We start from the raw sequence: 113,202 nt of genomic DNA, 5'->3' as shown, positions 1-113,202 counted from the left end.
GGTTTCGGGCGAGGGGGCCGGGCACATCGGTGCCGATCTTGAGGGTCAGGGCTGGGGTGTGACGCGTGCCTGGGTGGAGAAGGGGCTGTCAGCGGCCGAGCGCATCGAGGACGTCGTACGGTTGCGTGGCGGCTGGACGTCGGAGATGCGCCGCCTGGGCATCTGCGGGCCGGGCGGTCGACGCTCACTAGTCCTGCGGTCCTTTGCGAAGCCCTTCTTCGTCCGGCACGCGGAGGGCCTGCTGACCCGCGAGGCAGCCGTCCTGCGCCTGCTCGGCGACACGGACGTGCCCGCAGCCACGCTTGTGGCGGTGGACGCAACGGCGCGCTACTGCGACCATCCCTCCTTGCTGATGTCCCTGCTGCCCGGGACCGTGCGCCTGGGCGATGAAGGGGCCGAGCGGCGTGCCGAACTGCTTGCCCGTCAATTGCTGCGCATCCACCGGCTGCCGGTGACCGCGGAGGCCCGGCCGCGCACCTATCAGGCGTGGACCTCTCCCGAGCGGGTGAGCCCGCCCGAAGACACCGAGCGGCCTGAGCTGTGGCAACGGGCCGTGGACGTGATCCGCCGCGAGCCCCCGGACTACCGGGCCTGTTTCCTGCACCGGGACTTCCATCCCGGCAATGTCCTCTTCACGGGTGACGGCGACGGTCTGCGGATCAGCGGCGTCGTCGGCTGGGTGGAGACCTCCTGGGGGCCGGCCGACCTGGACGTGGCCCACTGCTCGACGGCCCTGGCCCTGCTGCACGGCGTTCCCGCGGGCATGCGCTTCGCCGACCGCTACCTCGATGCGGGAGGAACGCTGGCCGAGGACCGCGCCGCTCATCTCTACTGGCGTCTGCTGGACGCGTTGGCCTTCGCTCCGGACGCCGAGAAGGTCGCCATCCCCTGGCGCGAGGTGGGCCGTGCTGATCTGACCCCCACCGTGCTGACCAGGCGGCTGGAGGGATACCTCCAGGCCCTTTTCGACCGGTACGCATGAATCCGGACCGGTGGCCCGGCCGCCAGCGGTCCTGGGCGGACGCGATCAGCGGCGGTCTCCCGCTGCGGCAAGCGGCTCAGCCACGCGGGAGCGGTGGGCGTTGACCGTCTCGTCAACTGCCTGACCGAGGTTGGCCCCAGGAGATACCGGTCCCCGACCCGCGGTGCAGGCGGCGGCGGTGTTGCCGTAGAGCGCGGACTGAGAGGCACCGCTCGGCGAGGTCGTAGGTGGTGTGCGGCACCGAGGCGACCGGCTGGGCCTGGTCGGTGTTGGGCGCGACCGGCAGGGTCTGCGTCGTGGAGGGGTAGGACAGCCGGGCCACCGAGTCGCCGGGCGCACCGCCGCCGGGGCTGGTGATCGACGTCGGCTTGTGCGCGGTGTAGCCGAAGGACGTCGTGCGGTTGAGGGTGTCGTTCACCGAGGCCAGGTCCCCGGAGCCGTTGACGGCGTAGGTCACGGTGCGGACCGTACCGTCGGATGCCGTCTGCTTCAGGGGCGCCGTAGCGCCATTGAGCAGATCCCGCGCCCCGCCGGCGGCATACGTCTCCGCGAAGAACTTCGCCGTGACCTTCCTCATGACATGACCCGCGTTATCCGGGGAATGGCCGTGCGCGGCCGGAGAAGCGAGGCCGCCCGGCCAGGGGGAGGCGCAAAGCGCAGGAGAGGCCGAGGCGCGGGAGGGTCGGCGACGCCGCCTCGTTGCTCGGGGGGCGGGGCGTTTTGGCTTCGGCGCCGTCGACCAGAAGGGTTTGACCCGGTTGGTGGGCTTGGCGTATCTCGTGATCGTCGGTGGTACGGGGGGCGGAAGGGGCGTCGCTTCGTGGGGGAGCGGAGCGGCGGCGCCTCGGGGGATCACCCGGCTGCCTCTCACCCGTATGGCTTAGAGTTCCGCGAGGATCGCTTGATCCCGTTGAGAGAGGATTCCCTGTGGCTGGCAAAGACATCGCTAAGCGCTTGATCGGTCTGCTGTCCGTCCGGGGTGAGGATCTGGCCGCCGAGTGGGCCGACAAGGTGACCGGTTCGCTCGGCGGACGAGTGAGCCGTTCCGAGGTCGAGCGGGAGCTCCGGGAGATCTACGCCGCGCTGCTGGCCGCGCTCGGCAGCGGGAGCGTGGACGGGCACGACGAGGCGTTCGGCGAGGTACGTGCGCTGCTGACCGAACTGTCGCGGAACCGGGCCATGCAGGGCTTCGCTCCCACCGAGACCGCCGTGAGCGTGTTCGCGCTCAGGGAGGTCCTGGCGCCGGCGCTGGAGGGCGAGGACAGCGACCCGCAGGCGTACCTGCAGTTCGCCGCGCTGCTGGACACGCTCGGGCTGTTCACCATCGAGGTCTACACCCGTACCCGCGAAGGGCTGATCGCGGCGCAGGCGGAGCAGTTGCTGGAGCTGTCCACCCCGGTCGTGAAGCTGTGGGACGGCGTGGTCGGCGTCCCCCTGGTCGGAACCCTGGACTCGGCGCGCACCATGGTGGTCATGGAGAAGATGCTCCAGGCACTGATCGACACCGGGTCGGAGCAGGCGATCATCGACATCACCGGTGTGCCCGCCGTGGACACCGAGGTCGCCCAGCATCTGCTGAAGACCGTCGTGGCGGCCCGGCTCATGGGCGCCGAGTGCACGATCTCCGGCATCCGCCCGCAGATCGCCCAGACCATCGTGGCGCTGGGCATCGACTTCGGTGACATCGTCACCAAGGCCACGCTGGCGGACGCCCTGCGGCACGCGCTGCGCCGTTCCGGAGTCACGGTCTCCCGTACGGCGCCGCAGGCCGGTGGCCGATGAGCGAGCAGGTACCCGTCCTGCGGATCGGGCAGGTACTTCTGGTCTCGATCCAGACCGACCTCGACGACCAGGCCGTGATGCGACTCCAGGACGACCTCGCCGCCGCGGTGGTGGACACCGGCGCGCACGGGGCGATCATCGACATCACCGCCGTGGAGATCGTCGACTCGTTCGTCGGCCGCATGCTGGCCACCATCGCCAACCTCGCCCGGCTGCTGGACGCCCAGACCGTCGTGGTGGGCATGCGCCCCGCCGTCGCGATCACCCTGGTCGAACTCGGCCTCTCGCTCGGCAACGTACGGACCGCGCTCACCTTGGACAAGGGCCTGCGCATGCTCGAACACGACCGCGTCGGGCACGGCTTCGAAAGCACCGTGCCGGACGCAGCGGCTGACGCATGAACGGCGCCTCCCGTACCCCGGAGGTACTGGAGATCACCGCCACCACCCAGGTCGTACAGGCCCGCCAGTTGGTGCGCGCGCTGGCACAGGAATGCCGGTTCTCCCTGGTGGAGCAGACCAAGCTGATCACCGCGGCCAGTGAACTGGCCCGCAACACCCTCATCCACGGCGGCGGGGGCACCATGACCGCACTGCTGGTGGAGCAGCACGGACGGCGCGGCGTGCGGCTCGTCTTCACCGACGACGGACCGGGCATCGCGGACATCGACCTGGCGATGACCGACGGCTGGACCTCGGACAGCGGAATGGGCCTGGGACTGCCCGGTTCCAAGCGGCTGGTCGACGACTTCGTACTGGAGACGACGCCCGGCGAAGGCACCACCGTCACCATCACCAAGTGGGTCCGATGACGACCCCCGGTTCCCCCGGGCTGGCCGACTGCGAGGACGTGGCCTGGTTCCGCGACCGGCTCGACGCCGCGCGTGGCGCGGCGGCGGCGCTCGGCCGCCGGATCGGCCTGGGCGATCAGCGCACCGCCGAGTTGGTCCTGGCCGTCTCGGAACTGGCGGCCAACATCACCAAGCACGCCGTCGACGGCTCCCTGCTGCTGCGGGTGCTGCGCAGCCACGCCGAGTCCGCGGGGAACGTGGTGGCAGGTGTGGAGGTGATCGCTGTCGACAGCGGTCCCGGCATGGCCGACGTCTCCGCCGCCCTGCGGGACGGGATGTCGACCGCGGGCACGCTGGGCATCGGCCTGGGCGCCGTACAGCGTCTCGCCGACACCTTCGACATCCACTCCCAACCGGGCGTCGGCACCGTCCAGTTGGCCCGCTTCTGGCCGCGCTCCGCGGCGCCCGCCACGGCCGGGGAACCCGCCGTCGGAGGCATCACCCGCCCGATCAGCGGCGAACAGTCCTGCGGCGACGCGTGGGCCGCGCGTATGGACGCGCGGACAACGGCGCCGCGCGGCCAAGCGCCGACAGCCCCTGACCAGGCCGCCGGCGCACCGCCCAGTTGGTCGGACCTGACCAGCCCCCGTCCCACCGCGGTCAGCGCCGCGGACGCCGGCCTCCGGGCCGGTCCGTGGCCGGGTTCGGGCGGCCGTCCGGCGTCGGCACACGGAGGCGACCGTCCGGCGTCGGCACACGGGGGCGGCCGTCCTGCGCCCGTACACGGGGGCGGACGTCCCGCGTCGGTGCGCGGAGGCGGACGTCCCGCGCCCGTGCGGGGCGCCGTGCCAGGGCCCGGCGAGGGCCTGCTCGTCATGTCCTGCGACGGACTGGGCCACGGCCCGCTGGCCGCGCTGGCCGCACAGGCGGCCGTCCAGGCGTTCCGCACCGGATCCGGTCATACGCCCGAGCAGGTGATGGAAGAAGTGCACCGCGCGCTACGCGGCACCCGCGGCGCCGCCGTAGCCGTTGCCCGTCTCGAGCCCGACGGGCGGGTGCTGTTCTGCGGCGTCGGAAACATCACCGCGGTCCTGCTCACCCGGACCACCCGCACCACGTTGCTGTCCCACCCCGGCATCGTCGGCCACCAGACGCACCAACTGCGCACCCATGAATACCGGATGCCCGCACAGGGGGCGCTGGTGATGCACTCCGACGGGCTCAGCGAACGCTGGAAAGGCGCCGATCTGGCCGGGATGCTGCACCATCCGCCCGCGGTGATCGCCACGGGGCTGCTGCGCCTGGCCGCGACCCGCCGTGACGACGCCAGCGCAGTGATCGCCAAAGCGGCCCAGTGAGCCCGCCCGTGTCCGACCGCCTCAGCCCGACCCCGCTGCTGGTCACCCCCATCAGGACCGAGCGGGACGTGTTCGCGCTGCGCCGCCACGCCAAGACCATCACCGAGGCGGTCGGCCTGGACAGCCGCGACCAGGTACGTCTGGCCACCGCGGTGAGCGAACTGGGCCGGGACCTGCTCCGCCCCGCGGTGAGCGAACCGGGCCGGGACCTGCTCCGCCCGGCGCCGATGACCGCGGTCTTCAGCATGCGGCAGGAACCGCCCGTTCTCCTCACCGTGTTGCAGTGGGGCGACGACCGCGCCCCCAGCCGCGAGTCGCTGACGGCCGTCACCCGGCTGCTGCCCCAGACGCGTTACGAGACCGCCCCCGCCGCTCCCGCGCGGCCCCCGTCGGGCCCCGGCCGCGTCGAGATCGCCTGCCCGATCCCCGAACTCGCCGCCCGCGACCTGAGGATTGAGCAGGTCCGCTCGCTCCTCGCGTCCGCGAGCCCGGCCAGCGCGATCGACGACCTCCAGGCCCAGACCCGCGACCTGATCGCCTCACTCCAGGAAGCGCACGCCCAGCGCGACGAACTCGAACGGCTCAACGACGAACTGACCGAGACCAACGCCGGCGTCATGGCCATGTACGCGGAACTCTCCGTCGAGCACAAAGACGTCGTCGAGCGCTACAGCCAGGAACACGAGCTCGCCCTGGCTCTGCAGAGTACGTTCCTGCCCGCCACCCTCCCACAGGTCCCCGGCGCCGAACTCGCCGTGCGCTACCTGCCCTCCGCCACCACGGCCGAGATCGGCGGTGACTTCTACGAAGCCGTCGACACCTCCCGAGGGCTCCTCCTGGCAGTCGGTGACGTGGTCGGCCATTCCCTGCAAGCCGCCATGGTCATGGGCGAACTCCGCCACGCTCTACGCGCCTACGCCGCCCAGGACCACCCCCCGCACGTACTGCTGGAGCAGCTCGACCGGCTCCTGGGTCTTCATCGGCCCGGATGGACCGCCACCGTCTGCATCGCGCTGGTCGAGCCCGGCAACGCCTGCCTGCGTATCGCCAACGCGGGCCATCTCCCGCCGCTGCTCCTCCACCCCGACGGCACCTATCGCTACCTGACCGAACACGGCCCGCTGCTGGGCCTGGGCCTGCCCCATCCCCCCGCCACCGCGCACCCCGTCGAACCCGGCAGCCGACTCCTCATGATCACCGACGGGCTCATCGAGACCCGCGACAGCATCCTGGACAAACGCCTCGAACTCCTCGCCGCCACCGCCGCGGCGGGCCCCCAAGAACCCGACGCCCTGTGCTCGGAACTCCTCGACACCTTCGGCGCCGAGCCCGACGACGACATCATCGTCTTCACCACCCGCCTCACCCCGCCCCCAGCGGAGGGGTGAGTGTCGCCGTCGGCCGTGGTCCTGCCCGGGGCCGGGCCGGGCCGTGCCGCCGGGTGAGACCCGCCGCACCCCCGGCGATCGACGGTGTCGACGGCCCCTGCCGCCGACTTCGGCGATGACGTGGCGGGCCGTACAGGGTTGCCAGCACCCGGCATCGTGGTCCGTTGCTCCGTCCTGTCATCATGACCACGGCGCGGGAGTGGCGGCGTCGTGGTCCGCATGAGGGCATCCGCGCCATGTGCCTTCCACCGGTGCTGTGCCGCCTCGCTCCGATGTGCGCGAGCATGCCGGGCGCAAGAGCGCTCGCCTGAGACAGGAGCCGTAATGGCACTGAAGATACGCACACCGAAGACTGCCGCCGTGGCGCTCGCCGTCACCGTGGCCGCGGTTTCGTTGGGCACCGCCCTTCCCTCGGCCGCCGCCGGGTACACCGCTTCGGCGGGACCGTGGAGCGCGGCCGTCGCCCTGACCGGAGCGGACGGCCAGCAGACTCTCATCGATGTCCAGGTGGCCGGTGACGGCGCCGCGTTCGCGCTGTGGCGGGACAAGGCCGCCGGGGCCACCGGTTGGGACTTCCGGACCGCCGTACGGCCTGCCGGAACCACGACATGGAGTGCGCCGCACACCCTGGCGACCGGGCGTGCCGAGAATTCCGCGGCCGTCCTTGCCGTGAGCGCCGACGGACGGGCCGTGGTGTCCTGGCTGGACGGCAGTGGCGCGGACGGTTCGCTGGTCGCCCTGGCCGCGGGCTGGAACCCGGCCACGGCGGCCTGGTCCGCCCCGGCCACCCTCGCAGCCTGGGACGGCCTGGACATGTCCACGCCTCGCCTGGCCGCGGCGGCCGACGGCACCTTCACCGCCGTCTGGGACCAGGGCGACGGGTACCGTAAGTACGATGTGAGAACCGCCGCCCTCGCCCCCGGCGACCAGGCGTGGTCCGCACCCCGGACGCTGGCTTCCACCACGACCGGATCCCTCTGGAGCATCGACCTCGCGGTGGCCCCCGGCGGCGCCGCCACCGCGGTCTGGGATGAACTCAACCGTTTCACCGGCGAGCACACGGTCTCCACCGCGACCCGCACCTCGGCCCGGTCCCGTTGGAGCGGTGCCTCCGTGCTGCCCGGCACCGACGCCACGTCAAGCGACGTACAGGTGGCGATGGACGCCAAGAACGCCTCCACCGTGCTGTGGCGCAACGGCGCCAACGACCTCAAATCCGCCACCCGCACCGCTCCTTCGGGTAGTTGGAGCGCAGCTCAGACCGCCGTTTCCGCCATCAACTACAGCGACGGAAGCGAACCGTTGGCCGCGCCCAACGGTGACGTCACCTACGTGTGGACGGGCTGGAGCCCCACCGCCGGTGTCCCCATTGTGCAGACCGTGACCCGTACCGCGAGCACCGGGACCTGGTCGGCGCCGAAGACGCTGTCCACCGGCTACGTGAACTGGCGGGTGGACGCCTCCATCGGCGCTGACGGAACCGTGCAGGTCGTGTGGCCGCAGGTGCCGAGCATCGACAACGGCAACGACCACTACCTCGAGTGGGCGGTGCGCGCCGACGGCACCTGGAGCCGGGCCACCGCTCTGAACAGCACACCTGTCGTCGACGTCCCCAACACCGACGCCCTCGCGGGCGAGGTGGCTGCCGGACCGGACGGCCGGGCCACGGTGCTGTGGCGCAAGGCCGAGTACGTCGGCAGCGGCGGCTACACCTCCCAGGTGTGGTCCGAGGCGCAGACCCTGTTGATGGTCAAGCCACAGATCACCACCAACGCCGCGGTGAGCGGAACGGCCCGAACCGGCTCCACCCTCACCTGCTCCGCCGCCTGGAACGGCACCAACGCCAAGGCCGCCTTGGCCTGGCTGCGCGACGGCGCGGTCATCTCCGGTGCCACCGCCAAGACCCGCGTCCTCACCTCTGCCGACTACGCCCACAAGGTGTCCTGCCGGGTCACGGTCAGCAACGGCGCGGGCTCCGTCGCTTCCACCTCGCCCGCGCGGAAGATCGAGGTCGGCCCCGCGCTGAAGACCACCACCGCGCCGTCGATCTCCGGCTCCGTCAAGGTCGGTCACAAGCTGACGGCTGCCCGCGGCACCTGGTCGCCGTCCGCCACTTCCTACACGTACCAGTGGAAGCGCAACGGCAAGACCATCAAGGGCGCGACCAAGTCCGCCTACGCCCCGGTGAAGGCCGACCGCGGCAGGAAGATCACGGTCACGATCACGGCCCACCGCAGCGGCTGGACCAACGGCGCGGCCACCACAAAGCCCGTCACCGTGCGCTGACCCGACGCGGGCCGGTACCACCGGCCCGCGTCCGCCGGTCCGGAGCCCGGTCGACTCAGAGGTGGTGGGCCAGCCCCGAGTCGGCATGTTCAGGTGGGCGAACGCCGCGCGCGTCAGCGCCGGAGGCCGGGCGACGCCACGGCGGCGACCGGGGCCGAAGGGTCGGCCTCCGCGCCCGGTCGCCTGCCTCGCTGACCCGCGGGGACGGTGTTCCGTGAGGTGCGCCGCCCGCTGACGGGATCAGCGGGGGCGGTTCAGCCGATGCCGAGGCGGCGCATTGTCAGGCAGGCCAGGGCCACGTCGCAGGCGGCGACGCCCTGGACGATGCCGAGCACCCGCTCGTCGGGGTGCGTGCGGCCGGGGAGGGAGCCGGCGGCGACGGCGGGGAGGGAGCCGGTGAGCCGGGCGTCAAGGGTCCGCGGGGGCAGGCCCGCCGCGAGCCAGGAGGCGACCGAGCCGATCTCCCGGGCGTAGCCGAGATCGTCGACGAAGAAGCGGTCGGCCGTCCCGGTCCCGTGCCCGGTGGCCTCCGGGGCGAGCACGGCTCCCGCGACGCCTCCGCACCCGGCTGCCTCGGCGGCGTCGGGGGCGGGGGCCCGGGTGCCGTACGGCGTCGGCCCTGTCACGATCTCGGCCGCGATCTCCGCGCCGCCGCCGAGGCCGAGCAGCGTGACGCCGGGCCCGAAGTGCCGCGGGTGGACGACGGGTTGGCGGGCCGAGGTGAGGGCGACGACGATGTCCGAGCCCGGTGCGGCGGCGTCCAGGCCGTCGTACGGGGTGAGGGTGGCGCCCGGTGCGACGGGCTGCCGGGCGACGAAGTCGGCGGCGGAGCCGGCCGTGCGCGCCACCACCCGGATCTCCTCCAGCGCGAACGCCTCGGCGAACGCGGCCGGGACGAAGGCGGCGATCTGTCCGGCGCCGACCAGCGTCAGCACCTTGCTGTCGGGCCGGGCCAGCAGCCGCGCCGCGACGGCGGCGGAGGCCGCCGTCCGCAGCCGGTGCAGCCAGGTCTCCTCGACGGCGACCAACGGGCGGCCGGACTCGGTCTCCAGCACCAGGCACCAACTGTTGCGCCCGCCGGTGTGGGTCGGGGTGACCCGCACCCCGGCGACCCCGTACCGGTCGAGCAGCGCGCCCTTGAGGCCGAAGCCCCGCGTGCCGCCGCTCACGCCGAGCCGGGTGATGGTGGGGGCGGACAGGGAGAGCCGGTCGGCGCCGAAGTCGGCGTAGGTGGCCTCGACCACCTCCAGCGCGTCGGCGACGGTGATCACCGACCGTACGTCGGCGTCACCGACCATGGGCAGGGTCGGCAGGCTCATACGGCGCCACCCGCCGGGGAGGCCGCGACGGAAGCCGGTACGCCGCGCGGCGGCACGTCGGTGGCCGGCGCGCCGGAGACGGGCGGTCCGACGATCGCGACGCACAGGCCGCCCCCGTCCGGTGCCTGGTGGACGGAGTTGGCGGAGATGAACATCCGCCCGGTGCCGAGCACCGCTCCCGCCACCCCGCTCATGATCGCCCGGACGTGCTTGTCCGGGTCCAACTGGCTGGTCAGCACGGTGGTCCGGACGCCACGCAGAGTGCCGTCCCGCCGGTTGCCCGCCTTGATCAGCAGGGCCGCGACCTGTCCCGGCTCCCGTACCGTCCCGTCGGCGGTCAACTCCGCGCCCGCCGCGGCCAGGACGCGGCGGATGCCGGGCGCGTCCAGGACGTCGGCGAGCAGGCCGGAGACGATCCGGAGGTCGCCGCCCGCGCCGGGGCGGTTGCCGAACACCAGGACCTCGACACACGCGGCCTCCGAACTGGAGAAGACCATGGTGCGGCGCGAGTGCAGGGTCAGGTCACGGCCGAAGGCGGCCGGGACGACGTCGGCCCGCTCCACCTCGCCGAGCGCGAGCGCCGCGCCGAGCGCGCCGACCGCCTTGGCCTCGGCGGAGGTGACCCGCATGGGCTCGTCGTGTGCGGTCAGCGGCGTCTTGACGACGGCCAGCGCGACGTCGGCGGGGTCGAGACCCGCGTCCGCGACGGCCTCCGCGACGGCCTGCTCGGCCAGCGCGACGTGTTCGGCCGAGCCGATCTCGGAACCGCGGATCCGGCGGCTGCGCCCTATGCCCACGCAGAGCGTGCCCGTTGGGCCGGGCGCTCCGCGAGGAGCCGGGGCCGCCTCCCCGCCGGTGGACTCCGCGTCGTCCGTCACGGCAGCGGCACCCGCGCCGTCCGTCACGGCAACGGCCTCTGCGTCGTCCGCGTCGTCCAGCTCGACGACGAGATAGCCGAACGGCGTCATCGCCCCCTCGGAGCCCGTGGAGTGCAGGAACACCGAGCGTTCCAGCAAGTCCCCGCCGCCGTGCGCGAGCACGGCCTCCCGGGCCCGCCAGGACGCGAGTTCGCGTGAGAAGTCGTTGGTCTCGGCGCTGCCCTCGGTCTTCACCAGCAGAGCGAGCCGCCGTATCCGTGCCGGGTCGTGGGCGCTGAGCACAGCCACCAGCCCGTCGGTGTCACCGGGCCCCGCGGTGTCGAAGGAGTCGATCCTGACTGTCATGCTCGGGCGCCTTTCGGAAGGGGGGCGGCGACAGCCGGCCAGCGGTCGGCCCAGCCGTACGCGGCCTCGTAGTCGGATGCGAGGTCCAGCAGCGCCCGGTCCGCGCCGTACGGGCCGACGAGCTGGAAACCGATCGGCAGGCCGGCCGGGGACGGCGGTCCCGGCAGGCTGAGAGCGGGCACACCGGTGGCGTTGGCGATGCCGGTGAACACCCGCTGGTAGGGCGGGGCGAGCTGGTCGGCGGCCCAGGGCATCGCCCCGGCGACCGGGGTGAGCAGCAGGTCGGTGCCGGTGAAGAAGTCGGCGAGCTGCGCGAACAGGTCACGGAAGGCGTCGAGCGCGTCCACGTAGTCCGCGGCGCTCAACGAGCGGCCGTGCTCGACCATCGGCGGGTAGATGTCGCCGACCGCCGCGCGCCAGTCCGGGTGACGGCGCATCAGCCAGGCCAGGCCGGTGGTGCCGATGGTCCGCCAGTGGGTGTCGAACCGGCCGAAGTCGAAGGGCACTTCGCCGGTCTCCACCCGGTGGCCGAGCGTGCTGAGCCGGTCGGCCGCGGCCGTCAGCGACGCGGTGATCTCCGGTTCGACCGGATAGTCGCCGAACCGCCCCACCATCCTGATCCGCAGCGGCCGGCCGCGGAAGGCGGGGCCGTCCGGCACACCGAGCGAACGGCGGTCCCGCGCGTCGGGCCCGGCCACCGCCCCGAGCAGCGCGGACAGGTCCGCCACCGTACGGGCGGCTGGTGCGATCACCTCCAGGTCGTGCAGCACGGTCGGCAGGCCGTCGAGCCGGGCGACCCGGCCCAGCGTCGGCTTGAGCGCGACCAGCCCGCAGTACCCGGCCGGCCAGCGGATCGAGCCGCCGCCGTCGGTGCCCAGCGCCACCGGCCCGACGCCCGCGGCCACCGCCGCCGCGCCGCCGCCGGTGGACGCGCCGGTGGTGAGCGCGGGATTCCACGGGTTGCGGGTGGTGCCGTGCAGCAGGGTGCTGACATTGCCGAGACCGAGGGTGAACTCCGAGACATTGCTCTTGCCGAGGATCACCCAGCCGCCGGCCCGCAGCCGTCCGACGCACAGTTCGTCGCGCTCCGGTGTGCGGTCGGCGTAGAGCCGGCTGCCCCAGGCGCAGGGCATCGCGGCCACCGGGATGTTGTCCTTGACCGTGAGCGGCACGCCGTCGTACGCGCTCAACGGGGTTCCCGCGCGCCACCGTTCACCGCTGGCGGCGGCGGACCGCCGGGCGGCGTCGAAGGCGCGGTGGGCGAAGACGTTCAGACGCCGGTCGACCTGCTCGGCGTGCTCGACCACCGCTTCCAGCACTTCGGCGGGCGTGGCCGAGCCTTCGGCGTAGGAGGCGGCGAGTTGCCGCGCCGAGCGGCGCCACAACGGCTCGGAGCCGGACTCCCCGGTCGACGGCCCGGCCTGCCCGGCCGTCACTTCTTGGGCTCCAGCGTCCAGTAGAGGGTGACGGGCTCCGGGGTGAAGGTCAGGCCGGACACCCCTGAGGCGCTGACCAGGGTGCGGCCGGTGACCACCAGCGGCAGGAACGCGGCGTCCTGCGCGGCGAGTTGCTGGATCTTCTCGTACGCCTGGTCACGCGCAGGGCTCGGCGCCGCCATGGCGAACTCGCCCTGGAGCCGGTCGATCTCCGGGATGCTGGTGCGGGAGAAGTTCACGACCCCGCCGGTCACGGTCCACAGCTTCACCGGGGTCTTGGCGTCCTCCACGTACGTCGACAGCGTGGTGAGCACCATGCCGTCGTCGGCGCTGCCGCCGGTCTTGGCGGTGGCGCGGCCGATGATCGAGGTGATCAGCGCGGCCGAGGTCTGCGGTTGCAGGGTGACGTCGACGCCGATCGGCTTGAGCGCGCTCTTGATGAGCTGGGCGGCGGTCGCGAAGTCGGTGTTCTCGCTGGGGTAGCGGAGCTTGGTGGAGACCGACGGGTTCCCGGCCTGCGCCATCAGGCTCTTGGCCTTCGCGGCGTCGCCGTAGTCCTTCCACGCGGCGCTGTAGCCGGGGGCGCCGGCGGAGACGTAGGAGTCGGCACGCTCGGCCTGGCCGTAGTAGACGTTCTTCACCAGCGCGTCGTACGGGAGTGCCTCGGCGACGGCGCGCCGCACCAGCGGGTCCTTGAACGGGCCCGCGTCGGAGGCGAGTTGGAGGTAGAGGTAGCTGGAGGTGTTGGCGTGCTGGACGTTGAAGCCGGCCGACTTCAGTGAGGTCGCGTCCCGGGGGCTCAGGCCGTACTGGGCGATGTTGACGCTGCCGCCGCGCAACAGACCCGCCACATTGCCGTCGTTGACGACGCGCAGTGTCACGGCGGAGAACTTCGGCGCGTTCAGGGCCGCGCCGGGCACCGCCGCGAGATTCAGCGACTGGCCGGTCTGCCGGCTCTTGACGTAGTACGGGCCGCTGCCCGCCACGTGGCTCTTCAGCCACTCGGCGGCGATCGGGTCGGACGGGCCGGCGTTCTTGAGGGCGGCGGCGGAGTCGATGACGCCGTACCAACAGGTGCGCAGCGTGGCGATGTTGACCTCGCTGGCCTTGATCGGTTTGCCCGCGCTGTCCTGGTAGCGAATGGCGACGTGGGTGGCGTCGGGGGCGGTGATCTGGGCGGCGTCGAAGACACCGCTGTTGTTCAGCTCGACGGCGCCGTTGAGCTTCAGCGCCCGCTGGAGCGACCAGACGGCGTCCTTGGCGGTGACCGGGTTGCCGCTGGGGTAGAACTTCAAGCCGTCGCGGAGGGTGAAGGTGACGGTGTCCCCGGCGATGGTCCAGGAGGAGGCGAGGGCGGGTGCGGCGGCGAGGCCGTTGGAGGCGGAGTGGCCGCCCTGGGCCGTGGTCTTGTAGCCCACCAGGTTCTGGTAGACGTTCATCGCCAGCTCTTTGTCCTGGTCGGTGTTGACGTTGCCCGGGTCCATGGTGGAGATGTCGCTCGGCCAGGCGGCGACCAGCGCCGCGGGCGGTTTGGCGGCGCTCTGTCCGGTGGTGCCTGCCGAGGACGAACAGGCCGTCAGGACGGCGGCGACCGCGACCGCGGCCGTACCGGCCAACAGCCGGGCGCGCTGCGGAGATCTACTGGTCATCTGAGTCTTGCCTCTCTCTTCGCGCGGCCGAGAGGTCGGCACTGACCTGTCGGTGGGTGATGGGGCAGGCGGCGTCGTGCGTGCCGCCGAAGGACAGTTGCGGGGGCCTACCGGCCGTGCAGGACTCCTCCGCCAACGGGCAGCGGGGGGCCAGCGCGCAGCCGGCGGACAGGTCGAAGGGGCCGGGGTTCTCGCCGCTGAGCCGGATGGCGCGGGTGTGGCCGCCGTACGCGGCGACCGGGGCGGCGTCCAGCAGCGCGCGGGTGTAGGGGTGAGCGGGACGGCGCAGCACCTCCTCGGTGGTGCCGGACTCCACGACCCGGCCCACGTACATCACCTGCACGCGGTGCGCGATCCGGCGTACGGCCTGGAGGTCGTGCGAGATCAGCAGGTAGGCGATGCCGGTCTCGCGCTGGAGGCGGGCCAGCAGGTCCAGCACGACGCCCCGGGTGGAGGCGTCGAGCGAGGCGGTGGGCTCGTCGAGGATGACGGCCCTGGGCTGGACGGCCAGCGCGCGGGCGATGCCGATCCGCTGCCGCTGGCCGCCGGAGAGCGCGGCCGGCCGCCGGTCCAGGAGGTCCTCGGACAGCTCAACTGAGGCCAGCAGCTCACGGATTCGGGCCTCGCGCCGCGGCGCGGGCATCCGCAGGTGCAGCCGTAGCGGCTCGTCCAGGATCGAGCGGATCTTCTGCCGGGGGTCGAGGGAGGAGCGGGGGTCCTGGAAGACCATCTGCACGTCCCGGTACACCTCGCGCCGGTCGCGGAAGGACGACAGCGGGCGCCCGGCGACGGTCACCCGGCCCGCGGCCGGTTCGACCAACCGCAGGATCGACCGGGCCAGCGTGGACTTGCCCGAGCCGCTCTCCCCGACGACGGCCAGCGTCTCGCCCGGCCGCAGCACCAGGTCCACGCCGTCCACGGCGCGCAGGGTGTGCCGCAGGCCCCGGCTGCGGACGGTGAACTCCGTCCGGAGGCCGTCCACTTGGAGGACCGGTTCGGACCCGGCCGGGGCGGACGCGCCGACGGCGGCCGAGTCGGCGGCGGAGGCGGAAGAAGCGGGTACGGCGGACGAGGTCATGACGGCCTCCCGGAGTCGTCGTCAACGCGGTTGGCGGCCAGCAGGAGTTGGGAGTAGTCGGCCTGCGGAGCCCGGAAGAAGTCCTCGGCGGCGGCCTGTTCGATCACCGTGCCGCCCCGCATCACCACCACCCGGTCGCAGGTCTCGCCGACGACGCCCAGGTCGTGGGTGACCAGGCACACGGTGAGCCCGTCCTGCCGGGCCAGCTCCACGACAAGTTCCATCACGTCGGCCTGGGTGGTGACGTCCAGCCCGGTGGTCGGCTCGTCCAGCAGCATCATCCGGGGGCGGCACAGCAGTGCCATCGCGATCATCGCCCGCTGCGCCATGCCGCCGGAGAACTGGTGCGGGTACTGCGCCATCCGCCGCACGGGGTCGGGGATCCGGACGCGTGCCAGCGTCTCGGCCACCAGTGCGCGGCCCGCGCGTTTGCCGAGGCCGTGGTGGAGCCGGGCCACGTCGGTGAGCTGGCGGCCGACGGTGAGCACCGGGTTGAGCGAGGAGCGGGCGTCCTGGAAGACCATCGCGATCTGGCCGCCGCGCAGTTCGCGGTAACCGGCCTCGTCCAGGCCCAGCAGTTCCTTCCCGTCGAAGCGGATGGAGCCCTCGACGGCCAGCCGGGGCGGGCACAGTCCCATCACGGTGAGCGCGGTCAGCGACTTCCCGCTGCCGGTCTCGCCGACGATCGCGGTGATCTGCCCGCGCGGCAGCTCGAAGCTCACATCGCGCAGCACCTGGACGGCGCGCGCCCGGTCGCCGTGCCCGGAGCGGAAGGCGCCGGACAGGCCGGCCACGGTGAGCAGCGGGACGCCGGGTTCGGCGCCGGACGCGTTCCCGGCTCCGTCGGCCAGGGGCGCGGGCGGCTGTACGGCCGCGCCGGAGGTGGCGTTCATCGGTCGTCCTCCCGTTCCAGCAGGCCGTCGCCGAGCAGGTAGAAGGCGGCGGCGAGCAGCAGAATGCAGACGCCGGGGAACAGCGAGATCCAGTACGCGTCCGGGGAGTCCTTGCCGCCCGCGATCATCGAGCCCCACTCCGGGCTGCCGGGTTCGATCCCGACGCCGACGAAGCCGAGACTGGAGACCACGATCGCCACCCAGGCGGCGTTGACCGCCGCGTAGGACACCAGCGGGGTCAGGCCGTTGGGCACCAGGTGCCGGGCCAGGACACGCCGTCCGCTGTTGCCCGCCAGCACGGCGGCCTCGGCGAACTCCCACGACTTGCGGCCCTTGACCTCCGCGCGCAACAGCCGCAGATAGCCGGGCAGTCCGACGAAGGCGACCACGACGATCACATTGGCCAGGCCCGAGCCGAGCGTGGTGACCAGCAGCAACGCCAGCAGCAGCGCGGGGAAGGACTGGAGGATCTCGGTGACCCGCATGATCACCGCGTCCGCCCAGCCGCCCCAGTACCCGGCGACCGCGCCGAGCAGGCTGCCGATCACGAAGGCGATGGCGACCGCCACCAGGGTCAGCCACAGGTCGGTCCAGGTGGCGGCGAGCGTCTTGGAGAAGACATCGGAACCCGCCTGGTCGGTGCCGAACCAGTGCTTCCCGCCCGGGGACTGGTACGGCAGCCCCACGCCGGGCTGCTCGGGGTCGTACGGCGTCCAGATCCGGCCGACCGCGGCGGCCACCAGCAGCACGGCCATCAGGCCGAGGCCCAGGCGTACGGTCAGCGAGTCGGCGCCGCCGGCGCCGGGCAGCAGGCGGGTCAGCCGACGGCCGGACGGGCGCCGGTCCTGGTCCGGGCCGCCGGGCCCCGCGGGCGGGCCCGCTGAGGGGGCGGCGGTCAGGTCGGCGGAGGGCACGGGGGCCGGGGCGGTCATGAGCGGATCCTCGGGTCGGCCAGCGAGTAGGCGAGATCGACCAGTGCGTACAGGGCGACGTATACGACGGCCGCGTAGAGCACGAAGCCCTGGAGCGCGGGGAAGTCGGACTGCTGGACGGCGGTCAGCGCGTACTGGCCGATGCCCGGCCAGCCGAAGACCCCCTCGACCAGTACCGCGCCGGTGAAGGCGAAGGCGACGCCGCCGGCGATCATGGTGATCACCGGGAGCAGCGCGTTGCGGAGCGCGTAGCTGCGGTAGATACGGGACCGGCTGAAACCGTAGGCGTGCGCGGTCCTGACGTATTCGCTGCGCAGCGCCTCGACCATGCCGGACCTGGCCACCCTGGTGATGGGGGCGAAGATGCCGCAGACCAGGACGACGCAGGGCAGCACCAGTTGGAGCAGGGCCTGCCGGACGGTGTCCCACTGCCCGGCCAGCAGCCCGTCGATGACGTAGCTGCCGGTGACGCCGGGCGGCGGCGCCAGGCCCGCGGGCAGTCGGCCGATGGGTCCCGGCAGGATGCCGAACCGGACGAAGAACAGCGACAACAGCACCAGGCCGAGCCAGAACTGCGGCATCGCGAGCGCCGCCACGGTGACCACCCGGATCGCGTGGTCGGCGGCCTTGCCCCGGCGGACCGCGCTGATCACGCCGAGCGCGGTGCCGAGCAGGACGCCGATGATCAGGGCGGGTACGGCCAACTCCAGCGTGGCGGGCAGCCTGCTGGTCAGGTCGGCGCTGACGGCGCGGCCGGTGCCGAAGGACGTACCGAGGTCGCCGTGCAGCAGATCGCGCAGGTAGATGAGGTACTGGCGAGGGATGCTGTGGTCCAGGCCGAGGGAGGACCGCACCTGGGCCCGGACCTCCTCGCTCGCCCCGGGCGGTACCAGCAGGCCCGTCGGGTCCGGCGCCACGACGCGGGCCACGACGAACGTGAAGGTGACCACGCCCCAGACGACCAGCACCGCGCCGCCCAGTTTGCGGGCGACCAGCAGCAGGGCGCCTCGTGGCAGCAGGCCACGGGACGGGGACCGGTTCGGCGGCCTGGCGGCGGCCGGAGGTACGGCCACCTCGATGTCGGAGACGGTCATCAACCCCCCTTCCCTTATTTCCGTGAGACGGAAACGAATATTCCGCACTGCGGATTCGACAGTATTGGAAGGCCCCGGTCCGGCTGTCAAGGGTTTCGTGCCCGATGACCTTGCGAATCGGTATTCCCGCTGCGCAGTCTGAGGAAGTGTCATTGACAGGGGGCCGGTGAGGCTCCGATACTCCAGTGGTGCGGAGCCGATATGTTGATTCCGTGTTACGGAATGACTCTCGCCGACACCTCAGCGGTAACGGCGGGGAAATCCAAGGGATCCAGCGGCGACCAGCGGGACGGACGCGACCTGCGCGACGATGCGATCCAGGCGATCTGCGGGATCAACGGGATCAACGGGATGGGGACACCTCATGAAGAAGACCGGCGCCCAGCGACCACGGTCTGACAAGTCCGCTGCGGAGACGGCGGGTTCGGACAAGCCGGGTCCGGAGCGGTCGGGCGCAGACAAGCCGATGCACGTGGTGGTGCGGGCCCTGTCGGTGCTCACCCACCTGTCCGCGTACCGCCAGGGCCTCACCCTCCAGCAGCTCCACCAGCAACTGGAGATCCCCGTCGGCAGCATGCACCGGGTGATGAGCACCCTGGAGCACACCGGCTTCGTCAGCCGGTCGCCCACCACCAAGCGGTACGTGCTCGGCCCCAACGCGCTCGAACTCGGCCATGTCGAGGACTACGAGCCGTTCGTGATCCAGCCGCCCTCGGCGCTGGTGGAGGCCGAACGGCGGTGCGGGGAGAGCGTGGTGCTCACCCAGTTGATCGACGGCCGGGTGGTGGCGGTGTCCATCGCGGGCACCAAGCGCCCGCTGCGGCTGTTCGTCAGGCTCGGCCAGGAGGTGCCGCTGCACGCCGCCGCCTCGGCCCGCGCGATCCTCGCCTACCAGGACCCGGCCTTCGTCGAGACGCTGCTGTCGTCCTACCCCCGCGCGTCCTTCACCTCCGGCACCGTCCGGGAGATCAACCGGCTCATCGACCACCTCGCCGTGGTCCGCCAGCGGGGCTTCGACGTGTGCGACAACGAACTCGACGAGGGCGTCTGGGCGGTCTCCGCGCCGGTCCGCAGCGGTCCGTCCGGACGGGTCAGCTCGGCCGTCACCGTCTGCGCGGCCTGGTCGCGGGTCGCCGATCCGGCCGACCGTGCGGTCAAGGCACGGATCGTGCTGGACGCGGCGCAGGCGCTGTCGCGCGAGCAGGGGTACGAGCGGCCCTTCGCGCCGGACCCGACCCAGGAGCAGCTCGTCGCACTGATGCAGGCCGACAGCACGTCGCCGGACGTCTTCGTCCCGCGGCCCTCCTTCGCGGGAGGGGACCGGCCATGACGGCGGAAGCGGGAGCCGGGGCGGGGGTCGGGGCGGTCTCCACGGCGCCGGTGGTCGCGGCGGCCGGGGCGGTCTCCACGGCCACGGCGGTCGCGGCGGCCGGGGCGGAGGCGGTCGCATCGCGCGGCGTGGCGGAAAGCCGGTCGCGGGTCGGCGCCCGGGTGCTTCCCGGTCTCGACCGGGCGCCGGGAGTGCTGGCGGACGAGCTGGCCGGGGATCTGGCCGCGGCCGGGTACGCCGCAGGTGACGCCGCCGCCGGTGACGCTGTCGGCGACCGGGGGAGTGGCTCGGGCTGGCTGGACCGGCCCGCGCTGCTGCGCCGGCTCGCCGCCGCCCTGGCCGTCGAAGTCCCCGCCACCGCCGACCGGTTGGTGGCGGCGGGGCCCGGCGCCCAGGCTCTGGGCGCGGCTGTGTCGCTGGAGACGGGACTGCCGTTCGCGGCCCTCGTCGCGGGCGCCCCGCCGTTCGGCGTGATCCACCCGGGCGAGACGGTCGTCGTGATCGCCGTCGACGCCGCCTCGGCCGCCGGAGCGCTGCCGCTGCTGCGCGAGGCCGGAGCCCTGCCGCACAGCGCGGCCGTGGTGGTCGCGCCGTCCGGGGAACCGCCCGCCGGCCTCGGCCTCCACACCGCCCTCGTACGGCGGACGGCGACCGGCTACGCACCCGTCGGGCCTCTCGGCCCGCTCGAAGTGGTCACCCCCGCAGGCCCCGCAGGCCCCGCAGCCCTCGCCGGACCCGCCGGACCCGCCGGACCCGCCCCGAAACCCACTGCCCGGCAGGAGAACCGTACGACCCGACAGGAGAGCGCCATGCCCACCAGCCCCCTTCCGCATCCCCCCGCCCCGCCGGCCCCGGCCGCCAAGTCCCCCGCGGAGCCCGCGGATTCGACGACGGGCACCGGTGCCGCTCTGCTCGCCGACGACCCCGCCACCGTGGAACGGGCGGGCGCGGCGCTGGCGGAACTGGCCGCCCGCTACCGCCCCGAGGCCGTCGTGAGCTGGAACGCGACCGCCGACGTACTGCTCACCCATGTGGTCGCCCACACCCTCGGGCTGCCGCGCCGGGTCGTGGTCGAGGACCTCGGACGGCTGATCGTGGAGGACGTGCTGCCCGGCGAACGCACGGTCGTGGTGGCCCGGGGCGGCGTCGACAGCGGCGGCCCCGGAGCCGAACTCGCGCCGCTGGTAAGGGCGGTGACCGGTCACGGCGGCCGGGTCGTCGCCGTCTGCTCGCTCGCCCCGCTCCTCGGGGCGGCCCCCGACGGCGTGGACGTGGTCAGCCCCGGGAACGGCGGAGCCGACCGTGACAACGGCCGCACCGGCCACGACAGGGACGAAGCGTGAGCACCGGGACGGCCCAGCCGGCGACCGCCGACCTGCTCGACGGGGTCGACCTCGGGCGGATCGACGCTCATCTGGCGGGCTTCGCCGCGCTCACCGAACCGGGGCCCGGCTGCACGCGCCTGGCGTACAGCCCGCTGGAACGCCAGGCGCACGCGGTGTTCGCCGCCCACATGACGGCCCTCGGGCTGACGGTCACCACCGACCACGCGGGCAACACCGTGGCGGAACTGCCGCCCGCCGGGCCGAACACGGGCTCCGGCGACGCACGCGCGCTGGGCACCGGCTCGCATCTGGACACCGTGCCTCAGGGTGGCGGCTTCGACGGCATCGTGGGCGTCGTCGCGGCCATGGAGGTCGCCGAGATCGTGGTCCGGCAGGAGGCCGCCCACCGTCGACCGTGGCGGTTCGTGGCGTTCGCGGCCGAGGAGGGCGCGCGGTTCGGGCAGGCGTGCAACGGCAGCCGGATGGCGGCCGGGCTGACCGGCGCGGCGGATCTCGCGGGGCTCACCGACCGCGACGGCGTGACGATGGCCGACGCGATGGCCGCCGTCGGGCTGCGGCCGGACCTGGTGGACGCGTCGCGCTGGCGGCCCGAGGAGTGGTTCGCCTTCGTCGAACTCCACATCGAGCAGGGCGAGGTGCTGCGGTCGCAGGGGGTCGACCTCGGCGTGGTCGACGTGATCTCCGGCAGCACCCGGCTGCGGGTGCGGGCCGAGGGCCGCGCCACCCACTCCGGCGGCACCCCCATGCACCTGCGGCGCGACGCCCTGGTGGCCGCCGCCGAGTGCGTGGTGCTGGGCGACCGGCTCGCCCGCGACCCCCGGCACCACGGCGTACGGGTCACCGTCGGCCGGCTCCGCGTCGAGCCCGGCTCGATCACCACGGTCCCGGGGTCGGTCGAGTTCTTCGTCGACGTACGCGACGTGGACTCCGTCCGCCAGCGCGACACCGCCCGTACCCTGGCCGCCGAGTTCGCCGCGCTGGCCCGAGACCACGGGGTCGCGCTCACCACGGAGGTCATCGCCGATACCTCACCGGTCATCCTGCCGGGCTGGGTCGCCGACCACATCCGCCATGCCTGCGCCTCCCTGGGCCTTCCGTACCGCGTCCTGCCCAGCGGGGCCAGCCACGACGCGCAGCAGATCGCCCATGTCATCCCGACCGGCCTGCTTTTCGTCCCCAGTGACGACGGACTCAGCCACGTCCCCGCCGAGTTCACCCCTACGTCCCAGATCGCCTCGGGCGTCCGTACCCTCCTCGCCGCCCTCCACCGGCTCGACGGCACCTCGTGAACACGACGCCGGGGCACGGGACATGGCGGGTGGAGCGGGTCGGCGTCGCCGGGCGGACGGGGGTCTTCGACCTCACTGTCGAGGACGGGGTGATCCGGGCCGTGGACGCGGTGGCCGGGGAGCCGACAGGCGGGACGGTGCTGCCCGGGCTGGTCGATCTGCACACGCATCTGCGGGAGCCGGGCGGAGAGGAGGCGGAGACGCTGGCGTCCGGGGCCGTCGCGGCGGCGGCCGGAGGGTTCACCGACGTCTTCGCGATGGCGAACACCTCACCGGTCACGGACACCGTCGCGCGAGTACGGGAGGTACGGCGGCGGGCCCGGGGGCTCGGCGTACGCGTCCACCCGGTGGCGGCGGCGACGGCCGGTCTGGCCGGAGAGGCGATCGTGGACGTGGCGGCGTTGGCGGCGGCCGGGGTGACGGTCTTCTCCGACGACGGCAAGTGCGTGAACGACGACAATCTGGTCCTGGAACTGCTGACGGCGATGGCCCGGTACGGCACCGCGTTCGCCCAGCACGCGCAGAGCGCCGCCATCGTCCGCGACGGAGTCGTCAACGCGCCGGTCGCCGCCGGTCTCGGCGTGCCCGGCTGGCCGGGCGCGGGGGAGGAGGCGGTGATCGGCCGGGACCTGGCGCTCGCCGCCGCCACCGGTGGACGGCTGCACATCTGTCATGTCTCCACGGCGGGTTCCGTCGCGCTGGTACGGGCCGCCAAACGCGAGGGCCTGTCCGTGACCGCCGAGGTGACGCCCCATCACCTGATGCTCACCGACACCCAAGCCGCCGAGCGGGGACCGGCGTTGAAGGTCAACCCGCCGCTGCGGTCGGCCACCGACGTGGCCGCGGTGCGCGCGGCGCTGCGCGACGGCACGATCGACGTCGTCGCCACCGACCACGCTCCGCACCCGGCTCGAACGAAGACCTGTTCCTGGCTGAGCGCCGCCTTCGGCCTGACCTCGTTGGAGACGGCGCTGCCGGTGGTGGCCGAGGTGTTCGCGGACCCGGCCACCAGGGCGGTGGACTGGACCGCGGTGGCGCGTGTGATGTCCACGGCCCCGGCCGCGATCGGCCGGATCGCCGACCTCGCCGGCCGCCCGGTCGCGGTCGGCGAACCGGCGACCTTCTGTGTCGTCCGGCCGCAGGCATGGCGGGCCGAGCCCGCCACCTGGCTGAGCCGGTCGGCCAACTCCCCTTTCCACGGCCGGGACTTCGCACACAAAGTCACCCTGACCGTCCTGGAAGGCCGCCCCACCCACGGCAGCCTCACCCCCGACCCCCCACGCCCATGAGCCCGCCGCGACGCAGCAGCCCGCTCGCGGAGCCTCCTTCGTCTCCGCGGTGACCCGGATCCGGCCACTCCCGCGACATCAGCGCCTGGAGGACTCCGCCCGCAGGAGCTGGCGTTGCCTCGCCGGGGACGGCGTTGTGCGGATGCCGTATTACGGTGCCCGTAGGTTCCACGAAGGGGCCCGTGTCGTGAGCGACCGCCGCGGTGAGACGTTCTTGCGGCGGGCGGATGGAAGCGACGTAGCCCGAGCGGCGGAGATGGGGAGCGGATGACTCTGAAGGCGGGCCAGCGGGTGGTGCTGGCAGCGGACACCAGACTGACCGATTCGGCGGAGGTGTCGGGGGTCGTGATCGGGTTCCTGTCTTTGGCCGCGGGCACAGGCGGGGCCGTCGAGCAGGTGGTCGCCCACCGGGACGAGAGCGACGAGGTGCGCGAGTACGAGCGGCTCAAGTCGCTGCTCGACGCCTTCGGAGGCGAGATGCCGACGGAGAGCAGGAGGCAGCTCGAAGAGAAGGTCGGCTCTCTGGAACCCGCGTGGACCGCCTTCCAGGAACAGCCGCCTCTCGTGAGCGTGCGGGTCCGCTTCGACAACGGGTTCATCCTCGACGGGGCCCACGAGGCTCTCTTCGTCCCCGCCTGACGCGTCACCCGATCCGGGTCATGCGCAGACCGTGCACGGGCGGGACTCGGAGGGCGGGGTCCACGACCGGCTCTGGCGTTCTTCGCTGACGCGCGGTCGGACATCACCGTTCCCCGGCTGACGTACCGGCCGCCCCCGTGCCGCTGGCCGGTACGTCGGGTCTTGAGGGGTCCGGGGGAGCCCCCCGCGCGAGGGGTCAGTCCCAGGCGTTCTGGTTGAGGAAACGGGCGACGCCGCGCCAGGAGTTGGGGCCCATCACGCCGTCGATCGGGCCGGTGTAGCCCCACTGCGCGGCGAGCCGCTGCCAGGCGGCGTACGTGTTGACGCCGGGCACGCCGTCGACGGGACCGGCGTAGCCGAAGTGCGCCTTCAGGTACCGCTGGAGGGCCGCGTAGGTGTTGACGCCGGGCACGCCGTCGACCGGACCGGTGTAACCCGAGGTGAGGGACAGCCACTTCTGCGCGCGGCTCCAGAACACCGGTCCCGGTACGCCGTCCTGCTCCGTCGTGGTCTTCGGCAGACCTCCGCCTCCGCCGCCCCCTCCTCCGCCCCCGCTGCCCGGAGCGACCAGATCGAACGCCGAGCCGCGAGCGAGATTGTGGTCCACGTTCCGGATGCCGCCGATGGAGCCCACGGAGGTGTACTGGTGGACCGCCCAGTCCGGGTACGCGCCGCCCAGCTCCGGTTCGCCTTGCCGCGTACCGTTGTTGGAGCCGTACGCGGCCACCCACAGCTTGGCCCCGGTGGCGATCGTCTGGCCCCAACTGCCGCCGCGCAGATTCGCGGCGCCGATGTAGAACCAGGGCACGCACGTACCGACCCTGGCCTGTACCTGCCGGAACCAGGCGGCGACCTGGCCGTCGTTCCACAACCCGGTGGAGTCGTCCAGCACTTCGTCGTCCAGGGCCAGTACGTCGCCCTGCCGGTAGTCGTGCAGGTGGTCGACGAAGTAGTTCGCCGCGTCCGTCGGCGCCTGGAAGTCGCCGGACAGCCAGTAGTGGCCGACCCGCAGTCCGGCCGCTCGCGCGCTGTCCACTTGGGCCGTGTAGTACGGGCTGACGTACGGTCCCTCGCTGAGCTGGCTGCCGCCGGTCTTGGCGATGGCGAACTGTTGGCCCTGGTTGCGGGCCAGCGCGAGGTCGATGCCGCCTTGGGTGGTCGCGACGTCGATTCCGTACGAATCGGCCGCGGCGGACGCGCTTCGTGCGCCCAGACCCAGACCTGCCGGGGCGAGCGTGCCTACGGCGAGGGCGCGTATCAGCGTTCTCCTGCGCATGTTTCCTCCGTGACGGTGGGGACGAGAGGGGCTGTCGAACTTTCGTTCCCTACCCACGATTGGGTCCGCGCAGTTCCTCGCGCCCCTGCGAAGACGGGGCTCGGGCAGAGTTCTGGATTTCCGAACTAGCGCGGGAGCGAGGCGAGTTGGCGCTTCCTACGGTCACGGTGGAGGGCGGGGGCGCGGGGGAGGGCGGGGCGGAGCGGGCCGTGGAGCCCTCGAGTCCACGAAGGGCCGCAGGACGCGGTCGTAGTTCGCCAGCGCGGTCGGCAGGTCGTGCTGGAGGAGCAGGCGGACGCGGGGGCGCCGGACGTTGTCCCCGTCGTCACTCACGAGGAGGCGTTCGAGGCGGGCCTCACGCTCATCCTCGGGCGCCTCGATCAACCGGCGGGAGACCCCTGTGTGTTCGAGGGCCCCTTGCGGGGCCGGCTCCGGTCGCTTCCGCGGGCGGAACGGGCGTTGGCGGTCGCGGGATATGACGCGACGATCCGGCGACGCGCCAACTGGGCTCTCCGGTCAGGGAGTTGGCTGAGACGTCGTGGCCGGGACGGGCGATGCCGCCGCCGGGGCGGACACGTCGGCGGGTCGGCACAGCCGCCAGACCCTCGCCGGGGGCAGGTTGCCCCACACGGTCCGGCAGCCGGTGGCGTACTGGTCCTGGTATCCCGCGAGGACCTCTTCGACGGCACGGTGGCGGCGGGCTTCGCGGCGGGTGGCGGTCAGGGCGCGGGCGTAGCGGGTGCCGCGGTAGGCGAAGTACGTGAGCGTGCCGCCGGGCCGGAGCAGTTCGATGTACCGGTCCATGATCGTCGTGACGTGCGCCGGGGTGAAGTTGGTGAACGGCAGCCCTGAGACGATCACGTCGTAGCGCCGGTCGGTGTCGAGCTGTTCGACGAAGGCGTGATGGACGCGAATCCGTTCGCTCCCGTCCGCCGGAAGCGGATGGGAGCTGACGAGGCGTCGCAGTTGGGAGGCGAAGCGGGAGTTGGCCTCGACGATGTCCAGGCTGCTGCCCGGGGAGAGGCGGGGGAGGAGCGTGCGGGTGACGGAGCCGGTGCCCGCGCCCGCCTCCAGGACGTTCAGGGGCCGCGCTCCGTATTCGCCCGCGGGATCAGTGAGCAGACGGGCCAGAGCCTTGCTGCTGGGAGCGATGGCGCCGGTGGTGCGCAGATCGCGGGCCGCTTCGAGCAGGAACATCCAGCTCTCCGCTTTGCGCCGCGCGGGGGCACGGTGGTGTGAGGTGGTCCAGTCGTCCATGTCCGAGACGCTAGAGACGCCTTCAGCCGCGCATATCCTCCCTTGTGCGGCCGTCCTCCCCTACCAAAGGTGGAGGTCGGCGTAGCCGAACGTCGGACGACAGGCATCCGGGCGCGTGCCACGCTCTGCGGGTGAACGGGGAACAGGGGCAGGGATGGGCGGTCTACGGCCGCTACGGCTTGGTGGCGTTGCTGGCTCTGGCGGCTTTCCGGAACGAGGCGTTGAGCGCTGAAGGCCGGTACGCGCCTGCCGGCGGTGCGGCGGCCGTGGTGTGCGGGCTGGCGCTGCTGCGCCGGGCGCCCTGGTGGCTCGCTCCGGTGGTGACCACGGCGGCGGCGGGGGTGTGGGGATGGCCGCTGCTGCCGCTGCTCCTGCTCGCCCTGTTCGACCTCGCCGCGCACCGGCACGTCGTGGCGGCTGTGACCTGTTCGGCTGTGGCGCTCTCGGTGAGCGCCGTGCTCCACCCGGCGGTCTCCCTGTGGCGCCCGCAGCAGTACGGCTCCACGGTGCTGGCGGTGGTGGGAGGGCTGTGGATGGGCAGTCGGCGACGCCTGGTGAAGGCGCTGAACACACAGGTGGAGCATCTGCGGACCGAGCGGGAACTGCGCGAGCAGGCCGTACGCATGGCCGAGCGTTCCGCCATCGCCGCCGAGATGCACGACGTACTCGCCCACCAGCTCAGCCTGATCGCCCTGCACACCGGCGTGCTCGCTGCCAGGAAGGATGTGCTGCCCGCCGCACTCGTCCACCGCCTCACCCTGTTGCGCACCGCCTCCACCCATGCGCTGACCGACCTGCGTGACGTGCTGGGCGCCTTGCGTACCACCGACGTCCCCCACGGTGCCGAACGGCCGGCGCCGGTCCTGCGTGATGTCGAGGAGATGATCGGGCAGGCGCGGACGGCCGGGCAGCACATCGACACCGTCATCGAGGGCAGGCCGGAACAGGCCCCGTCGGCCCACAGGCTGGCGGTCTTCCGCCTGGTCCAGGAAGCCCTGACCAACGCCCGCAAACACGCTGCCGACGCCCCCGTCCGCGTCCGTATCGACTACGGGCCGCCCGCCACCGTCGTCGAGGTCACCAACACTCCCGGCGGGCGCGGCGAGGCGACGGCGCCCTCGGGGTTCGGCCTTGTCGGGCTGCGCGAGAGGGTCGAAGCACTCGGCGGACACCTGAATGCCGGGCCCGGCGGCAGCGGTTCCTGGCGGCTGGCCGCCCGGATACCGCACCGCGCCGCCGCGCCGAACGGTCCCCGCGCGTGATCCGCGTCATGGTCGTCGACGACGACGCACTCGTCCGCCTCGGACTGACCGACCTCCTCGACGGCGACGAGGCCATCGAGGTCGTTGCCCAGGCCGCTGACGGGCTCCACGCCATCGAGCAGGCCACCGCCCACCGCATCGACATCGCCCTGGTCGACATCCGGATGCCCCGCATGGACGGCATCGTCGCCACCAAGCGGTTGCGCGCCTTGCCCCACCCGCCCAAGGTCATCTCGCTGACCACCTTCGACCTCGACGAGTACGTCTACAACGCGCTGGCCGCGGGCGCCGACGGCTTCCTGCTCAAGGACACCGACCCCGCCGAGATCCTGCGCGCCGTCCACCTCGTCGCCGCCGGCTCCGCCTTGCTCCATCCCGCCGCCGCTCGCCGTCTCATCGACTGCTACCACCGCACCAACCGGCCTCGGGCCGCCCAGGCCCGGACGCGGATCGACCCTCTGACCCCGCGGGAGAAGGACGTGCTGGCCCTGCTCGCCGAGGGGGACACCAACGCCGACATCGCGAACGCGCTCGGCATGCGGGAGAGCACCGTCAAGTCCCACGTCAGCCGCATCCTGACCACCTTGCGCGTCACCAACCGGGTGCAGGCCGCACTCCTGGCCCGCGACGCCGGCCTCGCGCCGTGAGCCGTGAGCCGTGAGGTCCAGCGCGGCCGTCCGGGGGAGGTGCCGCCGGGTCCCGCGCACCGGGCGTCGCACTCCCTCGGCCCTCGGCCGCGTGCCCGCGAGGGGAGTCCCGGAGGACGTCCGACCACCCGGATCGCCGCAATATCGCGCCATTCGGGCAAATCGGTGAGCATTTCGAGGCATTAAAGCTGGTGAAGGGGTAGCCGCACATCGAGCCCGGGGGGCCACCAGCACAAGAAGCGCGTAAGGAAGGAACCGCCATGGCGGTCAGCAATCTGAAGGACCGGAGCGTTCTGGCGATCGTGACGAACTACGGCGTCGAGCAGGACGAACTCGTCGTCCCCGTGGAACACCTGCGGGCGGCGGGCGCAAGAGTCGACGTGGCGGCCGTGTCCGACGAGCCGATCCGGACGCTCGTCGGCGACAAGGACCCCGGCAAAACCGTGCAGCCGACGCTGACCCTGGAAAAGGCGGACGTCACGGCGTACGACCTGCTGCTCGTACCCGGCGGCACGCTGAACGCCGACAGCCTCCGGCAGGACGAAACGGCCGTGCGGGCCGTACGGGCCTTCGCGTCGGCCAAGCGCCCCGTCGCGGCGATCTGCCACGGCCCGTGGCTCGCGGTCGAGGCCGATCTCGTCCGCGGAAAGACGCTCACCTCCTACGCGTCCCTGCGCACCGACATCCGCAACGCCGGCGGCGCGTGGGTGGACAAGCCCGTGGTGAGCGACACCGCCGACGGCTGGACGCTGATCACCTCACGCACGCCCGACGACTTGGACGACTTCCTCCGCGAGGTCGACGCAGCCCTCGTCCCGGCGCCCTGAGCCCGTCAAGCCCTGGGGCGACCCGCCCCCGCCGACCGCGCGGGGACCACTCACCAAGCCCGGCTCGTGCCTGACACGTGTCCGAGCCGAAATTCACGACCTTCTCGACCGACGAAAGCGAGACAGCCATGCCCACGCGCAAGCTTCCGAAGTACACCGTCCCCGGCCTGACCACCAAGCAGGGCGGCGAGCTCATCGGGATTCTCCAGATGCGGCTGCACGCCCTCAACGACCTCCATCTGACGCTGAAGCACGTGCACTGGAACGTCGTCGGGCCGCACTTCATCGCCGTCCACGAGATGCTCGACCCGCAGGTCGAGCAGGTCCGCGCGATGGCCGATGACGTCGCCGAGCGCATCGCCGCGCTCGGTGGTGTCGCCCTGGGCACCCCGGGCGCCCTGGTCAGTGAGCGGACCTGGAACGACTACAGCATCGGCCGCCAGGACGCCATCGCCCACCTCGGCGCCCTCAACCTGGTCTACAACGGTGTCGTCGAGGACGTCCGCAAGGCGATCGAGGTGGCCGGCGAGATCGACCCGGCCACTGAGGACCTGCTGATCGGACAGCTCCGCGACCTGGAGCAGTTCCAGTGGTTCGTCCGGGCGCACCTGGAGACCACCGGCGGCACCCTCGTCACCGACGGCGCCGCCACCGAGAAGGGCGCGGCCGGCAAGGCCAAGGGCTGACCGCTCGTCACCGCCGGACAGCCCCAGAGCAGGAGACAACCCTCATGACATCCACCCACTACCTGGCAAGCTCCGGGGTTTCCGGCAGCCTGCTCATCCTCCTGGCCGCGATCGTGGTGGCCGCGGTCCTCCTGGGCGGCTTCTGGTACGGCAGCCGCCGTATGCGCTCCCGCCGGACCGCCGCCCCGGCCGTACGTCCCGATCCCGCCGCGCCGAACGGGCAGCCGGATCCCGCCGCCTCGGCCGACGCACAGCGCGGCCGGACGTGGCAGACCATCGATGACGACCCCGAGCAAGGCGCCCCTCACCGTCAGACGCGGTGACGGGCGGCCTTCCCGGCCCGTACCCGCGCCCGCCGTCGCGGACGTCGGGACGTAGAACGCCGAACCCCGCATCCGCCTCACGGCAGGTGCGGGGTTCGGCGTTCTCGGCGATGACGGCCGGGGGCTACGGGAGGGCGCGGGCGGCCGCGGCCAGACGCAACTCCTCCAGTACGGCGCTCTGGTGCTCGGCGCGCTCCAGCAAGGTGTCCAGGTGCTCGGGGTACAGCCGGGGCTCGGTCTCGGCCAGAGTGCGCAGGGTGCGCCAGCAGGCCGCCTTGCCCGCAACACCCAGGCACATGGATTCCAGCTCCAGCAGGTCGCTGAGCGGGGATCGCGTGAAGAGGTGTCCGTTGGGCTTGAGGCGGCCGACCTTCTCCGCCACCCATCCGATGGCGACCTTCGAGCGGTCGGGGGACACGTCCAGATCGGTCATGATCTGGATCAGCGAGTCACGGTCCTGTTCGATCTGGCGGGCCAGCTCCGCCAGTTCCGGGCCGCCGTCGCGGTCCTTCTGGGTCTGCGCCGCCCGGCGGAAGAGCTCCAGTCCGCCGGTCGCGCCGGACAGGTGGTCGTTGAGATAGATCGCCAGCAGACCGGCTCCGCCGGAGGCGGACGCGGCGGCGGCGGTGGCGCCGCGCATCTCGTTGTCCACGGAGGCGCCCAGTTCGGTCCAGCTGTCCTCGAACTTGGTCAGCCCTTCGCGCTCCAGGGTGTCGGTGACATCCGCGAAGTCGACGCCGACCCGCGCCAGCGCCTCGAAGTGGGCGGTCGCCGCGGTGTACTCCTCGCCGGTCGGCGGGTGGGCCGGAAGGGCGCCGTGGTCGGCGAACGCTTCAAGGGTCGTGCCGGGCATGGTGTTGACGGTGCCCGCGATGACGAGTTCGCCGACGTACATCGTGTCGGGGTAGTCCGGGTTCTTGACCCCGGTGGACGCCCACAGGGGGCGCTGCGGGCGGGCTCCGGCGGCGGCGAGCGCCTGCCAGCGCGGCGCGGCGGTCATCTCCTCGTAGGCCCGGTACGCCAGCCGGGCGTTGGCGACGGCGGCGGCGCCCCTGAGGTCGCGGGCCTCGGGGGTGCCGAGCGCGTCGAGCCGGGCGTCCACCTCGGTGTCCACGCGCGAGACGAAGAACGAGGCGACCGAGTCGATGGCCGCCAGATCGAGACCCGCCTCACGGGCCTGTTCGAGGCCGCTCTGGTAGGCGTCCATCACCGCGCGGTAGCGGTCGAGGGAGAAGATCAGCGTGACGTTGACGCTGATGCCCCGGGCGACGGCGGCGGTGATCGCGGCGAGACCCTCGCGGGTGGCCGGGATCTTCACCAGGAGATTCGGCCGGTCCACGGCCTCCCACAGCTTGCGTGCCTGCTCGATCGTGGCGTCGGTGTCCCGCGCCAGCCGGGGGTCCACCTCGATCGAGACCCGCCCGTCGGTACCACCGGTGCGCTCGTGCACCGGGGCGAAGAGGTCGCAGCCGGTCCGGACGTCATCGGTGGTCAGGGCGAAGACGGCCTCGTCCACGCTCGCGCCCTCGGCGCCCAGGCGCCGCAGTTGCTCGCTGTAGCGGTCCCCCTTGGACAGCGCGGAGGCGAAGATCGTGGGGTTCGTCGTGACCCCCACCACGTGCCGGTCCGCGATCAGCCGCTTCAGCTCACCACCGGCGAGCAGCTCGCGGGACAGGTCGTCCAGCCAGACCGAGACTCCGGCCGCGGAGAGTTCGGCGAGCGGATCGGATGCGACGGGAACAGACATTGCGGGACCTCCATAGGGGCGCTGCGCCGAACGACGCGCGGTGTACGCGGTGCGCGTACCGGCCCGACGCCCGGGGACGCGGGGTTCGTACATGTACGAGGGGCAGGCAGAGCGCCGTGCGCCGGGCGTACGGAGCGCCCAGCGGATCAGCGCGTGCCGTGCCGGGGAACGGACGGCTGAAGCTCGACGGATTCCTCGGCCTACGGCATGACTGGGCACCTCAGAAGAGACCGGCCCCCGTTATGCGGCTGCCCAGCCAGCGAATTCAAAACCTCGAACGCCGCCGGGTCCGCGCGCTGCCCGGTCGGAGCCCGTCCGGCGGTCGGCCGGGCCGGAACGCGGCGGGCGAGACCGCCTGGCCGGAGGTGTGACTACGGGGTGTGCGGCGGTCGCCCCGCGGGGTTGCGGAGCTGGTGGGTGTGTTCGGTGACGGTGTGGACGCGGTCGGCGAGGTCGGGGTGGCCCGCTTGGAGGTGGGCGTGAGTGGCGGTGAGCGGGGTGATGAGCGCGGCGGCGTCGTCGGCGGCCAGGGCGGTGTCGAGGTGGCCGAGGGCGGTGTCGGCGGCGGTCGGCAGGTCGGTGAGCTGGGTGATCTGGCCGGCGAGTCTGCGCAGGTCGGCGGCGTTGGTGCGGGCCCAGGCGTCGACGGTTCTGTCGGCGGCGCGGCGGTTGCGGGTGGCGTTGACCCTTTCCTCGCCGGTGGAGCCGGCCGGGCCGGGGCGCAGGCGCAGGTAGCGGCGCTCGGCGGCCTGGCGGCTGGAGACACCGAGGGGCGCGGCGAGGTCGGCCCAGCTGGCACCGGCCGCCCGCGCGGTCTCGATCAGGCCGGTTTCCCAGCCGGCGAGTTGTTCGCGGATCTCGCGCAGGAGCAGGAGCGAGGCGAGTACGTGCCGGGGGTCGGCCGCAGCGGCCGACGGCTGGTCGGGTGCCGGGCCGCGGGCGTCGCGGACGGCCGCGTCGATGGTTTCCAGTGCCGCCGCGGCGGCGGGGAAGGTGGCCGCGGCGGGCGGTGGCGACGGTGTCGGGGCGGGCTGGTCGGCTGTCATGGCGCCTCCTCCGGGCTGTCACCCAGGGGTGTCACCCTCAGGGTGACATCAATGTTTGTCATCGGATGGATGACATGCTACAACAGAGGGCAGGTGAACGACACCGGCGCCAAGCGCCCGACTTCCTGGAGGTGTTCCGCGATGCTGATGCGTACCGACCCTTTCCGTGAACTGGACCGACTCACCGAGCAGCTCCTGCGCCCCGGCACCTGGTCGAGGCCCGCCGCGATGCCGATGGACGCCTACCGCGACGGCGAGCAGTACGTGGTGTCCTTCGACATCCCCGGGGTCTCGCCGGACGCGATCGACATCGACGTCGAGCGCAACATGCTGACGGTGAAGGCCGAGCGCAGGCCCGCCCCGCACGACGAGGGCGTGCAGATGGATCTGTCCGAGCGGCCGCTGGGGGTCTTCTCCCGCCAGATCGTGCTGGCCGACTCCCTGGACACCGAGCAGATCCAGGCCGACTACGAGGCCGGGGTGCTGACGCTGCGCATCCCGATCGCCGAGCGGGCCAAGCCCCGCAAGATCGCCGTCGGCGCGGGCGACAACCGCCGGCAGATCGCCGGCTGACCCCCCGCCGCCCGCGGTACCGCGCGGCGAAGGACGCGAACCCGTCGGCACCCTCCTTCGCCGCCGACCGACATCTCCTCCACCCCACCCGGCGGCCGGCCCCGCTCACCGGGCCCGGCCGCCGCCCGAAACGGAAGGCCACCGCCGCAGCCATGCACGCCCAGTCCGAACAGCGCCGGACCGCGTCGGCGCTCACCTACGACCAGATGCTGGAAACCGTCCGTTACGACGGCGCCTACCCCACCCGCGAACGCGCAGAGCAGGCCGTCCACGCCGTGCTCGCGGCCCTGGGAAGCCAGCTCGGCGACGACCCGCGCACGGCACTCGCCGCCCATCTGCCCCGTCAGGCCGCTGACATCCTCACCGCCCAGGCGCCCACCGCGCAGCCCCGCACCGGCTGGAGCTTCGTCCAGGACATCGCGGCCCGCACCGGCGTCACCCCCGCCGTCGCCCGCTGGGACACCGGCGCCGTCCTGAGCACCGTCGCCGCCCTCCTGCCCGGCGACCTGCTCACCCGCACCATCAACGAACTCCCCGCCGGCTACGCCCTGCTGTTCGGCCGCGCAGAACTCGCCCGAGCCGCCTGACCCCCCGTCGCGCCGTCCGGGCCGTGCCATTCGCAGAACAGGACGGTGGCGTCGTCCTCGAGGCGTCCGTGGTGGTACTCCATGACGGTGCGCATCAGGCGGCGCAGCGTCTCGTCGACGGGAAGGTTGTCCGCGTGGTGGCGGGTGATGAAGTCGGTGAAACGCTCCACACCGAATTCCCGGCCGTCGCTGTCGCGGGCCTCGGTGATGCCGTCGGTGAACAGCAGCAGCCGGTCTCCGGGCTCCAACTGCTCGGTGCGCTGCTCGACCGGCAGGTTGAATCCGCTGCCCATCGGCCCGGCCGGAGGGCAGTACAGGGTGCTGGACCACCGGCCCCCGCGGATCAGTACCGGTAGCAGGTGGCCCCGGTTGACCCAGCTGAACTTGCCGGTGTCCAGTTCCAGGTCCGCCAGGACGCCGGTGGCGTACCGGGTGTGTCCGAACTGCCCGACCAGCGTGTCTTCGATGGCTCTGCTGGCGTCGGGAATGGTGGCGCCGGCGCGGCGGTGGCTGCGGCAGGTGGACATCGCCAGAGCGGCGGTCAGTCCGGCGGACGTGTCGTGGCCCATGGCGTCGAAGATCGCCAGGTGCAGGATGTCGTCCGCCAGCGCGTACTCGAAGGCGTCCCCGGCCACCTCGTAGGCCGGTTCCATGAAGGCGCTGACCGTGGCCCGCTGGTCGGAGAAGGTCCGTGGCGGCATCAGCGCCCATTGGAGTTCGGCGGGCACGCCCATCGGCCGGGTGCGGGTCAGCCGGGCGTGGGAGTCGCTGTTGGCCCGCTTGGAGACCAGCAGCAGTCCGGCCATCGACGCCAGCGCCAGCGCCACCTCACCGTCGGGCGTGCCCGTGTCGTCGGGGCCGGGCTCGACGTGCAGGACGCCCAGACGTTCCGTGCCGTCCCGCACCGGCATCCAGCACGCCCCGCCGGACGCCGGGGCGGTGACCTGTGTGATCTGGTAGGCGCGACCGGGCAACGTGCCCTCGATCCGGTGCTCCTCGCCGCCTTCGCCGGCGTTCAGGCCGGTCCCGGTCACCTCGCGCAGTACCTCTTCCTGGAGATCCGCCACGAAGAGCCGGGCCCCGCCCGCGCCGGCCTGCTTGGCCGCGGTGTCCAGCAGACGCGGCAACCGCTCGAACGGCGCCGTATGGCTGGCCTCCAGCAACCCGGCCAGTGCGCGCGCCAGACCGTGCGCGGTCATGCCCACCGCTTCGGACCGGAACGCACCCTGCCGGCATCAGACTCTTCCGCCATGACTCAATCCCCTCACAGCGCGGGACCACGAGGTCGCGCACATCGACCAGCACATGCCACCGGGGACCACAGGGCACACGCCCGAGGGAACGACACCAGCGCGACCACCCCACCCGGCCACTCCGCGGCGGCCGGGACGACGGTCCCCACAACCCTGCCACCCAGGCCCGTCCCCAACAAGCGGCTCCCGCCGGGAGCGGCGAGGACACGGCTCGGGCCTCCGCCGGGAGCACGCGGAATGCCGGGCGATGGCACGTCGGAGTCGTCCTGGGAGCGAGTCGTTCAGGTAGGGAATTGCTGAGGTCGGCAGTCGTTCAGCCGGTGGCCCGGTCGCGGGGCTTGGAGGAACTCAGCTCCTCGTTGATGCGCTGGGCCTCCGCGAGCTGGTCCTCGAGGATGACGATGCGGCACGCCGCCTCGACGGGGGTGCCCTGGTCGACGAGTTCGCGGGCGCGTGCGGCGATGCGCAGTTGGTAGCGGGAGTAGCGGCGGTGTCCGCCCGCGGAGCGCAGCGGGGTGATCAGGCGGGCTTCGCCGATCGCGCGGAGGAAGCCTTGGGTGGTACCGAGTATCTCGGCTGCTCGGCCCATGGTGTACGCGGGGTAGTCGTCGTCGTCGAGTCGGCCGAACGAGTCGTCTGCTGTCATCTCGCCTCTCTGTGGAACGCGCTTGAGGGGCCTTGGTGCCGAACGGCACCAAGGCCCCGAAGGAACTGCTACACCATCTACCGGCTTACGTACTGCGCCGGCTCTCTGTGTCCGCATCGCCACCGGGAGGGGTTTGGCGGCTGATGCGGGGATCGCGGTTGCTTGACCGGAGACCACCTCACTATCGATGTCCTGCGGTACCCGGGCCCGAAAATCCGCCCGGGCGATCCTGATGGCGCTCGGCTCCTCCGTTCTTCCCTCGGGATCAACTCTCTGAATCATCTCTTGGCACTGCGGTACTGCTCGTGGCGGCCCCTGATCACCTCGGGCCACCCGGTCCGGCGGTCAGTCCCATCGCCCGTCTGGCAACAACCCCGGCTCTGGAACTCCACCACCGCACCGTCCTGCGTCCTGCACTTCGCGTACTGCTGCCCGGCAGTTCGTGTCTGCCGGGCCTTGCTGATCTCGGCTACGAGAGAAACCATAACCACGTCACCGCCGAATGTCTACTCCGGCCGACATAGATTCTGCGCGTCCTGAGAGGGAGATAACCTCCGACGGCCACGCGGCACGCCTTATACCCGACCGCCCGCTCGTACGTCCGGTACTTCTGCGACAGCCACTCGTACGTGGGCGGAAAGTTGCCGTTTCGGGTGATACCGAACAGCATGATTACGCAGGAGACCGACCGCGTTCTCCGGAAAGGTCTGGTGCACCATGGGCCTTTACTTCGCGAACGAGATCGACGACCTCGTCGTGGACTCCCTGGCCGGTTTCGAACGGGCGCACGCCGACAGCGTCGCCTGGGACGAGGCGAACGGCTTCGTACGGGCGCTGACCCCGTCGCCCGCGCGGCGCGTGGGCCTGGTGTCCGGTGGCGGCTCGGGGCACGAGCCGCTGCACATCGGCTACGTGGGCGCGGGCATGCTGGACGCCGCCTGTCCCGGCCGCGTCTTCGCCTCGCCGCACAACCGCCAGATCTTCGCCGCCTCGCTCGCCGTGGCGCGGGAGAACGGTGTGCTGCACCTGGTGAAGAACTACACCGGCGACAAGATCAACTTCGGTATCGCCGCCGAACGGCTCGCTCGCGAGGGCGTCGACTGCGCGCGGGTCCTGATCGACGACGACGCCGCCTCGGACTCCGCGGAGGTCGTGAACGGCCGCCGGGGCACCGGCGCGACGGTGCTGGTCGAGAAGATCCTCGGCGCGGCGGCGGACACCGGGATGGGCCTGAAGGACCTGGCCGCCCTGGGCGTGGACGTGGTGGGCCGCTGCCGCAGCATGGCCGTGGCCTCCGCCGCCCACACCGCTCCCGCCACCGGCCTGCCCGCCTTCGACCTGCCGGCCGGCGGTCTCGAGTACGGCGTCGGCATCCATGGTGAACGGGCCCGTCGCACGCTGCGCGAACGCCCGTTGCGCGACCTGGCCGCGGACATGGTCGGCACACTGGCCGACCCCCTGGGCCTGGTCCCCGGCACGTCGGTGATCGTGCTGGTCAACGGCCTCGGCGGCATCACCAGGATGGAGCTGTACGCCGTCCTGCACGAGGTCACCAAGGTGCTCGACGGGCGCGGCGCGGCCGTCGAGCGCACCCTGGTCGGCGACTTCGTCACGGCCCTGGACATGCGCGGCTTCTCGCTGACGTTGCTGGTGGCCGACGCGGACACCCTCGCCTACTACGACGCGCCCGCCCACACCCCCGCCTGGCCCGCGACCGCACCGGTCGTATAGGAACCCCGCGACTCACGAGTTCCCCGGAGGCAGTCATGGCCGCACCGTCCCGCACCGCGTTCACCGATGCCTGGATACGCCGCTTCGCCGCCTCCGCGGAGGCCACCGAGCCCGAACTGACCGCACTGGACCAGCAGGTCGGCGACGGTGACTTCGGCGCGAACCTCGTCGCGGGCCTCCGGGCGACGCTGCGACGTCTCGACGACCCGATCGGCCCGAAGGCGTGGAAGGCCGCCTCGAACGGCGCACCGGAGCGGGTCAGGCCCCCCGAGGCGAGCTGCGCCGGCCCGCTGGACGCCGCCGCGGCCGCTTTCCTCGATGAGGTCGGCGGCACCAGCGGGCCCCTGTTCGGCCTGCTGTTCCATGAGATGGCGGCGGCGCTCGCGGTGAGCGAGGGGGGACCCGACGCCGGAGCGCTGGCCGCCGGTGTCGGCAACGGCCTCGCGGCCATTCAGCGGGTCGGAGAGGCGACCGTTGGCGACAAGACCCTGGTCGACGCGCTCGCCCCGGCCTCCGACGCGCTGACGGCGCAGCCGCCGGGGACCGACCCGGCCACCGCCGTGGCCCACGCGGCGCGGGCCGCGTGGGAAGGCGTCGGCAACACCGCCCGGCTGACGGCCCGGCGCGGCCGCGCGAGCTACCTCGGCGACCGGGCGGCCGGCGTCCCGGACCCGGGCGCGGTGGGGATCGCGCTGCTGTTCTCCTCCGCGCGCGGAACCGTCTCCCGGCTGGGCCCGCTGCTCGCGGCGGCGGGGGACGTACCGGAGGAACAGAGTGCCTGACCGGCCACGCGGCTGACGGACGACCGGCGGACCCGGCGGGTGACCCGCGGGCGGACGGGGCAGCGGGGGAGTGGGCCGGTCCGTCCGGAGGACACGGGGCGGGAGACCCGCCGGTCCGCGGCGGGTCGGATCAGACCGGCAGCCGCTGGGCCATCCGGCGCGTCGCCCACTCGAAGATGCCCGGCTCGTCGAGCGTCGCGACCCACAGGTCGACCCGCGCCGCGATGTCCTCGCCCGGCCAGGGGCCGACGCCGACGACGCGCAGGCCGCCGCGTACGGCCGCCTCCACCCCGCAGGCGGAGTCCTCGACCGCCAGTGTGTCGCCCGGCGCGGCGCCGCAGAGCCGGGCCGCGGTCAGGTAGACGTCCGGGTGGGGCTTGGGCCGGTTGTCCTCGTCGGCGACCACGATGTGGTCGAAGTGGTCCCGGAGCCCGGCGTGGTCGAGGCAGGTCTCCACGACGTCCAGGGGACAGTTGCTGGCGACCGCGAGCGGGGCGAACTTGGCGGCCGTCTCCACCAGCTCCCGCGCGCCGCGCATGGTCTGCGGTTCGCGGGCCACCAGCGCGCGGAAGTGGTGCAGCAGGCCGGAGGTGAGCTGGACGCCGAGCTCGGGGCGGCCTGCTTCGTCGGCCATGAGCTGACCGCACTCGGTGAAGTGCAGGCCCTTCGCCCGTTCGGCGAAGCCCTCGGCCGGGGCGACCCCGACATCGTTCATGGCCAGTTCGCGGGCCTGCTGCCAATGGCGTTCGGTGTCCATGAGTGTGCCGTCGCAGTCGAAGACGATGGCCGCGGGTGTCCACGAAAGAATGGGATGAGAGTTCATCGGGGATTTCCTTTTCAGGAATGCCTGAATGTGCCGGCGATGCGACGTCGCATTCCTCGCGGCGGGGTCGGCATACCGGTGAAAGCAGACGGGCGCGGGCCCTCGGCGGACGCGGCCCCGTAAAAGGGCCGTCTGGGAGACCGCCAAGAACATATCGATCGTTACGTTATGGACGTCAACCCAACGTAGTCAAGTGAGTCCTCTGCGTAATCACCCGAGTCGCCGTATCCGAGTACGCCGAAAGCGGCGCGCTCGGCGCCGTTGTGGATGCGGAAGACGCAGGTCCGGTGGTGCGGGACGCACTCCACGCTGGCCCGCGGCGTGAACTCGGCGAACCGCGCCGCCACCAGACGGCCGCACGTCGGATGGAGTAGTACGCCGCCGCTGACCTCGGCGGCTGCCTGCCGCGCCGCCTCCAGGAGCACCATGCCGGGGACGTGGTCGGTCGGGTGGTCGAAGAAGAACGGGTGGCAGGGGTCGGCCGGGTCGATCTCGACCGTGCCGCCGCGGTGGGTGATCAGCACATCTCTGAGGTGGGCGACGGCCAGCGCGGCTGGCGTGGGGCGCCCGTCGGCCGTCGGCGTCGGCTGACGCGCCGTGAGGCGTTCGGCGCGCAGCGCCGCGTATCCGTGAGCGCTCAGGAAACGGGCACCCCCATTGGCCTGCGCGAACGCCCGGCCGTCGGCGAGGTAGGTGACATCGAGCCGCAGGCCGGTGGTGACGCCGTCCGCCCCCTGGCGGCGACCGCCGACCGCGATCCGGCACGTCACCTCGGTGCAGCCGTGGCCCGCCCGCGGCGCGCGTCCGGGCCGCAGGTCGAACGACAGGTCGGTGATGAGCAGGTGGCTGGTGGGCGGGACCCCGTACCAGCGCAGGGGTATGTAGATGCCGAGTTGCCGCAGGGTCTCCACCAGGACCAGTGGGCTGTGCCGGTCGGTCCCGTCGAGGGGGAAGGTCGTATGCGATCGGGGCCAGGCGGCGGCGGCCTCGAACGCGTCGTCCGCCGTCGGCCGTACGTCGGTCAGGAGAACCTCGGCGACGGACGCGCGGTGCACTGTCTCGCGGGGGACCGTCCGGGACCAGGTCAGCGGACGGGCATGACCGCCGACCCCTGTCGGAGAATTCATACCATAAGGAGAACTCACGCCCTGGGGATTTGCACGCGCATTGCTTCGTGGATGTTACGCGGAGGTAGTAGATTGCCTGCTGTTGGTGACGGCGCGGCAGGCGGAGTGAACGTGCAGGAGCGGGCGGAGACGACACGGCGGTTTCTGCTGGAGGCCGCGGCGCGTCTGTTCGACGAACGTGGTTATGCGGGGACGAGTATCAGCGACATCAGCGCGCTGTCCGGCCGCACCAGCGGAGCGATCTACTTTCATTTCGCCAACAAGGAGAAACTCGCGCTGGCCGTCGTCGAGGCGCACTTCGCGACCTGGCCGGAACTGGTCGACCGCGCCCGGACGGCCGACGCGCCCGCGCTGGAGAAACTCGTCGCGCTCAGCTTCACCGTGGCGCGCGCCTTCCGCGACGATGTCGTCGTGCGCGCCGGGTCCCGGCTGTGGATGGAGCGCAAGGCGATCGACGCGAGGCTGCCGACCCCGTTCAGTCCCTGGATCGAGACGGTGACCGCGTTGCTGGAAGAGGCAGGCCGCCGTGGGGAACTGGCCGACGGTGTCGCCCCGGCGGTCGCGGCCCCCGGTGTCGTCTACGCCTTCTTCGGCCTCCACACCGTCTCCGACGCGCTGGACGGCCGCGACCAGATCGAGGAGCGGCTGCACGACCTGTGGGTGCTGCTGCTGGGGGCGCTCCAGCGGGTGCCGGAGGCGGCGGGGCTGCTGGGGCGAGTCAGGAACGGGAAGGCCGAGCCGGTGGGGGAGCGGGTCGCCTCGCCCGCGTAGCGGCGGTGGAGCAGGCGGATTCCGCTGAGCCGGGCCATGGTTCTCCGCACGGTCCCGCGTCCCGCGTCACGCGGGGCCGGGGCCGCGCGTGCGGTGATGCGTACGTTGACCACGGGCCGCCGCGCGGCGACGTCCCGACCGTGATCTGATGGAAGGGCGCTCTCGCCGCCGAGCGCGACCCGCGGGCGAAGAGGTCCGCCGACGGATCGGGCGTCTCGCCCCCCGATCACTTTCCAGCGCCTGAACGAGGCCGCTATGAACCAGCTCCACCACTTCCACATCGAACACGCCGGACACTCGATCAGCGTGGACGTCAGCGGCGGACACCACCGAGAGGTCGAACTCCTCGTCGACGGGCGGGAAGTGGGCCACCGGGAGGACGGGAACGCCGACCGGCTCACGCTCTCCGGGGAACTGCCGGAGGACCCGCCCCGGCCCTTCGCCGTCCGCGTGGAGGGGCGACCGCACCACCGATCCCAGCCTCCGACCTGCACGCTCGTGCTCGCCGGAGACGAATTCCCCGTCCCCGACCGGCCCCCTGTGCGGCGTCCTGACCACCGCGTCCGCTGAGCAGGAGCAGGAGCAGGATTAAGGCCGGAGGCGGAGCCGGAGGGGGAGCAGGACCGGGGCCGGGGTCACGCGGGTCGTCCGGAAAGAACGGGCCCCTGCGGCAGCAGTTCGGCGGCCATGAAGGAGATCACGGAGGCGAGGACGATGACCGGCACGGAGCCGGAGTGGCCGAGCATGATCGCGACCAGTACGACGCTGCTGACCGGCAGCCGCAGCGCCGATGTGGCCGCCGCCGCCATCCCGGCCGCCATCGCGGGTACCAGGCCGAGCCCCGGCAGCGGGGCGAGCAGCGCGCCCGCGGCTCCGCCCAGGAAAAGCGCCGGGAAGACCGGGCCGCCGCGCAGGCTCCCCAGGCACAGGACGTAGGCGGCCCCCTTGAAGACGAGCACCGCCACCAGCGCCCCCACCGACCAGGCATGCGGGTCCTTGGCCAACTGCGACAGCGTCGCCTGGCCCGACAGCGCCGCCTCGGACGGCGAGCGGCCGGTGCTGATCGCGAAGAGCGCGACGCACCCGCCGGCCGCCAGCGCGCAGAGCGTCGTGTGCGGCAGCAGTCGGCCGGACACGAAGACCGCCACGTACCGTCCGCCCACCACGAGTACGTGGACGGCCGCTCCGATGACCAGTCCCATCAGCAGCGACCAGACGACGTCGCCGGTGTCCAGCACGGGAGGGGCGGGCAGACCGACCGCCAGGCTCCCGGTCTTGAAGCCGGTCCACTGGCCGAACCCGCTGAAGATCACCGATCCGATGCCGCTGGCCAGCAGGGCCGGCAGCATCACGGCGAAGAGCTGCGGGCCGCCCACGCCCGCCACCTCCATCAGCAAGATGCCCGCCACCAGGGGGTTGCCGAAGATCGCGGAGATCGCCGCCGCGGAACCGGCGGCACCGAGCAGGGCGGTGCTCTGCGGTGAGGCCGGCGCGCGCGCCAGGTCACGGAAGACCAGGGCCAGCCCACCGCCGAGCGCGATCAGCGGGGCCTCGGGTCCCAGCACCGCGCCCAGCGGCAGGCTGAACAGCGCCGCGATGATCACACCGGGAATCGCTGCCCTCGTTGGCCCACCTGAGTGCAACCCGGCCGCCGGTACGTGTCCGCCGCGGCCGGGCAACCGGCCCGCCACCAGCGGGACGACCAGTCCCGCCAGCGCGAACGCCGGAAAGGGCCACCACCAGGGTGCGTGCGGCCACCCCAGATCCTTGGGCCAGTCCGTCCAGACCAACTGCTCCAACTCGTGCAGCGCCGCGAGGAACCAGAAGGCCAGCGCGGACACCGGAATGCCGATCAGGGCGCAGAAGAGCAGCGCCCGCCGGTAGCCGGGGTCGCGCAACATCGTCCGCAGCCGCTCGGCCTCGGGCGGCTGGGTTCCGGGGGAGGCCCCCGCGGTGGCGGCCTTCGACTCGGCGATAGGTCATCTCCATCGGTCGGCGCGCAGGCGGAACTGCACCCGGGGCAGCGCGAGACTACCCACCCCGACCCCGCCGCCCCCGGTGGCCCACGCCCCGTGACCTGGAATTCCCCTGGGTGGCGGTACGGACGGACCGCGCGGCGTCGTCATGGTGACGACGGGGGCGCCGGGGCTTTCGTCCGGTGCGCGTCACCGATGGTCTGCCACAGCCGCAGTGCGCGTTCGTGGTGGCGGTGTGCCAGGTCGTGGGCTCCGGCGGCGGCGTCCAGGTCGCCGAGCAGTTGCCAGCACGCGGCTTCGTCGTGGCGGTCGCCGTGTCGTTGGAAGATTCCGGCCGCGCGTTCCAGCGCCGGGCCGGCCCGGTCCCGGTCGTGCCGGCCGGCGTGCACGCGGCCGACTTCCAGCAGTGTGTACGCGGCGCACCGCTCGTCGGCCAGTTCCTCGAAGGCGGCCAGCGCCTGCCCCAGGCAGCGCAGCGCCTCGTCCGGATCGCCGCGCCGGTCGTGCAGCCGGCTGAACCGCCGCAGCACGACCGCCACCCGATGCCCGTCGTCGAGCGCCCTGGCCTGGCGCAACGCCTCGCCGAACCAGGACTCCGCCTCGTCGAGTTCGTCCTGCATGAGCCGCATCACGCCCATCGAACACGACAGTTGGGCTTCGAGGTGGCGGTCGCCCTCACCGACCGCGATGGACAGGGCCCGCTCGATACGGGCGGCGGCTTCGTCGTAACGGCCCTGCACCCGGCTGATCGTGCTCAGCATGGCCATCGCCAACGCCTGGCCGCGCTTGTCCTCGCCGTTCTGGCACAGGGCGGCGGAGGACTCCAGGGCGCGGGTCGCCTCGTCGAACTCGTCGCGGTAGATGTTCAGTTGGCCAAGGCCGCGCAGCAGCACCGACGCACCGCGCGTATTGCCCGCGGCCTCGGCCGCTTTCCACGCGAGCAGGTGCCCGTGCTCCCAGTCCTGGTAGAGGCACCGGTGGTCGTAGTAGGTCGCGGGACCTGCCGCCAACTCCCAGGCCAATTCGTCCAGTCCCCAGTCCACGGCCAGCCGCACCGCGCCGAGCAGGGTGACGCGTTCGGCGTCGAACCAGGCGACCGGGTCGGCCATCAGCCGGTCCACGACCGCGTCCGGCAGCGAACGGCGCGGCGCGGAACCGGGTTCGGCGACCAGCAGCCCTGCGGGCAGCCGATCGGTGGCGCGCCCGGCCAGATCGAGCCAGGTGGCCAGCACGCGGACCATCGCGTCCCGCCTGTCCGCCTCCGGCAGCTGTGCGGCGAGCTCCACGGCACAGGTCCTGATCAGGTCGTGGAGCCGGTAGCGCGGCTGGCCGATGGCGTCGGTGCTGGTGAGACGGACCAGGCTGGCGTCGACGAGGGTGTCCAGCACGTCGTCGGCGTCGCGGCGGTCCAGCAGCGGGCCGACCACCCAGCCGGGCAGGGTGGACGCGCCGAGCAGCCCCAGCAGGCTCAGCGCGCGTACCGCGTCGGGCGGGAGCAGCCGCACGCTCAGTTCGACGTTGGCTCGCACGCTGAGGTCCCCGATCCTCAGCTCGGCCAGCCGACGGGACTCGTCCTCGATCCGTTCCCGCAGCACCCGCAGCGACCAGGCCGGGCGGCCGGTGAGCTTGGCGCCGGCGATCCGGATCGCCAGCGGCAGGTTGTCGCAGCAGGCGAGGATCGCGTCGGCCTCCGCCGGTTCCCGCTCGACCCGCCGCCGCCCGACGATGCCGGTGAACAACTCCCGCGCCTCCGCCAGGCTCAGCACGTCCAGGTCGATGTGCCGGGCGCCGGGAAGCTGCGTCAGCAGCATGCGACTGGTGATGAGCACCGCGCAGCCGTCGGCGCCCGGCAGCAGGGGCAGCACCTGACTGGCGTGACCGGCGTCGTCCAGTACCACCAGCATCCGGCGGTCCGCCAGTAACGACCGGTAGAGCGCGGCCCGTTCGGGCAGGCCGGTCGGGATCGCGCTGCCGGCGACCCCGAAGGCGCGCAGCGCCTCGGCCAGCATCAGCGCCGGGTCCCGTGGGGCGTCCGACGTTCCGGCGAGGTCGAGGTAGAGCTGGCCGTCGGGAAAGGAGGCGCTGGCCAGCCGCGCGGCGTGCGTCACCAGGGAGGATTTGCCGACACCGGGACCGCCCACGACGACGGCCACCGGGGCCCGGTCGGGCGCCGACACGTCCAACTGCCGTGCGACCTGCGCCAGCGCGTCGGCTCGGCCCACGAAGTCATGCACGCCTAAGGGCAGTTGGCGTACCGGCAGCGCCATGGCCGGTTCGGCGGCGGCGCCGGGCCCGTCCGGTCCGGTGGTCGCGGGGCCGCTCGCCGGGGCCGGGGCCGGGGTGGGTGCCGCCAGGGACGGGTCGGCGGCCAGAATGCGCTGGTGCAGGGCTTGGAGCGGCGGGGTGGGATCGACGCCGAGTTCGTCCGCGAGCGTCCGGCGCAGCCGCTCGTACACCTGTAACGCCTCGCCCTGCCGCCTGCACCGGTACAGGGCGACCATCAAATGCTCGGCGACCTGCTCGTCGAAGGGGAACTCCCCTAGCAGGGCGGTCAGTTCCTCGATGACCTCACGATGGCGCCCCAGGCCGACCTCGATGCTCAGGCAGAGCTTGTGCGTGGCCGCGCGCTTCTCGTTCAGCCGTGCCGCGTCCAGCTCCAGGACCCGGCTCGCCATGCCGACCAGGGCGTCACCGCGCCAGCAGGCCAGCGCGCGCCGCAGCGCGACGGCGGTCTCCAACGGTGAGGTGTGCCGCTCGGCGAGCTGCCGCTGGTGGTCGAATTCCAGCAGGTCCAACTGCTCCCGTTCCAGGTGGATCTGGTAGCCGCCGCGCCGGGTGCTGATCAGGGAACGCGACGCCCCGCACGCGGCGAGGTTGCGGCGCAGTCCGGACATGGCGTCCTGGACCTGGCGGACCGCGGTGGCGGGGACCTTCCCGTCCCACATCACGGCAACGAGCTGTTCCATGGTGACGAGGTTGTTCGCGCCGACCAGAAGCGCGGCAAGCATCTTCGCCTGCCGCGCTCCGTCGAGTCGGACTTCGCACCCCGCGACCTGGACGTGCAACGGCCCCAGCACGCCGAATCTCATGCCCCCGGCACTCCACGATCAGTGCCGGACCCCCGTCTGACCCGGCATCAGAACCGATCTTAGCGCCGCCCCGTGGCCCGCAGGGGTGCAGGTTCAGCCATACGCCGCGAGGAAGCACGCGGACGTCAGAACGTCATAGTTCCTGTCATTGACGTCCTTTATCGTGGCGGCCAATGCGGGCACACAGGCGACAAAGGCGTTCTCCGCGTTGACGAAGGCGGCGACAGCGGTCGTGTTGCAGATGATGATCCGCGTCGTGGTGGCCGCGTAACCCCACTGCGTGGGCGTGCTGATGCAGGAGTTCGGGTTGGCGTCGGGCTTCACCTGCGCCGCGGGCGCGCCGGCAGGGGCCGTGGCGGCGGAGGCGGCAGGCGCCATCGCCAGACCACAGCCCGCGAGAGCGACCGCGGACAGCGCGGCGGCGGCGAGGCGGCGGCGGCGAGGCGGCGGCGAGGCGGCGGCCGGAGAGCGGCTTTCTCATCTGTTACCCCGTTTCGTGGGAAAAGGTGCTGATGGTACGGACGGTGTCCGTCACCAGCCGGACGACGGCCTTGGACAGGGGACTTCCTTCGACGGCGGCTTCCGTCGACAGGCGGACTCAGGTGGCCACGTCGAAGACGAGCCACGCCTGGTATCCCGAGTCCTGGGACGTTCCATTGCACGGATAGCCGCGCAGGCCGTACTGGAGGGAGAGATCGGCGCACATGTTGGCGTGGTCTTCCTGGTACCGCCCGTTCTGGAGCACGACCTGGGTGATGCCGTGAGCCTGGCGGGTGACGAGCCGCCACTCCTGCCATCCCCCGGTGTAGCTGGCGTTGATGACGACCTGCCACCGGTACGACGTGTCGTAGAGATCGCACGGAGCGTTGCGGACCCAGTCGACCGGATGCCCGTGATAGGTGGTCAACTCGCGGGAGTCCTGCATGCAGGTGTTGCCCGCGTCCGGCGACAACGATTCGAGCCGGTAGATGTGGCCGGTCTGCCACGACCAGGCGGGCGCGGCGTCGGCGGATCCCGTGGTGGCCAAGATCAGTCCCGCGGCCATCGCCACCGCGGCGGCGATACGAGGCAGGGGTTTTCTCATGTGGGCTCCTATCAGCCGGGTGACGGGACTCCCCGCCCACCGGCGCGGCGGGCTCACAAGCCAGGGAAACGGGTCCTTCGGACGTCCTTGACTCGTCCTGGCGCGAGGTCGCGGGGGCCATCGGGAAGCGCCGCTGATGTCGCCGCGTGCGGCGCGCCGGACCCGGACCCGGCGCCGGACCCCTGCCCGGTGCCGGACCCAGCCGCGGCCCCGGGCCTCAGGGTTCGACGAGGCCGGCCCGGATCGCGTACCGGGTGAGGTCGATCCGGTCGCGCATGCCGAGCTTCTGGAGGATGTTCGCCCGGTGCCGGTCGACGGTCTTCACGCTGATCACCAGCGTCTCGGCGATCTCCTTCGCCGAATTCCCCTCGGCGATCAGCTTGGTGACCTCCTCCTCCCGCGGCGTGAGGATGCTCTCCGGCAGCTTCTCGCCCTGCCTGGCCCGATGCAGGTAGTCCCGGATCAGCGCGGTGATCGCGCCGGGATAGAGGAACGGCTCGCCGCGCATCGCCGACCTGACCGCCTCCAGCAGGTCCCGGTCGGCGACCGACTTGAGCACGTATCCGGACGCGCCGGCCCGGAGCGCCTCGAAGAAGTACTGCTCGTTGTCGTGCATCGAAAGCATCAGGATGCGTACGCCGGGGGCTCGCCGGGAGATCTCACGGGCCGCTTGCAGGCCGGTCATCCGCGGCATCGCGATGTCCAGAATCGCCAGGTCGATCTCGGACCCGCGGATCATCTCCACCGCTTCCGCCCCGTCGGCGGCCTCGGCGACCACCGTCATGTCGGGCTCGGCGTCGAGAATCAGTCGCAGGCCCCGCCGGACCAGTGCGTGGTCGTCCGCCAGCATGATCCGGGTCTTGGTCGTGGACACGCTTACCCCCGCTTCCTCTCCGCCGCCGACGGAATCGGGCCGTCGGCGGGAACGGTCAGCCGGACCTCGGTGCCGGTGCCGGGCACGGCGGTGATGGACAGCCGCGCGTCGATCAGCAGCGCCCGTTCCCGCATTCCCCGGATGCCGGCGCCCTCCCGGCTCACCTCGCCGAGGCCGTCGTCGGCGACCCGCAGCACGACCGTGTCCGCCTCGGGCCGCAGCGACAGCTCGACCCGGCCGGCCCCGGCGTGCCGGGCCACGTTGGTCAGGCTCTCCTGGGCGATCCGGTAGATCACCAGTTCCTTCTCCGTGCTCAGCGCGGGCAGGTCCGGCTTCGCCCGCCGGACCACCGGCACCCCGCTGACCTGCGAGAACTCCGTCGCCAGCGCGTTCATCGCGCTGAGCAGCCCGAGATCCTCCAGCACGTCCGGGCGGAGCCTGCGGGCCACCCGTCCCACGTCGTCGAGGCTGGACCGCACCGTCTCCTGCACGGCGTGCAGGTCGTCGCGCAGGTCGTCCGGGGCCCGGTCCACGGCCCGCTTGAGGCCGAGCAAGACCACCGTGAGACTCTGCCCGATCTCGTCGTGCAGTTCCCGCGCGATCCGCTGCCGCTCCGCCTCCTGGGCGGCGAGCGCGTCCGCGCTGCTGGCGCTGCGTTCGGCCCCCAGCCGGTCCAGCATCGCGTTGAAGGTCGCGATCAGGTCCGCCAGGTCACCGTTGCCGGAGTCCGCCAGCCGGTCCCCGCCGCGCAGCAGGTCCACCCGGCGCATCAGCGCGGTCAGCGCTTCGAGCGGGGCCAGGCTGGCCCGCAACAGCAGGGCGTTCACCGTCAGGATGAGCGCCAGTCCGACGATCAGCACCGGGATCTCGGCCAGCCGTACCCGTGAGGAGACGGTGGCCGGTGAGAGCGCGAGCACGAGCGTACCGATCGTGAAGACCAGGCCGTTCAGCACGACCAGGCGGCGGAACAACGCCTGGGCAGGTGCCCTGCGGCCGGGCTCGTCCCGGCGCCCGTCCTTGCCTCGGCGGTCGGCCTCTTCTCGGCGTCCGTCCGTCCCTCGGCGGTCGGCTTCTTCTCGGTGCCCGGGCTCCTCTCGGCGGCCGGGCTCGGGAATGGCTGCCCGGTCAGCGGAATTGGTCACCGTGCCAGCCTCGCTCGGGAGCGGCCCGTTTGTCCATCGGGTCGCTCACCCATCCACAACCCCGTTCACCTGCATGTTCCGCGCGGGCAGAGATGGGTGTCGGACCCCATGGCCGGGCCGGCCGAATTCCCGAAACGTAGAGGGGGACCAGCCTCCCTTGCTCGAATGACCCGAAGGAGCCCTCAGTGGAGATCACCCGCACCAGTGTTTTCGGCGTCGGCGTCGTCAACCACTTCTCGACCCGTGAAGGGCAGCGCTTCGGCGTACTTGTGCATCAGTCCGGCCGCCGATCGCTGCTCTGCTACGGCGCGGGCGATCCGGACGTACCGGTCAACCAGATCGAACTGGACCTCGACGAGGCCGACCAGGTCGCCGAGGTGCTGCACAGCGTCTCGGTCGCCGACCGGCTGGCGAGCCTGGAACGCCGGCTCGCCGAGCTCCAGGGCGGGTTCGCGTGATCAGGACGTATCCGAAGGTTGGTCCAGGCCAGGGGAGTTGGTGGAATGCAGGCACAGCAGATCGCCGTGACCGTACCGACGGTGACCGTTCGGGACTCCGTGGCCCACGCGGTCCGGTTGATGGCGCTACGCCGGTTGCCCGGCATGATCGTGGTGGACGACAGGGGCCGACCGCGTACGGTGCTGCCGGGCACGCAGGTGCTGCGGATGGCGGTGCCCGACAGCTACCGGGCGGACCGGGCGTTGGCCCGGGCCATCGACGAGGCGCACGCGGATCACTACTGGGACGAACTCGGCGACCTGACCGTGGGCGACTGCCTGCACCAGGGGCTGGCCCGGGTGGTCACGGTCGGCCTGGACGGGACGCTGCTGGAAGTGGCCGCCCTGATGGCCGGGCAGCGCAGCCCGCTGGTGGCGGTGGTCGACCACGCCGGTGTGCTGGTCGGGGCGATCACGCTGGAGCGGGTGATCGCCGAATTCGCGGTGGCCCACCCGGACGTCTGATCGCGCCCGGACGTCTCATGGGGCCGGGACGGCTGATCGCGCCCGGACGTCTGCTCCCGCCGGGACGGCTGAGTCCGTCGTGCGGCGGCGCGAGCCGGTCGGGGGGTGACCGGTGAGCGCCGTCGTCGCGCTGGCCATCTTCTCGGTGGCGTTCTTCTTCATCGCCACCGAGAAGGTCGACAAGGTCAAAGTCGTACTGGTCGCGGCCGCCGTGATGCTGGTGTTCGGCCTCGCGCCCGGAGCCGAGGTGTGGTTCTCCCAGCACGCCGGGGTCGACTGGGAGGTCATCCTCCTGCTGCTCGGGATGATGATCATCGTCGGGGTGCTGAAGCAGACCGGCCTCTTCGACTACCTCGCCATCTGGTCCGCGAAGCGGTCGGGCGGCCGGCCGTACCGGCTGATGGTCATGCTGATGCTGATCACCGCTGTCGCGTCGCCGTTCCTGGACAACGTCACCACGATCATGCTGGTCGCCCCGGTGACGGTGGTGGTCTGCAACCGGCTGCACATCCCCGCGCAGCCGTACCTGATCGCGGAGATCCTGGCCTCCAACATCGGCGGCGCCGCGACCCTGATCGGCGATCCGCCGAACATCATCATCGGCAGCCGCGCCGGGCTGACCTTCACGGACTTCCTGGTGCACATGGCCCCGATCGTCGTCGTGATCTTCGCGGTCTTCGTGCTCTTCACCCGGGTGCTGTTCCGCAAGTCGTTCCGGTACAACCCGGAGCACGTCAACGCTGTCCTGGCGTTGCAGGAGCGGCGGGCGATCACGGACGTACGGCTGCTGGTGCGCTGCCTGGCCGTACTCGCGCTGGTGGTGGTCGCCTTCTCGCTGCACTCCGTGCTGCACCTCGACCCTTCGGTGGTGGCGCTGGTCGGCGCCGGGCTGATGCTGCTGGTCTCCCGGATGGACGTCACCGAGGTGCTCAACGAGGTCGAGTGGCCCACCCTGGTCTTCTTCATGGGCCTGTTCGTGATGGTCGCCGGTCTGGGGCACACCGGGGTGATCAGCACGTTCGGCGATTGGGTGGTCGGCCAGGTGGACGGCAACTTCTTCGGCGCCGCGACCGCCCTGCTGTTCGGTTCGGCGATCCTGGGGGCCTTCTTCGACAACATCCCGTACGTCGCCTCCATGGCCCCGGTGGTCGAAGGGCTGGTGGCCGAGGCGCCCGACGAGCGCACCGGTCAGGCGATCTGGTGGGCCTTCGCCCTCGGCGCGGACTTCGGCGGCAACGGCACGGCGGTGGCGGCCAGCGCCAACGTGGTGGCGATCGGCATCGCCGCCCGCAGCGGCCACCGCATCTCGTTCTGGCAGTTCACCCGTTACGGCATCATCGTGACGACCATGAGCTGCGTGATCGCCTGGCTCTACATCTGGCTCCGCTACTTCCTCTGAGCGGGCCGAGGCTTCTCCGAGCGGGCCGAAGCTTCTCCGAGCAGGCCGCATTCCCTCCGAGCGAGCCCGCCGACCGGGCAGGACATCCCGTCCTGCCCGGTCGGCGCGCTGCCGCGCGGCCGACCGACCGCGGCCTCACCTCGCCCCGGCGTCTCGCGCCCCGGTGTCACCGGCAGCCCCTCCCGCCATCCTCCGACGCCCCTGACGCATCACTGAACTCACTTCTTTTCAGGCTGAGTTACGGAAATTTCTTTCACTTGCCCGGCTTATTGCGCGACTGTGTCGCCGAACCTACGATCGGTGGCGCGCGGAGACCCCGCCCCGTCCCACGGATGCTGCTTCCGGCTCGTTCCGCTCCCCCCGCCCATCGAAGGGACAACGACCTGTGAGAAAGCTCCGTCTGACCGCCGCCGCGTGTACCGCGGCCCTGGCCGCCCTGCTGGTACCGGGCGCCGCCACCGCGTCCGCGAGCACCACGGACTGGCCCAGCGGCTGCCAGTACTACACCGACTTCGACTTCATCTACGGCCAGCTCTCGATCTACAACAGCAAGGTCTGCAACGGCGTCAGCCAGCCCGCCTACGCCGTGATCGAGAAGGTCAGCAGTACGGGCACGATCACCGCGGTGGCGTACGGCGTCGGCATCGTCCGCTACACCTGCCAGGGCACCGCCGTGAACACCTTCCGCTTCGACGGTGACCTCAGCCACCAGGTGACCCTGACCCCGGGGGCGCTTCCCTGCGGCTGACCACCGCGCACCCGTCCGCCGCCTCCCCCTCCGGCCGACGGTGAAGACGGGTCCTGTCACGGCGGTGGCAGGACCCGTCCACCGGCGGGCGCCCGCGCGGAGCCGGTGATCCCATGGGCTCACAGGCCGTGGCAGACGTGCGGGGCCGCCGACGGCCTGCCATGATCCGCAGGAAGAGGCAGCGCGTCGCCGAATCCGCGTTGCCCGTCGCGGGGCGGGAGGCTCGAATGACACGCGGAGCGAGTGAGGGCGCCGTAGACGTGGTGGTCGTCGGCGCGGGTGTGGCGGGGCTGGCCTGCGCGCAGGACCTGGTGGCCGCGGGGCTGCGCGTGCGAGTGCTGGAAGCGTCGGACGCGGCGGGCGGCAGGATGCGTACCGACGTACGCGACGGGTTCCGCTTCGACCGCGGCTTCCAGGTGGTCAACACCTCCTACCCGCAGTTGCGCCGTCGCCTGCGGCTGAGCGAGCTGCGCCTGCGGCCGTTCACGCCCGGCCTTCTGGTGCACACCCCTCAGGGGAAGCTCCGCCTGGGCGACCCGACGCGTCACCCGCGGATGGCGGCCGACCTGCGGCCCGGGCGGTTGGCCACGCTGCGTGATCTCGCCGGACTCGCCATGATGAGCGGCCGCGACCTGCTGGCGCCGCCCCGCGTCCTCAAACGCCAGACGGACCGCACGACCCGCACCGCGCTCGCGCAGGCGGGCATCGGCGACGAACTGGTCGAAACCCTGTTCCGGCCGTTTCTGTCGGGAGTCTTCCTGGAGGACGAGCTGGAGACCTCCAGCCGGTTCTTCCATCTGGTGTGGCGCTCCATGCTGCGCGGCACGCTGTGCCTGCCCGCTCGGGGAGTCGCCGCGGTGCCCGAGTTGATGGCGGCCGCGCTGCCGGACGGCACCGTCGCCTTCGACGTCCCCGTGGAACGGCTCACCGACGACGGGGTGCTGACGGCCCGCGGTGACGAACTGGCCGCGCCCGCGGTGGTCGTCGCCGCCGGCCCGGCCGCCGCGGCCTCACTCGTACCCGGCCTGCGCGTATCGGCGACGCGATCGGTCACCACGTACTACCACGCGGCTCCTGAACGACCGCGGGCCGAACCGACGCTCATCGTGGACACCGCACGGCGCGTGCTCAACACCGTCGTGCTCAGCGAGGTCAGTCCCACCTACGCGCCGCCCGGCCGGGCCCTGGTCTCCACCTCCGTGCTCGGAGTCGACGAGACCGAGGGCGGCGAGGCGGAGGTGCGCCGGGTACTGGCCGAGCTCTACGAGACCGACACCACGACGTGGGAGCCGGTGGCCGCCTACCGCGTCGCCGAAGCGCTGCCCGCCATGCCGCCGCCGTGGCCGCTCAGCCGTACCACGCGGGTCTCGCCCGGCCGCTACGTCTGCGGCGATCACCGGGCCACCGGCTCGGTCCAGGGGGCGATGGCCTCCGGCGCCCGCGCGGCTCGCGAGCTGCTCGCCGATCGCTGAGACCGTTCGATCGCTGAGGTCGGTCGGGCGTTGAGGTCGTTCGGGCGGGCGAGTCGGGGCCTGAGGTGTGGGCGCGGGGCGGGCGGGCACGCGACCGTCTGAGTACGCGTCACCGGCGAGCAGATGCCGCGACGGCATTCTCGTCACTCGGGGCGCGACGTTTCCGATGGAGGAGCCGCGACATGAGGGACAACATCTGGGGCTATCAGCACACCACCGGCCATACGGCGGGGACCGACCTGATCGGTTACCAGGTCGAGGCGACGGACGGTCACATCGGCAAGGTCGACAAGCACTCCGACGACTTCGACTCGGCGTATCTGGTCGTCGATACCGGCGTGTGGATCTTCGGCAAGCACGTACTGCTCCCCGCGGGCACCGTACGGTCGATTGACACGGCAGAACAGAAGATCTTCGTCGATCTCACGAAGGACCAGATCAAGAGCTCCCCGGAGTTCGTCGTGGACGAGCACACCGGTGATACCCACTACCGCGAGCTGGTGGCTCGGTACTACGAGAACCACTACAACATCTGACCCGCCGTCGGGGCGGCGGGGCCGGGCGGGGTGACCGCGGCCGTCCATCCCCGGTCGAGCAGGAGCATCGCCTGGTCGATCGCGGCGACGGGATCGGGACGGGAACCGGCGAAGGCGAGGGTTTCCAGGGTGAAGCGGGCGTAGGCGGCGCAGAGCAGGTCGTCGTGGGGGCGGCCGGTCTGCTCGGCGAGGGCGACGGCCAGGGCGTTCTCGTGGCGCAGGGTCATCGCGCGCGCGTACTCGCGCAGGGCCGGGGTCTGCCGGACGAGCTCCTGGAGGTCGGCGAAGCGCGGGTCACGCGTGTGGGGTGAGGTGGCGAAGCCCGTGAAGTGCGCGCGCAGGGCCTCGGGGATCGTCCGGTCCGCGGGGCGGTCGGTCACCGCGGCGACCAGGCGGGCCTCGTTCCCGGCGTCCTCGTCGAAGACCAGGGCCTCCTTGCCGCCGGGAAAGTAGTTGAACACCGTCGACACCGACACATCGGCGGACTCGGCGATCTCGCGGACGCTCACCTGGTCGTATCCGCGGTCCAGGAACAGCCGCAGCGCGGCGTCGGCGATCGCCTGCCGGGTGGCGGCCTTCTTGCGTTCGCGCCTTCCGGCGGGGGCGGCCCGGCCGATGGTGTCGTCCATGCGCCGACCGTACCCCGAAAGTTGTCATCGCACCATTATTGGAGTCGTTGTATGTTTGGAGGCGTTCGAATAATGTGACGGCGCTGGACATGCCTGCGGCATCGGGCCGCGGCCGTCCGGCGTCGGCGAGAGGAACCACCCATGAACCCCACGAACCCCGTAGCACCGGCCCAGGCCAGGATCAGCGTCATCGGCGCGGGACCCGGCGGCCTGACCTGCGCCCGCATCCTCCAGCGGCGCGGCCTCGCGGTCACCGTCTACGACCGCGAGGCCGGTCCCGACGTCCGCGACCAGGGCGGCTCCCTGGACCTGCACGCCGACAACGGCCAGATCGCCCTGCGCGAGGCCGGTCTGCTGGAGGAGTTCTTCGCGCTGTCCCGGCCCGAGGGCCAGGAGATGCGGCTGCTGGACCCGGACGGCACGATCACCGTCCGGCACGTCCCGGAAGCCGACGAGCTGTTCAAGCCGGAGATCGACCGCGGGGTGCTGCGCGACCTGCTCCTGCGGTCGGTGGAACCGGGAACGATCCGCTGGGGAAAGGGACTTGAGTCCGTCGGCGGTCCCGCCGAGGGACCGCGGCTGCTGCGCTTCACCGACGGCACCACCGTGGAGACCGACCTGGTCATCGGCGCCGACGGCGCCTCGTCACGCGTACGCCCGGCCGTCTCGCCCGCCGTCCCCGCGTACACGGGGGTGAGCTTCCTGGAGGCCTGGTTCGACGACGTCGACAACAGCCACCCCGAGATCGCCGAACTGGTCGGCCAGGGCATGGCCCACGCGGGCGACGGCGCACGCGCGCTGGTGGCCCAGCGCAACGGCGGCGATCACATCCGCGTCTACATCGTCCAGCAGGTCCCGGCCGACTGGATCAGCCGCGGCGGCCTGGCCGCCGACGACACCGACGCCGTCCGCGCCCTGCTCCAGGAGCGGTTCGCCCACTGGTCGGCGCCCATGCGACGGCTCATCACCGACAACGACGGCCCCTACGTCCAGCGGCCGATCTTCGCCCTGCCGGTCCCGCACACCTGGGAGCCGCACCCCACCGTGACACTCCTGGGCGACGCCGCCCACCTCATGCCCCCGCTGGGCGTCGGCGTCAACCTCGCCATGCTCGACGCCGGTGAACTCGCCGTCGCCCTGGCCACCGAGGCCACCGTCGCCGACGCCGTCCGCGCCTACGAGAGCACCATGCTCCCCCGCTCCACCGAGACCGCCGAACTCCTCGACGGCGCCGTCGCGGACCTCCTCACCCCCGACCTCCCCGACTTCGCCGACGCCCCCGCAAGGCCCTGATCCCGCAGAGACCTCTCTCGGCCCTGAGCCGCGAGGGCGGATTGCGTCATACGAACCCCGGCGCTCCGTCGGTGGCGGGACGGAGCGCCGCGGGCCCCGGTCAGCAGCTCGTGAAGGCGACGCGGGCGTTGTCGTAGGAGCAGACGTCGAGAACGAGGCCGGGCACCCCCCTTGCGGGCCCGGCAGACCCGTACTTCACCGGATAAGGGAGCGCACCGTCAGCCCTTTGTGCAAACCGGACGCACCGTTACTCTCGGGCGCGGGAAGCGGGCGGGCGGGCGGCTGTGACGGCGGACACAGGAACTCGGCCGGTGCTGCGGAGAGTAATGAGTGTGACGCAAACAGAACCAGCGGAGCCGTTGCGTGGGCGGATCCGTGCCGGAGACCGTTCCGCGTTCGCCGAGCTGTACGAACAGAGCGCGCGGGCGGTCTACAACCATGCGCTGCGGCTGACCGGGAGTTGGCCGGAGGCCGAGGACGTGATGTCCGAGACCTTCCTGGCCGCCTGGCGCGGGCGGGAGACCGTGGAGCCGGAGGGCGGGTCCCTCACGCCATGGCTCCTGGGCATCGCCACGCACAAGGCGCACAACGCCAACCGCGGACGGTGGCGCAGGCTCGCCTTCCTCGCGCGCAGCCCGGAGCCCCGCGCGGTCGAGGACTTCGCGGAGGAGGCGATCGGCCGGATCGACGACGCGCGACGGCTGGCCGCCGTCCACGAGACGCTGCGCCGACTTCGCCGCCAGGACAGGGAGGTGATCGCCCTGTGCGTGGCGGCCGGGCTGGACTACCGGCAAGCCGCCGAGGCACTGGGCATCCCGGTCGGCACCGTGCGCTCGCGGCTCTCGCGCGCCCGCAAGCGACTGGCCGAGCTGAGCGCCGTACCGGCACGCGACACGGCGGGGGAACCGGACCGCGTTCCCGGAGAGAAAGACGGCGAGGCCGTGTTCGCGGCGCTCTTCTTGCAGGAGGAAACCCGATGAAGGCTGACAACGCGCCCGCCACCGTCCCGGCCGAGGCGGAAGAACTGCTGGCCGCCTCGGCCGCCTGGGACCACCTTTCGCCGAGCCGCCATCGGCACCTCAAGGACGTTCTGATGCGGCGGATCGACCAGGACCTCGCCCGCGGGACCCGTACGACGACGACGCCGATGGTGGCGCCGATGGTGGTGGTGGCGGCGGCGACCCCGCAGCGCCGCCGCCGGCAACCGCGTCCGATGATGGTGCTTCCCGTGGCGGCCGCACTGACCGCCGTGCTCGTCGTCACCGCGTCCGGCGGCGGACACGCCCCTGGGCACTTCCCCGCGGCCCCTCCGGCGCACTACAACAGCGCGTCCGCCACGCTCAGCCGCATCGCCGCCGTCGCCATGACGGGCAACGTGACGCCGGTGAAGGACGACCAGTTCGTGTATGTCGAGACGCTGACCCGGGGGAACAAGGGCGCGTTCGGCGGCCAGGTCCGGCTCGGCGCGCTGCACAAGCAGGAGTACTGGACCGTCCAGCGCCCCGGCCCCATGACGGAGGAGGGCTGGATCCGTGAATCGGGGAAGGACGCGGTGATGCCGGGGCTGGGGCCCATGGTGGCCACCTCGCCCGTGTACGCGGGACTTGACCACCCCACCTACAAGTGGCTGGCCACGCTGCCCACGGACCCCGAGGCGCTGCGCGCGCTGCTCTACGCCGAGACCGAGCCGTGGGGCACCTCCTCGCTGGACGAGACCGTCTTCTCGAACATCGGCGGGATGCTGAGCACGGCGATCATGCCCCCGGCCACCGCGGCCGCGCTGTACCAGGTCGTGGAGAAGATCCCCGGCGTCCGCGTGGTGCCCGACGCCGTCGACGCGGCGGGCCGGCACGGCTTCGGCATCACTCGCCACGACCCCGGAGCCGCCACCCGCGACACGTGGATCTTCGACAAGGCCACGCTCACGTATCTGGGCTCGCGGTCCTACATGATCGGTCACCAGGGCGACGGCACCGCCGTCGAGACGTTGTACGGCGTGAATGCCGTCATGCGGCGCGGCGTGGTCGACCGCCCTGGTGAGGTCCCCGCGAGCGTCGAGGGCTGACGACGGGCGGGCCGGCCGCCGTAGCCGGACGGTGGTCGGACGAGTTGCCGTACGAAGTGCTGGACGTATTGCCGTACGAAGTGCCGGACGTAGTGCCGGACGTATTGCCGGATGAGACCGGCACGACAGTGGAGAGCGCACCATGAAACGCAGAGTCCTCGGCGGTACGGGTATGTCGGTGAGCGAATTCGCCCTCGGGACGATGATGCTCGGCGCGATGGGCAACACCGACCACGGCGAGTCCGTGGCGATGATCCACACCGCGCTGGACGCAGGCATCAACTTCATCGACACCGCGGACGTCTATTCCGCGGGTGAGAGCGAGGAGATCGTCGGCAAGGCGCTGAAGGGGCGGCGCGACGAGGTCGTCCTCGCCACCAAATTCGGGCTGCCGATCGGATCGGACGACAACCGGCGGGGCGGATCCCGCAGGTGGATCACCCAGGCGGTGGAGGGGAGCCTGCGCCGTCTCGGCACCGACCGCATCGACCTCTACCAGATGCACCGCTGGGATCCGTTCACGGACCTCGACGAGACGCTTTCCGCGCTCTCGGACCTGATCCGGGCCGGGAAAGTACGGGCGATCGGCTCGTCTCTGTTCCACCCGGAGCAGACGGTCGAGGCGCAGTGGGCCGCCGAGCGCGGCCACCACCACCGCTTCCGGTCCGAGCAGCCGCCGTACAACGTCCTGCTGCGCGGCGTCGAGGCCACCACGCTGCCGACCGCCCAGCGATACGGCATGGGCGTCCTCACCTTCGGCCCGCTCGGATCCGGCTGGCTCTCCGGCCGCGCCGATCCCACCGCCGGTCACCGCAACGCGGGAGCCGCCACGCCCCTGTTCGACCAGGCGGAACCGGGGAACCGGGCCAAGGCGAAGGCCGTCGGAGAGCTCACCGAACTGGCCGCCGAAGCGGGGCTGAAACTCGCCCATCTGGCCACCGCGTTCGTGCTGACCCACCCGGCGGTCACCTCGGTCCTGCTCGGTCCGCGCACCCCCGCGCAGCTCACCGACCTGCTGGCCGGCGCCGATGTCGCACTCAGCGACGACGTACTGGACCGCATCGACGAGATCGTCCCGCCGGGGGTCAACCTCAACCAGAAGGACATCCTCTTCCTGCCCTCCACCCTCGGCGACAAGCACACCCGCCGACGCCCCCGCTGACGCCGCCCCAGGACGAGTTGCCCCCGACGACGGGCTCGGTCCCCGACAGGTGCGCGGGGACCAGCTTGGGGCTGTTTTTCCTCCGAGGATGACCGATGCCCCCCCGGGGGGCCAGCGGCACACCGTGATGGGGTCCGTACGGGCAGTGACCTGTACGGGCCAAGATCTTTCGGAGGGGGCCGCACCGGCACCGGGCTTGACATCGTGACGACGCGTTCGCGCGATCCTCGGGGGTAGACGACTGTCGTTGTGGCGACGGCAGTTGGGGGCGCGGATGAGCAGCGAGTACCGCCAGGACGGGGATGTGGACTGGGATGGTGAACGCCGTTGGTACGACCGCCTGTGGGTGCGTGTCGGGACGGCAGTGGCCTTCCTCGCGGTGATGTACGCCGCGCTGTGGTTCTGGCTGGGCTTCAACTTCGGCGGTTTCGCGGGCGGCTTGGGCGCCGCCACGGCGGGCTTGTGGCGGCAACGGACCTTCCGGCGACACCTCGCCCAGGAGGCCGGAATCCGGCCCCGGCAGATCCCGGTGATCGCCCGCCGCCTGCGCAAGGGACGCGTTCCCGCGGACCCGGCCGTACGGCACGCCATGACCGTCCTTCTGCGACGCCAACGCAAGGCGGCGCGCAGCGGCCTTCGGTGGCTGCCCTGGCTCGCCGGGTTCTACCTCGTCCTCGGCACCATCCTCCTGATCGTGGGTACCACCGGCTTCGGTGTCTTCTGCCTGACGATCGGCGTCCTCCTCGCCGCCGCCCGGGCCGCCCACAGCCGCACAACCAGACGCCTCGACCGAGCCGAAGCCCGACTCATCCCTCCGCCGCCCCCTCCCGCCACCATGGCTCGCGGCTGACGGTGACACTCTCCGTCGCGCATGGTCGCCTTCAACGAAGTGCGTCGATCCGTCAGGGGTCGGGTGGGGAATTCTGGGATGCGGCCTCCGCTCGTCGGAGCTCTGGAGATGTGTCGGCGCCGCGTAATGCGGAGATTGGGAAGCGTTGTGCTCGAATTGCTAGATGTGGTCCTGGAAACAGTGTTTGCGGAAGAAGCTCCGGACGGCGTCGTGCCGGTTTTGGCTCAAGGTGAGAGTGATACGCCCATATTGCTCTCAAACGGTACCGGCTACGATTGTTGGCGTTGGGACCCTCGCACCGGTGAAATGCTCTGGAGGTTTGCGGGTGAGGATCTGATATCGACGGTTGCGGTGGCCACCCCGACGAATGGTGATGCCGTCGTCGCGGTGGCCACGGATATCGGGGTGGTGCGGGTTGATGCTGCAAGTGGCAGGACCGTGCCCGTTGGCGCGATGGCTGAGTTTGATGACACCGCTTGGGACGTCACCAGTGGGCCGCTGCCCGGTGGGCGAGCGTTCATCGCTGTTGCCGCGCAGTGTGAGCCGTTCATCCACTATTGGGACGCGACTACCGGCGAAGCGTTGAGCCCTCAACTGACGGGGCCGGATTATCCGCTGAAGACCATCACGTCACTGTCGCTCAAGGACGGCACGGTCCTCATCGCAGCGGAGGACGAGGCTGGAGTTGTGTATCGGTGGGTCGCCTCGACCGGCGAGCCATTCGGATCACATATTCATGGCTTTGGCGAATACAACATGAGGATGACCGCGCTGACGCATCCCGACGGCCGGGCTGTCCTGGCGTCACTCGACATGAATGGAAACTTGTCTCGGTATAACGGGGTGACTGGTGAGCCGCTGGGTCCTGCTTTGTCGATGGGCCCGGACGTCGGTGCCATCGCCGCGGGCTGTTTGAATGAGTCCGCGCTTCTGTTCGTGTCTTCCGGTGCGGGCCCTGTGCACATTCTCGATGCCTTCACGGGTGAAGCCGCCTATGCACCGATCCCGGGTAACAACCCAGCGGTTCTCGAGTGTTCTGACGGCGCTATCCTGTTGGCTACGGTTCACGCATCCGACGACTATGCAACGGTGAGTCGATTGACTCACCCTTCCGGCTAGCTCGGCCACTGCGGGCGGCCCGCCGAAGTCGGCGGAAGCGCCATGGGTCGGTGCTGGTCTTGGAGCCGCCCGGGAATGGATCTTCGCCCACCTGAGGCACCTGCGGTGAGCCGAGGAGGCTGCGCCGATCCGGTCGCGCGTCCGCTCGCCGGGCATCTTGCGGGTCCTCGTCCACGCCGCCGCCCGTGCGCTGGCGTCCGCTGAGCCCACGTGCGTCCCCAAGGTTCCACAGGCCGTCCAGTTCGCTTGCCTCCGGTGAGGCGCGTCCGGGCCGGCCTCTTCCTGTCTGCGGGGGCTTTCGGTTCGGAGGGGGTGGGTGCGGCGGGGTGGGATTGGATACGACCGGTGGTTCGTACCAGAGGGAGGGCGGGGGGTCGGGGGGAATCGCGGGGGAGTTGGGGTCGACGGGGGCGGCGGCGCGGGGTGTGCGGGTGGGGCGGGGGGAAATTTGCTGGTCACCTCGGGGTAATACCAGTGGTTTGCTTAGGTTATCGAGCTGTAATACCAGAGGGTTGACCACTGGTTGATACCAGATCTAGCTTGAGGCAACTCACCCCGCTACACATGGCTCAGAGGTGGACGAAACTCTCATGAACGTTACTTCTCATTCACACCGCCGACGCATGGCCGTTGCGGGGGTGGCTGTAGTTGGAGCCCTCATGCTGGCCTCGTGCTCGTCGGACACATCCGACGCGACCTCCGGCTCGACCGGCGGCTCCGGCGGCGGCAAGGCCAAGGACAAGCCGATCGTGGCGCTGCTGCTCCCGGAGAACGCGACCGCCCGGTACGAGGCGCGGGACAAGCCGACCTTCGAGAAGCAGCTCGCGGAGAGCTGCCCCAAGTGTCAGCTCCGCTACTACAACGCGGCCGGGGACGCGAGCAAGCAGCTCAGCCAGGCCGAGTCCGCGCTGACCGAAGGGGCCAGCGTGCTGGTGATCGACCCCGTCGACTCCAAGGCCGCCGGGGCCGTGGTCGCCAGCGCCCGCAGGCAGGGCGCGAAGGTCATGAGCTACGACCGCGTCATCTACAACGCGGCCGTGGACTACGGGGTGAAGTTCGACAACGTCCAGCAGGGCGCCGTCGGCATGCAGTCCCTGCTCGACAAGCTGAAGAAGGACGGCAAGACCTCCGGCAACGTCGTCATGATGAACGGCGACCCCGTCGACTCGGGCGCCAAGCCGGAGAAGGACGGCGCGCACAGCGTCATCGACAAGTCCGGCTTCACCGTCGCCGCCGAGTACGACACCAAGGGCTGGTCGGCGGCCAACGCGCAGAACCAGATGCAGCAGGCCATCACCAAGCTCGGCGCGTCCAAGATCGCCGGTGTCTACGCGGGCAACGACGGCATGGCCACCGGTGTCGTCGCCGCGCTGAAGAGCGCGGGCATCAAGCCGATGCCGCCCGTCACGGGCCTCGACACGCAGCTCGACGCCATCCAGAACATGGTCGCGGGCGACCTGTACGAGAGCACGTACCTGCCGGTCGAGACCGAGGCGCGGATCGGCGCCAAGGCCGCCGCCGCCCTCGCCACCGGACAGAAGCCCTCCGGCGAACTGCTCAACGGCACCATCGACGACGGCGCGGGCAAGGTGCCCGCCTACCTGCTCGAATCCATCGCCGTGACGATGGAGAACATGAAGGAAATCCTGCTCGACAGCGGCTATCTGACCGTCGATCAGATCTGCACGGCCAACTACAAGAAGGCGTGCGTCGAGGCGGGACTCATCAAGTGACCTCCTTCTCCACCGGCGATGCCGCCCAGGTCGTCGCAGTCGACCTGGGCGGCACCACCGCCCGCGCGGCGCTCGTCGACCGCGGCGGAACCGTGACCGCCAGGCTCAAGGAGCCCGTCCGGCACGACGCGGCGCACGAGCAGGTCGCCGATCTCATGACGCGGATCGCGGCCGGTACGGACGCGGTCTCGGCGGTCGTCGGACTGCCGGGACGGGTGGACCACGTCGAGGGCCGTCTGCACGTGGCGCGCAATCTGCCGTCCACCGACCTCGGCCGCCTGTCGGCCGCGTACCTCTCCGAGGCCACCGGACTCGCCGTCGAGCTGGCGGGTGACGCCGAGTTGGCCGCGATCGGCGAGGCGTACTTCGGCGCCGGGTCCACCGCGGGGACGACGGCCTATCTGACCCTCTCGACGGGGATCGGCGCGGCGGTGGTGAGCGACGGCCGCGTGCTGTCCGGACGCGTGTCGGGGTTCCAGATCGGATTCCTGCACCTGCTCGGCGCCGGGCGCCCCATGATCGAGGACCTCGGCTCGGGACAGCGCGTACGCGAGGCCGGGCGTGAACTGGGCAGGGACGTCGACTACCGCGCCCTGACCGACCTCGCCTCAAGCGACGGCGCCCCCGGCGCCGACCCCGTACCGACCGCGCCCCACCCCCGCGCCCTGGCCGCCGCCGCCCTCACCGACATCGCCGACGCGGCGGCCGCCGCCGCGATCCTCCTGTGCCACGTCGTCTCACCCGACGTACTGGTCGTCGGCGGCGGCCTCGCCCGCGCGGCCGGCGCCCAGCTCCTCGACGAGCTCGACCGCCGCATCAGCGACACCGCGCGCTCGCACGTGTCCTGGGACGTCGACGTACGCGCCGCCGTGTGCGGCGACGACGCCGGTCTCGTCGGCGCCGGCGCGTGGCACCTCGCCCAACCGATCGCGGTCGCCACCGCGGCGGACCGACTCGGCATGAAAGGAGACCGCCGATGACAACGACCGTTGACAGGGCGGCCGACCGGGCGGGAGAACGCCCGCCGCCCGTGCTGGAACTCGAACACATCAGCAAGAGCTTCGGCGCCGTTCAGGCGCTCAGCGACGTCAGCATGACCGTCGCCGCGGGAGAGGTCGTCGCGCTCGTCGGCGACAACGGCGCGGGCAAGTCCACCCTGATCAAGACGATCGCCGGTACGCACCCCCGCGACGGCGGCACCATGGCGGTGAACGGCGAGCCGGTCTCCCCGCGCAAGCCCACGGACTCCACCCGCCTCGGCATCGCGACGGTGTACCAGGACCTCGCGCTGTGCGACAACCTCGACATCGTCGCCAATCTCTTCCTCGGCCGCGAGAAGCACCACGGCGGCTTCCTGAGCGCGCTCGACATGGAAGAGGTCGCCGTCGGGCTGCTCAAGCGGCTCTCGGTCAAGATCAAGGACCTGCGCGCGCCCGTCTCGTCGCTCTCCGGCGGGCAGCGCCAGTCGGTGGCCATCGCGCGGTCCCTGCTCGGCGATCCGCGGCTGGTCATCCTGGACGAGCCGACCGCGGCGCTCGGCGTCGAGCAGACCGCCGAAGTGCTCGAACTCATCGAGCGGCTGCGGAGCGAAGGGCACGCCGTCCTCATGGTGAGCCACAACCTGGCCGACGTCTTCGACGTGGCGGACCGCATCGTCTGCCTGCGGCTCGGGCGCAGCGTCACCGAGTTCCCCGTCGAGGGGACCACAGAAGAACAGGTTGTCGCCGCCATCACCGGCGTCGCCGACAGCAGTGCCCAAAAGCGCCGGACGCTGCGCCGCGACCGGGCTCAGGAAGGATGACCGTGACCACCAACACCGCAACCGCCCCCGCCGGGCAGAGCGTGCTGCCGCCAGGACCGCCGGCGCAGGAGAACTGGGTGCGCGAGCGCGTCCAGCGCCTGCGTACCGGCGACTTCGGGGCGCTGCCCGTCATCCTCGGCCTCGTCGTCATCTCGCTGGTCTTCCAGATCGCCAACCAGCGGTTCCTCTCGCCGCAGAACCTCTCCAACCTGAGCCTGCAGATCGCCTCGACCGGCGTCATCGCGCTCGGCATCGTGTTCGTCCTGATCATCGGCGAGATCGACCTGTCCGCCGGATCGGTGAGCGGGATCACCTCCGCCTCCATGGTGGTGCTGAGCATCAACCAGGGCTGGCCGCCGGTCCTCGCGATCGTCCTGGCCGTCGTGTTCGGCGCCGCGATCGGCCTGTTCCACGGCTTCATCTTCACCAAGCTCGGCGTTCCGTCGTTCGTGCTGACCCTGGGCGGCCTGCTCGCCTGGCAGGGCGGCCAACTCCTCGTCCTGGGCAACCAGGGCACGATCAACATCCCCTACGACGGCACCATCGCCTCGCTCGCCAACACCACGCTCCCCGCGTGGATCGGATACGTGATCGCCGCTGTCTACGCGGGCGCGGCCTTCGGCGGGACGGTCCTCACCGCCAGACGGCGACGCGAACGCGGCCTGACCGTACGGCCGCTCACCGGGGGCCTGGTGCGCGCCGGAGTGATCACGGTCCTGATCGTCGCGGCGACGACCGTCTTCGCGCGGTGGCACGGCATACCCCTGTCGCTGATCATCTTCGTCGGACTCGTGGTCCTGGTCGACCTGCTGCTGCGCGGCACGACCTTCGGCCGCAAGCTGTTCGCCGTCGGCGGCAACGCCGAGGCGGCCCGGCGCGCGGGCATCCAGGTCGGCACCGTCAAGGTCATCGCCTTCACGATCGCCTCGTCGCTCGCCGCCTTCGGCGGTGTGCTCGCGGCCTCACGCCTGTTCGCGGTCAACCAGGCCAGCGGCGGCAGCGACATCCTGCTCAACGCGATCGCCGCCGCGGTCATCGGCGGCACCAGCCTGTTCGGCGGACGCGGCACCGCGTACTCCGCACTGCTCGGCATGCTCGTCATCGGAGCGGTGTCCAACGGCATGGATCTGCTGAACCAGACCTCCGCCGTCAAGTACGTGATCACCGGCGCCGTACTCGTGGCCGCCGTGGTGATCGATTCCCTGGCACGACGAGGAAGGGCGGCCAGCGGCCGATGAGTGTCAACGCGTTTCTGCGCCAGGGGTTCATCCCCTTCGACGAGGGCGTGCTGAGCCAGACCAGCCGGCTCACCGAGGTCGCACCGGTGCTGCGCGAGCGGGCGCTCGCCGCGGCGGGTGCGGTCGGCCGCCCCGACCAGGCCACATTCATCGGCATCGGCGCGAGCCTCGCGGCGCTCGCCGCACCGGTCGCCCACCTGTCGGCGCGCGGCATCCCCAGCGTCCGGCTCAACGCGGCGCAGGCGGGGCCGTTCGACGAGACCACCACGCTCGTCGCGCTGTCCCAGTCGGGCCGCAGCCGCGAGACGGTCGACGTGATGCGCGCGGCCACCGGCCGCAAGCTCGCGGTCGTCAACGTCACCGACTCGCCGATGGCCGCCGCCGCCGACTCGGTGCTGACCCTCGGCGACCTGCCCGACAGCCTCGCCTCGACGATCGGGTTCACCGCCTCGGCGATGGCCGTCTCCATGCTCGCCGAGACCTGGACCGACGGCGAACCGTCGCCGACGTGGCTCAGCCTGGGGGAGCGGCTCGCCGGGTTCCTCGACGCGACCTCCGCACAGGCCGAGGAGATCGCGGACCGGCTGTCGGCCGCGTCGATCATCGACCTGGTGGCGCCCGCGGACCAGTACGGTGTCGCCGAGAGCGGCGCGCTGCTGCTGCGCGAGGTGACGCGGGTCCCCGCGGCGTCGTTCGAGACGCGGCAGTACCTGCACGGGCTGATGGAGTCCACCCACCCCTCGACGCTGCACATCGTTCTCGACGGTCCCGACGACGGGCAGATCCTGCGCGCCCTCGGCTCGCTCGGCCGTCAGATCGTCGAACTGCGGACGGGCGCTCCCGTCGTCCACGGCGAGCGGACCCTGGTCGTGCCGGTCGAGGCGCACAACCCCCTGGAGATACCGGTGTTCGTGGCGGCGCTGCTGCAACAGGTGGCGCTGCGCTCGGCGCGGGCGCGGGGGATCGATCCGGACGAGTTCCTCTTCCTCGACACCGGAACCAAACTCGACGACGGCGAATAGCCCGGCCGGGCGGCCGTACGAGGGCGGTACGGCCGCCTTCGCACCGTGCGACACGGGCTGCTGATTACGTTCATTCCCACCAACTCCACGAGACACAATCGGGGTCATGTCTACTTCGCCAGCACTGCACCGCAAGGTGGCGCAGCACCTCAGGGAACGCATCGAATCGGGTGTGATCGAGCCCGGTTCGAGACTGCCTTCCGAGCGGGTTCTCGCTGAGCAGTTCGACGTCAGCCGGGTCACCGTCCGTCAGGCACTGAAGGATCTGGAGGCGGCCGGCCTGGTCACCGTCGTCATGGGCGCCCGGTGGGTGCGCGGGCAGACGCCCGCGCCGGCCCCGGCCCGGCCCGCGGACCAGGACGAGGCGGAGTCGATCGAGGAGGGCGCCACCGGGCTGGTGAGCTTCTCCGACCTCGCGGAGGCGAACGGCCTGACCTCCAGCTCGAAAGTGCTGAAGTGCCTGACCCGCGCCAGCTCGCTCGACGAGGCGGACCTGCTGGGCGTCGCCCCGGGCGCACCCATCGTCGACCTGGTCCGGCTGCGGTATCTCGACGGCATCCCGACCCTGATCGACTTCTCGCTCATCCCTGAGCAGTTGGCGCCGGGCCTCGGCGACCACGATTTCACCACCGCTTCCCTGTACTCCACGCTCTCCGACGAGTACGGCCTGCACGCGGTCAGAGCCGACTGCGTCATCGAGGCGCGCGGGGCCACCGCCGACATCGCAGAGAACCTCGGCCTTGCTCCGGGCGACCCCGTCCTGGGGATCGTCCAGACCACGTTCGACGAGAACCGCCGGGTCGTGCAGTGGTGCCGCAGCGTCTACCGCGGTGACCGTTACCGCTTCCGCGCCGCCCTCCAGGGCCAGGCCGGCCGCGCGCACCGCCATCAATCCGCCGCAGAGCCGACCGGCCGCGGCCCAGCCCCCCATATAGCGAGGTTGTATCCATGAGAATTTCCGCACGCGGCGCCGTCGTCGCCGGCGCCTGGGTGAAGGGCGACGTCGAGGTCGACGGCGGACGGCTGGTACGCACCGGCCTGCCCTCGACCGGCACGGGGTACGTCCTGCCCGGCCTGGTCGACCTCCAGGTCAACGGTTACGGCGGGGTCGACTTCAACGCGGCCACGGCCGAGGAGTTCGAGCGGGCGCTCGCCGCCCTCACCCGCGACGGCGTCTTCCACGTACAGCCCACCGTCATCACCGACTCCGAGGAGAACGTGGTCCGGCAACTCGGCGTGCTGGACAAGCTCCAGGCGTCCTCGCCTCCCGGCGCAAAGGTCGTCGGCGTGCACGCCGAGGGCCCGTTCCTGTCGCCGCACCACCGGGGCGTGCACCGGCCCGAGTACCTCCGCGACCCCGACATCGGCATCGTGCGACGCTTCCTCGACGCCGGGCCGCTGCGTACGATCACCGTCGCCCCCGAACTGCCGGGCGCGCCGGAGCTGATCGCCTGGGCCGCGGGCCAGGGGGTCATCGTGCAGGCCGGGCACTCGGGCGCCGACGCGGCGACCGCGTACGCCGGTTTCGACGCGGGAGCCCGCGCGGTCACGCACCTGTTCAACGGGATGATCGCGTTCAGCCACCGCGCGCCCGGTATCGCGGGCGCCACGCTCAACCGGGAGGAGGTCGCCATCCAGCTCATCGCCGACGACATCCATCTGGCGCGGGAGACCTCGCTGTTCGCGCTCAAGGCCGCCGAGCACCGCATCATGCTCGTCACCGACGCCGCGTCGCCCGCGGGGGCCGGTGACGGTGTCTTCACCGTGGGCGGTTTCACCGTCGAGGTCACCGACGGGGTGCCGCGCCTGCCCGACGGCACCCTCGCCGGCAGTACGGTGACGCTGCTCCAGCAGGTACGCAAGCTGGTCGAGCACGACTGGCCCGTCGACCGGGCGGTGAACCTGGCCAGCCGCGCGCCCGCCCGCTTCTACGGGCTCACCGGCGCGGGGGAACTCACCCTCGGCGGCCCGGCCGACCTGGTCGTCACCGACGAGGACGTCGCCGTCGAGCGCGTGCTGGTCGCCGGAGAGGAGTTCGCGGCGTGAACATCCTTCCTCGCGGCCTGATCGTCTCGCTCACCCCGTCGCCCCAGTCGCCCTGGCAGAACATCGACGACGTCGTCCGGCTCGCCGCCGCCGCGCAGGCCGGTGGCGCCGTCGCCGTGAAAATGGACGGCCCGGACGCCGTACGCGCGGTGAAGCGCGCGCTCCCCGGCTTCCCCGTGCTCGCCGTGAGCATCGACGGCTCGCACGGCGGGGTCGTCCGCATCACGCCGACGCTCGACCACGCCGCCGCCCTGGTGGACGCCGGGGCCGATGTCGTGGAACTGGAAGCGGACGCGGCGGCGCGCCGACACGACGGCCAGGACCTGGCCGAACTCGTCGCGTCCTTCGTCGCGCTGGGCAAGCCGGTCAAGGCGGGCGTGCCGGGGATCGACGACGCACGCACCGCCGTGGAGGCGGGCGCCGCGATCGTCAGTTCGTCCACGATGGGCTACCCCGCCAAGGCGAACTCCGGGCCCCTGCCCGACCTGGGACTTGTGGCCACCCTCGTCGCCGGTGCCGGGGTGCCGGTCGTCGCCGAGCGCGGCTACTCCACGCCGGACGACGTACGCGCGGCCCTGGCCGCGGGCGCGCACGCCGTCGTGGTCGGCTCGGCCATCGTCGACCCCGTCTGGCTGACCGCCCGCTTCGCGGGCGTGGCCTAGGGCCTGTCCGGCCCCACGCTCCTCGCCTTCGCGGTCCGAACGCCCAAGCCGACCAGCCCCGTTGCCGCCGGGTGACGGCGTCTCTTGTCGAGGCGGGCGCGGCATCGCACGGCGGGTAGGGTGCTTCGGACCGAATCCGCGCGGGGCTGGCAGAATCGGGGTGTGAGCGCCGAGCGGAGGATGCGGGCCCCTGGCGGGGCGGTTGTCGTCACGGGAAGCTCGGGCCGGGTCGGATCGGCCCTGGCCGCGGCCTTCGACGCGGCGGGCCGGGAGGTCCGCGGCGTGGACAGGGTGGCCGGCCGCTGGACGAGCGTCGTCGCCGACCTGCGGGACCCGCGCGAGCGGCGGGCGGCGCTGCGGTCGGCCGACGTCCTGGTCCACACCGCCGCGCTGCACGCCCCGCACGTCGGGCGCGTGGCCGATGAGGAGTTCCGCGCCGTGAACGTCGGCATGACCGCGGAACTCCTCGACGACGCCGCGCGCCTCGGTGTCCGGCGCGTTCTCTACATCAGCAGTACCAGCGTCTACGGCCACGCCCTGGTGCCCGCCGACCGCGCCGTCTGGGTGGACGAGCACCTCACGCCGCTTCCCCGGGACATCTACGACGAGACCAAGCTGGCCGCGGAACGGCTGGTCACCGCCTGCGGCGTCTCCGCGGTCACGCTGCGCATCGCGCGGTGCTTTCCGGAGCCGCTGCCCGTACGCGCCCGCCATCTGCTCCACCGGGCGGTCGACGTGGCCGACGTCGCGGCGGCGGGGGTCCTGGCCGTGACGCGCCCTGAGGTGACCGGCACGTTCAACGTCTCCGGGCCGCACGTATTCCAGCGTGAGGACTGCGTCGCTCTCCACCGCGACGCGGGCGCGGTCCTCGCCGGTCGGGCTCCTGACGTGGTCGAGGCGTTCCGCGACCAGGGGTGGCCGGTGCCGGATCGTCTGGACCGCGTGTACGACTCCACCGCGGCAACGAACGCCTTCGGCTACCGCCCTGTTCGCGGCGTCCGGGAACTCTTGCGGGACGCCCGCGCGGTCTGACAGCACGCTGTCCGATCGACGGCATGCGGATCGTGGCGGATGTGACGCGGGCCGAAGCGGACGCGACGACCTCGGCGACGCTGACCCCTGATCGAGGTCCGGTCCCGCGGACGGCGGCTCCCGGGCGGGTTCGCGCATTACCCTGGCGGCTGTCCGACAGTGGGATTCGCAGACTTCACCTTATCGGGGGACCGCGTGGCAGTTCACCAACAGCCCACCGGGGCAACGGACTTGGCCGAGCTGCGGCGGCGGGCCGTCGCGGCGCCACGACGGGAGGAGGGGCTGGTCGTCTGCGAGAACCTGGTGCGGATCTACCAGACCGAGGGCGTCGAGGTCCAGGCGCTCCAGGGCCTCGATCTCGCCGTGGCCCAGGGCGAGATGATCGCGGTGGTCGGGGCGTCCGGCTCCGGGAAATCCACCCTGCTGGGCATACTCTCCGGCCAGGACGTGCCCACCGCGGGCGCCGCCACGGTCGCCGGACACGACCTGCTGACGATGAAGCGCCGCGAGCGGCTCACCTACCGGCGGGGCACCGTGGGCTTCGTATGGCAGCAGACCTCGCGCAATCTGCTGCCCTACCTCTCGGCGGCCGAGAACGTGATGCTTCCGATGACGTACACCGGGATCAAACGCTCCCAACGCCGGGCGCGGGCCGAGGAATTGCTCGACCTGCTGTCCGTCGGACACTGCCGGGACCGTACGCCCGACACGCTCTCCGGCGGCGAGCAGCAGCGGGTCGCCGTCGCCGTGGCCAACGCCAACGAGCCGCAGGTGCTGTTCGCCGACGAACCCACCGGCGAACTCGACACCGCCACCAGCGACGAGGTGTTCGCGGCGCTGCGCCGGGCCAACGAGGACCTGGGCGTCACCGTGATCGTGGTGACCCACGACGCCCTGGTGTCCGAGCAGGTCCAGCGCACGGTGCGGATCCGCAACGGCCGCACCTCGACCGAGGTGCTGCGCCGGGTCACCACCGGCGAGGACGGCGTCGAGGTGCTCACCGCCGAGGAGTTCGCGGTACTGGACGCCAGCGGGCGGCTGCAACTGCCCGGCCAGTTCACCGAGCGCCTGCACATGCGCAAACGGGTGCGGCTGGCCCTAGAGACCGACCACATCGGCGTATGGCCGGACGAGGCCGCGCGGCGGGCGAAGTCCGCGGCGGAGAGCGCCGCGGGCGCAGGAGACACGGAGGGCGACACGGAGTCCACCGAGAGCGCCCCGTAAGCCCTGCGCTCTACGGCCGCACCCTGAGCCGCGGCCGTTCACGTGAGCCGCAGCACGGCCCCCAGCCGCCGCCGACGCGCGAGGACGGTCTCGGCCGCGGCGGCGACCAGGATCAGCGCGGTCACGGCGACGACGAGGGCGAGCGTCAGCGAGTAGTCGGTGCGCAGGGCCGGTTGCGCCGGGCCGCCGGTGAACTGCCGCAGGTCCAACGCCGGTGCCATGAGCCGCGGTTCGAGCAGCCCGAGCAGCGTGCCGCCCACCGCGGAGGCGACCGCCAGCGGCAGCAGTTGCAGGAAGTGCAGCGCCCCGGCCTCCTTGCCGCCGAGCCCGAGCGTGCGTAGGAACGAGGCGGTGCGACCGCGCTCGTGCGCGGTGAGGGTCAGTTCCAGGGCGAGCGTGAGCAGGCCGGCCAGCGCGGCCAGGATCGACGTGACGGCGTAGGCCGTGTCGAGTCCCCGCGTCAGCCCGTCCGCGCGTAGGGCGCTCAGCGTTTCGGAGCGGACGCGGATCCGGGCCAGCGGCCCGAGCGTCTGAGCCGCCGCCGACCGCAGCGCGGCGGGCGTGGCGGGGGCGGTCCCGTCGGGAGCGCCGCCCTTGAGCAGCATGACGGTGCTCCCCGAGGACTGCTCGGGCATCAGGTGTTCGGCGCCCGCCGTGGTGATCAGCAGCGGCGTCCCGGCGGGAATCCGCGCCGTGACCGGCCCGAGGAGGGGGTCGTGCAGGTCCGCGCCGGTGAGGGTGCCGACCGGCGTGAGAACCAGGTCCACCGGGCGCCGCCCGAGGATCGAGACGCTGGAGGTGAAGCCGCCGGTGCGCTCGCGCGCCCGCAGGTCGGGCGAGAGGAAGGACGGCAGCGGGAGGCGCGCGTCGATCCGGGTTCCCGCCGGGGTGGCCAGCCCGGACAGCAGGGCGGTGGCCAGCGGCGACTTCGGTGCGACGGCCGCCAGTTGCCGGGGGTCCACGGTGATCACGGCGACCTGCGTGATCAGCGCGCCGTCGACCTGTCCCACCAGGTCGAGGGTGTGCAGATGCTGGACGACGGTCCGTATGCCCTCGCCTGCGCCGGTCCCCGGCGCGGCGGTCCCGGTCGTGGCCCCGTTCGCGGTCCCGGCCACGATCGCGCTCGCGTCCGCGCCGGTGGTCCAGTCCGCGCCCGCGGCCAGGCCGTCGCCGATCGTGCGCTGTACGAGGCCGCCGAACACGGCCGTCCCCAAGGTCAGGACCAGGACGAACAGCGCCAGCCCGGTCGCCGGGGCGTCGTGGGCGGCCCGTGCCGCCCCGATGAAGCCGACCGCTCCCCGGGCGCGCCGGGTCCGCCGCAGCACCACGCGCAGCGCGAGCGGGGAGATCCGCAGCAGGAGCAGCACGACGGCCAGCGCCACCAGCACCGGCACCGCGCCCAGAATCCCGTCGGGCCCCTGCGAACGCAGCGCGGCCACGCCCGCCGCCGTCGCGAGCAGCACCGTCAGCTCCAGGATTACGCGGCGGCCGGTGACAGCGCGGCGGCGCGAGCGCCGCGGTCGGCCGGGCCTGCGCGGCTCGCGGACCGCGAGCCACGTCATCAGCGGCACCGTCACCATCACGACCGCGGCGGCGAGCGCGGCGGGCACCGGCTGCGGCGATCCTGACGTGCCGCCGGGAGCCAGGGCCCGACCGGCCGCCCAGCCGAGCGCAGCGCCGATCAGCACCACCGGCCAGGCCACGGCGCAGCGCAGCAGCACCAGCCGCGCGGTGGACGCGCCCCGCGCGCGCTGCAACCGCAGGTGCGCCCGCCGTCGGCGCAGCAACAGCCGTACGGCGACGGCCACGGTCGCCAGCGCGACGGCGGCCAGCGCGTCGACGGCGTACATCGCCAGCGCCCTGGCCTGATGGTCCTGAGCGGTGAACTCGGCGAGCAGCGGCGTCAGGAAGTCGGTCACCAGCAGGGACCCGGTGGCCTGACCGCGTACGTGGCAGCTGATGTCGCCGGAGATCCAGTCGGTTCCCTGGCACAGGGCGGCACTCAGGTCCGCGCCGTAGTGGGACAGCGGCCCGGCCAGCGCGCGGGCCTGGTCGAGCGCCGCTCCCGACAGGTCGGCCCGCAACTGCCAGGTCACCCGGGGCCCGACGACCCCGGCCCCTGCGAGAAGGTCGGCGGCGTCGAGGCCGACGAGGCCGCTGACGGCGAGCACCGTGCCGGCGGAGCGCTCCGCCGGGTAGCGCGTCGGCTGGTCCAACGACGCCCGCCCGGCCCAGAAGCCGTCGGCCGCGGCCGTGGTGCGGTAGACCCCGCTGACCAGCAGGTCGACCTGGGGCGGCGCGTTCCCCACCGCGGGCGTCCTGGCGAATTCCAGCGTCAGTCGGCTCCCGGTCGTGACGCCCAGGGCCCGCGCCGTGGCCTGCGACAACCCGATCTGGGGCGCGGTGCCCAGCGGTGTGCGGTCGGCCGGGGCGCGGCCGCTGACGTAGCGCAGATGGGCCCGCGCGGACGGCAGGTAGCTGAGGGCCAGCTTGGTAGCGGTGTTCGCGGGGCCGGGAGGCGGCGGTGCGACCAGGGACGCCGGGTTGTAGTCGTAACCGCCGCCGACGGATGTCAGGCGGCGCGCGCCGGTGCCGCTGAGCTGCTCGGTGAAGGTGCTTCCCGCGCCCAGCAGGGTGGCCATGTCCACCGCGGGCGGGTCGGTGTCGAAGACCTCCGGAGTGGCGCTGACGCTGATCAGCGGCGCCTCGGCCTGCGCCGCCGCGACGCGCTGCCGCAGCGCCCGGTCCTCCTGGCGGCCCACGACGGCCGGGGCCCAGGCGCACAGCGCCGTCAACACGATCACCATGACCGTCAGGCAGACCAGCAGCGGGAGGTCGCCGCGGGTCTCCTGACGTATCAGGCGCAGTGTCACCGAGGCGCCCGTACCGCCCGGCCGCCTCACCGCCGTGTCCGCTCCCGCCGATCCCGTCTCTGTCGTGCCCGTTGCCCCACGTCCCTTTCCGGTCATGCCCGTTCGTTCGGCTCGCGTCTCCGCCCCGTCCGTTGCCCCACGTCCGTTGTCCCCCGCGCCCGTTCCCTCGGCTGGTGTCCGCCGTCCCGCGCGGTCGCGTCCGGCCCGGCTCATCGGTCCTCACCCGCTCGCAGCACGCGTACGAGGTCCACCCGGGCCAGCAGCCGGGCGAGCGCCAGCACGATCGCGCTGATGGCCACAGCGGTCGCCACCGCCGTCAGCGTCACGGTGCCCCACGGAGTGACGTTCGGCAGCGGGGGATACGGGGCGTGGCCGCTGTCGTCCACGGTGACCAGCGGCAGCACCGCCGAGGCCAGGGCCATGCCCATCAGCGCGCCCGGCACCACCGCGAACAGCGCCAGACTCAGCTGCTCGGCGCCCAACAGCGCGTACAGGCCGGTGGACCGGACGCCGATCGCCCGCAGCAGCGCGAATTCCTTGCGGCGCTGCCGGGTGGAGACCACCGCGTGCACGGTGAAGGCGATGACGGCGAAAGCGGGGGCCAGGTAGCGGACGAGTTCCAGCACCCGGCGCAGCCCGGCGCGGAACGGGTCGTCGCGCAGTGCCGCCGCGGTCCGTTCCGCTGTCGTGACCCGGCCCAGCGCGGGCCGCGCCTCGGCGGCCGCGGCCGTACGCGCGCTGTCGGTGCTGCTGATCCACCAGAACGCGGGATCCTCCTGGTCGACTCCGGCCACGGTCATCGCGGCGGCGAGCTGGCGCTGATCGGCGATCAGATGCCCCTGCCCGCGGCCCAGTCCCGGCAGCGAGTCGACCAGGCCCACGATCGTCGCGGTGATCCGGCCGCCGCCCAGATCCAGTGTGGTGGTGCTGCCCACGCTCAGGCGCGTGTCGCGCAGGGCCGCGGCGTCGGCGCGTACCGGGAGCGGCGCAGGACGGCCGGCCGGGCCCGCCACGAGGCGCACCTGGCTGCCGGGCCGGGTCTCGTAGTCGCTGTCGGCCAGGCCGCCGAAGGCGTCTCCGGTCGCGGTCGAGGCCCTGACGCCGGTGCTGACGGTGGTCCTGAGCACCTCGGAGCGGCCCGGGGTGATCGCGCACACCCCGGGAGTGCCCGGACTGTAGTCGCCCGCCGGTTTGCCTTCGCAGGCCCCGGCGGTGGCGTCGGAGGCGTGGGTCGTACCGTCGGCCCAGACCTGGCCGCCGGGAAGGCCGGTGACCCACGTGTCCGCGCTGCCCCGCGCGCCGACCCGGATCAGCTCCAGGTCGAGCCGCGCGGGCCGCGCGTTCGGCTGCGGCAGGACGTTCACGGCGGTCACCGTCAGCGGATACGCCCGCGGGTGGCCGTCGCTCAGCGCCACGTCGAGGGGGACCACGACGGTGTGCCGGGCGCCGTCGGCGGCGGGCAGGCGGGTCGCCAGCGTACTGACGAGGCCGGACGCGTCCTGCACGGTCAACTCCAGATTCGGCGCCGCGCGGCTGCCGTCGCTGCGCAGCCGCTCGTCCAGCAGCAGCGCGGTCGGACGGCCGGGGAGCGGCACCCCGAAGACGGCCGGTGACGGGGTGGGGGGAGCGGGCCCGCCGACCGTGCCGACCAGGCCCTCGGTGGCGTCGCCCGGCAAATTCACCGTCGACTGCGTCACCGGGGCCACGGCGGTCACCGCGGGCAGCGCGCGATAGGCGGCGCCCAGTACGGACGAGGGGTAGCCGCCGTCCGCCGACGGCTGGACGCGTACGTCCGCGCCGACGGTGAACGCGGCCTGCTCGGACGCCAGTCCGCCCAGACAGGCCAGCGCGGTGGTCGCGAAGGCGCTCACGGACACGGCCAGGCACATCAGGACGACCGGTCCCGCGTTGCGCGCGGCCCGGCGGCTCAACTGCCAGCCCGCCAGCGCGAGGGCCAGGCCCCGGCTGCGACGGCCGAACGCGTCCAGGAGCAGGGAGGTCAGCGGCAGCAGGCGCAGCAGCAGGAGGGCGGCGGCCCCGGCCACCAGGGCGGGCACCAGGACCAGCACCGGGTCCGCGCCCGCGCCGCCCGTGCCGACGTCGGCGATCAGCGAATGGTGCCGCCGCAGCTCCAGATAGCCCAGGGCCGCGACGGCCAGCAGCGCCAGGTCGGCGCCCAGCCGCTGGGCGGCGGCGCGTACACCGCGGGCCGGCCGGGACCGCGTCGAGCGCAGGACGGGCAGCAGCACCGCCGCCGCGTGCACCAGCAGGGTCAGGCCCACCGCGGCCCACGCGGCGGCTCCCCGGCTGCCCGGACGCAGCAGCCCGGCCAGAAACGGCGCGACGGCCGCGGCCGGAACGCCGGTGACCGCCCACTCGGCCGCCGCCGCGCGCAGCAGTCGCGGGGTGCCCGCGCCCCTGGCCTGCTGGAGTGCCAGTTCGTCGCGCCGGTGCTCGGTGAGCTGGCGGGCGGCCAGTACCAGGGTGGCCAGGGCGAGGACCGCCAGCAGCACGCTCGGCAGGTACAGCGAGGACCGGGCCGCCACCATCGGCACCGCCAGGCCGTCGATCGCGCCCGGCAGCCCCGAGGCCACCGTCAGGTCGTCCAGAGCGGGCTGCCGTCCGCCGAACACCGACACGCGGCTCGCGCTGCCGGAGAAGGCGCGCATCCGGTCGTGCAATCCGGGGAGGCTGTCGGCGTCGATCCGGGCGAAGTCCGGCTGCATACTCCAGTGGGCCGTCAGATGGCTGTTCAGGACGACGCTCCCGTTGAGAGCCGACGGCGAGACCACGAGCAGGTCCTGGCTGGCGGTCTCGTCCGCCGTCACGTCGCCGGCCATCGCGGGCCAGAATCCGACGGGGCCGGTCGGCCGGAAGACGCCGGTGATCCGCAGCGTCATGGAGTGCCTGAAGCCGTCGCGCACCTGGAGGCGGGAACCGGCGGTGACTCCCAGCCGCCTGGCCAGCGCGTCCGGCAGCGCCGCGTCGACCGGGGCGGTGGACCCGGCGGCGATCCGTACGTCGGGCAGCGAGGTGAAGGCGCTCGCCGTCGCGTCCGCTGTGCCGGCCGGCCACCGTCCGGCGACCAACTGCCCGAATCTGCCCGCGTCCTGGACGGCGACCGGGTGCAATCCGGTTCCCCCGGGGCCGCGCGGCGGGCCCGTGACCCCGTCGATCCCCGTCACCGAGACCGGTGAAGACCCCAGCAGCCCCACATAGGTGTGCTGCGGCACCCCGGCGAACGTCCGGTCGGCGGCGGCCCGTACATCCCGGTCGGCGACGGCCATGCCTCCGGCGCGGAAGGGCGCGTTGACGGTCACCTGCGCGTCGAGGTCGGCGGCCAACCGCCGTACGGCGCCCGCCTGTACCGAACTCCCGGCCAGCGCCGCCAGTGCGGCCAGCGCCGTCGCGCACAGCAGGACGGTCACGGCGACGGCGGCCAGCACCAGCCCGTGCTGCGTGGCCTGCCGTACCACCGTGGGGAGCCGCCGTCGGGCCGGTCCCGGGACTCCCGGGCGTCGTCGCGACGACGACGTGAAGGCCGTGGCGACCACATGAACCCCCGCGTTATCGAACATGTGACGGTGACGGCGCGTCACAGTCCTACCAGGGCATCCCCCAACGGGGCAAGCAGAGGCCCGGCGCGGGCCTGTGGGGAGGCCCGGCGCGGGGCCTACAGGGAGGCCGAATCCCGGCCCCGGCGGCGCGGGCGGGGCCGCGCGCGTACCCGATGGGCCGACCCCGCACCTGTCACGGGCGCGCACTCACTCGGGCGGCTCACCGCTGCCACCGGGGTGGCGCACAGGGCCGGGGCGCGGAGGGAGGCAGCCCCGGCTCCGGAGCCCGCTGTCGCCCCGTCACCACCGCCGCCCCTGGCCCGAGTACCGGCGAATCCAGGTTTGTTGACCGTGGTGGCCCACAGCGAGAACCCTTCTGCCGCATTTCGGACCTGGCGCGTTGCAGGCCCCCTCGGCGCATGGTGCTTTATGCGTAGCTTAAGCCTCATATCGGACTTGCTCGGTGCCGTCGCCGTCACCGTACGGCGCGGCCATCGAGGTTCCGTTCAGGGCTGAGCCGTCCCCGCTCTGCGCCGTCCCGCCCCCAGCCGGGGGGCGGCGGCCCCGCCTGGAAACGGATGGTCCATGCAGTCTTCCCACCCGCCCCGCCGCACGGCGGCCCGCGCCGCCGAACGCTCACTCGCCACCGCCGGCCTGCTGGCCCTGGTGTCCTCCGTCGTCCTGACCGGTCTGACGCCCGGTGTCAGCTCCGCCTCCAGCCACCGCGAGGCGCCGCTGATCGCCGGGGACCCCAAGGCGGACAACACCGACGTCTACGCCTTCACCAGCCCGGACAACCCCGACACCGTGACCCTGGTGGCGAACTGGATCCCGTTCGAGGAGCCCAACGGCGGCCCGAACTTCTACCCGTTCGCCAACGACGCCCACTACAACATCAAGATCGACGCGGACGGCGACGGCAAGGCCGACACCACGTACACCTGGTCCTTCACCGACCACTACCGGGACGAAGCCAACCAGTTCCTGTACAACACCGGGGTCGTGAAGTCGCTGGACGACACCACCTTGAACTTCCGTCAGACGTACACGCTGACGGTGACCGACGCGGAGGGCAACACCAAGACGCTCCTCAAGGACGCGCCCGCGGCCCCCTCCAACGTCGGCAAGGCGTCGATGCCGGACTATGCCTCACTGCGCAAGGAGGCCACCGTCGCCCTCCCCGACGGCGGCCAGACCTACGCCGGGCAGGCGTCCGACCCGTTCTTCCTCGACCTGCGGGTCTTCGACCTGCTGTACGGCGGCAACCTCAAGGAGACCGGCCACAACACGCTCGCCGGTTACAACGTCAACACCATCGCCCTCCAGGTGCCCAAGTCCGCGCTGGCGCTGAAGGGGGACGCCACCCGCAACCCCGTCATCGGCGTCTGGTCCACCACCGACCGGCAGGGCGCGGCGGTCGCCGCGCCGTCCGGCAAGGGCGACGAGGGCATGGCGTCCCACGGCGCGGAGGGTGCCAGGGGAGCCGGGGGCGCCGGGAAAACCGCGGGCGCCGCGGACTCGCAGGACGAGGGCAAGGGCGGCCCGCCGATGCCCGACAAGGGCGGCGAGACGGGCTGGCACCAGGTCTCGCGCCTCGGCAACCCGCTGGTCAACGAGGTCGTCGTCCCGCTGAAGTACAAGGACGCCTTCAACACCCTCAACCCGGACCAGGACCACACCGTGCAGCCGGTCGTCGACAAGGTCCTGGACCCGATCGTGCCCAAGCTCATCCAGAGCATCTACGGCGTCCCGGCGCCCGCCACCCCCCGCAAGGACCTCGCCGAGATCTTCCTGTCCGGAATCTGCAAGGCGTGCGGACCGGTCCAGGCCGACCTCAACTCGCAGTTGCTCAACGCCGACGTGGACAAGGCGAAGTTCACACCGTCCGAGGAACTGCGGCTGAACATGGCCGTCGCGCCCTCCGCCAACCCCAACCGGCTCGGCGTCCTCGGCCAGGACCTGGCCGGCTTCCCCAACGGCCGGCGGCTCAACGACGACGTCGTCGACATCGAGCTCCAGGCGCTGGAAGGCGCGGCGGAGACCGGAAAGATCGTGCCCGCGCTGGCCGCGGGCGACGCCGTCGACACCCCCTACCGCCAGCCCGGTTCGACCTTCCCGTACGTGGCGCTGCCCAACACCGCCGCGGTCAACCAGGCCGACTCGCTGCACCCCGACGGCGGCGTGGGCGCCGGCTTCGGCGGCACCGCGTTCCACGGCGGCTTCCCCGCCGTTCCGGTGACGGCCCTGGGCGGCGGCGCCCTGCTGGCCACCGCCGGACTCCTGGCGCTGCGCCGCAGGCGCGCCGACCGGGTGTGACCGCCCCCGCCACCTCGGGCCGCCCGGCCTCCGCACCGGAGGCCGGGCGGCTGCGGCGCGCCCTCAGGTTCCGCCCCGCCCGGCCCTGGCGCCTGATCACCGCGCTGGGCGTCCTCGCCGGTCTGGGCATGATGACGGCGGGCGGCTGCGCGCTGCTCACCGCCCGGCCGCCGAAGACCACGCAGGTCGACGTCGGCACGCTGCCGGTCCCCGCGACCGCCGGGGGCCACGCCGCCGCCGTCGCCCCCGCGGCGCCCGCCGCACGGCCGGTCCGGATCCGTATCCCCGGCATCGGCCTCGACCACCCCCTGATCGGCCTCCAGGTCCAGCAGGACGGCCACCTCGGCGTGCCCGAGGACCCCGGCCAGGTCGGCTGGTGGAGCGACGGCCCGCGCCCCGGCGACCCGGGCGCCGCCATCGTCGTCGGCCACGTCGACTCCCTCACCGGCCCGGCCGCCTTCTACGGACTGTCCACGCTGCGCCCCGGCGACCGGATCACCGTCGACCGCGCCGACCACAGCCACCTGGACTTCACCGTGCGGGCGCTGCGGCAGTACGAGAAGGACGCGTTCCCCGACGACCAGGTCTACGCGACCGCCGGTCCGCCCACGCTGCGGCTGATCACCTGCGGCGGCGCGTACGCGGGACCCGAGGGCGGCGGCTATCTCGACAACGTCGTCGTTTACGCCACGCCCGCCGACCCGGAGCCGCCGCGCCCGTCCCCCCACGCCACCCCCAAGACCCCCCATCGGAGCGGGAATTGACTACGTCCGTCCGCCGGAGCCCCCGGCGTCATCTGCTGTCCGCCGCCGTCACCACCGTCCTCGGCGTGGGCCTCTTCCTCGCCGGCGGCCTCGGCCTCGCCCCCTGGCCGGTGACGGGCGCCGACCGCGCCGCGGGTCCCACGGGCGAGGCCGGGGCTCCGGCGGCCGGCGCGGACCCGCTCGCCCAGGACATCAACGGCATCCAGGCCCACCTGCGGCAGAGCCCGCGCGACGCCGTCGCGCTCGGCACCCTCGGCCTCGACTACGTCCAGCAGGCCAAGAACACTGCCGACCCGACGTACTACCCCAAGGCGGAAGCCGTCCTGAAGCGCTCGCTGTCGGTGGACGCCACGGACAACTTCACCGCGATGGGCGGCATGGCCGCCCTGGAAGCCGGGCGGCACGATTTCCGCCGGGCGCTCACCTGGTCGCGCAAGGCGGTGGCCGTCAATCCGTACAACTCGTCCCTGTACGGCACCCTGGCCGACGCCCTCACCCAGCTCGGCCGTTACGACGAGGCCGCCGACGCCGTACAGCGCATGGTCGACCTCAGGCCCGGCGCGCCCTCGCTGGCGCGCGCGTCGTACGTCGCCGAACTGCGCGGCGACATCGACACGGCCAGAACCGACATGCGCCGCGCCCTCCAGGACTCCGCGGGCCCGGCCGACCAGGCGTTCGCCCACTACTACCTCGGCGAACTCGCCTTCAACAACGGCGATCCGGCCACCGAGCTGACCGAGGCCGCCGCCGGTCTGCGCGTCGCGCCGACCTACACCTCGCTGTTCCAGGCCAAGGCCAGGGCCGAGGCCGCGCTCGGCAGGACCGACGCCGCCCTCGCTGACCTCAACCGGGCCGTCCAGCGGGTACCGCAGCCCGAGTACGTGCTCCAGCTCGGCGAGCTGTACCAGTCCCTCGGCCGCACCGCGCAGGCCGACGAGCAGTACCAGCTCTTCCGCGCCGAGCAGAAGCTCTTCGCCGCCAACGGCGTCTCCCTCGACTCCGACGCGGCCCTCTTCGAAGCCGACCACGGCGACGCCGCGCAGGCCCTCGCCATCGCCCGCCGGGGCATCGAGTCCCGCCCCTTCATGGACACCCACGACGCCCTGGCCTGGGCCCTGCACGCCAACGGCCGCGACCGCGAAGCCCTCGCCGAGAGCGACCTGGCCCTCGCCCAGGGCACCCGCAACGCCCTGTTCCGCTACCACCGCGGCATGATCGAACGGTCCCTCGGCGACACCGCGGCGGCCCGCACGGACCTCGCGACCGCCCTGTCCGTCAACCCCCACTTCAGCCCCCTGGCCGCCCCCAAGGCCCGCGCGGCCCTGACCGCCCTGACCGGCCCGTCCCGGCGCACCTGACCGTCGCGGAGTCCCGGTCCTCGGCGGCTGGGCCGGGCACCGGGGCGTTCGCGCTTCTTGACGGGGGTTCGGGTGGCGTGCCACGGTGAGGATATTACTTAGGGATGTTAAGTGATTCCTCGAGGAGCCGTATGAAGCTGAGGTTGTCGCCCGAGGACGCGGCCTTCCGTGACGGGTTGCGGCGGTTCTTCACCACGCGGGTGCCGGGGCACATTCGGGAGACGGTGGCGGCGCGCGAGGAGTTGACCAAGGAGCAGATGGTCGAGTCGATGCGGACGCTCGACGCGGCCGGGATCGCGGTGCCCAACTGGCCGGTCGAGTGGGGCGGGAGGGACTGGACGCCGCTGCGACGGCACATCTGGCACGAGGAGATGCAGGCGGCCTGCGTTCCGCCGCCGGTCACCTTCAACGCCTCGATGGTCGGCCCGGTCATCGCCGCGTTCGGCTCGCGGGAGCTCAAGGAGCGCTTCCTGCCGGCCACCCGGAACGTCGACATCTGGTGGTCGCAGGGCTTCTCCGAGCCCGACGCCGGTTCCGACCTGGCCGCTCTGCGCACCTCGGCCGTACGCGACGGCGCGCACTATGTCGTCAACGGCCAGAAGACCTGGACCTCCTACGCCCAGTACGGCGACTGGATCTTCACGCTGGTGCGCACCGATCCGGACGCCCCGCGCAAGCAGGCCGGCATCTCCTTCCTCCTGATCGACATGGCCTCGCCGGGCGTCACCGTCCGGCCGATCCAGCTCATCGACGGCGGGAGCCTGGTCAACGAGGTCTTCTTCGAGGACGTGCGCGTCCCCGTCGACAACCTCGTCGGCCAGGAGAACCACGGGTGGGACTACGCCAAATTCCTCCTCGGTAACGAGCGGGTGGGGATCGCGGGCGTGGGCGGGACCAAGTGGTTGCTGGCGCAGGCCAAGACATGGGCCGGGGACCGGCTGCGCGAGGATCCGCTGCTCGCGGCGGACTTCGCGCGGCTGGAGAACGACCTGCTGGCGGTCGAACTGACCTCGATCCGGGTCGCCGCCGACTCGGCGGACGGCAAGGCGCAGCCCGCCTCGTCCGTCCTCAAGCTCGCCGGATCCGAACTCCAGCAGGCCGTCACCGAACTCGTCCTCGGCCTCGCGGGCGAGCGGGGGCTCTCCGGCGACCCGGCCGCGGGCGCGCCGCCGTGGACCCGCCCGGCCGCCGCGGCCTATCTCCACCTGCGGGCCGCGAGCATCTACGGCGGCTCCAACGAGGTGCAACGACAGATCATCGCCGGCACGATCCTGGGGCTGTGAGACATGGACTTCGACCGCACCGACGAGCAGCGCGCCCTGCGGGACGCCGTACGCGGTCTGTTGGGCACGGCCTACGCCACGGTCCAGGGCCGCCGTGACGCCGCGGCCGAGGAGCCGGGATACGACGAGACCATGTGGTCCCGGCTGGCCGCGATGGGCGTCCTCGGACTGCCGTTCGCGGAAGAGGCCGGCGGCATGGGCGCGGGCCCGGTCGAAGTCGGCGTGGTGGCCGAGGAGATCGGGCGCGTACTGGCCCCCGAGCCCTTCGTCGAGGCCGTCGTCCTGTGCGGCGGCCTCCTCGCGCGGGCGGGCGGCGACGTGTCCGGCATCGCGGACGGCACCCTCCTTCCGGCGTACGTCGGCGGTCCCGGCGTCACGGCCCGGCGCGACGGCGAGCGCTGGGTGCTGGACGGCGGCGCCTCGCCCGTACTCAACGGAGCCCGTGCCGACCTGCTCGTGGTGGTCGCCGACGTCGGCGGAACACCGGCGCTCTTCACGACGGCCGGGGGCGAGCGGACCCCGTTCGGTACGTACGACGGGGGACGCGCCGCCCGGGTGACCTTCGACGCGACCGCCGCCGAGCCGCTGGGCGATCCGGCCGCCGACGCGACCGGCGTGATCGCGTACGCCCGGGCCCGCGCGCAGGTGGCGTACGCCCACGAGGCGCTCGGCGCCATGGAGCGCGCGCTGGAAATCACCCGCGACTACCTGCGCGACCGCCGCCAGTTCGGGAAACCGCTGAGCGCCTTCCAGAACCTCACCTTCCGCGCCTCCGACATGTACGTCTCGCTCGAACTCGCGCGCAGCACGGTGCTGTGGGCGTCGATGGTGCTCGCGGAAAGCGACGAGAGGGAGCGGGAGGGCGGTCTGGCGGGGAGCGGCGCGGCCGAAGGCATCGAGGCGGCGTCGCGCGCCAAACTCCGGGCCGCCGAGTCCGGGCGGCACATCGGCCAGGAGGCGATCCAGTTGCACGGCGGGATCGGCATGACGATGGAGTACCAGGTCGGGCACTACGCGATGCGGCTCACCACCATCGAGCACCTGCTGGGCGACCGGCGCCACCATCTCTCCCGCCTGGCGGCGGCCGTCGGCGACCACCGGGCCGTGAACCCGCTGCAATAGCCGGCGCCCGGCCGCCGCAGGAGCTGACGAACGAGCCGCCGCACGAGCTGACGAACGAGCCGCCGCACGAGCTGACGGACGAGTCGGCGGACGAGTCGTCCGATGAGCCGGTGGATTCTGTCGACAATCCATTAACCATGCTAATTTATTGCGCAATCCGAAAGGGGCCCCCATGGCAGGGTCGGTCACCACACACGAAGCCCGGCTCACCCACGACGGCGCGGAACCCCTCACCGCCGGTTCGTTCGAGGTGGCCGAACGGGAACTGCCCCCGGCGGTCGACGGCGAGATCCTCGTCGAGGTCCGGTACGCCTCCCTCGATCCCTCGCAGCGGATCCGGCTCCGGTCGGAGGGCGCCGGTTTCGTCCCGCCCGCCGGAGTCGTCGGCACCGTCGTGGAGTCCCGGAGCGACGCGTTCGAGGTCGGGGACACGGTGACCGCGCCGGGCGCCTGGGCCACCGCGGTCCGCGTCCCGGCCGCGAGCGCCGAGCGGTACGACTCCCCGGAGGGTGTGGCCCTCCACCACGCGGTCGGTCTGCTCGGACTGACCGGTCTGACCGCCTACTTCGGGGTACGGCGGGTGCTCCGCCCGCGTCGCGGCGAGAAGATCGTCGTGACCGGCGCCTTCGGGGGAGTGGGCCAGGTCGCCGCGCAGCTCATCGCCGCGAGCGGCGCCGACGTCCTCGGCGTCGTGGGCGGCCCCGACAAGGCGCACGGCCTCAAGCGGCTCGGCATCACCGCCGTCGACCACCGGGCTCCGGACTGGACCGCCGAGGTCGACCGCTGGGCGCCCGAAGGGCTGCACGCGGTCTTCGACAACGTGTGGGGCGAGACGTCCGCGCGGCTGGTCGAGCGGCTGGGACCGCTCGGCCGCGTCGCCCTGTGCGGGCAGATGTCCGGCATCGGCGAGGCGGTGGTCCCGCCGCTGCCGCTGGACAACTGGTTCCGGCTGGTGACCCGTTCGCTGACCGTCCAGGGTTTCCGCGCGGCCGACTTCGCCGCGGAGAACGCCGACGCGCGCCGGGCGCTCGCGGACATGATCGCCTCGGGCGCCCTCGACCAGGAGATCCACCTGGCGCCCGGCCTGGCCGCCGCGGGCCCGGCCTTCGCCGACCTGCTCACCGGCCACGTCGTCGGCAAGCTCGTCGTAGCGGTGCGGGAGTGAGTGACGGTGCGGGATCAAGCAGCGGTGCGGGAGTGAGTGACGGTGCGGGATCAAGCGGCGGTGCGGGAGTCAGTGACAGTGCGGGATCAAGCAGCGGTGCGGGACCGAGCGGAGGTACGGGCATGAGCAGCGGTACGGGCGCGGGCGCGGACGCCCTGCGGGACGACGTACTCGCCCTGCTGGCCGGGGACGGCGACAGACTCGCGGACCCGTACCCCACCTGGAACCGGCTGCGCGAGGAGATCCCCGTCTGGAAGCAGGGTGACGTGGTGATCCTGAGCCGGCACGAGCACGTGCACCAACTGCTCGGGGACAACAACATCCTCTACAGCCGTCAGGGCACGAAGACCTCCGCGCGCTACGAGCGCGCCAAGCGGGAGTTCAGCCCGCACGGCAGCGCCGCCTTCGGCCGGGTCCTCGACCAGGAGTTCCACCAGTTGGTGCGGATGGACCCGCCGGACCACCCGCGGGTGCGGCGGGCGGTCCAGCCGCCGTTCTCGGCGCGCAATCTGGCCCGTGAGATGCAGGACAAGGTCAGCGAACGGGTGGACCGCAATCTGACCGCGCTGGCGGCGGGCGGCGGCGAGGCCGACTTCAAGAAGTTCGCGTACTCCCTTCCCCTCCAGGTGCTCGGCGACCTCCTGGGCATCCCGATCGACGACCTCGACATGGTCCACTCATGGGCCCAGAAGATCGCCGAGAACAAGTTCAACGCCGACTCCGAGAGGGCGGCGGTCGAGGCCGACGAGGCGTACCGGCACCTGATGACGTACATCGACGTGCTCGTGGCGCGCCAGCGGGCGAGCGGCTCCGAGACCGGTCTCGTGGCCGCCCTGCTGGAATCGGAGGACAGCGGCGTGGTCTCCCACGAGGAGGCGATGGCCATGATGGCGCTGATGATCTTCGCGGGACACGAGACGACCAGCAATCTGCTGGCCATCGGGCTGCTCGAACTGCTGCGCCACCCGGACCAGTGGGATCTGCTCGTCGCGGAGCCCGAGCGGGTCCCGGCGGCGGTGGAGGAGCTGCTGCGCTTCGTCACGCCCGCGCACTTCCTGCCGTACGTCGCGAAGGAGGGGCGGGAGGTCGACGGCGTCGCGGTCGAGGCGGGCGACACCGTCATCGGCGTGCTCGCCGCGGCCAACCGGGACCCCGCGGTCTTCGCGCGGCCGGACGAGCTGGACATCGCCCGCTCCGACAGCCGCGCGCACGTCTCGCTCGGCCTCGGGCCGCACTTCTGCCTGGGGGCCGGTCTGGCGCGGATGGAGGCGACGGCGCTGTTCGGCACGATCGCGCGCAGGTTCCCCGGCGCGCGGCCGGTCGAGGCCGACCTGCGCTGGGGCGGCCGTTCACTGCGTACGCCACTGGCCATGCCGGTCCGACTGCTGGGCTGATCGGATGCCGTGACGGCGGCCGATCCCGTGCCTTGACGGTGGCGGGCAGCACTCCTATCGTGTTATTTCACATCGCTAAATGAATGATCGGGAGGTTCCGGTGCGCTACCTCATCACGGGCGCGGGCAGTGGGATCGGACGTGCGGTGGCGACCCTGGCCGCGCGCGCGGCCGGGAGCGAAGGAGCCGGGCAGGCGCGGCTCGCGCTGCTCGACCGCGACGCCGGGGCCATCGAGGCGGTCGCCGCCGAACTCCGGGGGACCGGCGCCGAATGCCTGCCGCTGGCCGTCGACCTGAGCGACCCGGCGGCGGTCGGCAAGGCGGTGGAAGAGGCCGTCTCCGCCTTCGGCGGCCTCGACGCCCTCGTGAGCAACGCCGGGATCAGCTCGGCCGACCCGCTCGAAGACCTCAGCCTGGAGACCTTCCAGCGCACGTTCGACGTCAACACCCGCGCGACCTTCCTGCTGGCACGGGCGGCCTTCCCGGCGCTCCGCGCGTCGCGCGGTGCGATCGTCGCCACCGCGTCGATCTCCGCGACGCATCCGACACCGCCGCTCGGCATGTACAGCGCGAGCAAGGCGGCGCTGAAGATGATGGTCCAGCAGATGGCGGTGGAATGGGGCCGGTACGGAATCCGGGCCAACTGCGTCTCGCCCGGCCCGACGGACACCGGCCTGACCCGTAAATCGTTCGGCGACGCGGAGGACACGGCCGCCGCGGCGAACAGGCGCTACCGCGAAGCGGTCTCCCCCATGCGGAAGATCGCGCGCGCCGAGGACATCGCCGACGCCGTGCTCTACCTCGCGGGTCCGCGCGCCGGGCATGTCACCGGCGTGGACCTGCCCGTCGACGGCGGCCTGTCGCTGACCGTCATGCCGCTCACGGGGGGCACACCCGGATACCGACTCGACGAGATCGCGCAGGAGGCGACGTCGTGATGACCGACACCACCGCTGGGACGCTGCCCGGATTCCTCTCCTCCGAGGTCGCGGCCGACCCCGACGCCTTCTACCGGCGGCTGCGGGCCGAGGCCCCCGTGCACTGGGACGACGGCTACCGCGGCTACCTGATCAGCAAGCACGCCGACGTCGGAGCCGCCTACCGCAACCCGCTGTTCTCCACCCAGAACTACGAGGTCAGCCTCCAGCCCGTCTTCGGCCGCTCGATGCTCCAGATGGACGGCGCCGAACACAGCCGCAAGAAGGCCCTGGTCACCCCGTACTTCCGCGGCAAGGGCCTGGAGAAGTGGGCGCCGGTCATCGCGCGCAATGTCGCGACGATCCTGGACCGCTCCGTCGCGTCGGCGTCCGCGCACCTCACCCGCGGCTTCCGGCCGGGCGACACCGTCGACCTGCTGGCCGACTTCGGCTACTACCTGCCGGTCTACGTGATCACCGACATGCTCGGCCTGCCGCACAGCGACTACGACCGGTTCTTCGACTGGTACAGCAGGCACGTGGCCTTCCTCGGCAACCTCGCCCGCGACCCGGAGATCGACGAACTCGGCCGCCGGGCCACCAAGGAACTCTGGGAGTACCTCGCCCCCGTGATCGAGGACCGCCGCTCGCACCTCGGCGACGACCTCATCTCCGGGCTGATCACCGCCGAGATCGACGGCGAGCGCCTGGACGACCTCGAAATCCTCACCCACGTCACGCAGTTGCTCAACGCCGGGTCCGAGACCACCGGCAAGGCGCTGGCCAGTATGTTCGCCTATCTGCTGCGCGAGCGGACGCTGTTCGAGGAGGTACGGGACGACCGCTCGCAGGTCATCCCCGCGATCAGCGAGACCCTGCGGATCAGCCCGCCGTCCCAGATGAACGGCCGCAAGGTCACCCAGGACGTCGAGGTCAAGGGCACCCTGCTGCCCGCGGGCACCCTGGTGATGCTCCTCATGGCCTCGGCCAACCGCGACGAGGACCGGTTCTCCGACCCGGACACCTTCGACTTCCACCGGCCCGACCTCGACCACGCCAAGACGTTCACCGCGGCCGGTGACACCTTCGCCTTCGGCTCGGGGCGGCACTTCTGCCTCGGCGCGATGCTCGCCAAATCCGAGCTGGAGATGGCCTCGAACGTCCTGCTCGACCGGTTCCCCGGCATGCGCCTGGCCGACGGGTTCGAGCCCGCGTGGTCGGGCCTGAAGATGCGGTCGGTGGACAGGCTGACGGTGACCCTCTGAACGACCGGCCGCCGGGGCCGGGGGCGAGCGGGCGTGCCCTGTCGGCACTGCTGGTGTCCGCCGCCCTGGTCTCGGCGGCGGTCGTCACCCTCGGCGCCCCGCTCGTGCCGCGGGTCCAGCAGACCTTCGGCGTCGGCACCGAGGCGTCCCAGTGGTCGTACACGATCACCCTGCTCGTCGGCGCCACCTTGACCCCGCTGCTCGGCCGGCTCGCCGACGGACGGCGGCGAAGACCCGCGATGGTCGTGGTGTGCGCGCTCGTCACCCTCGGATGCGCGGTCTCCGCCGCCGGGACCCACTTCGGGGTCTTCCTGGCGGGACGCGCGCTCCAGGGCGTCGCGGTGGCGCTGGTGGCGATGACCATCGCGTGCGCCCGCGACCTGTACTCCGGTCCCGCGACGGCCCGCCTGGTCGCGCTGCTGTCGATCACCACGGCGCTCGGCGCCGGGGCGGCCTACCCGCTCACGACGTTCGTGGCCGATCACTTCGGCCTGCGGGCGGCGTACGGCGGCGCCACGGTGCTCGCGCTGCTCGTCACGCTCGCGGTGGCCGCCGGTCTGCCGCGAACGGTGCCGGTGGGCCGCGACGCGCCGCTGGACGTGCCGGGCGCGGTGGTCCTGATCGCCGCCACGGCGTGCGCGCTGCTGGCCGTCAGCCAGGGCAACTCCTGGGGCTGGTCGAGCGCCGGGGTGCTCGTCCTCGGCGCAGCGGCCCTCTGCCTGTCGCTGTGGTGGATCCGGCTCGAACTGCGCGCCCCCCACCCCTTGGTGCAACTGCGGCTCTTCGCCCGGCGCGACGTCCTCGCCGCGCACCTCACCGGCCTGCTGATGGGCGTGAGCCTGTACAACACGCCCGTCCTCATCACCCGCATCGGTCTCGCCTCCCGCGACACGCGGTACGGCGTGGGGCTCAGCCTCAGCGCGATCGGTGTGGTGATGGTCCCCATCGCGCTGTGCAACTACCTGAGCAGCCGTACCGCGACGGCGCTGGCGCGGGTCAGGGGCCGACGGGTCGCGCTGGCGTCGGGAGGCGTCGTCGGCGCGCTCGGGCCGCTGATGCTGATCGAGGTCGACGGGCACCTGGCGCTGCTGGTGGCCGCGGTCGTCCTGACGTCCTGGGGAGCGGGGGCGACCTTCGGCACGCTGCCCGGCCTCATCGTCGACTCGGTCGAACCGGGCGAGACCGGCAGCGCCACCAGCGTCAACATCCTGCTGCGGGCGGTCGGCGGCGCGGTGGGCAGCGCGGTCACCGCGGCGCTGATCGGCGCGGCCCACGGACCGGCGGGGGAGGCGACGACGACCGGGCTGACCTGGGCCGCGCTCGCCTGCGCCGCCACCTGCGCGGCCTCGGTCGTGGTCAGCTGCTGTGTGCCGAGCCGCCGCGCGCGCCGGTCAGAGCCGCGGCCGGCCGCCGTCGAACCAGTCCCACTCCCACGGGCGGATTGACAGCATCGGGGTGCTCAGCAGGACGTGCTCCGCGTCGCCGGGCGCGCTGTCCCGCCCGATCCAGTCGGGCCGCGCGTCCTCGACGCGAGCGCTTGTCTCCAGGACGTCGCCGTCGAGGTACAGCACGCGCACCGTCAGACCGTCGTCGGCGCTCCCGGCCGGTGACCCGAACCCGCCCGCGCCCTCGGCGAACCGGTACGTCGCCGCGCCCGCGACACCGGGCACCGCGAGCACCGCCGGGATCAACTCCCGGTCCAGCGCGGCAAAACGGGCCGCGCCCGCGGGCTCGGCGGGAGCGGCCGTCCTGGACAGCGTGAGGTGGACGCCCCGGTGCGGGCGGTGCGGGAGCGCCGCCGCCGCGACGAGGACGCGCGGGGCCGCGTACTCCTTGACCGGGTGGAAGAAGCCGACCGGGCGTCGTTCGGTCCAGGGCAGTTCGGGGCGGCGGCCCCACCACAGCGCGCGCTGGTTGAGGTCGGTCCACTCCCGCAGCGCGGACTCCAGCGGGGCACGGAACCCGTAGGCGACGGCGTACTGGACGGGTGCGTAGGCGTCGTCGCCGACATGACCGGCCGCCGCGCACCGCGGGGTGCGGACCCAGCGGTCCCCCCAGGCGACGCCGGGGAGCAGCGCGTTCTCCGGCAGGTGGTCGAGCTGGTGCCACGCGTTGTACTCGGCGTGCCGGGTGGCGTCGTTGAGGTGCGTGAAGGTGAGGAAGAGCCGGTCGGTGCTCATATCGGGCGGCTTTCGGCCCGCGGGTTCTCGGCAGGTGCCCGCGACCACTCGCGCAGGACCGCGTCGTTGTCGGCGCCGAGCCGGGGCGCGGGGGCGGGCGTGTCCTGCCCCCATCCGGCCGACCGCGTGACCGGACCCGGTACGGGGAACACGCCGACGCCCGGCTGATCCACCTGGTGGAACAGGTCGTTGGCGGTCACCAGCGGATCGCGGACGAATTCGCCGACGGTCCGGTAGTCGCCCCACAGGACGTGCCCGGCGTCGAGCGCGGCGACGGCCTCGGTGTGGGTGTGCGCGGAGAACCACGGCGCGAGGATCGCCGAGATCAGGTCCCGGTGCTCGTACCGCGCCGCCTCGTCGCCGAAGTCCACGCCGAGCGTGCGCTGAAGGCTGTCGAGGACGGTACGTGTGCCGGTCAGTCCGACGAGCTTGTCCCAGTGCCTGGCGGTCAGGGCGACGACCATGACCCGGCGGCCGTCGCCGGTCGCGAAGTCGCAACCGTAGCTGCCGTAGAGGTAGTTGCCGTCGCGCAGCCGTCCCGCGCCGTTCACCACCGCGTCGGCGACGAAGCCGAGGTGGGCCATGGTCGCGGCGGCGACGTCCGCGAGGTTGACCTCGACGAGCCGGCCGCGACCGGTGGCGGCGCGTTCGGTGTGCGCCGCGAGCAGGGCCAGCGCCACGTGCAGACCGGTGAGCAGGTCCCAGGCGGGCAGGACGTGGTTGACCGGGAGCGAGGAGTCCACGGGCCCGGTGAGCCAGGGCAGGCCCACCTCGGAGTTGATCGTGTAGTCGACCGCCGGACGTCCGTCGCCGCGCCCGCCGATGTGGGCGACGATGACATCGGGCCTGACGCGGCGCAGTTCCTGGTAGTCCAGCCACGACTGGCCGACCGCGTTGGTGACCAGCAGGCCGTGGCCGCCGCCCGGTGCGGCCAGCAGTTCGCGCACCACGTCGCGCCCGGACTCCGACCGCAGATCGACCTCGACCGAGCGCTTGCCCTTGTTGAGCCCTGCCCAGTACAGGCTGGTGCCGTCCGCGCCGCGCGGCAGCCGCCGGGTGTCCGTGGCGCCGCCGACGGGGTCCACCCGTACGACGTCCGCGCCGAGTTGGGCGAGCGTCATCGTCGCGGAGGGGCCCGCGACGTACGTCGACAGGTCGAGGACGTGGAGTCCGGTCAGCGGCCCGCTCATGCGAACGGGGAGACGTACGGGATGTTCTTGGCGGCGGCGGCCTCGGCGATCCAGCCGTCGATCTGCTCGGCCACCTCGTGCGAGACCAACTCGATCCACATGCCGGGGGATTCGGGGTTGTAGTGGAAGGTGGCGCGGCCGATGCCGCCGTCCTCGGCGACGCCGTTCAGCTCGCGCCGGTATCCCCTGGCCTCCAGCGCCGCCGCCGCGGCGCGCAGGTCGTCGGTGTAGTAGCCGAGGTGGTGGACCCTGCGCCCGCCCGTCACGTTGAGGTACGGCGCCGGGTCGATCTGCTCCAGCAACTCGATGAAGTGCGGGCCCTGGAGCGAGTAGGTGAAGCGGACCTCGCGCCCGACGACGCCGTCGGGGCACTCCAGCGGAACGGTCGAGGTCAGCGGCGGTGCCCAGTCCAGGCGCAGGGCGTCGCCCATGGCCGCCATCGCCTTGTCGAGGCTGTCCACGATCATGCCGGTGTGGTACAGCCGGAGCAGCGGCTCGGTGCTCATGAAGGGCCCCTCTCTGTGGTCGGGCGACGAACGTTACATCATGCTAAGTAAATCCGGCAGTGCCGACGCGAGCCGACGCGGAAGGTTTCCGGCGACCCCTTGACAGGGATGATCCGCGACCTCAGTCTCATAGCAGTTAGCCATGTGAAAGATTCTGGTGCGGACCGTTCCTGGGCACAAGGGAGTGCGCAATGATCTCGCTGGTCGTGACCGGCCTCTCGCAGGCGGCGGTGCTGATTCCGCTGGTCCTGGCGGTGAGTCTGGTGTTCCGTGTGAGCGGAGTCGTCAACTTCGGCGCCGGGAACTTCTGCGTCTTCGCCGGTGCCGCGTGCGCCTCCTGGGGGGCCGGCAACAGCGGCCTCGGCGTCGTCCTGACGATCGTGGTCGGCGGTGTCCTGGGCGCCGCCTGCTACGCGATCGCGATCGTGCCCGCGCAGCGCAAGAAGGTGCCGGTGATCGGCCTGACCCTCGCCACCCTCGGCTTCGGACTCCTGCTCAACTTCCTGACCCGCACGTGGTTCGGCGGCGAGCCCTCGATCGTGCAGCCCTGGATCCACGGCTCGGTCTCGATCGGCAGTTACGAGACCTCCAAGCAACGGCTGCTGGTCATCGGCCTGTCGCTCCTCCTGCTGCTCGTGATGTGGTTCCTGTTCGACCGGACGCTCATCGGGCACCACCTGTCCGCCGTCTCCTTCGACCACGAACTGGCGCAGGTCTACGGCGTCCGCACGATGCGGTTCGAACTGCTCGCCTGGGTGGTCTCGGGCGCCTGCCTGGTCATCGGCGGCATCTTCCAGGCCTCGCTCGGCAGCGTCTCGGTCGACGTCGCGCCCACCCTCCTCGTCCTGAGCCTGGTCGGCGCCGTCATCGGCGGCCTCGGAAGTCTCTTCGGCGCGGTGGGCGGCGCCGTCGTGGCCGGTTTCGTGATGACCTTCACCGACCAGCACATCGCCGCCAGTTACCACCTGACCTCACTCTTCGTGATCCTGTCCCTGGTGCTGCTCGTGCGGCCGACAGGGCTGTTCACCTTCCGCGGAACGGCTGAGCGCGTATGAGCACCATCGGACTGGACAAGGCCGCACCGCGCGAGGTGAGCGGCGCCCCGAAGAAACCCGAAGGAATACGCAGGGCACTGACCTCGGTCTGGGCCAAACACGTCGCGGGCCCACTGGTCCTGGTGATCGTCGGACTCGTCGCCAGCGGCAACGACTACTACGTCCACCTGGCGTCCGCCGGAGTCATCGCGTACATCCTCACGACGGCCTTCAACATCGTCTACGGCTACGCGGGCATCTTCAATCTCTCGGTCGTCATCACCTACGGCGTCGGGGCCTTCACCAGCGTCTATCTCGAAGTCCGGTTCGGAATGCCGTTCTGGCCCGCGCTGCTGATCTCCGTCGCGGTCACCACCGTGCTCTCCGTTCTCGTGGCGGTTCCCACCCGAGGGCTCAACGAGCTGTTCCTCGCCATCCAGACGCTCGCCTTCGCGCTCGCGCTCGCCGAAGTCATGGTGAACTGGCACGAGTTCAGCGGCGGCACGATCGGCATCTACTCGATTCCGCTGCCCACGTTCTTCGGCCACCAGCTCATCAGCGGCTATCTCTCGTACTACTGGCTCGCCGCGTTCTTCGCGTGGCTCACGTACGAACTCGTCCTGCGCATCCACCTGTCGGCGATGCGGCGCAAACTGACCGCGTTGCGCGAGGGGCCGCGCGTGCTCGCCTCCGTGGGGGTCTCGCCCGACTCCACGCGGCTGGTCGCCTTCGCGATCTCCGGCGGCCTCGCCGGACTCGCCGGGGTGCTCTTCGCCCACTTCCAGCTCGTGATCGACCTGGAGACCTTCAGCTTCACCCGCCTGGTGGCGCTGCTGCTCGCCGCGATCCTCGGCGGAAGCGGCTACTTCCTCGGTCCGGTGTTCGGCGTCGTCGCCATCCTGGTGATGGACGAGCTGTCGCTGGCCACCAGCCAGGCGCAGGACCTAGTCTACGGCGTGGGCATCCTGGTGCTCGTCGTGCTCACCCGCGGCGGCATCGCGGGCGGCCTGGACAACCTCGTGAAGTGGCTGCTCAGGCGCCGACGGCCGGACGAAGCGGCAGAGCCCACCGGCGAGTTGGAGCCGCGGGAACCGGGCCTCGCCGTCGCCGAGACGGTGACCCAGGTGACCCACCGCCTCGCGGACTCGGTCAGGGCCGTGCACCGGGACGCACGGGTCGAGGTGCGCGGAGTGTCGGTCGCCTTCGGCGGCAACACCGCGGTCAACGACGTCTCGCTCTCCTTCGCGACCGGTGAGGTCATCGGACTCATCGGCCCCAACGGCGCGGGCAAGACCACCCTCCTGAACGCGATCACCGGGGACGTCCGGGCGACCGGCTCCGTGCGCCTCGGCGACGACGAGATCCTCGGCACGCCCGCGCAGAACCTCGTACGGGCGGGCATCGGCCGGACGTTCCAGAGCCCGAAGGTCATCCCCGAACTGACCCTGCTGGAGAACGTCATGCTCGCCGGGGACGGCATCGGCAAGGTCGGCTGGCTCCGCCAGTCGCTGCTGAGCCCGGCCGCCCGCAAGCAGGCGCTGGCCGGACGCGACCGGGCGATGACCCTGCTCACCGACCTCGCCCTCGCCGACCGCGCCAGGAGCCTGGCCGCGGACCAGCCGTACGGCGTGCTCCGCCTGGTCGAGATCGCCCGCAATCTGATGCTCGACCCGGCGTTCCTGCTGCTGGACGAACCCGGCGCGGGACTGACCGAGTTCGAACGCCAGGAGATCGCCGCGACCGTCCGCGCGCTCGGCGCCCGCGACCTCGGGGTGGTCCTGGTCGACCACAATCTTCCGCTGATCACCAGCGCCTGCGACCGCGTCTACGTCCTGGACCACGGCCAGGTCATCGCGGAGGGCCCGCCCGACGAGGTCTTCGCACAGCAAGAGGTCATCTCCGCCTACCTGGGGGTTCCCGGATGAGCACGCCGCTTCTCGACGTCACCGGCCTGACGGCCGGCTACGGCGACCACCAACCCGTACTCCACGACGTCTCCTTCACCCTCGCCGAGGGCGAACTGCTCGGCCTGGTCGGGATGAACGGCGCGGGCAAGACGACCCTGATGCGCGCCCTCAGCGGCGGCCTCAAGCCCAGGTCGGGGGAGGTCTCCTTCCAGGGCGAGCGGATGAACGGATTCTCGACGGCCGCCAGCGTCCGCAAGGGGATCGTGATCGTGCCGGAGGGGCACCGCGTCCTGCGCCCGCTCACGGTCGAGGAGAATCTGCAGATCTCCGCGATGCGGCTGAGCAGACGCGCCGTTCGGCGCGCGATCGCCGAGAAGCAGGCCCTGGTCTACGAGTTGTTCCCGATCCTGGCGGAGCGCCGCACGCAGCTCGCGGGCCTGCTCTCGGGCGGGGAGCAGCAGATGCTCTCCCTGGCCCGCGCCGTCATCCAGCGGCCCAGACTGCTGCTCCTGGACGAGCCGTCGCTGGGGCTCGCCCCGGTCGTGATCGAGAAGATCTACGCGTCCCTGCGGGCCCTCCAGGCCGAGGGCATCTCGATGCTGGTCGTCGAGCAGAACAGCGACCGCCTGGCCAGGGCCAGCGAACGGCTGATCGTCCTGCGCGACGGCCGGATCGCCGCCACCGGCACGCCGTCCTCCCTCCAGGGGGCCGAGCTCAACGCCGCCTATTTCGGCTGAGCGGCCGGGTCGCCCAGGTGTCCGGCCGCAGGGCCATGGGCAATACTTTACGTGGCTAAATAAATCGCCCCACGTCCTTCGCCCACGTCCTTCGCGCGACGTCCCTCCGCCCGAGCTTCCCCGCCCGAATCCCAGCCCGAATCCCACGGTCCGATCTCCATCGCCCGACTCCCGAGGAGTTACGCCCCATGCTCACCGTTGACTACGCGGCACGACGCTCGATCGTCGAGCCGGACAGGCTGCGCCGCTTCTTCGGCGCCCGCAGTATCGCGGTCGTGGGAGCATCGCCGAGCTCCAGTTGGGCGCGCAATCTCCTCAACGCCCTCGAACTCGGCGGCGGGGTGCGGGATGTGCGCTTCGTCCACCCCAAGTACGGCGAGGTGTTCGGCAAACCGACCGTCCCGACGCTGCGGGACCTCGAAAAGCCCGTCGACATGGCCTACATCATGGTCGGCCCGAGCCGGGTCGACGCCATCCTCGAGGACGCCGCCGCGGCGGGTATCAAGAACGCGGTCATCCTCGCCTCCGGATACGGGGAGTCCGGAGCCGACGGACGCGACCGGCAGCGGCGGCTGGCGCAGAGCGCGGTCGATCTCGACCTGACGCTCATGGGCCCGAACACCATCGGGTTCATCAACGCGGTGGACGGGGTGGTGCCCTGGGCCGTCGCCACCGAGTCCGCACCCGTGGCCGGTCCGGTCGGCGCCGTCTTCGAGAGCGGTTCGATGGCGCGGGCGACGTATCAGTTCGCCCAGGCGCACGGCGTGGGCTCCACGCTGTGGGCGTCGGTGGGCAACTCGGCCGTGCTGACCAGCCTGGACGTCCTCGACTACCTGATCGAGGACGAGAGCACCCGAGCCATCGCCCTGTTCCTGGAGACCGTGCGCGAGCCGGACCGGCTCTTCGAACTCGGCACGAAGGCGCTGCGGGCGGGCAAGCCGATCGTGGTCTACAAGGCCGGGCGGAGCGAGGAGGGCATGCGCTCCGCCATGGCGCACACCGGCGCCATGGCCACCGACGACGCCGTCGTGGACGCGGCGTTCCGGCAGGCGGGCATGGTCCGCGTCGAGAGCGTCGAGGAACTGGTCGCGACCGCCGGGGTGTTCGGCTACAGCCCGCGGCTCCCGGACGGCCGCCGCATGGGTGTCGTGACCTCGTCGGGCGGCGGCTGCAACATCATCGCCGACCTCGCCTTGGTCAACGGCCTGGCCCTGCCCGGCTGGCAGGAGGACACCGGCGCCAAACTGGCCGCGCACCTGCCGGAGTTCGCCTCGATCCTCAACCCCCTCGACACCACCGGTTTCGGCCACGCCCGCGCCAGACCCCGGCCGACGAAGGCCGAGGACGACCTCATGGAGATCGCGGTCGAGGACTCCGGGATCGACTTCATGTTCTCGATGATGACGCCGCTGCCGGACGAGCGCCCCGAGGACCCGACGTTCATCGAGAGCCGGATGAAGATCATCGGCGAGATCGTGGCCGCCTCGCCCGTACCGGTCTTCCTCTCGTCCAACACCTGCCTGGACATCTCGCCGTACGCCCTGTCGCTGCTCTCCGAGAACAAGCTGTTCCTGCTGCCCGGCGTCGACCTCGCGATCACCTCCCTCGGGCATGTGGCCCGGTGGGTCGAGCAGCGCGACGCGCTTCGGGTGACGGCGAGCGGGACCGGGGAAGTGCCGCCCGCCGCGGTCGGCGACGGGCCGACGGCCGGCACCTGGGCGGAGGACGAGGGGCGGGCCCTGCTGGAGGCGGCCGGTGTGCCGATCGTCCCGGCCGTGCTCGTCCACTCCGCGGCCGAGGCGGCGGGCGCGGCGGCCAAGGCCGGCGGCCCGGTGGCGATGAAGATCTGCTCGCGGGCCGTCGCGCACAAGTCCGACGTCGGCGGAGTCGTCCTCGGCGTCGAGGGCGCCGGGGCCGCGGCGACGGCGTACGACTCGATCACGGCGACGGTGGCGCGGAACGTCCCCGGCGCCGACCTGCGCGGTGTGCTCGTCTCGCCGATGCGGGAGCCGGGACAGGAACTCCTCGTCGGCGTCACGGTCGACTCGACCTTCGGGCCGGTGCTCGCGGTGGGCCTCGGCGGCATCTGGGTGGAGGTCATGAAGGACACCAGCCTGCGAGTGCTGCCCGTCGACGCCCGCGAAGTGCGCCGGATGCTGGGGGAGTTGAAGGGCGCCGCCCTGCTGCGCGGCGCACGCGGCAGCACGGCCGCCGACCTCGACGCGCTGAGCGAGGCGATCGTGGCGATCAGCCGGGCCGCCCTGTCGGTCGGACCCAGCCTGGACACCCTGGAGGTCAACCCCCTGCGCGTCAACGGCAGTCGGGTCGAAGCGCTCGACGTACTCGTCACGGCCACGGTGGGGGAGGACGCATGACCGCGCCCGACATCGAGCGCGCGACCGCGCGTGAGGACGGAACCGGCGTCGAGCGTACGACCGCGCCTGAGGACGGAACCGGCGTCGAGCGTACGACCGCGCGTGAGGACGGAACCGGCGTCGACCGCGCGACCGCGCCTGTGGTCACCCCGGACACCGCGCCCCAGCCCGCGCCCGGCGCGCCCGAATTCCTCGCCGGAGCGCTCGACGGGATCAAGGTCCTCGACCTCACCCGCTTCCTCCAGGGCCCCTACGCGACCCGCATCCTCGCCGACCTCGGCGCGGAGGTCGTCAAGGTGGAGCGGCCGGGCGGCGAGTGGGACCGGCGGCTGCGCCAGGCCCCGGACGGATACGCCGGGTTCTTCACCGGCCTCAACCGCGGCAAGAAGTCGATCGCCGTCGACATCACCACCCCCGAGGGCCGCGACATCGTCAAGGCCCTCGCCCGCGAGTGCGACGTCGTCGTGGAGAACTTCCGGCTCGGCGTCATGGAGAAGCTGGGCCTGGGCTACGACACCCTGCGCCAGGAGAATCCGGGCATCGTCTACGCCGCCGCGTCCGGCTACGGCCCGCTGGGCCCGCGCGCCAAGGAGCCGATGTTCGACATGGTCGCGCAGGCCGTCTCCGGCCTCTCGGACTTCGTCCGCACCCCGGACGGGGCGCCCCGGCTCGCCAGCCGCGGCATGGCCGACTCGGCCGGCGCCGTCTTCCTCGCGATGGGCATCCTGACCGCGCTCCTGGCCAAGGAGCGCACCGGGCGGGGCCAGCGCGTGGACGGCTCGCTCGTCGGCTCCTGCCTGGCCCTGCACACCGCCGAGGTCACCATCGCGCTGCACGGCGACGAGGTGAAGCGCACCCAGGGCCGTGTGACGTCGACCTCGGGCGCGTTCCGCTGCGGGGACGACCGCTGGATCGTCATCGGCGCCACCGACCAGAAGGTGTGGCACGGGCTGACCGCGGCCCTTGGCCGGCCCGACCTGCGCGACGATCCGCGGTTCGAGAAGAGCAGGATCCGCGAGCGGCACCGCGACGTCCTGGAGCCGGTCCTGGAGGAGATCTTCCTGACCGCCGACCGGGACACCTGGGTCGAGCGGATGCGGGACAACGGCGTACCCGTGGCTCCCGTCAACACCTTCGTCGAGGCCGCCCGCGACCCCGACGTCCTCGCGAACGGCTTCGTCGTCGAGCAGCCGGACGCGACCTGGGGGACCGTCCGCACCGTGGGCAACCCGTTCCTGCTCAGCGCCACCCCCGCGCGGGTCGGCGACTGGACACCGGAGTTGGGCGCCGACACCCGCGACGTACTCGCGCGCCTCGGCGTCCCGCAGGACCGTATCGACGCGCTCGTCGCGGACGGCGTGGTCGAGCAGGCGCGGCCCGCGCACGCGCCGTCGGAATCACCCCGAGCAACGGAAGAGGTGGGCAAGGCGTGAAGTACGGAACCCCGGAGAGCATCGCCGCCGCGGCGCGACAGGTGCTGTACGAGGCCGACCCGGCGTCCGGCATCGCGTATCTGACGCTGAACCGGCCGGAGAAGCACAACGCCATGAGCGTGCCCATGCGCGACCGAATCATCGAGCTGATGGCGCTTGCCGGGGACGACCCGACGGTGCGGGTCATCGTGATCCGGGGCAACGGGAAGTCGTTCTGCAGCGGCAACGAGATCAATGAGCAGTGGGGCCAGAAGCGCCCGCACGAGCGGCGCCGCACCCTGACGGTCGGCTACCGGTACGGCGCGGACATGGCGTGGGGCCGACTGGGCTTCAGCCAGGCGATCTCCCGCTCGCCGAAGGTCACCGTCGCTCAACTGCACGGCTACTGCGCCGCGGCGGCCTACTTCATGATCGCGTGCAAGGCCGACGTGGTGACGGCCGCCGAGGACAGCAGGATCGGCGCGCTCGAAGCGCGCTTCCTGGGCCCGGCGGGCGCGGTCGCCAGCGTGCACATCAACCGCATCCTGGGCATGAAGGCCGCCCGGCGCACCGGCTTCACCGCGATGCCGATGAGTGGGACCGAGGCGCACCACCTCGGCCTCGTCGACACCGTCACCCCGGCCGCCGAACTCGCCGCGGCCACACGGACGATCGCGGCCGACCTCGCCGCCCGGCCCTCCGGCCACCTGCTGTACCTGAAGTCGCGGCTGCGCGCCGCCGAGGGCGCGATGGACACCAGCGTCCCCTCGATCACGGGGCTGTTGGTCTCGCACTTCCTCCAATCGGGCCCGGACGAGATGGACTTCTGGAAGACCGCGAGGGACGTCGGCGTCGGCGGCGCGCTCGACGCCGACAAGAAACGCAAAGGCGCGGCCGACCCCCGCCTGGGGGTGAAGGGATGAGCGCCGTCGACCTCCGCGTGGCCGACGGCCGCGCGTACATCGAGGTGGAGAGCTTCGCCCCGCTGACGGCCCATGACCCCGCCTTCGCCGCCGAGTTGGCCGCGGCCGTCGTCGAGGCGTCGGACGACGACCACGTCAAGGCGATCGTGCTGCGCACCACGGGGCCCGACTTCGCGCCGGAGGCGGCCACCGGATTCCCGTCCGCGGCCGAGGCGCCGACCACCTGGCACCGCGCCTTCGCCGCGTCGACCGCGGTCTACCAGGCGACCTGCTTCGCGAAGAAGGTCGTGATCGCCGAGGTGCGCGGGGCGTGCCACGGGGCGGGCACCGCGCTCCTGCTCTGTACCGACCTGGCCGTCGCGAGCGAGGACGCCGTGTTCGGCTCGCCCTTCCTCGACGTGCCCGAGGCGAATTTCGTCCTGGCCGCGCTGACGGTCCGGCTCAACCGCGCCAAGTCGTGGCTGCTCAGGGGGACCGTCCACGACGCGGCCACCGCCGGGCGGATCGGGCTGGTCAACCGGGTCGTCCCGGTCGGCCGGCTCCGCGCGGAGGTCGTGTCGATGACCGCCGCCGTCATCGGCATGCCGCTGGACGGCATGACGATGTCGAAGATGCTCCAGCAGGCCGTCTACGACGCGCACGGCGTGGGCCGGGAGTTCGACCTGGCCGACCACTACGCGATCCACCGCGCGGCGGTCGGGTCCGGTCTCACGGAGGAGAGCGCATGAGCGAGGGCCGGGTCGAACTGGGCAAGGACCACGAGAACCACATCGCGACCGTCACCGTACGGCGTCCCGCGACGGGCAACCTCATGACCCGCGCCATGGCCGAGCAGTTCGCGGCCCACCTCGCGGACGTCGACCGGGACGACGACGTGAAGGCCGTCCTGATCCGCGGCGAGGGCGACGACCTGTGCGCGGGCTGGGACCCGGCCGACGCCTGGGACCAGTACGTGCAGGCGCCCGGCGGATCGGTGCGCAAGCACCCGAGCCAGCGGGCGCGGCTGATCGCGCTGGACGAGGCGTGGTGGGGGAGCACGGGCCTGTACAGCCGGCTGCTGCACTGCCGGAAGGTGACGGTCGTCGAGGCGCGTGGCCGCTGCTGGGACACCGGCCTCTACCTGGCGCTCTGCGCGGACCTGGTGGTCGCGGGCGAGGACGCGACCTTCGGTTCCCCCCGGTGGCACAACGTCGGGGTGGACGGCGACATGTCGCTGCTGTTCGCGACGGTCGGCCTCAAGCGGGCCAAGGAGCTGATGTACTGCAACGTGGCCTGGTCGGCGCGGACCGCGCTCGACTACGGTCTGGTCGACCGCGTCGCCGAGGACGCGCCACGGGGGGCGGCCGAACTCGCCGCCATGTGCGCGTCGATCATGCGGGACGGCATCGTCACCGAGAAGTACGCCGTCTTCGCCTCGCTGGAGAAGCTGGGCGTCGGGCTCTCATTCGCCGCGACCACCGTCGTCGGCGCCTCGCTGAGCAACATCCACTTCCAGCCGGGCGAGTTCAACTTCCTGTGGGAGGTGCGTCGCGAGGGCGCCGAGGCGGCCCTGGCGCGCTCACGCGAGGAGGTCGAGATCCGCTGACCGCCACCTACGGCCGGTGCCCGCCGGCCGCCGCGGGCCGGGGGACGTCAGGGGCGGCGCGGCAGCTCGGGGTCGCAGAGCCGCTCCAGGGCGGGCAGCGCGGTGAGCAGGCTCTCCAGCTCCGTGTCGTCCAGCCGTCCCAGGTGCTCCTCCAGCCAGACCTCGCGGCTCTTGAGCACCTGCTCCCGCTCGTCGGCGCCGCTGGGCGTCAGCTCGATCAGCGCCGCCCTGCGGTCGGCGGGGTCGGCGGTACGGGAGACGTAGCCGAGTTCGATGAGGCGGTTGAGCGACCTGGTCACCGACGGCGGGGAGACCCTTTCCGACGCCGCCAGCTCGCCCGCGGAGACGGGCTGGTTGCGGCCGATGTTGAAGAGCAGCGAAATGAGGGCATAGCTCAGACCGTCGTCATTCTGCTGCCGCAATACCCGTCCGAGGCGACCGAGCGTCATCCGCAGGCGCGTCAGATCCTCGCGCCGGATGGCGTGCTCGTGCTTGACGCGGTCGACAGAGCCGTTAGTGGTCGTGGTCATCCTTACCCCGAATCTGGGCGTTCGCCTCATCAACTTCGCGCTGCTAAGTATGCGCCCGGCGGGCTTCCCGACGCCACGTGCCCACGTCGTAGATCTGTCAGGGCCATGTCCAGAAACCCCGTTTCATCGGGGGTTTGCGTACATCTGCGCTGATTCGCCGAACACCCTTGCGGGTGTCGGATTCAGCCATTAGTTTACATGGTTAGATAAATTGTGGCGACCGTCACACGGAGATCCCGTATCCCTGAGGAGGGAAAATGAAGGACTTCAGGCCGGAGCTGACGTACACCAGCTTCGAGGCGCACATGCACAAGGCCAAAACACCTCTGCAGCTCAAGCATCTCGAGACGGTTGTCCACCACTCGAAGGGCGAGGTGCTGGCCGACCTCGACATGGTCCTGCCGACGCTCTCGGACGACCCGCAGTACCACGAGTACGGCGTCCTGGGGAACGTCAAGGGGGACACCGGCCCGAAGGGCATCGAGCAGGTTCGAGCCAACTACACCGAGATGGTGAACAACGGCTCGTACGTCATCGAGTCGAAGAAGACCCGTGTGGTGGTCGGCGACTACGACATCGTCACCGAGGGCACCTTCCGGCAGATCCTGACCGCCGCGGTCGCCCGCAAGATGGGCTTCGTGGACGACACCTCGCCCGCGAGCCCCTTCTACGTGCTGTCGGCCAGGACCGTCGTCTTCTGGGAGTTCGACGAGAACGACAAGGCCAAGGGCGAGGACCGCTACGTCCTGGACCACCACATCGTCCCGCTGGCCGAGGAGGACCTGCCGGACGACTACCCCGACAAGTTCCGCACCGCGCCGAAGGCCGAGGTCTGAGCACATGACGACACGCACCGAGGGCCGGTCGCTGGAGCAGCGGATCGACGAGCTGGAGGGCCGGGCGGAGTTCGCCGACATCGTCGCGGGCTACTGCGAGGGCACCGACCGCCGCGACATCGACCGCTTCATGAGCATCTGGCACGACGACGCCGAGTACCTGATCCCCGGCGGGCGCGGCGACTTCCACGGCACGGACGAGATCCGCCGCTCGCAGGAGGTCATCGGGAAGGTGTGGAAGGAGACCTATCACTGGACCACCAACCACACGGCCCGCTTCGAGACCCCCGACCGCGCGACCGGCCGCAGCGACGCCATCGCCGTCTGCGTCCACCCGGACGGCAGGATCAGTTGGGTGAGCTGCACCTACCACGACGTCTACGAGCGCCGCGCGGGCGCCTGGAAGCTCGCCCGGCGCCTGGTCGAGCGCTACTTCGTGAGCGCGCCGCAGGACGTCGCACTGCTTCCGCCCTTCTGACCGCAGGACCGCCGACACGGGCCCCATCGTCAAGGGAGACGAGATGAGTGCTGGACGAGTGCTGGTGGCCGGGGCCAGCGGGCTCATAGGGGCCGCGGCGATCACCGCCTTCGCCGCCGAGGGGTGGGACGTGGTCGCCTTCTCACGACGCCCGCCCGAGGCGGACGGATCCGTACGGTGCCGGCACGTGCCGGTGGACCTCACGGACGGGTCCGCGACCCGCGCGGCCGTCGCCGCGCTGGCACCCCGGCCGACCCACCTGGTCTACGCGGCGGCGTACGAAAAACCGGACCTGGTCGCCGGGTGGTCCGACCCGCGGCAGATGGCGACCAACGAGGCGATGCTCGGCAACGTCCTCGGGCCGCTGGCCGAGGGGGGCGCGCTGCGGCACGCCACCGTCATGCAGGGGACGAAGGCGTACGGCGCCCACCTGCACCCGATCCCGGTCCCGGCGCGGGAGCGGGCGCCGCGCGACGACCACGAGAACTTCTACTGGCGCCAGGAGGACCTGCTCAGGGAGCTGGCCGACCGCCACGCGTTCGACTGGACCATTCTGCGGCCGGTCCAGGTCGTGGGACCGGCGTACGGCGTCTCCTACTGCACACCGCCGGTGATCGGCGCCTTCGCCGCGCTCAGCGCCGCGACGGGCATCCCGTTCGGCTTCCCCGGCGGCACGGTCCACCCGGTGCGCCAGGTGGTGGACGCGCGGCTGGTCGCGGGCGCCCTGGTGTGGGCGGCGACCTCGCCCGCGGCTCGGGGCGAGCACTTCAACCTGACGAACGGCGAGGTGTTCTCCTGGCAGGAGCTCTGGCCGTCCCTGGCCGACGCGATGGGCGTGCCGTGCGCGCCGCCCCGTCCGATGAGTCTGACCGAGGAGCTGCCCCGGCTGGCCGGGGTCTGGCAGGACATCGTGACCAAGCACGGGCTCCGCCCGCTCTCCCTGCTCGACGTCCTCGGCCGGTCGCATCAGTACGCCGACTACACCTTCGGATACGGCCTGACGACGATGCCGCCGCCCGCGCTCGTCAGCACGGTCAAGGTCAAACAGGCCGGCTACACCCGGGTCCACGACACCGAGGCGACCTTCCGCGACGCGCTGCGGACGCTGGTCGAACGCCGCGTGCTGCCCGACCTGACGGGAGCCGCCGGGTGAACGCGCCGCCCGCGGCGCGCGAGCCCCGGCTGGTCCTGGCCTGGGGCACCGTGCGCGACGCGTCGTTCCCCGACCGTGTCGCCGCGGCCCGCCGGGCCGGGTACGAGGGGATCGGGCTCGCGATCCCGTACTACCGGGACCTGCTCGCGCGGGGGTGGAAGGACCGCGACCTCGCCGCGGTGCTCGCCGAGTGGGACGTGCGGATCAACGAGGTCGAGGTGCTGTTCGGCTTCCACGGCGCGCCGGGCCGACCGGCGGGTGTCGCCGGCCGTCCTGGTCTGGTCTACGCCGACCCGGAGCTGGAGAGGACCGCCTTCCACCTGGCCGACACCTTCGGGGTGCCCTTCGTGCAGACCGTCGGCACCTTCGACGCCCGGCCGGTCGCGGACGCCCGGCCGGTCGGACCTGAAGTGGTGGACGCCTTCGGGGAGTTGTGCGACCGGGCGGCGGCGCACGGGCTGAGGGTGGCGCTGGAATTCGTGCCGTACAGCAGCATCCCCGACCTGGCGTCCGCACTGGCCGTCGTGGCCGGGGCGGACCGTGGCAACGGCGGTCTGTGCGTGGACAGTTGGCACTTCTTCCGCGGTGACCCGGACCTGGGGCTGCTGCGTACGGCGCCGCCGGAGCGCGTGTTCATGGTGCAGTTCAACGACGGCCCGGTGCCGCCGGTCGACCCCGACCGCATGGTGGACGCCGTCCACCACCGGGTCCTGCCCGGCGAGGGCGACTTCGACCTGCGCGCGTTCGTGGCGGCCCTCGACCGGCCGGGCGTCGAGGCGCCGTTCTCGGTCGAGGTCTACTGCGACGCGCTGCGGTCGCGGCCGACGTCCGAGATGGCGCGGCGGGCGGCGGACGCCACGCGCGCGGTCGTCGCGTCCGTGCCGCGAACCCTCTGAAACGACCCGTGGTGTGACCGTTGACACGTATTGCTTCGCCTGGTTAAGTACGCATGGCTAAGTAATGGTGGGGATGAGGAGCAGATGAACCCTTACCGTGTCGCCGTCGTCGGTTCGGGACCGGCGGGCGTCTACGCGACCGACGCTCTCGTGCGCGGCGCGCTCGATGTGTCGGTCGACGTCTACGACCGGCTGCCCACGCCGTACGGCCTGGTGCGGTACGGCGTCGCGCCCGACCACCCGAGGATCAAGTCCATCGTGGTCGCCCTGCGGAAGGTGCTCGAACGCGACGGGGTCCGCTTTCTCGGTGACGTCCACGTCGGCCGCGACGTGACGACGCGGGAACTCGCGGAGCTGTACGACGCGGTGGTGTTCGCGACCGGCGCCTCCGTCGGCCGCAGGCTCGCCGTACCGGGGGAGGAGCTGGCCGGGGTCTGCTCGGCCACCGACTTCGTCGCCTGGTACAGCGGCCATCCCGACCACGCCCGCGCGGGGGAGTCCTTCCCGCTGGAGGCGGAGTCGGTGGCCGTCGTCGGCGCGGGCAATGTGGCGCTCGACGTGGCGCGCCTGCTGGTGAAGTCGGCGGCGGACCTGGCGCGGACCGACATGCCGCCGCACGTCCTGGACCGGCTCGCGCGCAGCCGTGTCCGCGACGTCCACCTCGTCTGCCGCCGCGGGCCGGAGCACGCGAAGTTCACCGCGAAGGAACTGCGTGAACTGCTCGAACTCCACGATGTCGCGACCGAGTTGGACGCCGGGATGCTGCCCGCCGGGTCGCAGGACCCGCTGACGGCGGCCAACCTCAAGGTCTTCGCCGACCTCGCCTCCCGTGAGGTGCCCGCCGTCCGGCGCACCCTGCGCTTCCACTTCTGGTCCCGCCCCGTGGAGCTGTTGGGCGACGGCGGCGCCGTCACCGCCGTGCGCCTGGAAAGGACGCGGGAGGCCGACGGCGCGGTCGTGGCGACCGGCGAGGTCACCGATCTCACGGCCGGCATGGTCGTCCGGTCGGTCGGCTACCACAGCACACCGGTCGGCGCCCTGCCGTTCGACGAGGACCTGGGCCGCGTCCCGCACGACGCCGGCCGGGTGCTGGGCCCCGACGGCCGGGCGCTCGACGGTCACTACGTCGCCGGGTGGGCCAAACGCGGGCCGTCCGGAGTCGTCGGCACGAACCGGGCCTGCGCCGCCGACACGGTGGCCGGTGTCGTCGCGGACCTGGCGGCCCGGCCGCCCCGCGGCGCCGGGCCCGACGAGGTCGACCGGGTGCTCGCCGAGCGCGGCGTCAGGCCCGTCACGTACGACGGCTGGCTGTCGATCGACGCGGAGGAGGAGAGCCGCGGCCGGAACCTCGGCCGGGCGCGTACCAAGATCCCCGACTGGGAGACCCTGCGGCACGTCGCCGCCGCGGACGCCGACCGGCCGGACCGGGGCGCGGCCTGACGCGCGGGCGCCCACGACCGCCCGAACCCCGGGCGCACCGGGAGCCGTTCGCCACCGCCCGAACCCCGCCCCACCGGAGGTTCATCACCGCCTGAACCGGCGGGCGTCCAACACCGCCCCCACCGGGAGCCGTTCATCACCGCCCGAACCGGCGGGCGTTCACCACTGTCCCTCTCAACCAGGAAGTCGGCATTCCCATGGCCTACGTCATCCACGGCGCCTGCATCGACGTGCTCGACCGGAGCTGCGTCGAGGTCTGCCCGGTCGACTGCATCTACGAGGGCTCGCGCAAGGCGTACATCCACCCCGACGAGTGCGTGGACTGCGGTGCCTGCGAGCCGGTCTGTCCCGTCACGGCCATCAAGTACCGCGACGAAGTACCCGAGGGCCAGGCCGACTTCGTGGAGGACAACGCCCGCTTCTTCCTCGAACCCCTTCCGGGGCGCGACGAGCCGCTGGGCCACCCCGGCGGCTCGGCCGACCTCGGACCCACCGGTGTCGACACCGCTCTGGTGTCCCACCGCCCGGCGTCGTCGGGCGGCGCCTGACCCCATCCACCTCGGAGGCCCAACCCGCCATGGAGAGCCTGAAGGAAGCACGCGACCAAGACCCGTATCCCTTCTTCGCCGACCGACTCGCCCGCGGTCCCGTCCACTGGGACGAGGGCATGAACGCCTGGATCGTCGTCGGCTACGAGGAGTGCCGGTACATCCAGCTCAACGAGGATCTCTTCGCCCACCCGTACTTCGAACTCAAGGGCGCGGCGGACGTCTACGGGGGACCCAAGGGAGTGCTGCTCCTCCAGGGCGAGCAGCACCACCGCGTCCACAACTTCCTCCTCCAGCACTTCACGCCGACGACGGTCCGCAAGTACCGCACCGCCTTCATCGCGGAGCTGGTGAGCGCCCGGCTCGACGCGATCGAGGGGCGCACCCATGTCGACCTCGCCGCCGAGTTCGCCTCGGTGGTGCCCAGCGACGTCATCGCCGCGCTGCTCGGACTCGACTGGCGCGACGAGGAGTTGATGGCCAAGTGCCGTCGCTGGAACTCCACGATGTTCCGCTGGACCGAGACCTTCGGCGAGGACGAGGAGGCGTACGCGGAGGCGGCCGCCGCGGCCTCCGCCCTCAACGAGGTGCTGCTCCCGGTCATCAGGGTGCGCCGGGACGAGCCGCGCGACGACCTGATCTCGGTGCTGTGGGAGCAGGGGCAGGGCGTGCTGGAGCAGTGGGGCGAGGAGGAGATCCTGGCGCAGGCGCGGGTGCTGTTCTTCGCCGGTACCGACACCACCGCGCACTTCCTGAAGAACGCCATCCACACGCTGCTGAACCACCCCGAGTTGCAGGACCGCATCCGCGGGGACGAGCGCCAGATCGTGGCCTTCGGCGAGGAGGTGCTGCGCTACCTGGCGCCCGTGCAGTTCCGGGTGCGCGTGGCGACCCGTGACGTGGAGGTGGCGGGACGGCTGATCGCCAAGGGCGACCGGGTGCACCCGGTCAACGGGGCCGCGAACCGGGACCCCCGGCAGTTCCACCACCCCGAGACCGTCGACCTGGACCGCGGCAATCTCAAGACGCACGTCGCGTTCAACGTCGGCCCGCGCTACTGCGTCGGCGCGGCGCTCTCGCGCGGCGAGGAGGTCGAGGTGATCTCGCAGTTGCTCGACCGCTACGGGACGCTGCGCTGGGACCGCGACGCGGAACCGGCGCGCTACCGCGGCTACATGCCGCGCTCGTTCAGCCCGCTCAACGCCGTGGTGGCCCCGGCCGAAGAGGCCGCCCCGGCCACTGCCACCGCCACCGCCACCGTCAGCGCGGACGCGGACGCCTGCGTGGGCGCGGGGAACTGCGTCCTGGTGGCGCCCTCGGTCTTCGGCCTGGACGACGACGGGGCCGTGGCCGTGCTGCGGGAGCGGATCGGCGCCGCCGACCGCGCCGCGGCGGACGCGGCGGCGGCCGGGTGTCCGGCGGCGGCGATCATCGTGGAGGACTGACGACGCGGACAGCGAAAAGGTGGCCGGGCCCCGAGGGCCCGGCCACCGTCGTACGCGGCTGACGTACGGTCAGATCGCGGCCACGCGGCCCGATCGCGCGGAAGCCTCGGCGAAGTCCACGACGGTCGTGTCCCGGACCGAGCCGAGACGGTCCCGCTGGGCGATGATGTCGTCCAGTCGCAGCGCCGTGCTCCCGGTGATCTCGTCCGCGGGCGTCCACTCCCGCATGCGGGACACCGTCGGGCCGTGGACGACGAAGACCTGGCCGGTGATCCCCCGGGAGTGCGCGCAGCCGAGGAAGGCCGTGAGCGCGGCGACGCTCTCGGGGTCCCACTCGTCGGCCGCGCCCTCGGCGGGCGCCATGCCCTCGACGACGCCTTCGGTCATGCCGGTCCGGGCGCGCGGGCAGATGGAGTTGGCGCGTACGCCGTAGCGTGCCAGCTCGCGGGCCGCGACCTGGGTGAGGGCGACGATGCCCGCCTTGGCGGCCGAGTAGTTGACCTGCCCGAAATTGCCGTAGAGCCCGGCCTCCGAGGACGTGGTCACCACGGCGGCGTCGACCGGCTCGCCGGACGCCTGGTGCAGCGCCTTCCAGTGGGCGGCGGCGAAGTGCAGGGGACCGGCGTGGCCCTTGAGGTGGACGGCCATCACCGCGTCCCACTCGGCCTCGGAGATGTTGACGATGGTGCGGTCCCGGATGATGCCCGCGTTGCAGACGAGGAAGTCGAGCTTTCCCCGGACGCCGGCCGCCTGGGCGATCAGCCGCTCCGCGCCGTCCCAGGTGGAGATGTCGTCCCCGTTGGCCTCGGCGCTGCCCCCGGCCGCGCGGATCTCCTCGACGGCCTCGTCGGCGGCCGGCCGGCCCTCCGGCGTACGGCCCACGTCGTTGACCACCACATGCGCGCCCGCCCGTGCGAGCGCCCGCGCCTCGGCGCGCCCGATGCCCTGGCCGGCCCCCGTGACGACGGCGACCTTCCCCTTCAGCTCGTCCATTTCTCGCCCTTCTCCTCCGTGCTCGTGCGGCTCGGTCCGCGAGATGTGCCCCCGGGTGATCAGCGTGAACAGCGTGATCAGGAGGCACTGAAACACATTTGCTTAGCCAGGTAAAGAGATTGACGCGATCCATTGCGCTCGGTTTAAGACGATGTTACACATGGCTAACCACTTCCCGTGAACGGCCTCCGCTTCGCCGTCCGCACAGTTCGCGACGAGAGGAAAGAGCATGGCCGCTGCTCCCGCGCCGACGACGAGGACCGACCGTGAGGCGTACTACCGCGAGCACGGATACTGGACCTCCGAGCGTCTCGGATGGTGGGTGTTCGACGTCGCCGAGCGCACCCCGGACCGCGAATTCCTGGTGATCGGCGACCTTCGGCTGACGTACGGCGA

Annotated in this window: 102 protein-coding genes (2 of these 102 only partly in view); 71 read left to right on the top strand and 31 right to left on the bottom strand. The window is 72.1% G+C overall.

Features of this window, described 5'->3' with window-relative positions; translation table 11 throughout:
- Positions 1–982 carry the 3' portion of a phosphotransferase gene (locus tag ACFZAM_RS15280; protein ID WP_391046183.1) on the top strand. 2 nt of this gene lie to the left of the window's left edge, so the window shows 982 of its 984 coding nt (coding positions 3–984); only part of the start codon is in view: it crosses the left edge, with 1 base visible at position 1; its stop codon occupies positions 980–982.
- Positions 983–1,094: 112 nt separating this feature from the next.
- On the opposite strand, the gene ACFZAM_RS15275 is transcribed toward ACFZAM_RS15280, so the two are convergent.
- Positions 1,095–1,559 (bottom strand): hypothetical protein, encoded by a 465-nt coding sequence (locus ACFZAM_RS15275; RefSeq protein WP_391046181.1) that lies wholly within the window; start codon positions 1,557–1,559, stop codon positions 1,095–1,097.
- A gap of 350 nt (positions 1,560–1,909) precedes the next feature.
- On the opposite strand from ACFZAM_RS15275, the gene ACFZAM_RS15270 reads away from it, so the two are divergent.
- From ACFZAM_RS15270 to ACFZAM_RS15245, 6 genes are all read left to right on the top strand, one after another.
- Complete coding sequence (locus ACFZAM_RS15270; protein ID WP_355342695.1) at positions 1,910–2,764, top strand: STAS domain-containing protein; 855 nt, start codon at positions 1,910–1,912, stop codon at positions 2,762–2,764.
- A complete protein-coding gene (locus ACFZAM_RS15265) occupies positions 2,761–3,165 on the top strand; it encodes an STAS domain-containing protein (RefSeq protein WP_355342692.1) in 405 nt (134 codons plus the stop codon). Before ACFZAM_RS15270 ends, ACFZAM_RS15265 begins: the two co-directional genes overlap by 4 nt.
- The gene (locus ACFZAM_RS15260; protein WP_355342689.1) at positions 3,162–3,575 is read left to right on the top strand and encodes an anti-sigma regulatory factor; all 414 of its coding nucleotides are present in this window, start codon (positions 3,162–3,164) and stop codon (positions 3,573–3,575) included. The genes ACFZAM_RS15265 and ACFZAM_RS15260 overlap by 4 nt, the downstream gene beginning before the upstream one ends.
- Positions 3,572–4,912 (top strand): SpoIIE family protein phosphatase, encoded by a 1,341-nt coding sequence (locus ACFZAM_RS15255; protein WP_391046178.1) that lies wholly within the window; start codon positions 3,572–3,574, stop codon positions 4,910–4,912. The genes ACFZAM_RS15260 and ACFZAM_RS15255 overlap by 4 nt, the downstream gene beginning before the upstream one ends.
- Before the next feature lie 8 nt (positions 4,913–4,920).
- Positions 4,921–6,300, top strand: a complete 1,380-nt coding sequence (locus tag ACFZAM_RS15250) for a SpoIIE family protein phosphatase (RefSeq protein ID WP_355342683.1) — start codon at positions 4,921–4,923, stop codon at positions 6,298–6,300.
- Positions 6,301–6,624: 324 nt separating this feature from the next.
- Positions 6,625–8,586, top strand: coding sequence for a hypothetical protein (locus tag ACFZAM_RS15245; RefSeq protein ID WP_391046176.1), 1,962 nt, complete (start codon positions 6,625–6,627; stop codon positions 8,584–8,586).
- 254 nt (positions 8,587–8,840) lie between these two features.
- Here ACFZAM_RS15245 and ACFZAM_RS15240 read toward each other — a convergent pair whose 3' ends face one another.
- Genes ACFZAM_RS15240 through ACFZAM_RS15205 form a run of 8 tightly spaced genes read right to left on the bottom strand, consistent with a single transcriptional unit; the run spans position 8,841 to position 18,210 of the window.
- Complete coding sequence (locus tag ACFZAM_RS15240) at positions 8,841–9,905, bottom strand: hypothetical protein (RefSeq protein ID WP_391046173.1); 1,065 nt, start codon at positions 9,903–9,905, stop codon at positions 8,841–8,843.
- Positions 9,902–11,128, bottom strand: coding sequence for a ring-opening amidohydrolase (locus ACFZAM_RS15235; protein ID WP_391046171.1), 1,227 nt, complete (start codon positions 11,126–11,128; stop codon positions 9,902–9,904). The genes ACFZAM_RS15240 and ACFZAM_RS15235 overlap by 4 nt, the downstream gene beginning before the upstream one ends.
- Positions 11,125–12,564, bottom strand: coding sequence for an amidase (locus ACFZAM_RS15230; protein WP_355342671.1), 1,440 nt, complete (start codon positions 12,562–12,564; stop codon positions 11,125–11,127). Before ACFZAM_RS15230 ends, ACFZAM_RS15235 begins: the two co-directional genes overlap by 4 nt.
- A complete protein-coding gene (locus tag ACFZAM_RS15225) occupies positions 12,561–14,213 on the bottom strand; it encodes an ABC transporter substrate-binding protein (RefSeq protein WP_391046169.1) in 1,653 nt (550 codons plus the stop codon). The genes ACFZAM_RS15230 and ACFZAM_RS15225 overlap by 4 nt, the downstream gene beginning before the upstream one ends.
- A complete protein-coding gene (locus ACFZAM_RS15220) occupies positions 14,203–15,291 on the bottom strand; it encodes an oligopeptide/dipeptide ABC transporter ATP-binding protein (RefSeq protein WP_391046167.1) in 1,089 nt (362 codons plus the stop codon). Before ACFZAM_RS15220 ends, ACFZAM_RS15225 begins: the two co-directional genes overlap by 11 nt.
- Positions 15,288–16,184, bottom strand: a complete 897-nt coding sequence (locus ACFZAM_RS15215) for an ATP-binding cassette domain-containing protein (protein ID WP_391046166.1) — start codon at positions 16,182–16,184, stop codon at positions 15,288–15,290. The genes ACFZAM_RS15220 and ACFZAM_RS15215 overlap by 4 nt, the downstream gene beginning before the upstream one ends.
- Positions 16,181–17,116: an ABC transporter permease gene (locus ACFZAM_RS15210; protein WP_355342659.1), complete on the bottom strand. Its 936-nt coding sequence runs from the start codon at positions 17,114–17,116 to the stop codon at positions 16,181–16,183. Before ACFZAM_RS15210 ends, ACFZAM_RS15215 begins: the two co-directional genes overlap by 4 nt.
- Positions 17,113–18,210 (bottom strand): ABC transporter permease, encoded by a 1,098-nt coding sequence (locus ACFZAM_RS15205; RefSeq protein WP_355342656.1) that lies wholly within the window; start codon positions 18,208–18,210, stop codon positions 17,113–17,115. Before ACFZAM_RS15205 ends, ACFZAM_RS15210 begins: the two co-directional genes overlap by 4 nt.
- Before the next feature lie 364 nt (positions 18,211–18,574).
- Between ACFZAM_RS15205 and ACFZAM_RS15200 the strand changes: the two genes are divergently transcribed.
- The 5 genes from ACFZAM_RS15200 (at position 18,575) to ACFZAM_RS15180 (ending at position 24,103) form a co-directional block, all read left to right on the top strand.
- The gene (locus tag ACFZAM_RS15200; protein ID WP_391046162.1) at positions 18,575–19,540 is read left to right on the top strand and encodes an IclR family transcriptional regulator C-terminal domain-containing protein; all 966 of its coding nucleotides are present in this window, start codon (positions 18,575–18,577) and stop codon (positions 19,538–19,540) included.
- The gene (locus ACFZAM_RS15195) at positions 19,537–20,883 is read left to right on the top strand and encodes a hypothetical protein (RefSeq protein WP_391046160.1); all 1,347 of its coding nucleotides are present in this window, start codon (positions 19,537–19,539) and stop codon (positions 20,881–20,883) included. The genes ACFZAM_RS15200 and ACFZAM_RS15195 overlap by 4 nt, the downstream gene beginning before the upstream one ends.
- On the top strand, positions 20,880–22,175 hold the full coding sequence (locus tag ACFZAM_RS15190; RefSeq protein ID WP_391046157.1) for a hydantoinase/carbamoylase family amidase: 1,296 nt from the start codon (positions 20,880–20,882) through the stop codon (positions 22,173–22,175). Before ACFZAM_RS15195 ends, ACFZAM_RS15190 begins: the two co-directional genes overlap by 4 nt.
- Positions 22,172–23,464: a dihydroorotase gene (locus tag ACFZAM_RS15185; protein WP_391046155.1), complete on the top strand. Its 1,293-nt coding sequence runs from the start codon at positions 22,172–22,174 to the stop codon at positions 23,462–23,464. The genes ACFZAM_RS15190 and ACFZAM_RS15185 overlap by 4 nt, the downstream gene beginning before the upstream one ends.
- Before the next feature lie 267 nt (positions 23,465–23,731).
- A complete protein-coding gene (locus tag ACFZAM_RS15180; RefSeq protein WP_391046153.1) occupies positions 23,732–24,103 on the top strand; it encodes a hypothetical protein in 372 nt (123 codons plus the stop codon).
- A 196-nt stretch (positions 24,104–24,299) separates the two neighbouring features.
- Here the strand turns inward: ACFZAM_RS15180 and ACFZAM_RS15175 are convergent, their stop codons facing one another.
- Together ACFZAM_RS15175 and ACFZAM_RS15170 are read right to left on the bottom strand one after the other, a co-directional pair.
- The gene (locus ACFZAM_RS15175) at positions 24,300–25,379 is read right to left on the bottom strand and encodes a glycoside hydrolase family 25 protein (RefSeq protein ID WP_355342638.1); all 1,080 of its coding nucleotides are present in this window, start codon (positions 25,377–25,379) and stop codon (positions 24,300–24,302) included.
- Between the two features lie 516 nt (positions 25,380–25,895).
- Positions 25,896–26,636 (bottom strand): methyltransferase domain-containing protein, encoded by a 741-nt coding sequence (locus ACFZAM_RS15170; protein ID WP_391046150.1) that lies wholly within the window; start codon positions 26,634–26,636, stop codon positions 25,896–25,898.
- A 131-nt stretch (positions 26,637–26,767) separates the two neighbouring features.
- Here ACFZAM_RS15170 and ACFZAM_RS15165 point away from each other — a divergent pair, with 131 nt between their 5' ends.
- The 5 genes from ACFZAM_RS15165 (at position 26,768) to ACFZAM_RS15145 (ending at position 30,381) form a co-directional block, all read left to right on the top strand.
- The gene (locus ACFZAM_RS15165; RefSeq protein WP_391046149.1) at positions 26,768–27,898 is read left to right on the top strand and encodes a histidine kinase; all 1,131 of its coding nucleotides are present in this window, start codon (positions 26,768–26,770) and stop codon (positions 27,896–27,898) included.
- Positions 27,895–28,545 carry a response regulator gene (locus ACFZAM_RS15160; RefSeq protein WP_391046147.1) on the top strand — a complete coding sequence of 217 codons (651 nt, stop codon included), beginning with the start codon at positions 27,895–27,897 and terminating at the stop codon, positions 28,543–28,545. Before ACFZAM_RS15165 ends, ACFZAM_RS15160 begins: the two co-directional genes overlap by 4 nt.
- Before the next feature lie 260 nt (positions 28,546–28,805).
- Positions 28,806–29,372, top strand: a complete 567-nt coding sequence (locus ACFZAM_RS15155; RefSeq protein ID WP_391046146.1) for a DJ-1/PfpI/YhbO family deglycase/protease — start codon at positions 28,806–28,808, stop codon at positions 29,370–29,372.
- 128 nt (positions 29,373–29,500) lie between these two features.
- Entirely contained in the window at positions 29,501–30,058 is a 558-nt protein-coding gene (gene dps / locus ACFZAM_RS15150; RefSeq protein ID WP_355342623.1) for a DNA starvation/stationary phase protection protein Dps, read from the top strand.
- A gap of 44 nt (positions 30,059–30,102) precedes the next feature.
- Complete coding sequence (locus ACFZAM_RS15145) at positions 30,103–30,381, top strand: DUF6479 family protein (RefSeq protein ID WP_355342620.1); 279 nt, start codon at positions 30,103–30,105, stop codon at positions 30,379–30,381.
- A gap of 124 nt (positions 30,382–30,505) precedes the next feature.
- On the opposite strand, the gene tal is transcribed toward ACFZAM_RS15145, so the two are convergent.
- Both tal and ACFZAM_RS15135 read right to left on the bottom strand, forming a co-directional pair.
- On the bottom strand, positions 30,506–32,128 hold the full coding sequence (gene tal, locus ACFZAM_RS15140) for a transaldolase (RefSeq protein ID WP_391046143.1): 1,623 nt from the start codon (positions 32,126–32,128) through the stop codon (positions 30,506–30,508).
- 371 nt (positions 32,129–32,499) lie between these two features.
- Positions 32,500–33,174 carry an HSP18 transcriptional regulator gene (locus ACFZAM_RS15135; protein ID WP_391046140.1) on the bottom strand — a complete coding sequence of 225 codons (675 nt, stop codon included), beginning with the start codon at positions 33,172–33,174 and terminating at the stop codon, positions 32,500–32,502.
- Between the two features lie 141 nt (positions 33,175–33,315).
- Between ACFZAM_RS15135 and ACFZAM_RS15130 the strand changes: the two genes are divergently transcribed.
- Entirely contained in the window at positions 33,316–33,747 is a 432-nt protein-coding gene (locus tag ACFZAM_RS15130; protein ID WP_391046138.1) for an Hsp20 family protein, read from the top strand.
- 152 nt (positions 33,748–33,899) lie between these two features.
- A complete protein-coding gene (locus ACFZAM_RS15125) occupies positions 33,900–34,334 on the top strand; it encodes a DUF2267 domain-containing protein (protein ID WP_391046135.1) in 435 nt (144 codons plus the stop codon).
- On the opposite strand, the gene ACFZAM_RS15120 is transcribed toward ACFZAM_RS15125, so the two are convergent.
- Together ACFZAM_RS15120 and ACFZAM_RS15115 are read right to left on the bottom strand one after the other, a co-directional pair.
- Positions 34,289–35,533 carry a SpoIIE family protein phosphatase gene (locus ACFZAM_RS15120; RefSeq protein ID WP_391046133.1) on the bottom strand — a complete coding sequence of 415 codons (1,245 nt, stop codon included), beginning with the start codon at positions 35,531–35,533 and terminating at the stop codon, positions 34,289–34,291. The genes ACFZAM_RS15125 and ACFZAM_RS15120 overlap by 46 nt on opposite strands.
- Before the next feature lie 367 nt (positions 35,534–35,900).
- Positions 35,901–36,233, bottom strand: a complete 333-nt coding sequence (locus ACFZAM_RS15115; protein ID WP_391046130.1) for a MerR family transcriptional regulator — start codon at positions 36,231–36,233, stop codon at positions 35,901–35,903.
- Between the two features lie 717 nt (positions 36,234–36,950).
- Here ACFZAM_RS15115 and ACFZAM_RS15110 point away from each other — a divergent pair.
- Both ACFZAM_RS15110 and ACFZAM_RS15105 read left to right on the top strand, forming a co-directional pair.
- Positions 36,951–37,964 (top strand): dihydroxyacetone kinase subunit DhaK, encoded by a 1,014-nt coding sequence (locus ACFZAM_RS15110; RefSeq protein WP_355342599.1) that lies wholly within the window; start codon positions 36,951–36,953, stop codon positions 37,962–37,964.
- 35 nt (positions 37,965–37,999) lie between these two features.
- Positions 38,000–38,746: a DAK2 domain-containing protein gene (locus tag ACFZAM_RS15105; RefSeq protein ID WP_391046127.1), complete on the top strand. Its 747-nt coding sequence runs from the start codon at positions 38,000–38,002 to the stop codon at positions 38,744–38,746.
- A 130-nt stretch (positions 38,747–38,876) separates the two neighbouring features.
- Here the strand turns inward: ACFZAM_RS15105 and ACFZAM_RS15100 are convergent, their stop codons facing one another.
- On the bottom strand, positions 38,877–39,569 hold the full coding sequence (locus ACFZAM_RS15100; RefSeq protein ID WP_355342593.1) for an HAD family phosphatase: 693 nt from the start codon (positions 39,567–39,569) through the stop codon (positions 38,877–38,879).
- Positions 39,570–39,730: 161 nt separating this feature from the next.
- On the bottom strand, positions 39,731–40,696 hold the full coding sequence (locus ACFZAM_RS15095; RefSeq protein ID WP_391046124.1) for a ScbA/BarX family gamma-butyrolactone biosynthesis protein: 966 nt from the start codon (positions 40,694–40,696) through the stop codon (positions 39,731–39,733).
- A 111-nt stretch (positions 40,697–40,807) separates the two neighbouring features.
- On the opposite strand from ACFZAM_RS15095, the gene ACFZAM_RS15090 reads away from it, so the two are divergent.
- A complete protein-coding gene (locus ACFZAM_RS15090; protein WP_355342587.1) occupies positions 40,808–41,467 on the top strand; it encodes a ScbR family autoregulator-binding transcription factor in 660 nt (219 codons plus the stop codon).
- A gap of 255 nt (positions 41,468–41,722) precedes the next feature.
- Positions 41,723–42,037, top strand: coding sequence for a hypothetical protein (locus tag ACFZAM_RS15085; RefSeq protein ID WP_355342584.1), 315 nt, complete (start codon positions 41,723–41,725; stop codon positions 42,035–42,037).
- A gap of 65 nt (positions 42,038–42,102) precedes the next feature.
- Here the strand turns inward: ACFZAM_RS15085 and ACFZAM_RS15080 are convergent, their stop codons facing one another.
- The 6 genes from ACFZAM_RS15080 to ACFZAM_RS15055 form a co-directional block, all read right to left on the bottom strand.
- A complete protein-coding gene (locus tag ACFZAM_RS15080; protein WP_391046121.1) occupies positions 42,103–43,368 on the bottom strand; it encodes a chloride channel protein in 1,266 nt (421 codons plus the stop codon).
- A 221-nt stretch (positions 43,369–43,589) separates the two neighbouring features.
- Positions 43,590–46,532: a BTAD domain-containing putative transcriptional regulator gene (locus ACFZAM_RS15075; RefSeq protein ID WP_391046118.1), complete on the bottom strand. Its 2,943-nt coding sequence runs from the start codon at positions 46,530–46,532 to the stop codon at positions 43,590–43,592.
- Between the two features lie 93 nt (positions 46,533–46,625).
- The gene (locus tag ACFZAM_RS15070) at positions 46,626–46,910 is read right to left on the bottom strand and encodes a hypothetical protein (RefSeq protein ID WP_391046116.1); all 285 of its coding nucleotides are present in this window, start codon (positions 46,908–46,910) and stop codon (positions 46,626–46,628) included.
- A 220-nt stretch (positions 46,911–47,130) separates the two neighbouring features.
- Positions 47,131–47,616: a hypothetical protein gene (locus tag ACFZAM_RS15065; RefSeq protein WP_391046115.1), complete on the bottom strand. Its 486-nt coding sequence runs from the start codon at positions 47,614–47,616 to the stop codon at positions 47,131–47,133.
- Positions 47,617–47,833: 217 nt separating this feature from the next.
- Entirely contained in the window at positions 47,834–48,466 is a 633-nt protein-coding gene (locus ACFZAM_RS15060; protein ID WP_188280250.1) for a response regulator transcription factor, read from the bottom strand.
- A 26-nt stretch (positions 48,467–48,492) separates the two neighbouring features.
- A complete protein-coding gene (locus ACFZAM_RS15055) occupies positions 48,493–49,461 on the bottom strand; it encodes a histidine kinase (protein WP_391046210.1) in 969 nt (322 codons plus the stop codon).
- Positions 49,462–49,817: 356 nt separating this feature from the next.
- Here ACFZAM_RS15055 and ACFZAM_RS15050 point away from each other — a divergent pair, with 356 nt between their 5' ends.
- From ACFZAM_RS15050 to ACFZAM_RS15025, 6 genes are all read left to right on the top strand, one after another.
- Entirely contained in the window at positions 49,818–50,090 is a 273-nt protein-coding gene (locus ACFZAM_RS15050; protein WP_188280217.1) for a hypothetical protein, read from the top strand.
- Between the two features lie 45 nt (positions 50,091–50,135).
- Positions 50,136–50,594, top strand: coding sequence for a CBS domain-containing protein (locus ACFZAM_RS15045; RefSeq protein WP_355342569.1), 459 nt, complete (start codon positions 50,136–50,138; stop codon positions 50,592–50,594).
- 112 nt (positions 50,595–50,706) lie between these two features.
- A complete protein-coding gene (locus tag ACFZAM_RS15040; protein ID WP_355342566.1) occupies positions 50,707–51,993 on the top strand; it encodes an ArsB/NhaD family transporter in 1,287 nt (428 codons plus the stop codon).
- 385 nt (positions 51,994–52,378) lie between these two features.
- Positions 52,379–52,741, top strand: coding sequence for a hypothetical protein (locus tag ACFZAM_RS15035; RefSeq protein WP_355342563.1), 363 nt, complete (start codon positions 52,379–52,381; stop codon positions 52,739–52,741).
- Between the two features lie 227 nt (positions 52,742–52,968).
- Complete coding sequence (locus tag ACFZAM_RS15030; protein WP_391046110.1) at positions 52,969–54,213, top strand: FAD-dependent oxidoreductase; 1,245 nt, start codon at positions 52,969–52,971, stop codon at positions 54,211–54,213.
- 182 nt (positions 54,214–54,395) lie between these two features.
- Positions 54,396–54,749, top strand: a complete 354-nt coding sequence (locus ACFZAM_RS15025) for a PRC-barrel domain-containing protein (protein WP_391046108.1) — start codon at positions 54,396–54,398, stop codon at positions 54,747–54,749.
- Here the strand turns inward: ACFZAM_RS15025 and ACFZAM_RS15020 are convergent.
- Positions 54,737–55,378 (bottom strand): TetR family transcriptional regulator, encoded by a 642-nt coding sequence (locus ACFZAM_RS15020; protein ID WP_391046105.1) that lies wholly within the window; start codon positions 55,376–55,378, stop codon positions 54,737–54,739. The two genes, ACFZAM_RS15025 and ACFZAM_RS15020, sit on opposite strands and share 13 nt — an antisense overlap.
- A 141-nt stretch (positions 55,379–55,519) precedes the next feature.
- Here ACFZAM_RS15020 and ACFZAM_RS15015 point away from each other — a divergent pair, with 141 nt between their 5' ends.
- The 16 genes from ACFZAM_RS15015 to ACFZAM_RS14940 all read left to right on the top strand — a co-directional run bounded on the left by ACFZAM_RS15015 (position 55,520) and on the right by ACFZAM_RS14940 (position 72,625).
- A complete protein-coding gene (locus ACFZAM_RS15015) occupies positions 55,520–56,671 on the top strand; it encodes an FAD-dependent monooxygenase (protein WP_391046102.1) in 1,152 nt (383 codons plus the stop codon).
- 326 nt (positions 56,672–56,997) lie between these two features.
- A complete protein-coding gene (locus ACFZAM_RS15010; protein WP_355342550.1) occupies positions 56,998–57,651 on the top strand; it encodes an RNA polymerase sigma factor in 654 nt (217 codons plus the stop codon).
- Entirely contained in the window at positions 57,648–58,736 is a 1,089-nt protein-coding gene (locus ACFZAM_RS15005; protein ID WP_391046100.1) for a CU044_5270 family protein, read from the top strand. Before ACFZAM_RS15010 ends, ACFZAM_RS15005 begins: the two co-directional genes overlap by 4 nt.
- Positions 58,737–58,878: 142 nt before the next feature.
- Positions 58,879–59,898, top strand: a complete 1,020-nt coding sequence (locus ACFZAM_RS15000; protein WP_355342545.1) for an aldo/keto reductase — start codon at positions 58,879–58,881, stop codon at positions 59,896–59,898.
- 274 nt (positions 59,899–60,172) lie between these two features.
- On the top strand, positions 60,173–60,748 hold the full coding sequence (locus ACFZAM_RS14995; protein ID WP_391046096.1) for a hypothetical protein: 576 nt from the start codon (positions 60,173–60,175) through the stop codon (positions 60,746–60,748).
- A 135-nt stretch (positions 60,749–60,883) separates the two neighbouring features.
- A complete protein-coding gene (locus ACFZAM_RS14990; protein ID WP_391046095.1) occupies positions 60,884–61,867 on the top strand; it encodes a PQQ-binding-like beta-propeller repeat protein in 984 nt (327 codons plus the stop codon).
- Between the two features lie 659 nt (positions 61,868–62,526).
- On the top strand, positions 62,527–63,600 hold the full coding sequence (locus tag ACFZAM_RS14985) for a substrate-binding domain-containing protein (RefSeq protein ID WP_366823751.1): 1,074 nt from the start codon (positions 62,527–62,529) through the stop codon (positions 63,598–63,600).
- Positions 63,597–64,580, top strand: coding sequence for an ROK family protein (locus ACFZAM_RS14980; RefSeq protein WP_391046092.1), 984 nt, complete (start codon positions 63,597–63,599; stop codon positions 64,578–64,580). Before ACFZAM_RS14985 ends, ACFZAM_RS14980 begins: the two co-directional genes overlap by 4 nt.
- Entirely contained in the window at positions 64,577–65,401 is an 825-nt protein-coding gene (locus ACFZAM_RS14975) for an ATP-binding cassette domain-containing protein (protein ID WP_188280229.1), read from the top strand. The genes ACFZAM_RS14980 and ACFZAM_RS14975 overlap by 4 nt, the downstream gene beginning before the upstream one ends.
- A complete protein-coding gene (locus ACFZAM_RS14970) occupies positions 65,398–66,639 on the top strand; it encodes a sugar ABC transporter permease (RefSeq protein ID WP_391046090.1) in 1,242 nt (413 codons plus the stop codon). The genes ACFZAM_RS14975 and ACFZAM_RS14970 overlap by 4 nt, the downstream gene beginning before the upstream one ends.
- Positions 66,636–67,661: an SIS domain-containing protein gene (locus tag ACFZAM_RS14965; protein WP_355342528.1), complete on the top strand. Its 1,026-nt coding sequence runs from the start codon at positions 66,636–66,638 to the stop codon at positions 67,659–67,661. The genes ACFZAM_RS14970 and ACFZAM_RS14965 overlap by 4 nt, the downstream gene beginning before the upstream one ends.
- 106 nt (positions 67,662–67,767) lie before the next feature.
- Positions 67,768–68,613, top strand: coding sequence for a GntR family transcriptional regulator (locus tag ACFZAM_RS14960; protein ID WP_355342525.1), 846 nt, complete (start codon positions 67,768–67,770; stop codon positions 68,611–68,613).
- Complete coding sequence (gene nagA, locus ACFZAM_RS14955; protein WP_391046087.1) at positions 68,610–69,707, top strand: N-acetylglucosamine-6-phosphate deacetylase; 1,098 nt, start codon at positions 68,610–68,612, stop codon at positions 69,705–69,707. The genes ACFZAM_RS14960 and nagA overlap by 4 nt, the downstream gene beginning before the upstream one ends.
- Positions 69,704–70,369, top strand: coding sequence for an N-acetylmannosamine-6-phosphate 2-epimerase (locus ACFZAM_RS14950; RefSeq protein WP_391046085.1), 666 nt, complete (start codon positions 69,704–69,706; stop codon positions 70,367–70,369). Before nagA ends, ACFZAM_RS14950 begins: the two co-directional genes overlap by 4 nt.
- 162 nt (positions 70,370–70,531) lie before the next feature.
- A complete protein-coding gene (locus tag ACFZAM_RS14945; protein WP_391046083.1) occupies positions 70,532–71,401 on the top strand; it encodes an NAD-dependent epimerase/dehydratase family protein in 870 nt (289 codons plus the stop codon).
- 231 nt (positions 71,402–71,632) lie between these two features.
- Positions 71,633–72,625 carry an ATP-binding cassette domain-containing protein gene (locus ACFZAM_RS14940; RefSeq protein WP_391046208.1) on the top strand — a complete coding sequence of 331 codons (993 nt, stop codon included), beginning with the start codon at positions 71,633–71,635 and terminating at the stop codon, positions 72,623–72,625.
- 38 nt (positions 72,626–72,663) lie between these two features.
- Here ACFZAM_RS14940 and ACFZAM_RS14935 read toward each other — a convergent pair whose 3' ends face one another.
- Complete coding sequence (locus ACFZAM_RS14935; protein WP_391046081.1) at positions 72,664–75,498, bottom strand: hypothetical protein; 2,835 nt, start codon at positions 75,496–75,498, stop codon at positions 72,664–72,666.
- A 209-nt stretch (positions 75,499–75,707) separates the two neighbouring features.
- Positions 75,708–78,974: an FtsX-like permease family protein gene (locus ACFZAM_RS14930; RefSeq protein ID WP_391046078.1), complete on the bottom strand. Its 3,267-nt coding sequence runs from the start codon at positions 78,972–78,974 to the stop codon at positions 75,708–75,710.
- Between the two features lie 666 nt (positions 78,975–79,640).
- Between ACFZAM_RS14930 and ACFZAM_RS14925 the strand changes: the two genes are divergently transcribed.
- The 10 genes from ACFZAM_RS14925 to ACFZAM_RS14880 all read left to right on the top strand — a co-directional run bounded on the left by ACFZAM_RS14925 (position 79,641) and on the right by ACFZAM_RS14880 (position 92,083).
- Entirely contained in the window at positions 79,641–81,371 is a 1,731-nt protein-coding gene (locus ACFZAM_RS14925; RefSeq protein ID WP_391046075.1) for a DUF4331 family protein, read from the top strand.
- A complete protein-coding gene (locus ACFZAM_RS14920; protein ID WP_391046074.1) occupies positions 81,368–82,135 on the top strand; it encodes a class F sortase in 768 nt (255 codons plus the stop codon). Before ACFZAM_RS14925 ends, ACFZAM_RS14920 begins: the two co-directional genes overlap by 4 nt.
- Positions 82,132–83,493 carry a tetratricopeptide repeat protein gene (locus tag ACFZAM_RS14915; protein WP_391046073.1) on the top strand — a complete coding sequence of 454 codons (1,362 nt, stop codon included), beginning with the start codon at positions 82,132–82,134 and terminating at the stop codon, positions 83,491–83,493. The genes ACFZAM_RS14920 and ACFZAM_RS14915 overlap by 4 nt, the downstream gene beginning before the upstream one ends.
- A gap of 131 nt (positions 83,494–83,624) precedes the next feature.
- Positions 83,625–84,776 (top strand): acyl-CoA dehydrogenase family protein, encoded by a 1,152-nt coding sequence (locus ACFZAM_RS14910; RefSeq protein ID WP_391046070.1) that lies wholly within the window; start codon positions 83,625–83,627, stop codon positions 84,774–84,776.
- Between the two features lie 3 nt (positions 84,777–84,779).
- Entirely contained in the window at positions 84,780–85,898 is a 1,119-nt protein-coding gene (locus tag ACFZAM_RS14905) for an acyl-CoA dehydrogenase family protein (RefSeq protein ID WP_391046069.1), read from the top strand.
- A gap of 172 nt (positions 85,899–86,070) precedes the next feature.
- Positions 86,071–87,063: a zinc-binding dehydrogenase gene (locus tag ACFZAM_RS14900; RefSeq protein ID WP_391046067.1), complete on the top strand. Its 993-nt coding sequence runs from the start codon at positions 86,071–86,073 to the stop codon at positions 87,061–87,063.
- Between the two features lie 122 nt (positions 87,064–87,185).
- Complete coding sequence (locus ACFZAM_RS14895; RefSeq protein WP_391046064.1) at positions 87,186–88,457, top strand: cytochrome P450; 1,272 nt, start codon at positions 87,186–87,188, stop codon at positions 88,455–88,457.
- Positions 88,458–88,536: 79 nt separating this feature from the next.
- Positions 88,537–89,394 (top strand): SDR family oxidoreductase, encoded by an 858-nt coding sequence (locus ACFZAM_RS14890; RefSeq protein WP_391046062.1) that lies wholly within the window; start codon positions 88,537–88,539, stop codon positions 89,392–89,394.
- On the top strand, positions 89,394–90,638 hold the full coding sequence (locus tag ACFZAM_RS14885) for a cytochrome P450 (protein WP_391046059.1): 1,245 nt from the start codon (positions 89,394–89,396) through the stop codon (positions 90,636–90,638). The genes ACFZAM_RS14890 and ACFZAM_RS14885 overlap by 1 nt, the downstream gene beginning before the upstream one ends.
- Before the next feature lie 53 nt (positions 90,639–90,691).
- Positions 90,692–92,083 carry an MFS transporter gene (locus ACFZAM_RS14880; protein WP_391046058.1) on the top strand — a complete coding sequence of 464 codons (1,392 nt, stop codon included), beginning with the start codon at positions 90,692–90,694 and terminating at the stop codon, positions 92,081–92,083.
- Here ACFZAM_RS14880 and ACFZAM_RS14875 read toward each other — a convergent pair.
- Genes ACFZAM_RS14875 through ACFZAM_RS14865 form a run of 3 tightly spaced genes read right to left on the bottom strand, consistent with a single transcriptional unit; the run spans position 92,030 to position 94,514 of the window.
- A complete protein-coding gene (locus tag ACFZAM_RS14875) occupies positions 92,030–92,818 on the bottom strand; it encodes a hypothetical protein (RefSeq protein ID WP_391046057.1) in 789 nt (262 codons plus the stop codon). The two genes, ACFZAM_RS14880 and ACFZAM_RS14875, sit on opposite strands and share 54 nt — an antisense overlap.
- Positions 92,815–94,008, bottom strand: a complete 1,194-nt coding sequence (locus tag ACFZAM_RS14870; protein WP_391046055.1) for a CoA transferase — start codon at positions 94,006–94,008, stop codon at positions 92,815–92,817. The genes ACFZAM_RS14875 and ACFZAM_RS14870 overlap by 4 nt, the downstream gene beginning before the upstream one ends.
- Entirely contained in the window at positions 94,005–94,514 is a 510-nt protein-coding gene (locus ACFZAM_RS14865; protein WP_188284259.1) for a VOC family protein, read from the bottom strand. Before ACFZAM_RS14865 ends, ACFZAM_RS14870 begins: the two co-directional genes overlap by 4 nt.
- Positions 94,515–94,705: 191 nt before the next feature.
- Here ACFZAM_RS14865 and ACFZAM_RS14860 point away from each other — a divergent pair, with 191 nt between their 5' ends.
- From ACFZAM_RS14860 to ACFZAM_RS14825, 8 genes are all read left to right on the top strand, one after another.
- Complete coding sequence (locus ACFZAM_RS14860; RefSeq protein ID WP_355342471.1) at positions 94,706–95,569, top strand: branched-chain amino acid ABC transporter permease; 864 nt, start codon at positions 94,706–94,708, stop codon at positions 95,567–95,569.
- The gene (locus ACFZAM_RS14855) at positions 95,566–97,473 is read left to right on the top strand and encodes an ATP-binding cassette domain-containing protein (RefSeq protein WP_391046053.1); all 1,908 of its coding nucleotides are present in this window, start codon (positions 95,566–95,568) and stop codon (positions 97,471–97,473) included. Before ACFZAM_RS14860 ends, ACFZAM_RS14855 begins: the two co-directional genes overlap by 4 nt.
- Positions 97,470–98,192: an ABC transporter ATP-binding protein gene (locus tag ACFZAM_RS14850; RefSeq protein WP_355342465.1), complete on the top strand. Its 723-nt coding sequence runs from the start codon at positions 97,470–97,472 to the stop codon at positions 98,190–98,192. The genes ACFZAM_RS14855 and ACFZAM_RS14850 overlap by 4 nt, the downstream gene beginning before the upstream one ends.
- A gap of 188 nt (positions 98,193–98,380) precedes the next feature.
- Complete coding sequence (locus tag ACFZAM_RS14845) at positions 98,381–100,567, top strand: acetate--CoA ligase family protein (RefSeq protein ID WP_391046051.1); 2,187 nt, start codon at positions 98,381–98,383, stop codon at positions 100,565–100,567.
- A complete protein-coding gene (locus ACFZAM_RS14840; RefSeq protein WP_391046049.1) occupies positions 100,564–102,000 on the top strand; it encodes a CoA transferase in 1,437 nt (478 codons plus the stop codon). The genes ACFZAM_RS14845 and ACFZAM_RS14840 overlap by 4 nt, the downstream gene beginning before the upstream one ends.
- On the top strand, positions 101,997–102,902 hold the full coding sequence (locus tag ACFZAM_RS14835) for an enoyl-CoA hydratase-related protein (RefSeq protein ID WP_391046048.1): 906 nt from the start codon (positions 101,997–101,999) through the stop codon (positions 102,900–102,902). The genes ACFZAM_RS14840 and ACFZAM_RS14835 overlap by 4 nt, the downstream gene beginning before the upstream one ends.
- Complete coding sequence (locus tag ACFZAM_RS14830) at positions 102,899–103,630, top strand: enoyl-CoA hydratase/isomerase family protein (protein WP_355342453.1); 732 nt, start codon at positions 102,899–102,901, stop codon at positions 103,628–103,630. The genes ACFZAM_RS14835 and ACFZAM_RS14830 overlap by 4 nt, the downstream gene beginning before the upstream one ends.
- Positions 103,627–104,487 carry an enoyl-CoA hydratase-related protein gene (locus ACFZAM_RS14825; RefSeq protein WP_391046047.1) on the top strand — a complete coding sequence of 287 codons (861 nt, stop codon included), beginning with the start codon at positions 103,627–103,629 and terminating at the stop codon, positions 104,485–104,487. Before ACFZAM_RS14830 ends, ACFZAM_RS14825 begins: the two co-directional genes overlap by 4 nt.
- A gap of 47 nt (positions 104,488–104,534) precedes the next feature.
- Here ACFZAM_RS14825 and ACFZAM_RS14820 read toward each other — a convergent pair whose 3' ends face one another.
- Positions 104,535–105,017 (bottom strand): MarR family transcriptional regulator, encoded by a 483-nt coding sequence (locus tag ACFZAM_RS14820; protein ID WP_355342447.1) that lies wholly within the window; start codon positions 105,015–105,017, stop codon positions 104,535–104,537.
- Between the two features lie 257 nt (positions 105,018–105,274).
- Between ACFZAM_RS14820 and ACFZAM_RS14815 the strand changes: the two genes are divergently transcribed.
- From ACFZAM_RS14815 to ACFZAM_RS14785, 7 genes are all read left to right on the top strand, one after another.
- Positions 105,275–105,853: a hypothetical protein gene (locus ACFZAM_RS14815; RefSeq protein WP_355342444.1), complete on the top strand. Its 579-nt coding sequence runs from the start codon at positions 105,275–105,277 to the stop codon at positions 105,851–105,853.
- 4 nt (positions 105,854–105,857) lie between these two features.
- Positions 105,858–106,331: a nuclear transport factor 2 family protein gene (locus ACFZAM_RS14810; RefSeq protein WP_391046044.1), complete on the top strand. Its 474-nt coding sequence runs from the start codon at positions 105,858–105,860 to the stop codon at positions 106,329–106,331.
- A 43-nt stretch (positions 106,332–106,374) separates the two neighbouring features.
- Positions 106,375–107,484 carry an NAD-dependent epimerase/dehydratase family protein gene (locus ACFZAM_RS14805; RefSeq protein ID WP_391046043.1) on the top strand — a complete coding sequence of 370 codons (1,110 nt, stop codon included), beginning with the start codon at positions 106,375–106,377 and terminating at the stop codon, positions 107,482–107,484.
- Positions 107,481–108,380 (top strand): TIM barrel protein, encoded by a 900-nt coding sequence (locus ACFZAM_RS14800; protein WP_391046041.1) that lies wholly within the window; start codon positions 107,481–107,483, stop codon positions 108,378–108,380. The genes ACFZAM_RS14805 and ACFZAM_RS14800 overlap by 4 nt, the downstream gene beginning before the upstream one ends.
- Positions 108,381–108,464: 84 nt before the next feature.
- Positions 108,465–109,820, top strand: a complete 1,356-nt coding sequence (locus ACFZAM_RS14795; protein ID WP_391046039.1) for an FAD-dependent oxidoreductase — start codon at positions 108,465–108,467, stop codon at positions 109,818–109,820.
- Positions 109,821–110,017: 197 nt separating this feature from the next.
- Complete coding sequence (fdxA, locus tag ACFZAM_RS14790; protein WP_355342430.1) at positions 110,018–110,368, top strand: ferredoxin; 351 nt, start codon at positions 110,018–110,020, stop codon at positions 110,366–110,368.
- 29 nt (positions 110,369–110,397) lie between these two features.
- Positions 110,398–111,813: a cytochrome P450 gene (locus ACFZAM_RS14785; protein WP_391046037.1), complete on the top strand. Its 1,416-nt coding sequence runs from the start codon at positions 110,398–110,400 to the stop codon at positions 111,811–111,813.
- Between the two features lie 69 nt (positions 111,814–111,882).
- Here the strand turns inward: ACFZAM_RS14785 and ACFZAM_RS14780 are convergent, their stop codons facing one another.
- A complete protein-coding gene (locus ACFZAM_RS14780) occupies positions 111,883–112,806 on the bottom strand; it encodes an SDR family NAD(P)-dependent oxidoreductase (protein ID WP_355342424.1) in 924 nt (307 codons plus the stop codon).
- 229 nt (positions 112,807–113,035) lie between these two features.
- On the opposite strand from ACFZAM_RS14780, the gene ACFZAM_RS14775 reads away from it, so the two are divergent.
- Positions 113,036–113,202, top strand: partial view of an AMP-binding protein gene (locus tag ACFZAM_RS14775; protein ID WP_391046034.1) — the start only. Its footprint extends 1,468 nt past the window's final position; the window shows 167 of its 1,635 coding nt (coding positions 1–167); the start codon lies at positions 113,036–113,038; its stop codon lies off the right edge, out of view.

Source organism: Streptomyces sp. NPDC008079, assembly GCF_042957385.1.
GTDB lineage: Bacteria > Actinomycetota > Actinomycetes > Streptomycetales > Streptomycetaceae > Actinacidiphila.
This window is presented reverse-complemented; position numbering and strand designations above follow the sequence as displayed.

Excerpts from the sequence above, each read along its gene's own strand:
- ACFZAM_RS14810 (WP_391046044.1), top strand. The coding sequence starts at position 105,858 with ATGACGACACGCACCGAGGGCCGGTCGCTGGAGCAGCGGATCGACGAG.
- ACFZAM_RS15005 (WP_391046100.1), top strand. The coding sequence starts at position 57,648 with ATGAAGGCTGACAACGCGCCCGCCACCGTCCCGGCCGAGGCGGAAGAA.
- ACFZAM_RS14820 (WP_355342447.1), bottom strand. The coding sequence starts at position 105,017 with ATGACCACGACCACTAACGGCTCTGTCGACCGCGTCAAGCACGAGCAC.
- ACFZAM_RS14890 (WP_391046062.1), top strand. The coding sequence starts at position 88,537 with ATGAATGATCGGGAGGTTCCGGTGCGCTACCTCATCACGGGCGCGGGC.
- ACFZAM_RS15025 (WP_391046108.1), top strand. The coding sequence starts at position 54,396 with ATGAGGGACAACATCTGGGGCTATCAGCACACCACCGGCCATACGGCG.
- ACFZAM_RS15125 (WP_391046135.1), top strand. The coding sequence starts at position 33,900 with ATGCACGCCCAGTCCGAACAGCGCCGGACCGCGTCGGCGCTCACCTAC.
- ACFZAM_RS15030 (WP_391046110.1), top strand. The coding sequence starts at position 52,969 with ATGACACGCGGAGCGAGTGAGGGCGCCGTAGACGTGGTGGTCGTCGGC.
- ACFZAM_RS15065 (WP_391046115.1), bottom strand. The coding sequence starts at position 47,616 with ATGAGAAAACCCCTGCCTCGTATCGCCGCCGCGGTGGCGATGGCCGCG.
- ACFZAM_RS15260 (WP_355342689.1), top strand. The coding sequence starts at position 3,162 with ATGAACGGCGCCTCCCGTACCCCGGAGGTACTGGAGATCACCGCCACC.
- tal (WP_391046143.1), bottom strand. The coding sequence starts at position 32,128 with ATGTCTGTTCCCGTCGCATCCGATCCGCTCGCCGAACTCTCCGCGGCC.
- ACFZAM_RS15000 (WP_355342545.1), top strand. The coding sequence starts at position 58,879 with ATGAAACGCAGAGTCCTCGGCGGTACGGGTATGTCGGTGAGCGAATTC.
- ACFZAM_RS14860 (WP_355342471.1), top strand. The coding sequence starts at position 94,706 with ATGATCTCGCTGGTCGTGACCGGCCTCTCGCAGGCGGCGGTGCTGATT.
- ACFZAM_RS15060 (WP_188280250.1), bottom strand. The coding sequence starts at position 48,466 with ATGCTGGCGGACGACCACGCACTGGTCCGGCGGGGCCTGCGACTGATT.
- ACFZAM_RS15105 (WP_391046127.1), top strand. The coding sequence starts at position 38,000 with ATGGCCGCACCGTCCCGCACCGCGTTCACCGATGCCTGGATACGCCGC.
- ACFZAM_RS15135 (WP_391046140.1), bottom strand. The coding sequence starts at position 33,174 with ATGACAGCCGACCAGCCCGCCCCGACACCGTCGCCACCGCCCGCCGCG.
- ACFZAM_RS15075 (WP_391046118.1), bottom strand. The coding sequence starts at position 46,532 with ATGAGATTCGGCGTGCTGGGGCCGTTGCACGTCCAGGTCGCGGGGTGC.
- ACFZAM_RS14925 (WP_391046075.1), top strand. The coding sequence starts at position 79,641 with ATGCAGTCTTCCCACCCGCCCCGCCGCACGGCGGCCCGCGCCGCCGAA.
- ACFZAM_RS14885 (WP_391046059.1), top strand. The coding sequence starts at position 89,394 with ATGACCGACACCACCGCTGGGACGCTGCCCGGATTCCTCTCCTCCGAG.
- ACFZAM_RS14995 (WP_391046096.1), top strand. The coding sequence starts at position 60,173 with ATGAGCAGCGAGTACCGCCAGGACGGGGATGTGGACTGGGATGGTGAA.
- ACFZAM_RS15015 (WP_391046102.1), top strand. The coding sequence starts at position 55,520 with ATGAACCCCACGAACCCCGTAGCACCGGCCCAGGCCAGGATCAGCGTC.
- ACFZAM_RS15080 (WP_391046121.1), bottom strand. The coding sequence starts at position 43,368 with ATGTTGCGCGACCCCGGCTACCGGCGGGCGCTGCTCTTCTGCGCCCTG.
- ACFZAM_RS15275 (WP_391046181.1), bottom strand. The coding sequence starts at position 1,559 with ATGAGGAAGGTCACGGCGAAGTTCTTCGCGGAGACGTATGCCGCCGGC.
- ACFZAM_RS14840 (WP_391046049.1), top strand. The coding sequence starts at position 100,564 with ATGACCGCGCCCGACATCGAGCGCGCGACCGCGCGTGAGGACGGAACC.
- ACFZAM_RS15200 (WP_391046162.1), top strand. The coding sequence starts at position 18,575 with ATGAAGAAGACCGGCGCCCAGCGACCACGGTCTGACAAGTCCGCTGCG.
- ACFZAM_RS14870 (WP_391046055.1), bottom strand. The coding sequence starts at position 94,008 with ATGAGCGGGCCGCTGACCGGACTCCACGTCCTCGACCTGTCGACGTAC.
- ACFZAM_RS15120 (WP_391046133.1), bottom strand. The coding sequence starts at position 35,533 with ATGACCGCGCACGGTCTGGCGCGCGCACTGGCCGGGTTGCTGGAGGCC.
- ACFZAM_RS15255 (WP_391046178.1), top strand. The coding sequence starts at position 3,572 with ATGACGACCCCCGGTTCCCCCGGGCTGGCCGACTGCGAGGACGTGGCC.
- ACFZAM_RS14875 (WP_391046057.1), bottom strand. The coding sequence starts at position 92,818 with ATGAGCACCGACCGGCTCTTCCTCACCTTCACGCACCTCAACGACGCC.
- ACFZAM_RS14815 (WP_355342444.1), top strand. The coding sequence starts at position 105,275 with ATGAAGGACTTCAGGCCGGAGCTGACGTACACCAGCTTCGAGGCGCAC.
- ACFZAM_RS15095 (WP_391046124.1), bottom strand. The coding sequence starts at position 40,696 with ATGAATTCTCCGACAGGGGTCGGCGGTCATGCCCGTCCGCTGACCTGG.
- ACFZAM_RS15240 (WP_391046173.1), bottom strand. The coding sequence starts at position 9,905 with ATGAGCCTGCCGACCCTGCCCATGGTCGGTGACGCCGACGTACGGTCG.
- ACFZAM_RS14795 (WP_391046039.1), top strand. The coding sequence starts at position 108,465 with ATGAACCCTTACCGTGTCGCCGTCGTCGGTTCGGGACCGGCGGGCGTC.
- ACFZAM_RS14910 (WP_391046070.1), top strand. The coding sequence starts at position 83,625 with ATGAAGCTGAGGTTGTCGCCCGAGGACGCGGCCTTCCGTGACGGGTTG.
- ACFZAM_RS15110 (WP_355342599.1), top strand. The coding sequence starts at position 36,951 with ATGGGCCTTTACTTCGCGAACGAGATCGACGACCTCGTCGTGGACTCC.
- ACFZAM_RS14865 (WP_188284259.1), bottom strand. The coding sequence starts at position 94,514 with ATGAGCACCGAGCCGCTGCTCCGGCTGTACCACACCGGCATGATCGTG.
- ACFZAM_RS14985 (WP_366823751.1), top strand. The coding sequence starts at position 62,527 with ATGCTGGCCTCGTGCTCGTCGGACACATCCGACGCGACCTCCGGCTCG.
- ACFZAM_RS15195 (WP_391046160.1), top strand. The coding sequence starts at position 19,537 with ATGACGGCGGAAGCGGGAGCCGGGGCGGGGGTCGGGGCGGTCTCCACG.
- ACFZAM_RS14845 (WP_391046051.1), top strand. The coding sequence starts at position 98,381 with ATGCTCACCGTTGACTACGCGGCACGACGCTCGATCGTCGAGCCGGAC.
- ACFZAM_RS14785 (WP_391046037.1), top strand. The coding sequence starts at position 110,398 with ATGGAGAGCCTGAAGGAAGCACGCGACCAAGACCCGTATCCCTTCTTC.
- ACFZAM_RS14900 (WP_391046067.1), top strand. The coding sequence starts at position 86,071 with ATGGCAGGGTCGGTCACCACACACGAAGCCCGGCTCACCCACGACGGC.
- ACFZAM_RS15225 (WP_391046169.1), bottom strand. The coding sequence starts at position 14,213 with ATGACCAGTAGATCTCCGCAGCGCGCCCGGCTGTTGGCCGGTACGGCC.
- ACFZAM_RS14855 (WP_391046053.1), top strand. The coding sequence starts at position 95,566 with ATGAGCACCATCGGACTGGACAAGGCCGCACCGCGCGAGGTGAGCGGC.
- ACFZAM_RS15070 (WP_391046116.1), bottom strand. The coding sequence starts at position 46,910 with ATGGCGCCTGCCGCCTCCGCCGCCACGGCCCCTGCCGGCGCGCCCGCG.
- ACFZAM_RS15155 (WP_391046146.1), top strand. The coding sequence starts at position 28,806 with ATGGCGGTCAGCAATCTGAAGGACCGGAGCGTTCTGGCGATCGTGACG.
- ACFZAM_RS15235 (WP_391046171.1), bottom strand. The coding sequence starts at position 11,128 with ATGACAGTCAGGATCGACTCCTTCGACACCGCGGGGCCCGGTGACACC.
- ACFZAM_RS15210 (WP_355342659.1), bottom strand. The coding sequence starts at position 17,116 with ATGACCGCCCCGGCCCCCGTGCCCTCCGCCGACCTGACCGCCGCCCCC.
- nagA (WP_391046087.1), top strand. The coding sequence starts at position 68,610 with ATGAGAATTTCCGCACGCGGCGCCGTCGTCGCCGGCGCCTGGGTGAAG.
- ACFZAM_RS14895 (WP_391046064.1), top strand. The coding sequence starts at position 87,186 with ATGAGCAGCGGTACGGGCGCGGGCGCGGACGCCCTGCGGGACGACGTA.
- ACFZAM_RS15245 (WP_391046176.1), top strand. The coding sequence starts at position 6,625 with ATGGCACTGAAGATACGCACACCGAAGACTGCCGCCGTGGCGCTCGCC.
- dps (WP_355342623.1), top strand. The coding sequence starts at position 29,501 with ATGCCCACGCGCAAGCTTCCGAAGTACACCGTCCCCGGCCTGACCACC.
- ACFZAM_RS15170 (WP_391046150.1), bottom strand. The coding sequence starts at position 26,636 with ATGGACGACTGGACCACCTCACACCACCGTGCCCCCGCGCGGCGCAAA.
- ACFZAM_RS14970 (WP_391046090.1), top strand. The coding sequence starts at position 65,398 with ATGACCGTGACCACCAACACCGCAACCGCCCCCGCCGGGCAGAGCGTG.
- ACFZAM_RS15205 (WP_355342656.1), bottom strand. The coding sequence starts at position 18,210 with ATGACCGTCTCCGACATCGAGGTGGCCGTACCTCCGGCCGCCGCCAGG.
- ACFZAM_RS15215 (WP_391046166.1), bottom strand. The coding sequence starts at position 16,184 with ATGAACGCCACCTCCGGCGCGGCCGTACAGCCGCCCGCGCCCCTGGCC.
- ACFZAM_RS15115 (WP_391046130.1), bottom strand. The coding sequence starts at position 36,233 with ATGACAGCAGACGACTCGTTCGGCCGACTCGACGACGACGACTACCCC.
- ACFZAM_RS15265 (WP_355342692.1), top strand. The coding sequence starts at position 2,761 with ATGAGCGAGCAGGTACCCGTCCTGCGGATCGGGCAGGTACTTCTGGTC.
- ACFZAM_RS14960 (WP_355342525.1), top strand. The coding sequence starts at position 67,768 with ATGTCTACTTCGCCAGCACTGCACCGCAAGGTGGCGCAGCACCTCAGG.
- ACFZAM_RS14825 (WP_391046047.1), top strand. The coding sequence starts at position 103,627 with ATGAGCGAGGGCCGGGTCGAACTGGGCAAGGACCACGAGAACCACATC.
- ACFZAM_RS14850 (WP_355342465.1), top strand. The coding sequence starts at position 97,470 with ATGAGCACGCCGCTTCTCGACGTCACCGGCCTGACGGCCGGCTACGGC.
- ACFZAM_RS14975 (WP_188280229.1), top strand. The coding sequence starts at position 64,577 with ATGACAACGACCGTTGACAGGGCGGCCGACCGGGCGGGAGAACGCCCG.
- ACFZAM_RS15130 (WP_391046138.1), top strand. The coding sequence starts at position 33,316 with ATGCTGATGCGTACCGACCCTTTCCGTGAACTGGACCGACTCACCGAG.
- ACFZAM_RS15020 (WP_391046105.1), bottom strand. The coding sequence starts at position 55,378 with ATGGACGACACCATCGGCCGGGCCGCCCCCGCCGGAAGGCGCGAACGC.
- ACFZAM_RS15175 (WP_355342638.1), bottom strand. The coding sequence starts at position 25,379 with ATGCGCAGGAGAACGCTGATACGCGCCCTCGCCGTAGGCACGCTCGCC.
- ACFZAM_RS14830 (WP_355342453.1), top strand. The coding sequence starts at position 102,899 with ATGAGCGCCGTCGACCTCCGCGTGGCCGACGGCCGCGCGTACATCGAG.
- ACFZAM_RS14780 (WP_355342424.1), bottom strand. The coding sequence starts at position 112,806 with ATGGACGAGCTGAAGGGGAAGGTCGCCGTCGTCACGGGGGCCGGCCAG.
- ACFZAM_RS15085 (WP_355342584.1), top strand. The coding sequence starts at position 41,723 with ATGAACCAGCTCCACCACTTCCACATCGAACACGCCGGACACTCGATC.
- ACFZAM_RS14805 (WP_391046043.1), top strand. The coding sequence starts at position 106,375 with ATGAGTGCTGGACGAGTGCTGGTGGCCGGGGCCAGCGGGCTCATAGGG.
- ACFZAM_RS15220 (WP_391046167.1), bottom strand. The coding sequence starts at position 15,291 with ATGACCTCGTCCGCCGTACCCGCTTCTTCCGCCTCCGCCGCCGACTCG.
- ACFZAM_RS14905 (WP_391046069.1), top strand. The coding sequence starts at position 84,780 with ATGGACTTCGACCGCACCGACGAGCAGCGCGCCCTGCGGGACGCCGTA.
- ACFZAM_RS15180 (WP_391046153.1), top strand. The coding sequence starts at position 23,732 with ATGACTCTGAAGGCGGGCCAGCGGGTGGTGCTGGCAGCGGACACCAGA.
- ACFZAM_RS14965 (WP_355342528.1), top strand. The coding sequence starts at position 66,636 with ATGAGTGTCAACGCGTTTCTGCGCCAGGGGTTCATCCCCTTCGACGAG.
- ACFZAM_RS15145 (WP_355342620.1), top strand. The coding sequence starts at position 30,103 with ATGACATCCACCCACTACCTGGCAAGCTCCGGGGTTTCCGGCAGCCTG.
- ACFZAM_RS15100 (WP_355342593.1), bottom strand. The coding sequence starts at position 39,569 with ATGAACTCTCATCCCATTCTTTCGTGGACACCCGCGGCCATCGTCTTC.
- fdxA (WP_355342430.1), top strand. The coding sequence starts at position 110,018 with ATGGCCTACGTCATCCACGGCGCCTGCATCGACGTGCTCGACCGGAGC.
- ACFZAM_RS15010 (WP_355342550.1), top strand. The coding sequence starts at position 56,998 with ATGAGTGTGACGCAAACAGAACCAGCGGAGCCGTTGCGTGGGCGGATC.
- ACFZAM_RS15045 (WP_355342569.1), top strand. The coding sequence starts at position 50,136 with ATGCAGGCACAGCAGATCGCCGTGACCGTACCGACGGTGACCGTTCGG.